General features: G+C 51.9%; 102 protein-coding genes and 1 riboswitch (1 of these 103 only partly in view). Of the genes, 56 read left to right on the forward strand and 46 right to left on the reverse strand.

Features of this window, described 5'->3' with window-relative positions; translation table 11 throughout:
* Window positions 1-45: 45 nt before the first annotated feature.
* Window positions 46-1,548, reverse strand: coding sequence for an L-arabinose isomerase (araA, locus tag A1SC_RS02920; protein ID WP_001517732.1), 1,503 nt, complete (start codon window positions 1,546-1,548; stop codon window positions 46-48).
* A 10-nt stretch (window positions 1,549-1,558) separates the two neighbouring features.
* Window positions 1,559-3,259: a ribulokinase gene (gene araB, locus A1SC_RS02915; RefSeq protein WP_000951828.1), complete on the reverse strand. Its 1,701-nt coding sequence runs from the start codon at window positions 3,257-3,259 to the stop codon at window positions 1,559-1,561.
* A 338-nt stretch (window positions 3,260-3,597) separates the two neighbouring features.
* Here araB and araC point away from each other — a divergent pair, with 338 nt between their 5' ends.
* Both araC and A1SC_RS02905 read left to right on the forward strand, forming a co-directional pair.
* On the forward strand, window positions 3,598-4,476 hold the full coding sequence (gene araC / locus A1SC_RS02910; protein WP_001517733.1) for an arabinose operon transcriptional regulator AraC: 879 nt from the start codon (window positions 3,598-3,600) through the stop codon (window positions 4,474-4,476).
* A gap of 85 nt (window positions 4,477-4,561) precedes the next feature.
* Complete coding sequence (locus tag A1SC_RS02905) at window positions 4,562-5,326, forward strand: DedA family protein (protein ID WP_016249604.1); 765 nt, start codon at window positions 4,562-4,564, stop codon at window positions 5,324-5,326.
* A 110-nt stretch (window positions 5,327-5,436) separates the two neighbouring features.
* Here A1SC_RS02905 and thiQ read toward each other — a convergent pair whose 3' ends face one another.
* The 9 genes from thiQ to leuL all read right to left on the reverse strand — a co-directional run bounded on the left by thiQ (window position 5,437) and on the right by leuL (window position 15,715).
* The gene (thiQ, locus tag A1SC_RS02900; protein WP_016262862.1) at window positions 5,437-6,135 is read right to left on the reverse strand and encodes a thiamine ABC transporter ATP-binding protein ThiQ; all 699 of its coding nucleotides are present in this window, start codon (window positions 6,133-6,135) and stop codon (window positions 5,437-5,439) included.
* Window positions 6,119-7,729 (reverse strand): thiamine/thiamine pyrophosphate ABC transporter permease ThiP, encoded by a 1,611-nt coding sequence (thiP, locus tag A1SC_RS02895; RefSeq protein ID WP_016262863.1) that lies wholly within the window; start codon window positions 7,727-7,729, stop codon window positions 6,119-6,121. Before thiP ends, thiQ begins: the two co-directional genes overlap by 17 nt.
* Window positions 7,705-8,688 carry a thiamine ABC transporter substrate binding subunit gene (gene thiB / locus A1SC_RS02890; RefSeq protein WP_001517735.1) on the reverse strand — a complete coding sequence of 328 codons (984 nt, stop codon included), beginning with the start codon at window positions 8,686-8,688 and terminating at the stop codon, window positions 7,705-7,707. Before thiB ends, thiP begins: the two co-directional genes overlap by 25 nt.
* Before the next feature lie 30 nt (window positions 8,689-8,718).
* Window positions 8,719-8,818: riboswitch (TPP riboswitch) on the reverse strand.
* A 33-nt stretch (window positions 8,819-8,851) separates the two neighbouring features.
* Entirely contained in the window at window positions 8,852-10,507 is a 1,656-nt protein-coding gene (gene sgrR / locus A1SC_RS02885; protein WP_001517736.1) for a DNA-binding transcriptional regulator SgrR, read from the reverse strand.
* Between the two features lie 348 nt (window positions 10,508-10,855).
* Window positions 10,856-11,461 carry a 3-isopropylmalate dehydratase small subunit gene (gene leuD / locus A1SC_RS02880; protein ID WP_001517737.1) on the reverse strand — a complete coding sequence of 202 codons (606 nt, stop codon included), beginning with the start codon at window positions 11,459-11,461 and terminating at the stop codon, window positions 10,856-10,858.
* 10 nt (window positions 11,462-11,471) lie between these two features.
* The gene (leuC, locus tag A1SC_RS02875; protein WP_001517738.1) at window positions 11,472-12,872 is read right to left on the reverse strand and encodes a 3-isopropylmalate dehydratase large subunit; all 1,401 of its coding nucleotides are present in this window, start codon (window positions 12,870-12,872) and stop codon (window positions 11,472-11,474) included.
* A 2-nt stretch (window positions 12,873-12,874) separates the two neighbouring features.
* Entirely contained in the window at window positions 12,875-13,966 is a 1,092-nt protein-coding gene (gene leuB / locus A1SC_RS02870) for a 3-isopropylmalate dehydrogenase (protein WP_000042367.1), read from the reverse strand.
* On the reverse strand, window positions 13,966-15,537 hold the full coding sequence (gene leuA, locus A1SC_RS02865; protein WP_016262864.1) for a 2-isopropylmalate synthase: 1,572 nt from the start codon (window positions 15,535-15,537) through the stop codon (window positions 13,966-13,968). Before leuA ends, leuB begins: the two co-directional genes overlap by 1 nt.
* Window positions 15,538-15,628: 91 nt before the next feature.
* Window positions 15,629-15,715 (reverse strand): leu operon leader peptide, encoded by an 87-nt coding sequence (leuL, locus tag A1SC_RS0122505; protein ID WP_010378126.1) that lies wholly within the window; start codon window positions 15,713-15,715, stop codon window positions 15,629-15,631.
* 657 nt (window positions 15,716-16,372) lie between these two features.
* Between leuL and leuO the strand changes: the two genes are divergently transcribed.
* From leuO to mutT, 24 genes are all read left to right on the forward strand, one after another.
* On the forward strand, window positions 16,373-17,326 hold the full coding sequence (gene leuO, locus A1SC_RS02860; protein ID WP_001517740.1) for a transcriptional regulator LeuO: 954 nt from the start codon (window positions 16,373-16,375) through the stop codon (window positions 17,324-17,326).
* 316 nt (window positions 17,327-17,642) lie between these two features.
* Window positions 17,643-19,367 carry an acetolactate synthase 3 large subunit gene (gene ilvI / locus A1SC_RS02855; protein ID WP_000425629.1) on the forward strand — a complete coding sequence of 575 codons (1,725 nt, stop codon included), beginning with the start codon at window positions 17,643-17,645 and terminating at the stop codon, window positions 19,365-19,367.
* A gap of 2 nt (window positions 19,368-19,369) precedes the next feature.
* Window positions 19,370-19,861, forward strand: a complete 492-nt coding sequence (ilvN, locus tag A1SC_RS02850) for an acetolactate synthase small subunit (RefSeq protein ID WP_001252744.1) — start codon at window positions 19,370-19,372, stop codon at window positions 19,859-19,861.
* Between the two features lie 11 nt (window positions 19,862-19,872).
* On the forward strand, window positions 19,873-19,959 hold the full coding sequence (locus A1SC_RS25300; RefSeq protein ID WP_032141500.1) for a hypothetical protein: 87 nt from the start codon (window positions 19,873-19,875) through the stop codon (window positions 19,957-19,959).
* A gap of 81 nt (window positions 19,960-20,040) precedes the next feature.
* On the forward strand, window positions 20,041-21,045 hold the full coding sequence (cra, locus tag A1SC_RS02845; protein ID WP_001517741.1) for a catabolite repressor/activator: 1,005 nt from the start codon (window positions 20,041-20,043) through the stop codon (window positions 21,043-21,045).
* Between the two features lie 601 nt (window positions 21,046-21,646).
* Window positions 21,647-22,105, forward strand: a complete 459-nt coding sequence (mraZ, locus tag A1SC_RS02840) for a division/cell wall cluster transcriptional repressor MraZ (protein WP_000488289.1) — start codon at window positions 21,647-21,649, stop codon at window positions 22,103-22,105.
* 1 nt (window position 22,106) lies between these two features.
* On the forward strand, window positions 22,107-23,048 hold the full coding sequence (rsmH, locus tag A1SC_RS02835) for a 16S rRNA (cytosine(1402)-N(4))-methyltransferase RsmH (RefSeq protein ID WP_000970467.1): 942 nt from the start codon (window positions 22,107-22,109) through the stop codon (window positions 23,046-23,048).
* Entirely contained in the window at window positions 23,045-23,410 is a 366-nt protein-coding gene (gene ftsL / locus A1SC_RS02830) for a cell division protein FtsL (protein WP_000625658.1), read from the forward strand. The genes rsmH and ftsL overlap by 4 nt, the downstream gene beginning before the upstream one ends.
* 15 nt (window positions 23,411-23,425) lie before the next feature.
* Window positions 23,426-25,192, forward strand: a complete 1,767-nt coding sequence (gene ftsI / locus A1SC_RS02825) for a peptidoglycan glycosyltransferase FtsI (protein ID WP_000642204.1) — start codon at window positions 23,426-23,428, stop codon at window positions 25,190-25,192.
* The gene (gene murE, locus A1SC_RS02820; RefSeq protein WP_000785156.1) at window positions 25,179-26,666 is read left to right on the forward strand and encodes a UDP-N-acetylmuramoyl-L-alanyl-D-glutamate--2,6-diaminopimelate ligase; all 1,488 of its coding nucleotides are present in this window, start codon (window positions 25,179-25,181) and stop codon (window positions 26,664-26,666) included. Before ftsI ends, murE begins: the two co-directional genes overlap by 14 nt.
* Complete coding sequence (murF, locus tag A1SC_RS02815) at window positions 26,663-28,021, forward strand: UDP-N-acetylmuramoyl-tripeptide--D-alanyl-D-alanine ligase (RefSeq protein WP_001517742.1); 1,359 nt, start codon at window positions 26,663-26,665, stop codon at window positions 28,019-28,021. Before murE ends, murF begins: the two co-directional genes overlap by 4 nt.
* Window positions 28,015-29,097, forward strand: a complete 1,083-nt coding sequence (gene mraY, locus A1SC_RS02810) for a phospho-N-acetylmuramoyl-pentapeptide-transferase (protein WP_000964135.1) — start codon at window positions 28,015-28,017, stop codon at window positions 29,095-29,097. The genes murF and mraY overlap by 7 nt, the downstream gene beginning before the upstream one ends.
* A 2-nt stretch (window positions 29,098-29,099) precedes the next feature.
* The gene (gene murD / locus A1SC_RS02805) at window positions 29,100-30,416 is read left to right on the forward strand and encodes a UDP-N-acetylmuramoyl-L-alanine--D-glutamate ligase (RefSeq protein ID WP_016262865.1); all 1,317 of its coding nucleotides are present in this window, start codon (window positions 29,100-29,102) and stop codon (window positions 30,414-30,416) included.
* Window positions 30,416-31,660: a cell division protein FtsW gene (gene ftsW, locus A1SC_RS02800; protein ID WP_001517743.1), complete on the forward strand. Its 1,245-nt coding sequence runs from the start codon at window positions 30,416-30,418 to the stop codon at window positions 31,658-31,660. The genes murD and ftsW overlap by 1 nt, the downstream gene beginning before the upstream one ends.
* Window positions 31,657-32,724 (forward strand): undecaprenyldiphospho-muramoylpentapeptide beta-N-acetylglucosaminyltransferase, encoded by a 1,068-nt coding sequence (gene murG, locus A1SC_RS02795; RefSeq protein WP_000016580.1) that lies wholly within the window; start codon window positions 31,657-31,659, stop codon window positions 32,722-32,724. Before ftsW ends, murG begins: the two co-directional genes overlap by 4 nt.
* 53 nt (window positions 32,725-32,777) lie before the next feature.
* Window positions 32,778-34,253, forward strand: coding sequence for a UDP-N-acetylmuramate--L-alanine ligase (gene murC / locus A1SC_RS02790; protein ID WP_001096039.1), 1,476 nt, complete (start codon window positions 32,778-32,780; stop codon window positions 34,251-34,253).
* Window positions 34,246-35,166 (forward strand): D-alanine--D-alanine ligase, encoded by a 921-nt coding sequence (gene ddlB / locus A1SC_RS02785; protein WP_016262866.1) that lies wholly within the window; start codon window positions 34,246-34,248, stop codon window positions 35,164-35,166. Before murC ends, ddlB begins: the two co-directional genes overlap by 8 nt.
* 1 nt (window position 35,167) lies before the next feature.
* Window positions 35,168-35,998, forward strand: a complete 831-nt coding sequence (gene ftsQ, locus A1SC_RS02780; RefSeq protein WP_000075732.1) for a cell division protein FtsQ — start codon at window positions 35,168-35,170, stop codon at window positions 35,996-35,998.
* Complete coding sequence (ftsA, locus tag A1SC_RS02775; protein ID WP_000588474.1) at window positions 35,995-37,257, forward strand: cell division protein FtsA; 1,263 nt, start codon at window positions 35,995-35,997, stop codon at window positions 37,255-37,257. Before ftsQ ends, ftsA begins: the two co-directional genes overlap by 4 nt.
* Window positions 37,258-37,317: 60 nt before the next feature.
* Window positions 37,318-38,469, forward strand: a complete 1,152-nt coding sequence (gene ftsZ, locus A1SC_RS02770; RefSeq protein WP_000462777.1) for a cell division protein FtsZ — start codon at window positions 37,318-37,320, stop codon at window positions 38,467-38,469.
* A 100-nt stretch (window positions 38,470-38,569) separates the two neighbouring features.
* Complete coding sequence (gene lpxC, locus A1SC_RS02765; RefSeq protein ID WP_000595484.1) at window positions 38,570-39,487, forward strand: UDP-3-O-acyl-N-acetylglucosamine deacetylase; 918 nt, start codon at window positions 38,570-38,572, stop codon at window positions 39,485-39,487.
* Window positions 39,488-39,717: 230 nt separating this feature from the next.
* A complete protein-coding gene (secM, locus tag A1SC_RS02760) occupies window positions 39,718-40,230 on the forward strand; it encodes a secA translation cis-regulator SecM (RefSeq protein ID WP_000014327.1) in 513 nt (170 codons plus the stop codon).
* 62 nt (window positions 40,231-40,292) lie between these two features.
* Window positions 40,293-42,998 carry a preprotein translocase subunit SecA gene (gene secA / locus A1SC_RS02755; protein ID WP_000905806.1) on the forward strand — a complete coding sequence of 902 codons (2,706 nt, stop codon included), beginning with the start codon at window positions 40,293-40,295 and terminating at the stop codon, window positions 42,996-42,998.
* A 59-nt stretch (window positions 42,999-43,057) separates the two neighbouring features.
* Window positions 43,058-43,447, forward strand: coding sequence for an 8-oxo-dGTP diphosphatase MutT (gene mutT / locus A1SC_RS02750; protein ID WP_016262867.1), 390 nt, complete (start codon window positions 43,058-43,060; stop codon window positions 43,445-43,447).
* A gap of 168 nt (window positions 43,448-43,615) precedes the next feature.
* Here the strand turns inward: mutT and yacG are convergent, their stop codons facing one another.
* Genes yacG through coaE form a run of 3 tightly spaced genes read right to left on the reverse strand, consistent with a single transcriptional unit; the run spans window position 43,616 to window position 45,183 of the window.
* Window positions 43,616-43,810 (reverse strand): DNA gyrase inhibitor YacG, encoded by a 195-nt coding sequence (yacG, locus tag A1SC_RS02745; protein WP_000005032.1) that lies wholly within the window; start codon window positions 43,808-43,810, stop codon window positions 43,616-43,618.
* A gap of 9 nt (window positions 43,811-43,819) precedes the next feature.
* Window positions 43,820-44,563, reverse strand: coding sequence for a cell division protein ZapD (zapD, locus tag A1SC_RS02740; protein ID WP_001194740.1), 744 nt, complete (start codon window positions 44,561-44,563; stop codon window positions 43,820-43,822).
* Window positions 44,563-45,183, reverse strand: a complete 621-nt coding sequence (gene coaE / locus A1SC_RS02735) for a dephospho-CoA kinase (RefSeq protein WP_001270922.1) — start codon at window positions 45,181-45,183, stop codon at window positions 44,563-44,565. The genes zapD and coaE overlap by 1 nt, the downstream gene beginning before the upstream one ends.
* 24 nt (window positions 45,184-45,207) lie before the next feature.
* On the opposite strand from coaE, the gene A1SC_RS25535 reads away from it, so the two are divergent.
* Window positions 45,208-45,252, forward strand: a complete 45-nt coding sequence (locus A1SC_RS25535; protein ID WP_175419238.1) for a hypothetical protein — start codon at window positions 45,208-45,210, stop codon at window positions 45,250-45,252.
* 155 nt (window positions 45,253-45,407) lie between these two features.
* Window positions 45,408-46,451 (forward strand): GMP reductase, encoded by a 1,044-nt coding sequence (gene guaC, locus A1SC_RS02730; protein ID WP_016249612.1) that lies wholly within the window; start codon window positions 45,408-45,410, stop codon window positions 46,449-46,451.
* 34 nt (window positions 46,452-46,485) lie between these two features.
* On the opposite strand, the gene hofC is transcribed toward guaC, so the two are convergent.
* The 4 genes from hofC to nadC form a co-directional block, all read right to left on the reverse strand.
* The gene (hofC, locus tag A1SC_RS02725) at window positions 46,486-47,688 is read right to left on the reverse strand and encodes a protein transport protein HofC (RefSeq protein ID WP_016262868.1); all 1,203 of its coding nucleotides are present in this window, start codon (window positions 47,686-47,688) and stop codon (window positions 46,486-46,488) included.
* Window positions 47,678-49,063, reverse strand: a complete 1,386-nt coding sequence (gene gspE / locus A1SC_RS02720) for a type II secretion system protein GspE (protein WP_016262869.1) — start codon at window positions 49,061-49,063, stop codon at window positions 47,678-47,680. Before gspE ends, hofC begins: the two co-directional genes overlap by 11 nt.
* A gap of 9 nt (window positions 49,064-49,072) precedes the next feature.
* On the reverse strand, window positions 49,073-49,513 hold the full coding sequence (gene ppdD, locus A1SC_RS02715; protein WP_000360899.1) for a prepilin peptidase-dependent pilin: 441 nt from the start codon (window positions 49,511-49,513) through the stop codon (window positions 49,073-49,075).
* 203 nt (window positions 49,514-49,716) lie between these two features.
* On the reverse strand, window positions 49,717-50,610 hold the full coding sequence (gene nadC, locus A1SC_RS02710) for a carboxylating nicotinate-nucleotide diphosphorylase (protein WP_001135155.1): 894 nt from the start codon (window positions 50,608-50,610) through the stop codon (window positions 49,717-49,719).
* A gap of 87 nt (window positions 50,611-50,697) precedes the next feature.
* On the opposite strand from nadC, the gene ampD reads away from it, so the two are divergent.
* A complete protein-coding gene (ampD, locus tag A1SC_RS02705) occupies window positions 50,698-51,249 on the forward strand; it encodes a 1,6-anhydro-N-acetylmuramyl-L-alanine amidase AmpD (protein WP_000923708.1) in 552 nt (183 codons plus the stop codon).
* Window positions 51,246-52,100 carry a beta-lactamase regulator AmpE gene (gene ampE, locus A1SC_RS02700; protein ID WP_016262870.1) on the forward strand — a complete coding sequence of 285 codons (855 nt, stop codon included), beginning with the start codon at window positions 51,246-51,248 and terminating at the stop codon, window positions 52,098-52,100. The genes ampD and ampE overlap by 4 nt, the downstream gene beginning before the upstream one ends.
* A 42-nt stretch (window positions 52,101-52,142) precedes the next feature.
* Here ampE and aroP read toward each other — a convergent pair whose 3' ends face one another.
* A complete protein-coding gene (aroP, locus tag A1SC_RS02695) occupies window positions 52,143-53,516 on the reverse strand; it encodes an aromatic amino acid transporter AroP (RefSeq protein ID WP_000969908.1) in 1,374 nt (457 codons plus the stop codon).
* A gap of 540 nt (window positions 53,517-54,056) precedes the next feature.
* Here aroP and pdhR point away from each other — a divergent pair.
* From pdhR to lpdA, 4 genes are all read left to right on the forward strand, one after another.
* A complete protein-coding gene (pdhR, locus tag A1SC_RS02690) occupies window positions 54,057-54,821 on the forward strand; it encodes a pyruvate dehydrogenase complex transcriptional repressor PdhR (protein ID WP_000331776.1) in 765 nt (254 codons plus the stop codon).
* A gap of 160 nt (window positions 54,822-54,981) precedes the next feature.
* Entirely contained in the window at window positions 54,982-57,645 is a 2,664-nt protein-coding gene (gene aceE / locus A1SC_RS02685) for a pyruvate dehydrogenase (acetyl-transferring), homodimeric type (protein ID WP_000003835.1), read from the forward strand.
* A gap of 14 nt (window positions 57,646-57,659) precedes the next feature.
* Window positions 57,660-59,552: a pyruvate dehydrogenase complex dihydrolipoyllysine-residue acetyltransferase gene (aceF, locus tag A1SC_RS02680; RefSeq protein WP_000963495.1), complete on the forward strand. Its 1,893-nt coding sequence runs from the start codon at window positions 57,660-57,662 to the stop codon at window positions 59,550-59,552.
* A 207-nt stretch (window positions 59,553-59,759) separates the two neighbouring features.
* Window positions 59,760-61,184 carry a dihydrolipoyl dehydrogenase gene (gene lpdA / locus A1SC_RS02675; RefSeq protein WP_000102487.1) on the forward strand — a complete coding sequence of 475 codons (1,425 nt, stop codon included), beginning with the start codon at window positions 59,760-59,762 and terminating at the stop codon, window positions 61,182-61,184.
* A 241-nt stretch (window positions 61,185-61,425) separates the two neighbouring features.
* On the opposite strand, the gene A1SC_RS02670 is transcribed toward lpdA, so the two are convergent.
* Window positions 61,426-63,183: a DUF3300 domain-containing protein gene (locus A1SC_RS02670; RefSeq protein ID WP_016262871.1), complete on the reverse strand. Its 1,758-nt coding sequence runs from the start codon at window positions 63,181-63,183 to the stop codon at window positions 61,426-61,428.
* 352 nt (window positions 63,184-63,535) lie between these two features.
* On the opposite strand from A1SC_RS02670, the gene acnB reads away from it, so the two are divergent.
* The 3 genes from acnB (at window position 63,536) to yacL (ending at window position 67,557) form a co-directional block, all read left to right on the forward strand.
* Window positions 63,536-66,133 (forward strand): bifunctional aconitate hydratase 2/2-methylisocitrate dehydratase, encoded by a 2,598-nt coding sequence (acnB, locus tag A1SC_RS02665; RefSeq protein ID WP_016262872.1) that lies wholly within the window; start codon window positions 63,536-63,538, stop codon window positions 66,131-66,133.
* Window positions 66,134-66,638: 505 nt separating this feature from the next.
* Complete coding sequence (locus A1SC_RS02660) at window positions 66,639-66,971, forward strand: hypothetical protein (protein WP_000708862.1); 333 nt, start codon at window positions 66,639-66,641, stop codon at window positions 66,969-66,971.
* A gap of 223 nt (window positions 66,972-67,194) precedes the next feature.
* Window positions 67,195-67,557 carry a protein YacL gene (gene yacL, locus A1SC_RS02655; RefSeq protein WP_001517750.1) on the forward strand — a complete coding sequence of 121 codons (363 nt, stop codon included), beginning with the start codon at window positions 67,195-67,197 and terminating at the stop codon, window positions 67,555-67,557.
* Between the two features lie 37 nt (window positions 67,558-67,594).
* On the opposite strand, the gene speD is transcribed toward yacL, so the two are convergent.
* The 3 genes from speD to A1SC_RS02640 all read right to left on the reverse strand — a co-directional run bounded on the left by speD (window position 67,595) and on the right by A1SC_RS02640 (window position 69,724).
* Window positions 67,595-68,389, reverse strand: coding sequence for an adenosylmethionine decarboxylase (speD, locus tag A1SC_RS02650; RefSeq protein ID WP_000734282.1), 795 nt, complete (start codon window positions 68,387-68,389; stop codon window positions 67,595-67,597).
* 15 nt (window positions 68,390-68,404) lie between these two features.
* Window positions 68,405-69,271 carry a polyamine aminopropyltransferase gene (gene speE / locus A1SC_RS02645; protein WP_000818362.1) on the reverse strand — a complete coding sequence of 289 codons (867 nt, stop codon included), beginning with the start codon at window positions 69,269-69,271 and terminating at the stop codon, window positions 68,405-68,407.
* Between the two features lie 105 nt (window positions 69,272-69,376).
* The gene (locus tag A1SC_RS02640; RefSeq protein ID WP_000846616.1) at window positions 69,377-69,724 is read right to left on the reverse strand and encodes a YacC family pilotin-like protein; all 348 of its coding nucleotides are present in this window, start codon (window positions 69,722-69,724) and stop codon (window positions 69,377-69,379) included.
* A 165-nt stretch (window positions 69,725-69,889) separates the two neighbouring features.
* Here A1SC_RS02640 and cueO point away from each other — a divergent pair, with 165 nt between their 5' ends.
* Entirely contained in the window at window positions 69,890-71,440 is a 1,551-nt protein-coding gene (gene cueO, locus A1SC_RS02635; RefSeq protein ID WP_016262873.1) for a multicopper oxidase CueO, read from the forward strand.
* A 195-nt stretch (window positions 71,441-71,635) separates the two neighbouring features.
* Here cueO and gcd read toward each other — a convergent pair whose 3' ends face one another.
* Complete coding sequence (gene gcd, locus A1SC_RS02630; RefSeq protein ID WP_001517753.1) at window positions 71,636-74,026, reverse strand: quinoprotein glucose dehydrogenase; 2,391 nt, start codon at window positions 74,024-74,026, stop codon at window positions 71,636-71,638.
* Between the two features lie 205 nt (window positions 74,027-74,231).
* Between gcd and hpt the strand changes: the two genes are divergently transcribed.
* Window positions 74,232-74,768 (forward strand): hypoxanthine phosphoribosyltransferase, encoded by a 537-nt coding sequence (gene hpt, locus A1SC_RS02625; protein ID WP_000683336.1) that lies wholly within the window; start codon window positions 74,232-74,234, stop codon window positions 74,766-74,768.
* 40 nt (window positions 74,769-74,808) lie between these two features.
* Here hpt and can read toward each other — a convergent pair whose 3' ends face one another.
* Entirely contained in the window at window positions 74,809-75,471 is a 663-nt protein-coding gene (gene can / locus A1SC_RS02620) for a carbonate dehydratase (protein WP_000651596.1), read from the reverse strand.
* 108 nt (window positions 75,472-75,579) lie between these two features.
* Here can and A1SC_RS02615 point away from each other — a divergent pair, with 108 nt between their 5' ends.
* From A1SC_RS02615 to A1SC_RS02600, 4 genes are all read left to right on the forward strand, one after another.
* On the forward strand, window positions 75,580-76,506 hold the full coding sequence (locus tag A1SC_RS02615; RefSeq protein ID WP_000150640.1) for an ABC transporter ATP-binding protein: 927 nt from the start codon (window positions 75,580-75,582) through the stop codon (window positions 76,504-76,506).
* Window positions 76,503-77,273, forward strand: coding sequence for an ABC transporter permease (locus A1SC_RS02610; protein WP_016262874.1), 771 nt, complete (start codon window positions 76,503-76,505; stop codon window positions 77,271-77,273). The genes A1SC_RS02615 and A1SC_RS02610 overlap by 4 nt, the downstream gene beginning before the upstream one ends.
* 104 nt (window positions 77,274-77,377) lie before the next feature.
* Complete coding sequence (locus A1SC_RS02605; protein ID WP_000901999.1) at window positions 77,378-77,818, forward strand: PTS sugar transporter subunit IIA; 441 nt, start codon at window positions 77,378-77,380, stop codon at window positions 77,816-77,818.
* 56 nt (window positions 77,819-77,874) lie between these two features.
* Window positions 77,875-79,101, forward strand: coding sequence for a polysaccharide deacetylase family protein (locus A1SC_RS02600; RefSeq protein ID WP_001517754.1), 1,227 nt, complete (start codon window positions 77,875-77,877; stop codon window positions 79,099-79,101).
* 3 nt (window positions 79,102-79,104) lie between these two features.
* On the opposite strand, the gene panD is transcribed toward A1SC_RS02600, so the two are convergent.
* Window positions 79,105-79,485 carry an aspartate 1-decarboxylase gene (panD, locus tag A1SC_RS02595; protein WP_000621515.1) on the reverse strand — a complete coding sequence of 127 codons (381 nt, stop codon included), beginning with the start codon at window positions 79,483-79,485 and terminating at the stop codon, window positions 79,105-79,107.
* 273 nt (window positions 79,486-79,758) lie between these two features.
* Between panD and A1SC_RS02590 the strand changes: the two genes are divergently transcribed.
* Window positions 79,759-80,703 (forward strand): Rpn family recombination-promoting nuclease/putative transposase, encoded by a 945-nt coding sequence (locus A1SC_RS02590; RefSeq protein WP_016262875.1) that lies wholly within the window; start codon window positions 79,759-79,761, stop codon window positions 80,701-80,703.
* Between the two features lie 68 nt (window positions 80,704-80,771).
* A complete protein-coding gene (locus A1SC_RS02585) occupies window positions 80,772-81,029 on the forward strand; it encodes an RpnC/YadD family protein (RefSeq protein WP_016262876.1) in 258 nt (85 codons plus the stop codon).
* Window positions 81,030-81,099: 70 nt separating this feature from the next.
* Here A1SC_RS02585 and panC read toward each other — a convergent pair whose 3' ends face one another.
* The 16 genes from panC to thpR form a co-directional block, all read right to left on the reverse strand.
* A complete protein-coding gene (panC, locus tag A1SC_RS02580; protein WP_000905373.1) occupies window positions 81,100-81,951 on the reverse strand; it encodes a pantoate--beta-alanine ligase in 852 nt (283 codons plus the stop codon).
* A gap of 11 nt (window positions 81,952-81,962) precedes the next feature.
* Entirely contained in the window at window positions 81,963-82,757 is a 795-nt protein-coding gene (panB, locus tag A1SC_RS02575; RefSeq protein WP_000805500.1) for a 3-methyl-2-oxobutanoate hydroxymethyltransferase, read from the reverse strand.
* A gap of 272 nt (window positions 82,758-83,029) precedes the next feature.
* Complete coding sequence (locus tag A1SC_RS02570; protein WP_077767245.1) at window positions 83,030-84,277, reverse strand: fimbrial-like adhesin; 1,248 nt, start codon at window positions 84,275-84,277, stop codon at window positions 83,030-83,032.
* A 190-nt stretch (window positions 84,278-84,467) separates the two neighbouring features.
* Window positions 84,468-85,763 carry a fimbrial protein gene (locus A1SC_RS02565; RefSeq protein ID WP_024214648.1) on the reverse strand — a complete coding sequence of 432 codons (1,296 nt, stop codon included), beginning with the start codon at window positions 85,761-85,763 and terminating at the stop codon, window positions 84,468-84,470.
* A gap of 9 nt (window positions 85,764-85,772) precedes the next feature.
* Window positions 85,773-86,351, reverse strand: a complete 579-nt coding sequence (locus A1SC_RS02560) for a fimbrial-like protein (protein WP_016262879.1) — start codon at window positions 86,349-86,351, stop codon at window positions 85,773-85,775.
* Between the two features lie 31 nt (window positions 86,352-86,382).
* Window positions 86,383-86,961 carry a fimbrial protein gene (locus tag A1SC_RS02555; protein ID WP_016262880.1) on the reverse strand — a complete coding sequence of 193 codons (579 nt, stop codon included), beginning with the start codon at window positions 86,959-86,961 and terminating at the stop codon, window positions 86,383-86,385.
* Between the two features lie 12 nt (window positions 86,962-86,973).
* Complete coding sequence (locus tag A1SC_RS02550) at window positions 86,974-87,534, reverse strand: fimbrial protein (RefSeq protein WP_016262881.1); 561 nt, start codon at window positions 87,532-87,534, stop codon at window positions 86,974-86,976.
* Between the two features lie 23 nt (window positions 87,535-87,557).
* Window positions 87,558-90,149, reverse strand: a complete 2,592-nt coding sequence (locus tag A1SC_RS02545; protein ID WP_016262882.1) for an outer membrane usher protein — start codon at window positions 90,147-90,149, stop codon at window positions 87,558-87,560.
* A gap of 86 nt (window positions 90,150-90,235) precedes the next feature.
* Window positions 90,236-90,967, reverse strand: coding sequence for a fimbrial chaperone (locus A1SC_RS02540; protein ID WP_016262883.1), 732 nt, complete (start codon window positions 90,965-90,967; stop codon window positions 90,236-90,238).
* A gap of 82 nt (window positions 90,968-91,049) precedes the next feature.
* Window positions 91,050-91,619: a fimbrial protein gene (locus A1SC_RS02535; RefSeq protein WP_001035584.1), complete on the reverse strand. Its 570-nt coding sequence runs from the start codon at window positions 91,617-91,619 to the stop codon at window positions 91,050-91,052.
* 464 nt (window positions 91,620-92,083) lie between these two features.
* The gene (folK, locus tag A1SC_RS02530) at window positions 92,084-92,563 is read right to left on the reverse strand and encodes a 2-amino-4-hydroxy-6-hydroxymethyldihydropteridine diphosphokinase (protein WP_000215161.1); all 480 of its coding nucleotides are present in this window, start codon (window positions 92,561-92,563) and stop codon (window positions 92,084-92,086) included.
* The gene (pcnB, locus tag A1SC_RS02525; protein ID WP_206196644.1) at window positions 92,560-93,957 is read right to left on the reverse strand and encodes a polynucleotide adenylyltransferase PcnB; all 1,398 of its coding nucleotides are present in this window, start codon (window positions 93,955-93,957) and stop codon (window positions 92,560-92,562) included. Before pcnB ends, folK begins: the two co-directional genes overlap by 4 nt.
* A gap of 59 nt (window positions 93,958-94,016) precedes the next feature.
* On the reverse strand, window positions 94,017-94,913 hold the full coding sequence (gluQRS, locus tag A1SC_RS02520) for a tRNA glutamyl-Q(34) synthetase GluQRS (RefSeq protein ID WP_032141541.1): 897 nt from the start codon (window positions 94,911-94,913) through the stop codon (window positions 94,017-94,019).
* A gap of 66 nt (window positions 94,914-94,979) precedes the next feature.
* Complete coding sequence (dksA, locus tag A1SC_RS02515; protein ID WP_001155227.1) at window positions 94,980-95,435, reverse strand: RNA polymerase-binding protein DksA; 456 nt, start codon at window positions 95,433-95,435, stop codon at window positions 94,980-94,982.
* Between the two features lie 177 nt (window positions 95,436-95,612).
* A complete protein-coding gene (sfsA, locus tag A1SC_RS02510; protein ID WP_000396058.1) occupies window positions 95,613-96,317 on the reverse strand; it encodes a DNA/RNA nuclease SfsA in 705 nt (234 codons plus the stop codon).
* Window positions 96,318-96,333: 16 nt separating this feature from the next.
* Window positions 96,334-96,864, reverse strand: coding sequence for an RNA 2',3'-cyclic phosphodiesterase (gene thpR / locus A1SC_RS02505; protein WP_001294671.1), 531 nt, complete (start codon window positions 96,862-96,864; stop codon window positions 96,334-96,336).
* Between the two features lie 73 nt (window positions 96,865-96,937).
* On the opposite strand from thpR, the gene hrpB reads away from it, so the two are divergent.
* From hrpB to fhuB, 6 genes are all read left to right on the forward strand, one after another.
* Complete coding sequence (gene hrpB / locus A1SC_RS02500) at window positions 96,938-99,367, forward strand: ATP-dependent helicase HrpB (protein ID WP_016262884.1); 2,430 nt, start codon at window positions 96,938-96,940, stop codon at window positions 99,365-99,367.
* Window positions 99,368-99,515: 148 nt separating this feature from the next.
* On the forward strand, window positions 99,516-102,026 hold the full coding sequence (gene mrcB / locus A1SC_RS02495) for a bifunctional glycosyl transferase/transpeptidase (RefSeq protein ID WP_016262885.1): 2,511 nt from the start codon (window positions 99,516-99,518) through the stop codon (window positions 102,024-102,026).
* Between the two features lie 225 nt (window positions 102,027-102,251).
* Window positions 102,252-104,495 carry a ferrichrome porin FhuA gene (fhuA, locus tag A1SC_RS02490; RefSeq protein ID WP_000135211.1) on the forward strand — a complete coding sequence of 748 codons (2,244 nt, stop codon included), beginning with the start codon at window positions 102,252-102,254 and terminating at the stop codon, window positions 104,493-104,495.
* A gap of 49 nt (window positions 104,496-104,544) precedes the next feature.
* The gene (gene fhuC / locus A1SC_RS02485) at window positions 104,545-105,342 is read left to right on the forward strand and encodes a Fe3+-hydroxamate ABC transporter ATP-binding protein FhuC (RefSeq protein ID WP_016262886.1); all 798 of its coding nucleotides are present in this window, start codon (window positions 104,545-104,547) and stop codon (window positions 105,340-105,342) included.
* Entirely contained in the window at window positions 105,342-106,232 is an 891-nt protein-coding gene (gene fhuD / locus A1SC_RS02480) for a Fe(3+)-hydroxamate ABC transporter substrate-binding protein FhuD (protein WP_016262887.1), read from the forward strand. Before fhuC ends, fhuD begins: the two co-directional genes overlap by 1 nt.
* Window positions 106,229-108,211 carry a Fe(3+)-hydroxamate ABC transporter permease FhuB gene (gene fhuB, locus A1SC_RS02475; protein WP_016262888.1) on the forward strand — a complete coding sequence of 661 codons (1,983 nt, stop codon included), beginning with the start codon at window positions 106,229-106,231 and terminating at the stop codon, window positions 108,209-108,211. Before fhuD ends, fhuB begins: the two co-directional genes overlap by 4 nt.
* 34 nt (window positions 108,212-108,245) lie before the next feature.
* Here the strand turns inward: fhuB and hemL are convergent, their stop codons facing one another.
* Complete coding sequence (hemL, locus tag A1SC_RS02470; protein ID WP_016262889.1) at window positions 108,246-109,526, reverse strand: glutamate-1-semialdehyde 2,1-aminomutase; 1,281 nt, start codon at window positions 109,524-109,526, stop codon at window positions 108,246-108,248.
* Between the two features lie 165 nt (window positions 109,527-109,691).
* Between hemL and A1SC_RS25690 the strand changes: the two genes are divergently transcribed.
* From A1SC_RS25690 to erpA, 4 genes are read left to right on the forward strand one after another with little or no spacing between them, the layout of a single operon-like run.
* A complete protein-coding gene (locus A1SC_RS25690; protein WP_214678600.1) occupies window positions 109,692-109,739 on the forward strand; it encodes a hypothetical protein in 48 nt (15 codons plus the stop codon).
* A gap of 11 nt (window positions 109,740-109,750) precedes the next feature.
* Complete coding sequence (gene clcA / locus A1SC_RS02465; protein ID WP_000845418.1) at window positions 109,751-111,172, forward strand: H(+)/Cl(-) exchange transporter ClcA; 1,422 nt, start codon at window positions 109,751-109,753, stop codon at window positions 111,170-111,172.
* A gap of 23 nt (window positions 111,173-111,195) precedes the next feature.
* Window positions 111,196-111,261: a small protein YadW gene (yadW, locus tag A1SC_RS25310; protein WP_122983118.1), complete on the forward strand. Its 66-nt coding sequence runs from the start codon at window positions 111,196-111,198 to the stop codon at window positions 111,259-111,261.
* On the forward strand, window positions 111,254-111,598 hold the full coding sequence (gene erpA, locus A1SC_RS02460; protein WP_001295564.1) for an iron-sulfur cluster insertion protein ErpA: 345 nt from the start codon (window positions 111,254-111,256) through the stop codon (window positions 111,596-111,598). The genes yadW and erpA overlap by 8 nt, the downstream gene beginning before the upstream one ends.
* Window positions 111,599-111,642: 44 nt before the next feature.
* On the opposite strand, the gene A1SC_RS02455 is transcribed toward erpA, so the two are convergent.
* The 3 genes from A1SC_RS02455 to mtnN are packed head-to-tail and all read right to left on the reverse strand — an operon-like array spanning window position 111,643 to window position 113,795.
* Entirely contained in the window at window positions 111,643-112,266 is a 624-nt protein-coding gene (locus A1SC_RS02455) for a TRIC cation channel family protein (RefSeq protein ID WP_000964219.1), read from the reverse strand.
* A gap of 37 nt (window positions 112,267-112,303) precedes the next feature.
* Window positions 112,304-113,104: a vitamin B12 ABC transporter substrate-binding protein BtuF gene (gene btuF, locus A1SC_RS02450; protein ID WP_016262890.1), complete on the reverse strand. Its 801-nt coding sequence runs from the start codon at window positions 113,102-113,104 to the stop codon at window positions 112,304-112,306.
* A complete protein-coding gene (mtnN, locus tag A1SC_RS02445; RefSeq protein ID WP_000689856.1) occupies window positions 113,097-113,795 on the reverse strand; it encodes a 5'-methylthioadenosine/S-adenosylhomocysteine nucleosidase in 699 nt (232 codons plus the stop codon). The genes btuF and mtnN overlap by 8 nt, the downstream gene beginning before the upstream one ends.
* Before the next feature lie 83 nt (window positions 113,796-113,878).
* Between mtnN and dgt the strand changes: the two genes are divergently transcribed.
* A protein-coding gene (gene dgt, locus A1SC_RS02440; RefSeq protein WP_016262891.1) for a dGTPase crosses the window boundary here: on the forward strand, window positions 113,879-115,343 show its 5' portion. The gene runs 53 nt beyond the window's last position; 1,465 of the gene's 1,518 nt are visible here — the first part of the coding sequence; its start codon is at window positions 113,879-113,881; its stop codon lies beyond the right edge, outside the window.

Consider the following 115,343-nt stretch of genomic DNA (forward strand, 5'->3'; position numbering starts at 1 on the left):
AATCGCAGGCCTGATAAGACGCGCCAGCGTTGCTGATGCCGCTAATTAGCGACGAAATCCGTAATACACTTCGTTCCAGCGCAGCGCGTCTTTAAACGCAGGCAGGCGGGTGTCGTTATCAATCACCGTGATTTCAATGTCGTGCATCTCGGCAAACTGGCGCATATCGTTCAGGTTCAGCGCATGACTGAAGACGGTATGGTGTGCGCCACCAGCGAGGATCCACGCTTCGGAAGCGGTTGGCAGATCCGGTTGCGCTTTCCACAGTGCATTCGCCACCGGCAGTTTCGGCAGGGAGTGCGGCGTTTTCACCGTATCGATGCAATTAACCAGCAGACGATAACGATCACCGAGATCAATCAGGCTGGCGACGATGGCCGGGCCAGTTTGAGTGTTGAAGATCAGGCGGGCAGGATCATCTTTACCGCCAATACCAAGGTGCTGAACGTCGAGGATCGGTTTCTCTTCCGCCGCGATCGACGGACAGACTTCCAGCATGTGGGAGCCGAGCACCAGGTCATTACCTTTCTCGAAATGATAGGTATAGTCCTCCATAAAGGAGGTGCCGCCCTGCAGACCGGTTGACATCACCTTCATGATGCGAAGCAGGGCGGCAGTTTTCCAGTCGCCTTCGCCCGCAAAGCCATAGCCCTGTTGCATCAGACGTTGTACGGCGAGACCTGGGAGTTGTTTCAGACCGTGCAGATCTTCAAAGGTGGTAGTGAACGCGTGGAAGCCACCTTGTTCCAGGAAACGCTTCATTCCCAGCTCAATCCGTGCCGCTTCCAGCACGTTCTGCCGTTTTTCACCGTGGATCTGTGTGGCAGGCGTCATGGTGTAGCTGCTTTCGTACTCATCAACCAGCGCGTTGACATCGCCATCGCTGATCGAGTTAACCACCTGCACCAGGTCGCCAACCGCCCAGGTATTAACGGAGAAACCGAACTTGATCTGCGCGGCAACTTTATCGCCGTCAGTGACCGCCACTTCACGCATATTGTCGCCAAAGCGGCAGACTTTCAGATGACGGGTATCCTGTTTAGACACTGCCTGGCGCATCCAGGAGCCGATACGTTCATGAGCTTGTTTATCCTGCCAGTGACCGGTGACCACGGCATGTTGCTGGCGCATACGAGCGCCGATGAAGCCGAACTCGCGGCCGCCGTGTGCGGTCTGGTTCAGGTTCATAAAGTCCATATCGATGCTGTCCCACGGTAATGCAGCGTTAAACTGGGTGTGGAATTGCAGCAGTGGTTTGTTGAGGATGGTCAATCCGTTGATCCACATTTTGGCCGGGGAGAAAGTGTGCAGCCACACCACCAGACCCGCGCAACGATCGTCATAATTGGCGTCACGGCAAATCGCGGTGATTTCATCCGGCGTGGTGCCCAGTGGTTTCAGCACCAGTTTACAGGGCAGTTTCGCTTCCGTATTCAGCGCCTTAACGACGTGCTCGGCATGTTGGGTGACCTGACGCAGGGTTTCCGGGCCATACAGATGCTGGCTGCCAATGACAAACCACACTTCATAATTATCAAAAATCGTCATTATCGTGTCCTTATAGAGTCGGAACGGCCTGGGCAGCCTGTGCCGGGGCAGAAGTTGGAAGATAGTGTTGTTCGGCGCTCATCGCCCACTGCTGATAGCGGCGATAAAGCTGTTCAAAGTGTTGTGCCTGTTCGCTGCGCGGTTGCAGCGTTTTCTCGACCGCGCTGGCCATTTTTTGTTGTGCTGATGGGATATCTGAGTGCACTTTTGCAGCAACGGCGGCGAAAATCGCTGCGCCGAGCGCGCAGCACTGGTCAGAAGCGACAATTTGTAGCGGGCGATTCAGCACGTCGCAGCAGGCCTGCATAATGACCTGGTTTTTGCGGGCGATGCCGCCCAGCGCCATCACGTTATTGACGGCGATCCCCTGCCCGGTGAAGCACTCCATAATTGCGCGCGCGCCAAAGGCGGTAGCGGCAATCAAACCGCCAAACAGCAGAGGAGCATCGGTAGCGAGGTTCAGATCGGTAATCACCCCTTTCAGGCGTTGGTTAGCGTTTGGCGTGCGGCGACCGTTAAACCAGTCGAGTACCACCGGCAGGTGATCCAGAGACGGATTTTTGGCCCACGCCTCGGTCAGCGCAGGTAACAGTTGTTTCTGGCTGGCGTTGATTTGTTCTTTCAGTTCCGGATGCCGGGCGGCAAGTTGTTCCAGCGGCCAGCCGAGTACGCGACCAAACCAGGCGTAGATATCACCAAATGCTGACTGACCGGCCTCCAGGCCGATAAACCCAGGCACTACACTGCCATCAACCTGACCGCAAATACCTTTCACTGCGCGCTCGCCAACGCTGTGTTTGTCGGCAATGAGAATGTCGCAGGTAGAAGTACCGATCACTTTTACCAGTGCGTTAGGCTGTGCGCCCGCGCCGACCGCGCCCATATGGCAGTCAAACGCGCCACCAGAAATCACTACGCTTTCAGGCAGACCGAGACGCTGCGCCCATTCCGGGCATAAAGTGCCAACTGGAATATCGGCAGTCCAGGTGTCAGTAAACAGCGGGGAGGGCAAATGTCGATTGAGGAGCGGGTCCAACTCATCAAAGAAACTGGCTGGTGGAAGACCGCCCCAGCTTTCATGCCACAGTGATTTGTGTCCGGCGCTGCAACGCCCGCGACGGATATCTTGCGGGCGAGTGGTGCCAGAGAGCAGGGCTGGCACCCAGTCACATAGCTCAATCCACGACGCGGCTGATTGCGCCACGGCGCTGTCCTGGCGGGTAACGTGGAGTATTTTCGCCCAGAACCATTCGCTGGAATAAATACCGCCAATATAACGAGAATAGTCAACTTTGCCGGGTGCGTGACACAAGCGGGTGATCTCTTCCGCTTCTTCAACCGCTGTGTGGTCTTTCCACAAGACGAACATCGCGTTCGGGTTTTCAGCAAACTCCGGGCGTAGCGCCAGCACGTTGCCGTCGGCGTCGATTGGTGCAGGCGTGGAGCCCGTGCTATCCACACCAATGCCGACCACATCCGCGCGTTGTTCGGCGTTAAGCTCTGCAAGCACAGTTTTTAGCGCCGCTTCCATTGACTCAATGTAGTCACGTGGATGATGACGGAACTGGTTATTTGGGGCATCACAAAATTGCCCTTCCTGCCAACGGGGATACCACTCTACGCTGGTGGCGATCTCTTCACCGGTGGCGCAGTCCACCGCCAAAGCTCGCACAGAATCACTGCCAAAATCGAGGCCAATTGCAATCGCCATCGTTTCACTCCATCCAAAAAAACGGGTATGGAGAAACAGTAGAGAGTTGCGATAAAAACAGTCAGGCAGTATTCGCTAATCTTATGGATAAAAATGCTATGGCATAGCAAAGTGTGACGCCGTGCAAATAATCAATGTGGACTTTTCTGCCGTCATTATAGACACTTTTGTTACGCGTTTTTGTCATGGCTTTCGGCCCCCTTTGTTACAAAATGCTTTTCACAAGCGGGGTTGCCGGTTGGATTAGCGAGAAGAGCCAGTAAAAGACGCAGTGACGGTAATGTCTGATGCAATATGGACAATTGGTTTCTTCTCTGAACGGCGGGAGTATGAAAAGTATGGCTGAAGCGCAAAATGATCCCTTGCTGCCGGGTTACTCGTTTAACGCCCATCTGGTGGCGGGTTTAACACCGATTGAGGCCAACGGTTATCTCGATTTTTTTATCGACCGACCGCTGGGAATGAAAGGCTATATTCTCAATCTCACCATTCGTGGACAGGGTGTGGTGAAAAATCAGGGACGAGAATTTGTTTGCCGACCGGGGGATATTTTGTTGTTCCCGCCGGGAGAAATTCATCACTACGGTCGTCATCCGGAGGCTCGTGAATGGTATCACCAGTGGGTTTACTTTCGTCCTCGCGCCTACTGGCACGAATGGCTTAACTGGCCGTCGATATTTGCCAATACCGGTTTCTTTCGCCCGGACGAAGCGCACCAGCCGCATTTCAGCGAGTTGTTTGGGCAAATTATTAACGCCGGACAAGGAGAAGGGCGCTATTCGGAACTGCTGGCGATAAATCTTCTTGAGCAATTGTTACTGCGGCGGATGGAAGCGATCAATGAGTCGATGCATCCGCCAATGGATAATCGGGTACGCGAGGCTTGTCAGTACATCAGCGACCACCTGGCAGACAGCAATTTTGATATCGCCAGCGTTGCACAGCATGTCTGCCTGTCGCCGTCGCGTTTGTCGCATTTGTTCCGTCAGCAGTTAGGGATTAGCGTCTTAAGCTGGCGTGAGGATCAACGCATTAGCCAGGCGAAGCTGCTATTGAGTACAACCCGGATGCCTATCGCGACGGTCGGGCGCAATGTTGGCTTTGATGATCAACTCTATTTCTCGCGGGTATTTAAAAAATGTACTGGGGCCAGCCCAAGCGAGTTCCGTGCTGGTTGTGAAGAAAAAGTGAATGATGTAGCTGTCAGGTTGTCATAACTGGTAACGAATCAGAGAATTGACGGCTTGACGGAGTAGCATTGGGTTTGCAGAATCCCTGCTTCGTCCATTTGACAGGCACATTATGCAAGCATTGCTGGAACACTTTATTACCCAATCCACCGTTTATTCGCTGATGGCGGTGGTATTGGTGGCTTTTCTGGAGTCGCTGGCGCTGGTCGGTTTGATTTTGCCCGGTACGGTACTGATGGCGGGGCTGGGAGCGCTGATTGGCAGCGGCGAGTTAAGTTTCTGGCACGCCTGGCTGGCGGGGATTGTTGGCTGCCTGATGGGGGACTGGATCTCTTTCTGGCTGGGCTGGCGTTTTAAAAAGCCGCTCCATCGTTGGTCGTTTCTGAAGAAAAACAAAGCGTTGCTCGATAAAACCGAACATGCGTTGCATCAACACAGCATGTTTACCATTCTGGTCGGTCGTTTTGTCGGCCCGACGCGTCCGCTGGTGCCAATGGTGGCAGGGATGTTGGATCTGCCCGTAGCAAAATTTATTACGCCAAATATTATCGGCTGCCTGCTGTGGCCACCGTTTTACTTCCTGCCGGGGATTCTGGCGGGGGCGGCGATTGATATTCCTGCCGGGATGCAGAGCGGTGAATTTAAGTGGTTGTTGCTGGCAACGGCGGTGTTTTTGTGGGTTGGCGGCTGGTTGTGCTGGCGGTTATGGCGCAGTGGCAAAGTAACCGATCGCTTAAGCCATTATTTGTCGCGTGGTCATCTGCTGTGGCTGACGCCGCTAATTTCTGGCGTTGGGGTAGTGGCGCTGGTGGTGTTGATTCGCCATCCGTTGATGCCGGTGTATATTGATATTTTGCGTAAAGTGGTTGGGGTTTAGGGCATAGTCTTGTACGGGGCGCCTGATGCGACGCTTGCCGCGTCTTATCAGGCCCACAATACGCCCCCGTAGGTCGGATAAGGCGTTCACGCCGCATCCGACAGTGCATATTAGCCTTTAATTCCCAACAGCGCCGAAGCACTCGCCTTACCGCTCAATAACTCATTTGTCTTCCCCTGCCAGGCGATGCGCCCGTCGGCAACCACCACCGAGCGCGTGGCGATCCGCGCGGCATCTTCTACGCTATGTGACACCATCAATAGCGTCATTTTTTGCTGCTGGCAGCTCGTGCTCACCAGCGTCAACATCTCCTGACGCAGCGCCGGATCGAGTGCGGAGAACGGTTCATCAAGCAATAAAATGGGCTGTTCACGAACCAGACAGCGCGCTAACGCCACGCGCTGCCGCTGGCCGCCGGAAAGCTCACCCGGTAACCGTGCCATTAAATTATCAATCCCCATCTGACGGGCGATTGCGTGCATTTTCTCCTGCTGTATTGCGTTCAACTTCAATCCCGGATTCAATCCCAGCCCGATGTTCTGCGCTACCGTCAGGTGGCTGAACAGGTTGTTCTCCTGAAACAGCATTGATACCGGACGGCGTGACGGCGGTGTCGTCGTGTGATCAATACCGGCGATAGTCAGCGAACCGCTGGCTGGCGTCAGAAAACCGGCGATCAAATTCAGCAGGGTACTTTTACCTGCGCCGCTTGGCCCGAGGATCGCCACTTGCTCGCCGCGTTCCACCGTTAAGCTAAAACGCATTGGCAAATGGTGATAAAGCCAGGTGATATCAGTCAGTCTTAACATTTCGCCCCGGTAGTTTTTCAATCATGGTAAACAGCAGAAAACAGAGCAGCAGCAGAATTAATGCGGTGACCGCGCCGTCCTGGCTGCGGTAAGAGCCAATTTGCTGGTAGAGATAAAACGGCAGGGTGCGGAAATCATCGTTACCGAACAATGCCACCACACCAAAATCACCAATCGACAGCACGCAGGCAAAAGCCAGTGCCTGCGCCAGCGGACGTTTCAGGGCGCGCAGCTCGACCACTTTTAAACGCGACCAGCCTTCAATGCCCAACGACTGACACAACATGCTGTAGCGGGCGGTGATATCGCGCATCGGGTTTTCCAGCACTTTCAGCGCGTAAGGGATCGCCATTAGCGCATTGGTGAAAATCACAATGCCGTCAGCAGATTGTGGCAGGCCAGTAGTGTTGTTGAGCAATAAAAAGAAGCCCGTTGCCAGCACAATGCCGGGCATGGCGAGGATCAGCATTCCGCTCATCTCCAGTGTCTGACCAGCCAGCATTTTCTGCCGCGCCCGCAGTTCGCGACTGCTCCACAGCAGCATCATGGTCAGCACTACGCACAATACGCCTGCCGCCAGCGCGATGCGCAATGAGGTCCACAGTGCCTGCCACAGTACCGGTTGTGCCAGCACTTCTGGCAACTGGTAATTCACGCCATCAACGATCACCGCCAGTAACGGTGGCAGCAACAACAGCAGCGCCAGCACGATCAGCACCGTATCGCAAATGCGGCTGTGCAGACGATCGTCCGGGTCGCGCCAACCGTGCAGCAGCGTAGTGCCGGGGGCGATGGCCTTACTTAATCGTTGGCTCAACAACACCAGTCCCAGACAGCACACCATCTGGATCAGCGCCAGCATTGCTGCGCGGGCGGGATCGTAGTCGTAACTCAGCGCCTGATAGATTGCCAGTTCGATAGTCGTCGCCTGTGGCCCGCCGCCCAGCGCCAGCACGGTGGCGAAGCTGGCGAAACAGAGCATAAAGATAAGCGCAGCAACCGGCGGGATTTGTCGCCGTAACCACGGCCATTCGACGAAGCGGAAAAAATGCCAGCCGCGCATCCCAAGCTGGGCGGCAAGTTGACGTTGTTCACCGGGGATGTTTTCCAGTGCCTGGAGTAATAAGCGGCTCGCCATCGGCAGATTAAAAAATACGTGCGCCAGCAAAATGCCTTGCAGGCCGTAGGGCGAAAAAGTCCACTCCAGCCCAAGCGATTGCCAGAGCGATGCCAGCCAGCCCTGGCGACCATAAACGCTAAGAATGCCGAAAACAGCGACCAGCACAGGCAGGATTAAGGTCATGGCGCACAGACGCAACAGCGCCTGCCGCCCCGGAAAGTGCCTGCGGTAGAGGGCGCGGGCGAGGAATATTGCGGGCACGACAGAGAGCAGCGCAGAGAGAAACGCCTGCCAGAAGGAGAAGCGCACCACATGCCACGGGTAGCTGTCCTGCCATATTGTTGCCCAGTCCCCCTGCGGCGCGTTCCACCACAGCGCGAGAAACGCCGCCAGTGCAACCGCCACCACCAGCGTGGCGGCGCTTACACCTGGAATTAACCAGCCAGGAATTAACGGCTGACGGCGCGTTGCCATTCGCTAATCCATGCCTGACGTTGTGCCGCCACTTCGGCTGGCGTGAATTCCAGCGTGGTGGCCGGTTTGGTCAGTTGTTCAAAACCGGCAGGTAGTGCGACGTTTGCTACCGGATACATCCAGTTGCCGGTTGGGATCGCATTCTGGAAAGCCGGAGAAACCATAAACTGGAGGAATTTTTGTGCCAGCTCCGGCTGCTTGCTGGCAGCGGTGCGGGCGGCGACTTCCACTTGCAGATAGTGACCTTCGCTAAAGTTGGCGGCGGCGTAGTTATCTTTCTTCTCTTCGAGAATGTGATAAGCCGGAGAAGTGGTGTAGCTCAATACCAGATCGCTTTCGCCTTTTAAAAACAGGCCATAGGCTTCGCTCCAGCCTTTGGTGACGGTGACGGTTTTCTTCGCCAGTTTCTGCCAGGCTTGCGGGGCGTCATCGCCATAGACTTTTTGCATCCACAGCAGCAGACCCAGACCTGGCGTACTGGTGCGTGGATCTTCATAAATCACCCGCCAGTTTTGATCGCTCTCAACCAGTTCTTTCAGGCTTTGCGGCGGATTTTTCAGTTTGTTCTTGTCATAGACGAAGGCGAAGTAGCCGTAATCAAATGGTACGAAAGTGTCATTATTCCAGCCGCCGGGTACATTGATCGCATCCGCTGACACGCCGCTTTTGGTAAACAGCCCGGTTTTGCTGGCGGCATCTAACAGATTGTTATCCAGACCCAGCACCACATCGGCTTTGCTGTTTTTACCTTCCATCCGCAGACGGTTGAGCAGCGAGACGCCATCTTCCAGCGCCACCAGTTTCAGTTCGCAATGACAGTCGGCTTCAAAGGCTTTTTTGACTACCGGACCTGGCCCCCAGTCGGCAGCGAAGGAGTCGTAGGTATAGACGGTCAGAACAGGTTTCGCAAAAACGGGCGCTGTGCACAGCAACAGCAAAGGAAGACATTTTTTTAACACTTTGCACCTCAAAGAAGAGTGGCAAAGGACTTGAGAAGGAGCCTCAAATCCCTTCGCCGGCGTTATCCGGATCAGGTTCGACGGGTATTTTCTCAGCGCACGCATTTGCGTGGCACCCCGTTGAGAACGGCGTTAGTGTAGTGAGTTTGTTATCAACCAGCAATCATGGATCCGGCGGTGCAAACCACGCTGATTTAAAATCGAACCATCCAAGGGTATTCATGCGCAGGCCGCGCATACTGCGTTGCCCCTGAATGATCAGCCAGTGATGGATCAATGGCACCATCGCTTTGCTGGTCACTAACTGCTGGCACCAGTTCGCCAGATTCATCTCGCCATTGCGCCAGCGCGCGGCATCGGCTTGCCAGTCGATCGGAATACAGTGTTGTAGCAGCGGCACTTCGCACAAATGCGCGAACAGCGAAAAATCCAGCGGCAGCGTAAAGTTGGCGCTGTTAAGCCAGATATCGCTTTCGATCTCTCCCGCATGCCACTGATCGTAGCTGATCTCGTTGATGTTAAGCGTTACCTGATGGCTCGCCAGAATTTGCTGCATGATCCTGGCAATTACCCGATGTTCAATATGATCCTGATAAAAGGTTAGGGTAAGGCTTTCCAGCCCGGCGGGTTTTTCGCAATGCGTGGGGCGGGCATGGTGCCAACGGGGGAGCAGTCCGTAGGCCGGGAACCAGAGTTGCTGGTACTGTTCTTCCGCGAAGTAGACCAGATTGCTCGGAGAAAGAACGTAGCTTACCCAGTCTCTGACTTGCTGATTCGCCCCGCGATGGGTGCGGCTGTCGAACAGTAAATAGTAGCAACCTTCTTCCAGGCGGCTTTCAATCTCTTTTTCCTCACCCTGCGGCCCTTTCAGCATTAGCCCTCCGGCTGGCTCGTCGGCAATTTCCGGCAGAACCCAGACGTTAACTTCATCGATGAGTGCCCGATAACCGAAGAAGTCATCGAATGCCTGAATTTTCAACTGATTGGCGCTGTTACGCATTACCGCATACGGACCGGTGCCGATCGGATGACTGGCAAAGTTGCTGATGGTTTCCCATTCCCGCGGCAGGATCATCGCCGGAACTTGCCCCAGTAGTAACGGCAACCAACGATCGGGCTGCGTAAGATGGATATCCAGCGTCCAGGGCGTTGGCGAAACAATTTCAGCAATGTGGGAATAGAGCGGCTGCGTATTGAGCCGTTTCAAAGAGGCGATGACATCGTCCATTTCCAGCTCACGGCCATGATGAAATTGGATACCGGGACGTAAAAAGAAACGCCAGTGAAGTGGGGAAATTTGTTGCCAGTGGTGGGCAATGTCCGCCTCCAGTTCCCCATTTTCCTCATTTATGCGGGTTAACGCGCTGAAGATTTGCCGGGCGATATGCGTTTCGGAACGGCGTAATGCGCTGCCAGGTAGCAGATTACGCAACGGACGATAGTAGAGCACGCGCAGAATGTGCCGCCCCTGGCGGAAGCTACGCCCCAGATGGGAAACCAACATTTGCCGCACAGCGGTTTTATCACCGACGAGTTGCACCAGTTGATCGATACGATCCTGTTCCAGCAGATCCTCCGCCCGCTGTTGCTGAAGCGCAAGTCCGGTGTAGAGGAAGGTCAAACGCGAGCGTTTACCGCGGCCAACCTCCGCCTCCCACGTCAGCCAGCCACGATCCTGCATGGTGTTTAGCAGGGTGCGCATATGACGGCGGGAACAGCTCAATAACTCTGCCAGTTCGTTGAGCGTCGTGTTCTGCGATTTACCCTCGCAGCATTGCCACAGCCGGATGAACTGTTGTTGCAGACGACCTGAAGGCATAAAAGGGGAACTCCTGCGCAAAAGTCAGCAATTTTATTATCCCTATATTAAGTCAATAATTCTTAACGATGAAGCAAGGAGGTATCCCATTCGTCAGTTTTATCGGCACTATTTTGCAATGACAGCAATGATGTGCTGACTGAGTTGGTTAAGCGTTCCACAACGATTAGCCATGCTTGAATAACTGATGCAGTGGGAGGGGAGTCATTCTGACTACTGATCTGCAGACATCATGTGTGACTGAGTATTGGTGTTAATCGCCACGCCAGCAGTGAATACCTGCTGGCTTTTTTCTTTTTGGCGATTGAGTGCCGGATGCGGCGTGAATGCCTTATCCGACTCATAAAACTAGCGCATAAACGCCGGTTGCTTCTCTTCATAATCAGCAATGGCATCGCCGTGCTGCAACGTCAGACCGATGCTATCGAGACCGTTCATCATGCAGTGGCGGCGGAAGGCATCGATGGTAAAACGATAAGTTTTATTCCCCGCTTTCACCTCTTGCGCTTCCAGATCCACGTCGAAGTGAATTCCCGGATTAGCCTGCACCAGTGTAAACAGCTCGTCCACTTCGGCATCGCTTAATTTCACCGGCAGCAACTGGTTGTTAAAGCTGTTGCCGTAGAAGATGTCCGCGAAACTGGGCGCAATCACCACCTTAAATCCGTAATCGGTCAGCGCCCAGGGAGCGTGCTCACGCGAGGAGCCACAGCCGAAGTTTTCCCGCGCCAGTAAAATGGAAGCGCCCTGATATTGTGGGAAATTCAGCACGAAGTCCGGGTTTGGCTGTTGGCCTTTTTCATCCAGAAAACGCCAGTCGTTAAACAGATGCGCGCCAAAACCAGTGCGCGTCACTTTCTGCAAAAACTGTTTCGGGATAATGGCATCAGTGTCGACATTGGCGGCATCCAATGGAACAACCAGGCCTGTGTGTTTGATAAATTTCTCTGCCATGGTGTGCTCCTTATTTAATGTTGCGAATGTCAGCGAAATGACCGGTGACGGCAGCGGCGGCCGCCATTGCCGGGCTAACCAGATGCGTGCGCCCGCCGCGCCCCTGGCGGCCTTCAAAGTTACGGTTGCTGGTGGAGGCACAACGCTCGCCCGGATTCAGGCGATCGTTGTTCATCGCCAGACACATTGAGCAGCCAGGCAAGCGCCATTCAAAACCCGCTTCAATAAAAATTTTGTCCAGTCCTTCTGCTTCTGCCTGCGCTTTTACCGGGCCAGAGCCGGGAACGACCAGTGCCTGAACGCCTGGCGCAACTTTCCGCCCTTTGGCGATTTCCGCCGCTGCACGTAAATCTTCAATACGTGAGTTGGTGCAGGAACCGATAAACACTTTATCGATAGCGACTTCGGTCAGCGGAATACCCGGTTTCAGCCCCATATAGGCCAACGCTTTTTCTGCTGACGCGCGCTCAACCGGATCGGCAAACGAAGCGGGATCGGGAATATTGTCGTTCACGGAGATCACCTGGCCTGGGTTGGTGCCCCAGGTGACTTGCGGCGCAATCTCTTCTGCTTGCAGAGTGACAACGGTATCGAAAGTTGCACCTTCGTCGGTTTGCAGTGTTTTCCAGTAGGCGACGGCGTCGTCGAAATCTTTGCCTTTCGGCGCATGAAGACGGCCTTTGACATAGTTAAAGGTGGTTTCGTCCGGCGCAACCAGACCGGCTTTTGCGCCCATTTCGATTGCCATATTGCACAGGGTCATGCGACCTTCCATGCTTAAATCACGGATTGCTTCACCACAAAACTCCACCACATGCCCGGTGCCGCCTGCACTGCCGGTTTTACCGATAATTGCCAGCACGATATCTTTCGCAGTAATTCCTGGTGCGGCTTTACCCTGGACTTCAATTTTCATGGTCTTCGCACGACCCTGCTTCAGGGTTTGCGTTGCCAGCACGTGTTCAACTTCGGAAGTACCGATGCCAAACGCCAGTGCGCCAAACGCGCCGTGGGTGGCGGTATGCGAGTCGCCGCAAACAATGGTCATTCCCGGTAAGGTGACGCCTTGTTCTGGCCCCATCACGTGGACAATTCCCTGATACGGGTGATTCAGGTCATACAGCTCGACGCCAAAATCTTTGCAGTTTTTGATCAGCTCCTGCATCTGGATGCGCGCCATTTCTCCGCAGGCATTAATGTCTTTGGTCTGGGTCGAGACGTTGTGGTCCATAGTGGCGAAAGTTTTAGCTGGCTGACGTACCGGGCGTCCGTGGGTGCGCAGACCATCAAACGCCTGCGGTGACGTCACTTCATGCACCAGATGGCGGTCGATATATAACAGCGGGGTTTCATTTTCAGCTTCGTAAACTACATGAGCGTCGAACAATTTTTCGTATAACGTCTTAGCCATAATTACACCCCTTCTGCCACATAGCGGGCAATGATATCGCCCATTTCATCGGTACTTACGGCGGCAGCGCCACGGGCCAAATCTCCGGTGCGAATGCCTTCTTCTAATGCGCGGTTAATGGCGCGTTCAATAGCAGAAGCCGCATCATCGGCATCCAGGCTGTAGCGCAACAGCAGCGCCAGCGACAGAATTTGCGCAATTGGATTAGCGATGTTTTTTCCTGCGATATCCGGCGCAGAGCCGCCCGCCGGTTCATACAGACCAAAACCTTGTTCGTTCAGGCTGGCGGAAGGCAACATCCCCATCGAACCGGTAATCATCGCGCATTCGTCAGAAAGAATGTCACCAAACAGGTTGGAGCACAGCAGCACGTCAAATTGCGACGGATCTTTAATCAACTGCATGGTGGCGTTGTCGATGTACATATGCGCCAGTTCAACATCCGGATATTCAATGGCGATCTCGTTAACGATCTCCCGCCATAAAATAGAGGATTGCAGCACGTTGGCTTTGTCGATTGACGTGACTTTGCGGCGACGTTTGCGGGCAGATTCAAACGCGATGCGGGCAATGCGCTCGATCTCAAAACGGTGATATACCTCGGTATCAAACGCTTTTTCATACTGACCGCTACCTTCACGGCCTTTCGGTTGACCGAAATAGATGCCGCCGGTTAACTCACGCACGCACAGGATGTCGAAGCCGTTAGCAGCAATATCAGCACGCAGCGGACAGAATGCTTCCAGCCCCTGATACAGTTTTGCCGGGCGCAGATTGCTGAATAATTTGAAATGTTTACGCAGAGGTAACAGCGCGCCGCGTTCTGGTTGTTGGTCTGGCGGCAAATGCTCCCACTTCGGGCCACCTACCGAGCCAAACAGTACGGCATCGGCTTGTTCACAGCCTTCAACCGTCGCTGGCGGCAACGGCTGCCCGTGGTTATCAATGGCTGCGCCGCCAACATCATAATGGCTGGTGGTGATACGCATCGCAAAGCGGTTACGCACGGCATCCAGTACTTTCAGGGCCTGGGTCATGACTTCCGGCCCGATCCCATCCCCAGGTAAAACAGCAATATGGTAATTCTTCGACATCACACGGTTTCCTTGTTGTTTTCGCTGTGTTGAGCTTTGCGTTGTAACTCTTTTTCGACTTCTGCGGCGCGCCAGATATTGTTCAGCACGTGCACCATTGCTTTGGCGGAGGACTCGACAATATCGGTGGCCAGGCCGACGCCGTGGAAGCGGCGACCGTTGTAGTTAGCGACGATATCCACCTGACCCAGCGCATCTTTACCGTGGCCTTTGGCGGTCAGGCTGTATTTCACCAGTTCGACGTTGTAGTCAGTGATACGGTTAATCGCCTGGTAGACGGCATCGACCGGGCCATTACCGTTGGCGGCTTCTGCTTTGACTTCCTCGCCACAGGCCAGTTTGACGGCGGCAGTGGCGATATCGTTAGAACCCGACTGCACACTGAAGTAATCCAGACGGAAGTGTTCCGGTTCTTCTTGCTGTTTACCAATAAAGGCCAGAGCCTCCAGGTCGTAATCAAATACCTGGCCTTTTTTATCTGCCAGTTTCAGGAAAGCGTCGTACAGATTGTCTAAATTATATTCACTTTCTTTATATCCCATCTCATCCATGCGGTGTTTTACTGCCGCACGACCAGAACGAGAGGTCAGATTTAACTGGATTTGGTTCAGACCAATAGATTCTGGTGTCATGATTTCGTAGTTTTCGCGATTTTTCAGCACGCCATCCTGATGAATACCGGAGGAGTGTGCGAACGCGCCGCTGCCAACAATGGCTTTGTTTGCCGGGATCGGCATATTGCAAATCTGGCTAACTAACTGACTGGTGCGCCATATCTCCTGGTGATTAATGGCGGTGTGGACGTTGAGAATATCCTTACGCACTTTGATCGCCATGATCACTTCTTCCAGCGAACAGTTACCCGCGCGTTCACCGATCCCGTTCATCGCACCTTCTACCTGCCGTGCTCCGGCATGTACCGCCGCCAGCGAGTTGCCGACCGCCAGGCCTAAATCATCGTGAGTGTGTACGGAAATAATGGCTTTATCGATGTTTGGTACGCGTTCATACAGACCGCTGATGATTCCGGCGAACTCAAATGGCATGGTATAGCCCACGGTGTCCGGGATGTTGATGGTAGTGGCACCGGCGTTAATTGCTGCTTCGACCACTCGCGCCAGATCGGCAATCGGTGTGCGTCCGGCGTCTTCGCAAGAAAATTCAACATCATCGGTGTAATTGCGTGCACGTTTCACCATATAGATGGCGCGTTCGATCACCTCATCCAGCGTGCTGCGCAGCTTGGTGGCAATGTGCATTGGGGAGGTGGCAATAAAGGTATGAATACGGAAGGCTTCGGCAACTTTCAGGGATTCTGCCGCCACGTCGATATCTTTTTCCACGCAACGGGCTAACGCACAAACGCGGCTATTTTTGACCTGGCGAGCAATGGTTTGCACCGATTCGAAATCGCCCGGCGAAGAGACGGGGAAACCGACTTCCATCACGTCAACCCCCATTCGCTCAAGGCCCAGCGCAATTTGCAGTTTTTCTTTCGCACTCAAGCTTGCCTGTAACGCCTGTTCACCGTCGCGCAATGTGGTATCGAAAATAATGACTTGCTGGCTCATAGTTTGGATCCTTGTCTCTTTTAGGGCGCTTCGCTTCGGGCATAAAAAAACCCGCGCAATGCGCGGGTTTTTTGTCTGACTGCGTGCTGGCTTAATGCTGGATGCCGCTCACTCGTCTACCGCGCAAAGAAGATGCGTTTAGTAGTAGTAGACCGTTAAAGCGAACGATGTGAGTCATTAAATCAGCTCCGGATGAATGCGATATGCTTTTAGAGTTACTGGATACAAAAACGGATGTCAACCCTGATGCAACAAAAACGGTTCACCAGCGAGAGTTCTGTATGCGTCAAATTAGCTAATTGTGCTGCAAGAGTAAAAACAGTCGATATTAATTTCTGTTTAACCGCTCATACTTTTCATTGGTAGACATACTTCAGAATAATTTATTGCATTTAATCAACGAGGTAAGAAAGAGTAAAACTTGCTCGCTACCGCAACTATCCTGATGATTTGTATTGAATTATATGCTGTACGAATGTTTTATATTGATTTAGTGAATATTATTGATCGATTAATGTTAAGGATTAATATATTAAACGCATAAAATAAGCATTAAATTAGCACAATTAATCCATTTTTTAGATGATTGAGTATTCGCGGTGGTTATGATTAGAATGTTTTCGCAACAAAAACATTATGGATTATTAAGCTGTGATGAATGACTCTTCGCACGGCAATGGATTCTGTTTTTATCAGAACCCTTATCTTTATGTTTTCCTAATTTTACTCATTTTCCTTCTTCTTATTTTATATGCATGGTAAATCATATTTTTCAGGATTATTTCTCTGCATTCCAATAAGGGAAAGGGAGTTAAGTGTGACAGTGGAGTTAAGTATGTCAGAGGTAAAAACAGATCATCCAGAGATTGCGGAGATTGTGGAGTTAAGCAAGCCACAGTTGCGTATGGTCGATTTAAACTTATTAACCGTTTTCGATGCTGTGATGCAGGAGCAGAATATTACTCGTGCCGCGCATGTTCTGGGAATGTCGCAACCTGCGGTCAGTAATGCTGTTGCACGCCTGAAGGTGATGTTTAATGACGAGTTGTTTGTTCGTTATGGTCGTGGCATCCAACCGACTGCCCGCGCATTTCAGCTTTTTGGCTCTGTGCGTCAGGCGCTGCAATTAGTACAAAACGAGTTACCGGGTTCAGGGTTTGAGCCTTCCAGCAGCGAGCGCGTATTCCATCTCTGCGTTTGCAGCCCGTTAGATAGCATTCTGACCTCGCAGATTTATAATCACATTGAGCAAATTGCGCCAAATATTCATGTGATATTCAAGTCTTCATTAAATCAGAACACCGAACATCAACTCCGTTATCAGGAAACAGAGTTCGTTATTAGTTATGAAGACTTCCATCGTCCTGAATTTACCAGCGTTCCATTATTTAAAGATGAAATGGTACTGGTAGCCAGTAAGAAGCATCCGACGATTAACGGCCCATTACTGAAACATGATGTTTATAACGAACAACATGCGGCAGTTTCGCTCGACCGTTTCGCGTCGTTTAGTCAACCGTGGTACGACACAGTAGATAAACAAGCCAGTATCGCTTATCAGGGAATGGCAATGATGAGCGTCCTTAGCGTGGTGTCACAAACACATCTTGTCGCTATTGCGCCTCGTTGGCTGGCTGAGGAGTTTGCTGAATCCTTAGAATTGCAGATATTACCGCTGCCATTAAAACAAAATAGCAGAACCTGTTACCTCTCCTGGCATGAGGCAGCCGGGCGTGATAAAGGTCATCAATGGATGGAAGAGCAATTAGTCTCTATTTGTAAACGTTAAGCAGAGGCAGAGTAAATCAGGTGTGCATCTCTGGTTTATTCTGCATTTTTTATTCAATGTAGAATTTTATTCTGAATGCATGTTCACCCTGATATTAGAAATAATAAAAAATAGAGAAATTGCTGTAACGAGGCAGATTTAGCCGATTTATTATCAATTCTGTCCGCCATTCTGGAGTATTTTATCGTTTATTTTCTCCTTTCCTCCTGTTTATTCTTATTTATTCACGCTTGTGACTCTGCCTGTCAATTGCTTAAGCCAGATCGGACGGTTAATGTGTTTTACACATTTTTTCCGCCAAACAGTGAGGCAAGCCATGGAGATGTTGTCTGGAGCCGAGATGGTCGTCCGATCGCTTATCGATCAGGGCGTTAAACAAGTATTCGGTTACCCCGGAGGCGCAGTCCTTGATATTTACGATGCATTGCATACCGTGGGCGGTATTGATCACGTATTAGTTCGTCATGAACAGGCGGCAGTGCATATGGCCGATGGTCTGGCGCGCGCGACCGGAGAAGTGGGCGTTGTGCTGGTGACATCGGGCCCTGGGGCCACCAACGCAATTACTGGTATCGCCACTGCCTATATGGACTCCATTCCGCTGGTTATCCTTTCCGGGCAGGTAGCAACCTCGCTGATAGGTTACGATGCCTTTCAGGAGTGTGACATGGTGGGAATTTCCCGGCCGGTGGTTAAACACAGTTTTCTGGTTAAGCAAACGGAAGATATACCGCAGGTGCTGAAAAAGGCATTCTGGCTGGCGGCAAGCGGTCGTCCTGGGCCTGTGGTGGTTGATTTACCGAAAGACATTCTTAATCCGGCGAACAAATTACCGTACGTCTGGCCGGAGTCGGTCAGTATGCGCTCTTATAACCCAACAACGCTGGGCCATAAGGGGCAGATTAAACGCGCGCTGCAAACGCTGGTGGCGGCGAAAAAACCGGTAATTTACGTTGGCGGTGGCGCAGTGACTGCGGGTTGCCATCAACAACTCAAACAGATTATTGAGCAACTTAATCTTCCTGTCGTCTCGTCATTAATGGGATTAGGTGTGTTTCCGGCAACGCATCGTCAGGCCTTGGGAATGCTGGGAATGCACGGCACTTACGAAGCTAATATGACGATGCATAATGCTGATGTCATTTTTGCGGTTGGTGTACGCTTTGATGATCGCACCACTAACAATCTGGCAAAGTACTGCCCAAATGCGACAGTGTTACATATTGATATCGATCCTACCTCGATCTCAAAAACCGTGACCGCCGACATCCCGATCGTTGGCGATGCGCGTCTGGTGTTGGAGCAAATGCTGGAATTGTTACCGCAAGAAACCTCTTCGCAACCTCTGGATGAGATCCGCGACTGGTGGCAGCAAATTGAACAGTGGCGCGCTCGCCAGTGCCTGAAATATGATACCCACAGTGAAAGCATTAAACCGCAGGCGGTGATCGAGACGCTCTGGCGACTGACGAAGGGGGACGCTTATGTGACGTCCGATGTCGGGCAACACCAGATGTTCGCCGCGCTTTATTATCCTTTCGATAAACCGCGTCGCTGGATCAACTCCGGCGGCCTCGGCACTATGGGCTTTGGTTTACCTGCGGCGCTGGGCGTCAAAATGGCACTGCCGGGAGAAACCGTGGTCTGCGTCACTGGCGATGGCAGTATTCAGATGAACATTCAGGAACTGTCTACAGCCTTGCAATATGAACTGCCGGTGCTGGTGGTGAATCTCAATAACCGCTACCTGGGGATGGTGAAGCAATGGCAGGACATGATCTATTCCGGCCGTCATTCACAATCTTATATGCAGTCGCTACCAGATTTCGTCCGTCTGGCAGAAGCCTATGGCCATGTGGGTATCCAAATTTCACGTCCGGATGAGCTGGAAAGCAAACTGAGCGAGGCACTTGAGCAGGTCGGTAATAACCGTCTGGTGTTTGTTGATGTCACCGTTGATGGCAGTGAGCATGTCTACCCGATGCATATTCGCGGGGGTGGAATGGATGAAATGTGGTTAAGCAAAACGGAGAGAACCTGATTATGCGCCGGATATTATCAGTATTACTCGAAAATGAATCAGGCGCGTTATCCCGTGTGATCGGCCTTTTTTCCCAGCGTGGCTATAACATTGAAAGTCTGACCGTTGCGCCAACCGACGATCCGACATTATCGCGCATGACTATCCAGACCGTGGGCGATGAAAAAGTGCTTGAGCAGATCGAAAAGCAATTACACAAGCTGGTCGATGTCTTGCGCGTGAGCGAACTGGGGCAGGGCGCGCACGTTGAGCGGGAAATTATGCTGGTGAAAATTCAGGCCAGCGGCTACGGACGTGACGAAGTGAAACGCAATACGGAAATATTCCGTGGGCAAATTATCGATGTCACACCGTCGCTTTATACCGTTCAACTGGCGGGAACCAGCGATAAACTCGATGCATTTTTAGCATCGATTCGCGATGTGGCGAAAATTGTTGAAGTTGCCCGCTCCGGCGTTGTCGGACTTTCACGCGGCGATAAAATAATGCGTTAAGAATGATCTCAATGCGCAATTTACAGCCCAGCATGTCACGTTGGGCTTTTTTTGCGAATTCAGTAGGAACCTGGAATAAAAGCAGTTGCCGCAGTTAATTTTCTGCGCTTAGATGTTAATGAATTTAATCCATACCAGTACAATGGTTATGGTTTTTACATTTTACGCAAGGGGCAATTGTGAAACTGGATGAAATCGCTCGGCTGGCGGGAGTATCGCGGACCACTGCAAGCTATGTTATTAACGGCAAAGCGAAGCAATACCGTGTGAGCGACAAAACCGTTGAAAAAGTCATGGCTGTGGTGCGTGAGCACAATTACCACCCGAATGCCGTGGCGGCTGGGCTTCGTGCTGGACGCACACGTTCTATTGGTCTTGTGATCCCCGATCTGGAGAACACAAGTTACACCCGTATTGCTAACTATCTTGAACGCCAGGCGCGGCAACGTGGTTATCAGCTATTAATTGCCTGTTCCGAAGATCAGCCAGACAACGAAATGCGTTGTATTGAGCATCTTTTACAGCGTCAGGTCGATGCCATCATTGTTTCGACGTCGCTGCCGCCAGAGCATCCTTTCTATCAACGCTGGGCTAACGACCCGTTCCCGATTGTCGCGCTGGATCGTGCGCTTGATCGTGAACACTTTACCAGCGTCGTTGGCGCTGACCAGGATGATGCTGAAATGTTGGCGGAAGAGTTACGTAAGTTTCCGGCCGAGACAGTGCTTTATCTTGGTGCATTGCCGGAGCTTTCTGTCAGCTTCCTGCGTGAACAGGGTTTCCGCACGGCCTGGAAAGATGATCCGCGCGAAGTGCATTTTCTTTATGCCAACAGCTATGAGCGGGAAGCCGCTGCCCAGCTATTCGAAAAATGGCTGGAAACGCATCCGATGCCGCAGGCGCTGTTTACTACCTCTTTTGCATTGTTGCAGGGGGTTATGGATGTTACGTTGCGCCGCGATGGCAAACTTCCTTCCGATCTGGCGATTGCGACCTTTGGCGATAACGAATTGCTCGACTTCTTACAATGCCCAGTGCTGGCGGTGGCTCAGCGTCATCGTGATGTCGCAGAACGCGTGCTGGAGATTGTCCTGGCGAGCCTGGATGAGCCGCGTAAGCCAAAACCGGGCTTAACGCGCATCAAACGAAATCTCTATCGCCGTGGCATCCTCAGCCGTAGCTAAGCGTTAAACAGAAAATGATGCGTCAGCGGATTGTCGCTGGCGCATTGAGTACGTAATTGGACATCAATATCCTTTATGTAAATAAGACTATTCCTGACAATTATCCATAAGACCTTCGAAATATCTCCCCAATTAACTTCATTCTTTGTGCCTAATGATAATTAAGGCGTAACGCCAGGTTGCGATTGCATTATTTTGTTACATGCAAATCGTCAATTGCCGATTAAACAAACACTTTTCTAAACTTTTACACAAAGCCACTGGCGTCAGGCGCGGTGCACGCGCAACAGGGACTGTTATCCGGGGGCGATATGTCCTAAAATGCCGCTCGCGTCGCAAACTGACACTTTATATTTTCATTAAGGAAAATGGAGTCGTTTTTAAAACGGTAATGATGAGTGGGAATTTTTCTTACAACTATTCATGACGTTAATTTGCTTCGTTCGTTGGGCGATTTTTAAACAATGCAGATATTAGTCGTAAACATTGGGTTTTTTGCTTCGGTAAAGAATGTTCCTGGCTTGACAAGCTTTTCCTCCGCTCCGTAAACTCCTTTTAGTGGGAATTTGTGGGATAAAGTGGTAATTGGGGGAAGACTGGCATGTTCCGGGGAGCAACGTTAGTCAATCTCGACAGTAAAGGGCGCTTATCGGTGCCCACCCGTTATCGGGAAGAGCTGCTCGGGAACGCTGCCGGTCAAATGGTATGTACCATTGACATTCATCACCCATGCCTGCTGCTTTACCCCCTTCCTGAATGGGAAATTATCGAGCAAAAATTATCGCGTCTGTCGAGCATGAACCCGGTTGAGCGCCGTGTGCAGCGCCTTCTGTTAGGCCATGCCAGTGAATGTCAGATGGATGGCGCAGGTCGATTATTAATCGCGCCAGTACTGCGGCAACATGCCGGGCTGACAAAAGAAGTGATGTTGGTTGGACAGTTCAACAAGTTTGAACTGTGGGATGAAACAACCTGGCATCAACAGGTCAGGGAAGATATCGACGCTGAACAGTCTGTTACCGAAAGCTTGTCGGAACGACTGCAGGACTTGTCTCTATAAAATGATGGAAAACTATAAACACACCACGGTGCTGCTGGACGAAGCCGTAAACGGCCTCAATATCCGTCCTGATGGCATTTACATTGATGGGACTTTCGGTCGCGGTGGTCACTCACGTCTGATCCTTTCGCAACTTGGCGAAGAGGGGCGTTTGTTGGCAATCGATCGCGATCCGCAGGCTATCGCCGTCGCAAAGACTATTGATGATCCGCGCTTCTCCATCATACATGGACCTTTCTCCGCGCTGGGCGAATACGTCGCTGAGCGTGATCTTATCGGCAAGATTGACGGAATTCTTCTCGATCTTGGTGTCTCTTCACCGCAACTCGATGATGCAGAACGCGGTTTTTCCTTTATGCGCGACGGTCCGCTGGACATGCGTATGGATCCGACACGCGGCCAGTCTGCCGCCGAGTGGCTACAAAGCGCAGAAGAAGCTGATATTGCCTGGGTATTAAAAACTTATGGCGAAGAGCGTTTTGCCAAACGCATTGCGCGCGCCATTGTTGAGCGTAACCGCGAACAGCCGATGACCCGTACCAAAGAACTGGCGGAAGTCGTTGCTGCGGCAACCCCGGTGAAGGACAAATTCAAACATCCCGCGACCCGTACCTTCCAGGCGGTGCGCATTTGGGTGAACAGTGAACTGGAGGAGATAGAGCAGGCGCTAAAAAGCTCGCTCAGCGTGCTGGCTCCGGGTGGGCGGCTTTCGATCATCAGTTTTCATTCGCTGGAAGATCGTATAGTGAAACGCTTTATGCGTGAAAACAGTCGCGGTCCGCAGGTTCCGGCAGGGTTACCGATGACCGAAGAGCAGCTCAAAAAATTGGGTGGCCGTCAGTTGCGAGCACTAGGCAAGTTGATGCCGGGCGAAGAAGAGGTGGCTGAGAACCCTCGTGCCCGAAGTTCAGTTCTGCGTATTGCAGAGAGGACGAACGCATGATCAGCAGAGTGACAGAAGCTCTAAGCAAAGTTAAAGGATCGATGGGAAGCCACGAGCGCCATGCCTTGCCTGGCGTTATCGGTGACGATCTTTTGCGGTTCGGGAAGCTGCCACTCTGTCTGTTCATTTGCATTATCTTGACGGCGGTGACCGTGGTGACCACGGCGCACCATACCCGTTTGCTGACCGCTCAGCGCGAACAACTGGTGCTGGAGCGAGACGCTTTAGACATTGAATGGCGCAACCTGATTCTTGAAGAGAATGCGCTCGGTGACCATAGCCGGGTGGAAAGGATCGCCACAGAGAAGCTGCAGATGCAGCATGTTGATCCATCACAAGAAAATATTGTAGTGCAAAAATAAGGATAAACGCGACGCATGAAAGCAGCGGCGAAAACGCAGAAACCAAAACGTCAGGAAGAACATGCCAACTTTATCAGTTGGCGTTTTGCGTTGTTATGCGGCTGTATTTTGCTGGCACTGGCTTTTCTGTTGGGACGCGTAGCGTGGTTACAGGTTATCTCCCCGGACATGTTGGTGAAAGAGGGCGATATGCGCTCTCTTCGCGTTCAGCAAGTCTCCACCTCCCGCGGCATGATTACCGACCGCTCTGGTCGTCCGTTAGCGGTGAGCGTACCGGTAAAAGCGATTTGGGCTGACCCGAAAGAAGTGCATGACGCTGGCGGCATCAGCGTCGGTGACCGCTGGAAGGCGCTCGCTAACGCACTTAACATTCCGCTGGATCAGCTCTCAGCCCGCATTAACGCCAACCCGAAAGGACGTTTTATCTATCTGGCGCGTCAGGTTAACCCTGACATGGCTGACTACATCAAAAAACTAAAACTACCGGGGATTCATCTGCGTGAGGAATCCCGCCGTTACTATCCGTCCGGCGAAGTGACCGCTCACCTCATTGGCTTTACCAACGTCGATAGCCAGGGGATTGAAGGTGTTGAGAAGAGTTTTGATAAATGGCTCACAGGGCAACCGGGCGAGCGTATTGTGCGTAAAGACCGCTACGGCCGCGTAATTGAAGATATTTCTTCTACCGACAGCCAGGCGGCGCACAACCTTGCGTTGAGTATTGATGAACGCCTGCAGGCGCTGGTTTATCGCGAACTGAACAACGCGGTGGCCTTTAACAAGGCAGAATCCGGTAGTGCCGTGCTGGTGGATGTCAATACCGGCGAAGTGCTGGCGATGGCTAACAGCCCGTCTTACAACCCAAACAATCTGAGTGGCACGCCGAAAGAGGCGATGCGTAACCGTACCATCACCGACGTGTTTGAACCTGGCTCAACGGTTAAACCGATGGTGGTGATGACCGCGTTGCAACGTGGTGTGGTGCGGGAAAACTCAGTATTGAATACCGTTCCTTATCGAATTAACGGCCACGAAATCAAAGACGTGGCGCGCTACAGCGAATTGACCCTGACCGGGGTTTTACAGAAGTCGAGTAACGTCGGTGTTTCCAAGCTGGCGTTAGCGATGCCGTCCTCAGCGTTAGTAGATACTTACTCACGTTTTGGACTGGGAAAAGCGACCAATTTGGGGTTGGTCGGAGAACGCAGTGGCTTATATCCTCAAAAACAACGGTGGTCTGACATAGAGAGGGCCACCTTCTCTTTCGGCTACGGGCTAATGGTAACACCGTTACAGTTAGCGCGAGTCTACGCAACCATCGGCAGCTACGGCATTTATCGCCCGCTGTCGATTACCAAGGTTGACCCCCCGGTTCCCGGTGAGCGCGTCTTCCCGGAATCCATTGTCCGCACCGTGGTACATATGATGGAAAGCGTGGCGCTACCAGGCGGTGGCGGTGTGAAGGCGGCGATTAAAGGCTATCGCATTGCTATTAAAACCGGTACTGCGAAAAAGGTCGGGCCGGATGGTCGCTACATCAATAAATATATTGCTTATACCGCAGGCGTTGCGCCTGCGAGTCAGCCGCGCTTCGCGCTGGTTGTTGTTATCAACGATCCGCAGGCGGGTAAATACTACGGCGGTGCCGTTTCCGCGCCGGTCTTTGGTGCCATCATGGGCGGCGTATTGCGCACCATGAACATCGAGCCGGATGCGCTGACAACGGGTGATAAAAATGAATTTGTGATTAATCAAGGCGAGGGGACAGGTGGCAGATCGTAATTTGCGCGACCTTCTTGCTCCGTGGGTGCCAGACGCACCTTCGCGAGCACTGCGAGAGATGACACTTGACAGCCGTGTGGCTGCGTCGGGCGATCTCTTTGTAGCTGTAGTAGGTCATCAGGCGGACGGGCGTCGATATATCCCGCAGGCGATAGCGCAAGGTGTGGCTGCCATTATTGCAGAGGCGAAAGATGAGGCGACCGACGGTGAAATCCGTGAAATGCACGGTGTACCAGTCATCTATCTCAGTCAGCTCAACGAGCGTTTATCAGCACTGGCGGGTCGCTTTTACCATGAACCCTCTGACAATCTACGTCTCGTGGGCGTAACGGGCACCAACGGTAAAACCACAACGACTCAGCTTCTGGCGCAATGGAGCCAACTGCTTGGTGAAACCAGCGCGGTAATGGGCACTGTTGGTAATGGCCTGCTGGGTAAAGTGATCCCGACGGAAAATACCACCGGTTCGGCAGTCGACGTTCAGCATGAGCTGGCGGGGCTGGTGGATCAGGGCGCGACTTTTTGCGCAATGGAAGTTTCCTCACACGGGCTGGTACAGCACCGTGTGGCGGCATTGAAATTTGCGGCGTCGGTCTTTACTAACTTAAGTCGCGATCACCTTGATTATCATGGTGATATGGAACACTACGAAGCGGCGAAATGGTTGCTTTACTCCGAACATCATTGCGGTCAGGCGATTGTCAACGCTGATGACGAAGTAGGCCGCCGCTGGCTGGCAAAATTGCCGGACGCGGTTGCCGTGTCGATGGAAGAAAATATCAATCCGAACTGTCATGGCCGCTGGTTGAAAGCGACTGGCGTGAACTATCACGACAGCGGTGCGACCATTCGCTTCACCTCAAGCTGGGGCGATGGGGAAATAGAAAGCCGCCTGATGGGCGCATTCAACGTTAGTAACCTGCTGCTGGCGCTGGCGACGCTGCTGGCGCTCGGTTACCCATTAGCTGACCTGCTGAAAACCGCCGCGCGTCTGCAACCGGTTTGCGGACGTATGGAAGTGTTCACTGCGCCAGGCAAACCGACGGTTGTTGTGGATTATGCTCACACTCCGGATGCGCTGGAAAAAGCCTTGCAGGCTGCGCGCCTGCACTGTGCGGGTAAGCTGTGGTGCGTCTTCGGCTGTGGCGGCGATCGCGATAAAGGCAAGCGCCCACTGATGGGGGCGATTGCTGAAGAGTTTGCCGACGTGGCGGTGGTAACGGATGACAACCCGCGTACTGAAGAGCCGCGTGCCATCATCAACGATATTCTGGCGGGGATGTTAGACGCCGGACATGCCAAAGTGATGGAAGGGCGCGCCGAAGCGGTAACGTGCGCCGTTATGCAGGCGAAAGAAAATGATGTCGTGTTGGTCGCGGGTAAAGGCCATGAAGATTACCAGATTGTCGGTAATCAGCGTCTGGACTACTCCGATCGCGTCACGGTGGCGCGTTTGCTGGGGGTAATCGCATGATTAGTGTAACCCTTAGCCAACTGGCGAATATTCTCAACGGCGAACTGAAAGGGGCTGATATCACCCTTGACGCCGTAACCACCGATACCCGTAAATTGACGCCTGGCTGTCTGTTCGTCGCCCTGAAAGGCGAACGTTTCGATGCCCATGATTTTGCCGACCAGGCGAAAGCTGGAGGGGCGGGCGCGCTGCTGGTTAGCCGTCCGCTGGATATCGACCTGCCACAGTTAATCGTTAACGATACGCGTCTGGCATTTGGTGAACTGGCAGCATGGGTTCGTCAGCAAGTTCCTGCTCGTGTGGTTGCCCTGACCGGTTCCTCCGGTAAAACCTCTGTGAAAGAGATGACCGCGGCGATTTTAAGTCAGTGTGGCAACACGCTTTATACGGCTGGCAATCTCAACAACGACATCGGCGTGCCAATGACGCTGCTGCGTTTAACGCCGGAATACGATTACGCGGTCATTGAGCTTGGCGCTAACCATCAGGGCGAAATTGCCTGGACTGTTAGCCTGACCCGTCCGGAAGCCGCACTGGTCAACAATCTGGCGGCTGCGCATCTGGAAGGTTTCGGCTCGCTTGCGGGTGTCGCGAAAGCGAAAGGCGAAATCTTTACCGGCCTGCCAGAAAACGGTATCGCTATCATGAATGCCGATAACAACGACTGGCTGAACTGGCAGAGTGTGATTGGCTCACGCAAAGTGTGGCGTTTTTCGCCAAATGCCGCCAACAGCGATTTTACCGCTACCAATATCCATGTGACTTCACATGGTACTGAATTTACGCTGCAAACCCCAACAGGTAGCGTCGATGTTCTGCTGCCGCTGCCGGGGCGTCACAATATCGCAAATGCGTTGGCTGCCGCGGCGCTCTCCATGTCCGTGGGTGCAACGCTTGATGCCATCAAAACGGGACTGGCAAATCTGCAAGCTGTTCCTGGTCGTCTGTTCCCCATTCAACTGGCGGAAAACCAGTTGCTGCTCGACGACTCCTACAACGCCAATGTTGGCTCAATGACCGCCGCAGTTCAGGTACTGGCTGAAATGCCGGGTTATCGCGTGCTGGTGGTTGGTGATATGGCCGAGCTGGGTGCTGAAAGTGATGCCTGTCATGTCCAGGTGGGGGAAGCGGCGAAGGCGGCTGGTATTGACCGCGTGTTAAGCGTGGGCAAGCAAAGCCATGCTATCAGCACCGCCAGCGGTGCTGGCGAACATTTTGCTGATAAATCCGCGTTGATTACGCGTCTTAAATCACTGATTGCAGAGCAACAGGTGATTACGATTTTAGTTAAGGGTTCACGTAGTGCTGCCATGGAAGAGGTAGTACGCGCTTTACAGGAGAATGGGACATGTTAGTTTGGCTGGCCGAACATTTGGTCAAATATTATTCCGGCTTTAACGTCTTTTCCTATCTGACGTTTCGCGCCATCGTCAGCCTGCTGACTGCGCTGTTCATCTCATTGTGGATGGGCCCGCGCATGATTGCTCATTTGCAAAAACTCTCCTTCGGGCAGGTTGTTCGTAACGATGGCCCTGAATCACACTTCAGTAAGCGCGGCACGCCGACCATGGGTGGGATCATGATCCTGACTGCGATTGTCGTCTCCGTGATCTTGTGGGCTTATCCCTCCAACCCGTATGTCTGGTGCGTACTGGTGGTGCTGGTCGGTTACGGCATTATTGGTTTTGTTGATGACTATCGCAAAGTCGTGCGCAAAGACACCAAAGGTTTGATCGCGCGCTGGAAGTATTTCTGGATGTCGGTGATTGCGTTGGGCGTTGCTTTCGCACTTTATCTTGCAGGAAAAGACACGCCAGCAACGCAACTGGTGGTGCCGTTCTTTAAAGATGTGATGCCGCAGTTAGGCTTGTTTTATATCCTGCTGGCGTATTTTGTGATTGTCGGTACGGGTAACGCGGTAAACCTGACCGATGGCCTCGACGGTCTGGCCATTATGCCGACCGTCTTTGTCGCAGGTGGTTTTGCACTGGTGGCCTGGGCTACCGGCAACATGAACTTTGCCAGCTACTTACATATACCGTATCTGCGACACGCCGGGGAGCTGGTTATCGTCTGCACCGCGATAGTCGGGGCAGGGCTGGGCTTCCTGTGGTTTAACACCTATCCCGCGCAGGTCTTTATGGGCGACGTTGGTTCGCTGGCGTTAGGTGGCGCGTTGGGCATTATCGCTGTGCTGCTGCGTCAGGAATTCCTGCTGGTGATTATGGGGGGCGTGTTTGTTGTCGAAACCCTGTCGGTTATTTTGCAGGTCGGCTCCTTTAAACTGCGCGGGCAACGTATTTTCCGCATGGCGCCGATCCATCACCACTATGAACTTAAAGGCTGGCCGGAACCGCGTGTCATCGTGCGTTTCTGGATTATTTCGCTGATGCTGGTCCTGATTGGTCTGGCAACGCTGAAGGTGCGTTAATCATGGCTGATTACCTGGGTAAAAATGTCGTCATTATCGGCCTGGGCCTCACCGGGCTTTCCTGCGTAGACTTTTTCCTTGCTCGCGGCGTGACGCCGCGCGTTATGGATACGCGTATGACACCGCCTGGCCTGGATAAATTACCCGAAACGGTAGAACGTCATACTGGCGGTCTTAATGATGAATGGCTGATGGCGGCAGATCTTATTGTCGCCAGCCCCGGCATTGCGCTGGCGCATCCATCCTTAAGCGCCGCTGCCGATGCCGGAATCGAAATCGTTGGTGATATCGAACTGTTCTGCCGCGAAGCGCAAGCGCCGATTGTGGCGATCACGGGTTCTAACGGCAAAAGTACGGTCACCACCTTAGTGGGCGAAATGGCGAAAGCAGCAGGTGTTAACGTTGGCGTCGGTGGCAACATTGGTCTGCCAGCGTTGATGTTACTCGATGATGAGTGCGAACTGTACGTGTTGGAACTGTCGAGCTTCCAACTGGAAACAACCTCCAGTTTACAGGCGGTGGCAGCGACCATTCTGAACGTAACTGAAGATCATATGGATCGTTATCCGTTTGGTTTGCAACAGTATCGTGCGGCAAAACTGCGCATTTACGAAAATGCGAAAGTTTGCGTGGTTAATGCCGATGATGCCTTAACGATGCCGATCCGCGGTGCAGATGAACGTTGCGTCAGCTTTGGCGTCAACATGGGTGACTATCACCTGAATCATCAGCAGGGCGAAACCTGGCTGCGGGTGAAAGGTGAGAAAGTGTTGAACGTGAAAGAGATGAAGCTTTCAGGGCAACATAACTACACCAATGCGCTGGCGGCACTGGCGCTGGCGGATGCCGCAGGGTTACCGCGAGCCAGCAGCCTGACAGCGCTAACGACTTTTACCGGTCTGCCGCATCGCTTTGAAGTGGTGCTTGAGCACAATGGCGTACGCTGGATTAACGACTCGAAAGCTACCAACGTCGGCAGTACGGAAGCCGCGCTAAACGGCTTGCATGTTGACGGTACGCTGCACTTGTTGTTAGGCGGCGATGGCAAATCGGCGGATTTTAGTCCGCTGGCGCGCTATCTGAATGGCGATAACGTTCGTCTGTATTGCTTCGGTCGCGACGGTGCGCAGTTAGCGGCTTTACGCCCAGAAGTGACTGAACAAACCGAAACCATGGAGCAGGCGATGCGTCTATTGGCTCCGCGCGTGCGACCGGGAGATATGGTTCTGCTCTCTCCGGCCTGTGCCAGCCTCGATCAGTTCAAGAACTTTGAACAACGGGGCAATGAATTTGCTCGTCTGGCGAAGGAGTTTGGTTGATGCGTTTATCTTTCCCTCGCCTGAAAATGCCGCGTCTGCCGGGATTCAGTATCCTGGTCTGGATCTCCACGGCGCTGAAGGGCTGGGTGATGGGCTCGCGGGAAAAAGATACCGACAGCCTGATCATGTACGATCGTACCTTGCTGTGGCTGACCTTCGGCCTCGCGGCGATTGGCTTTATCATGGTGACCTCGGCGTCAATGCCCATCGGGCAACGCTTAACCAACGATCCGTTCTTCTTCGCGAAGCGTGATGGTGTTTACCTGATCCTGGCGTTCATTCTGGCGATCATTACGCTGCGCCTGCCGATGGAGTTCTGGCAGCGCTACAGCGCCACAATGCTGCTCGGGTCAATCATCTTGCTGATGATCGTGCTGGTGGTGGGTAGCTCAGTTAAAGGGGCATCGCGTTGGATCGATCTCGGCCTGCTGCGTATTCAGCCTGCGGAACTGACTAAGCTGTCGCTGTTTTGCTATATCGCCAACTATCTGGTGCGCAAAGGTGACGAAGTGCGTAATAACTTGCGCGGCTTCCTGAAACCGATGGGGGTGATTCTGGTACTGGCAGTGTTGCTGCTGGCGCAGCCTGACCTCGGTACGGTGGTGGTGTTGTTTGTGACCACGCTGGCGATGCTGTTCCTGGCGGGGGCGAAATTATGGCAATTCATTGCCATTATCGGCATGGGGATTTCAGCGGTTGTGTTGCTGATCCTCGCTGAACCATACCGTATTCGCCGCGTTACCGCGTTCTGGAACCCGTGGGAAGACCCGTTCGGCAGCGGCTATCAGTTGACGCAATCATTGATGGCGTTTGGTCGTGGCGAATTGTGGGGGCAAGGTTTAGGTAACTCGGTACAAAAACTGGAGTATCTGCCGGAAGCGCATACTGACTTTATTTTCGCCATTATCGGAGAAGAACTGGGGTATATCGGTGTGGTGCTGGCGCTTTTAATGGTATTCTTCGTCGCTTTTCGTGCGATGTCGATTGGCCGTAAAGCGTTAGAAATTGACCACCGCTTTTCTGGTTTTCTCGCCTGTTCAATTGGCATCTGGTTTAGTTTCCAGGCGCTGGTTAACGTAGGCGCGGCGGCGGGGATGCTACCGACCAAAGGTTTGACATTGCCGCTGATCAGTTACGGTGGTTCGAGTTTACTGATTATGTCGACAGCCATCATGATGCTGTTGCGTATTGATTATGAAACGCGTCTGGAGAAAGCGCAGGCGTTTGCACGAGGTTCACGATGAGTGGTCAAGGGAAGCGATTAATGGTGATGGCTGGCGGTACTGGCGGACATGTGTTCCCCGGGCTGGCGGTTGCGCACCATTTAATGACCCAGGGGTGGCAAGTTCGCTGGCTGGGTACTGCCGATCGTATGGAAGCGGACTTAGTGCCGAAGCACGGTATTGAGATCGACTTTATTCGTATCTCCGGCCTGCGTGGTAAGGGGATCAAAGCATTACTCGTGGCTCCGCTGCGTATCTTTAACGCCTGGCGGCAGGCGCGGGCAATTATGAAAGCTTACAAGCCTGATGTGGTGCTCGGGATGGGCGGCTACGTTTCCGGGCCTGGTGGTCTGGCAGCATGGTCGTTAGGCATTCCGGTTGTACTTCACGAACAAAACGGCATTGCAGGCTTGACCAATAAATGGCTGGCGAAAATTGCCACCAAAGTGATGCAGGCGTTTCCAGGCGCTTTCCCCAATGCGGAAGTGGTTGGTAACCCGGTGCGTACCGATGTGCTGGCGCTGCCGTTACCGCAGCAACGTTTGGCCGGGCGTGAAGGCCCGATTCGTGTGTTGGTGGTGGGCGGTTCGCAGGGCGCGCGTATTCTTAACCAGACAATGCCTCAGGTCGCAGCAAAGCTGGGCGATACGGTAACTATCTGGCATCAGAGTGGCAAAGGTTCGCAACAATCTGTTGAACAGGCTTATGCCGAAGCGGGGCAACCGCAGCATAAAGTGACAGAATTTATTGATGATATGGCGGCGGCCTATGCATGGGCGGATGTCGTTGTTTGCCGCTCCGGCGCGTTGACGGTGAGTGAAATCGCCGCGGCGGGGCTACCGGCATTGTTTGTGCCGTTTCAGCATAAAGACCGTCAGCAATACTGGAATGCGCTGCCGCTGGAAAAAGCGGGCGCAGCCAAAATTATCGAGCAACCGCAACTTACTGTGGACGCTGTCGCCAACACCCTGGCCGGGTGGTCGCGAGAAACCTTATTAACCATGGCAGAACGCGCCCGTGCTGCATCCATTCCGGATGCCACCGAGCGAGTGGCAAATGAAGTGAGCCGGGCTGCCCGGGCGTAATTGTGGCGATGCCTTTTGCATCGCATGAATTTGAGAAGTTAATGGCGTAAAGAATGAATACACAACAATTGGCAAAACTGCGTTCCATCGTGCCCGAAATGCGTCGCGTTCGGCACATACACTTTGTCGGCATCGGTGGTGCCGGTATGGGCGGTATTGCCGAAGTTCTGGCCAATGAAGGGTATCAGATCAGTGGTTCCGATTTAGCGCCAAATCCGGTCACGCAGCAGTTAATGAATCTGGGGGCGACGATTTACTTCAACCATCGCCCGGAAAACGTGCGTGACGCCAGCGTGGTCGTTGTTTCCAGCGCGATTTCTGCTGACAACCCAGAGATTGTTGCTGCCCATGAAGCGCGTATTCCGGTTATTCGTCGTGCGGAAATGCTGGCTGAGTTAATGCGTTTTCGTCATGGCATCGCCATTGCCGGGACACACGGTAAAACCACCACCACCGCGATGGTTTCCAGCATCTACGCAGAAGCGGGCCTCGACCCGACCTTCGTTAACGGTGGGCTGGTAAAAGCGGCGGGTGTTCATGCACGTTTAGGTCACGGGCGTTACCTGATTGCCGAAGCGGATGAGAGCGACGCATCGTTCCTGCATCTGCAACCGATGGTGGCGATTGTCACCAATATCGAAGCCGATCACATGGATACCTACCAGGGTGACTTCGAGAATTTAAAACAGACTTTTATTAATTTTCTGCACAACCTGCCGTTTTACGGACGTGCGGTGATGTGTGTTGACGACCCGGTGATCCGTGAGTTGTTACCGCGCGTTGGCCGTCAGATTACCACTTATGGTTTCAGTGAAGATGCTGATGTTCGTGTGGAAGATTATCAGCAGATTGGCCCGCAGGGGCACTTTACGTTGCTGCGCCAGGACAAAGAGCCGATGCGCGTTACTCTGAATGCGCCAGGCCGTCATAATGCGCTGAACGCTGCCGCTGCGGTTGCGGTCGCCACGGAAGAGGGGATTGACGACGACGCTATTCTGCGTGCGCTGGAGAGCTTCCAGGGAACCGGTCGTCGCTTTGATTTCCTCGGTGAGTTTCCGCTGGAGCCGGTCAACGGTAAAAGCGGTACAGCAATGCTGGTCGATGACTACGGCCACCATCCGACAGAAGTGGATGCCACGATTAAAGCGGCGCGTGCTGGCTGGCCGGATAAAAACCTGGTGATGCTGTTTCAGCCGCACCGTTTCACCCGCACTCGTGATCTGTATGACGATTTTGCCAATGTCCTGACCCAGGTCGATACCTTATTGATGCTGGACGTTTATCCGGCTGGCGAAGCACCGATTCCGGGAGCGGACAGCCGTTCGTTGTGTCGTACAATTCGTGGACGTGGGAAAATTGATCCCATTCTGGTGCCTGATCCGGCGCAGGTAGCCGAGATGTTAGCACCGGTATTAACTGGTAACGACCTGATTCTTGTGCAGGGGGCGGGTAATATCGGAAAAATTGCTCGTTCTTTAGCTGAAATCAAACTGAAGCCGCAAACTCCGGAGGAAGAGCAACATGACTGATAAAATCGCGGTCCTGTTGGGCGGGAACTCCGCAGAGAGAGAAGTTTCTTTGAATTCTGGTGCTGCAGTGTTAGCCGGGCTGCGTGAAGGCAGTATCAACGCGCATCCTGTCGATCCGAAAGAAGTCGACGTGACGCAACTGAAGGCGATGGGCTTTCAGAAAGTATTTATCGCTCTGCACGGGCGCGGCGGTGAAGACGGCACATTGCAGGGCATGCTCGAGCTGATGGGGCTACCTTATACCGGCAGCGGGGTGATGGCATCTGCGCTTTCAATGGATAAACTACGCAGCAAATTGCTGTGGCAGGGAGCAGGTTTACCGGTAGCGCCGTGGGTGGCATTAACCCGCGCAGAATTTGAAAAAGGCCTTAGTGATAAGCAGTTAGCAGAAATTTCTGCCTTAGGTTTGCCGCTTATTGTCAAGCCGAGTCGCGAAGGTTCCAGCGTTGGAATGTCAAAAGTAGTAGCAGAAAATGCTCTACAAGATGCATTAAGATTGGCATTTCAGCACGATGAAGAAGTATTGATTGAAAAATGGCTAAGTGGGCCGGAGTTCACGGTTGCGATACTCGGTGAAGAAATTTTACCGTCAATACGTATTCAACCCGCCGGAACCTTCTATGATTATGAGGCAAAGTATCTCTCTGATGAGACACAGTATTTCTGCCCCGCAGGTCTGGAAGTGTCACAAGAGGCCAATTTGCAGGCATTAGTGCTGAAAGCATGGACGACTTTAGGCTGCAAAGGATGGGGGCGTATTGACGTCATGCTGGACAGTGATGGACAGTTTTATCTGCTGGAAGCCAATACCTCACCGGGTATGACCAGCCATAGTCTGGTGCCGATGGCGGCGCGTCAGGCGGGGTTAAGCTTCTCGCAGTTGGTAGTACGAATTCTGGAACTGGCGGACTAATATGTCGCAGGCTGCTCTGAACACGCGAAACAGCGAGGAAGAGATTTCTTCTCGCCGCAATAATGGAACACGTCTGGCGGGGATCCTTTTCCTGCTGACGGTTTTAACGACAGTGTTGGTGAGCGGCTGGGTCGTGTTGGGCTGGATGGAAGATGCGCAACGCCTGCCGCTCTCAAAGCTGGTGTTGACCGGTGAACGGCATTACACGCGTAATGACGATATCCGGCAGTCGATCCTGGCGTTGGGTGAGCCGGGTACTTTTATGACCCAGGATGTCAACATCATCCAGACGCAAATAGAACAACGCCTGCCGTGGATTAAGCAGGTGAGCGTCAGAAAGCAGTGGCCTGATGAATTGAAGATTCATCTGGTTGAATATGTGCCGATTGCGCGGTGGAATGATCAACATATGGTAGACGCCGAAGGAAATACCTTCAGCGTGCCACCAGATCGCACCAGCAAGCAGGTGCTCCCGATGTTGTATGGCCCGGAAGGCAGCGCAAATGAAGTGTTGCAGGGCTATCGCGAAATGGGGCAGATGCTGGCAAAGGACAGATTTACTCTGAAGGAAGCGGCGATGACCGCGCGGCGTTCCTGGCAGTTGACGCTGAATAACGATATTAAGCTCAACCTTGGCCGGGGCGATACGATGAAACGTTTGGCTCGCTTTGTAGAACTTTATCCGGTTTTACAGCAGCAGGCGCAAACCGATGGCAAACGGATTAGCTACGTTGATTTGCGTTATGACTCTGGTGCGGCAGTAGGCTGGGCGCCCTTGCCGCCAGAGGAATCTACTCAGCAACAAAATCAGGCACAGGCAGAACAACAATGATCAAGGCGACGGACAGAAAACTGGTAGTAGGACTGGAGATTGGTACCGCGAAGGTTGCCGCTTTAGTAGGGGAAGTTCTGCCCGACGGTATGGTCAATATCATTGGTGTGGGCAGTTGCCCGTCACGTGGTATGGATAAAGGCGGGGTTAACGACCTCGAATCCGTGGTCAAATGCGTACAACGCGCTATTGACCAGGCAGAATTGATGGCAGATTGTCAGATCTCTTCAGTATATCTGGCGCTTTCTGGTAAGCACATCAGTTGTCAGAATGAAATAGGTATGGTGCCCATTTCTGAAGAAGAAGTGACGCAAGAAGATGTGGAAAACGTCGTCCATACCGCGAAATCGGTGCGCGTGCGTGATGAACATCGTGTGTTGCACGTGATCCCGCAAGAGTACGCGATTGACTATCAGGAAGGGATCAAGAACCCGGTGGGGCTTTCCGGCGTGCGAATGCAGGCAAAAGTGCACCTGATCACATGTCACAATGATATGGCGAAAAACATTGTTAAAGCGGTTGAACGTTGTGGCCTGAAAGTTGACCAACTGATATTTGCCGGACTGGCATCAAGTTATTCGGTATTGACGGAAGACGAACGTGAATTGGGAGTCTGCGTCGTCGATATCGGTGGTGGTACAATGGATATCGCCGTTTATACCGGTGGGGCATTGCGCCACACCAAGGTAATTCCTTATGCTGGCAATGTGGTGACCAGTGATATCGCCTATGCCTTTGGCACGCCGCCAAGCGACGCCGAAGCGATTAAAGTTCGCCATGGCTGCGCGTTAGGCTCCATCGTTGGTAAAGATGAGAGTGTGGAAGTGCCGAGCGTAGGTGGGCGACCACCGCGTAGTCTGCAACGTCAGACGCTGGCGGAGGTGATTGAGCCACGGTATACCGAGCTGCTCAATCTGGTCAACGAAGAGATATTGCAGTTGCAGGAAAAGCTTCGCCAACAAGGTGTGAAACATCACCTGGCGGCGGGCATTGTATTAACCGGTGGCGCGGCGCAGATCGAAGGTCTTGCCGCCTGCGCTCAGCGAGTGTTTCATACGCAGGTGCGTATTGGCGCGCCGCTGAATATCACTGGTTTAACTGATTATGCTCAGGAGCCGTATTACTCGACGGCTGTGGGATTGCTTCACTACGGGAAAGAGTCACATCTTAACGGTGAAGCGGAAGTAGAAAAACGTGTTACAGCATCAGTTGGCTCGTGGATCAAGCGACTCAATAGTTGGCTGCGAAAAGAGTTTTAATTTTTATGAGGTCGACGGTGATTACGGCCTCAGGCGACAGGCACATATCGGAGAGAAACTATGTTTGAACCAATGGAACTTACCAACGACGCGGTGATTAAAGTCATCGGCGTCGGCGGCGGCGGCGGTAATGCTGTTGAGCACATGGTGCGTGAGCGCATTGAAGGTGTTGAATTCTTCGCGGTAAATACCGATGCACAGGCGCTGCGTAAAACAGCGGTTGGGCAGACGATTCAGATCGGTAGTGGTATAACCAAAGGACTGGGAGCTGGCGCTAATCCAGAAGTTGGCCGTAATGCGGCTGATGAGGATCGCGATGCACTGCGTGCGGCGCTGGAAGGTGCAGACATGGTATTTATTGCAGCAGGTATGGGGGGCGGTACTGGTACAGGTGCTGCGCCGGTCGTTGCTGAAGTTGCAAAAGATTTGGGGATCCTGACCGTTGCTGTCGTGACTAAGCCTTTCAACTTTGAAGGCAAGAAGCGTATGGCCTTCGCGGAGCAGGGGATCACTGAATTGTCCAAGCATGTGGACTCACTGATTACCATCCCGAACGATAAACTGCTGAAGGTGCTCGGTCGCGGTATTTCCCTGCTTGATGCGTTTGGCGCAGCGAATGATGTGCTGAAAGGTGCTGTTCAGGGTATCGCTGAACTGATTACTCGTCCGGGTCTGATGAACGTCGACTTTGCAGACGTTCGTACCGTGATGTCTGAAATGGGCTACGCGATGATGGGTTCTGGTGTGGCAAGCGGCGAAGACCGTGCGGAAGAAGCGGCTGAAATGGCTATCTCTTCTCCGCTGCTGGAAGACATCGACCTGTCTGGCGCGCGCGGCGTGCTGGTTAACATCACGGCGGGCTTCGACCTGCGTCTGGATGAATTCGAAACCGTAGGTAACACCATCCGTGCATTTGCTTCGGATAACGCGACTGTGGTTATCGGTACATCTCTTGACCCGGATATGAACGATGAACTGCGTGTAACCGTGGTTGCAACAGGCATCGGCATGGACAAACGTCCTGAAATCACTCTCGTGACCAATAAACAAGTTCAGCAGCCGGTGATGGATCGTTACCAACAGCACGGTATGGCACCGCTGACTCAGGAACAGAAACCGGTCGCTAAAGTGGTGAACGACAATACGCCGCAAACCGCGAAAGAACCTGATTATCTGGATATCCCTGCATTCTTGCGTAAGCAAGCTGACTAAGAATAAGCTGGAATTTGGGTTACGAGGCTCTTTGTGCTAAACTGGCCTGCCGAATGTATAGTACACTTCGGTTGGATAGATAATTTGGCGAGATAATACGATGATCAAACAAAGGACACTTAAACGTATCGTTCAGGCGACGGGTGTCGGTTTACATACCGGCAAGAAAGTCACCCTGACGTTACGCCCTGCGCCGGCCAACACCGGGGTCATCTATCGTCGCACCGACTTGAATCCACCGGTAGATTTCCCGGCCGATGCCAAATCTGTGCGTGATACCATGCTCTGTACGTGTCTGGTCAACGAGCATGATGTACGGATTTCAACCGTTGAGCACTTGAACGCTGCGCTCGCGGGCTTAGGCATCGATAACATCGTTATCGAAGTTAACGCACCGGAAATCCCGATTATGGACGGCAGCGCTGCTCCGTTTGTTTACCTGCTGCTTGATGCTGGTATCGACGAACTCAACTGCGCCAAGAAATTTGTTCGCATCAAAGAGACTGTTCGTGTCGAAGATGGCGATAAGTGGGCTGAATTTAAGCCATATAATGGTTTTTCGCTGGATTTCACCATCGATTTCAACCATCCGGCTATCGATTCCAGCAATCAACGCTATGCGATGAACTTCTCTGCTGATGCATTTATGCGTCAGATCAGCCGTGCGCGTACATTCGGTTTCATGCGCGATATTGAATATCTGCAGTCTCGTGGTTTGTGCCTGGGCGGCAGCTTCGATTGTGCCATCGTTGTTGACGATTATCGCGTACTGAACGAAGACGGTTTGCGTTTTGAAGACGAATTTGTGCGTCACAAAATGCTTGACGCGATCGGTGACTTGTTCATGTGTGGTCACAATATTATTGGTGCATTTACCGCCTATAAATCCGGTCATGCACTGAATAACAAACTGTTGCAGGCTGTCCTGGCAAAACAGGAAGCCTGGGAATATGTGACCTTCCAGGACGACGCAGAACTGCCGTTGGCCTTCAAAGCGCCTTCGACGGTACTGGCATAACGACATTTATACTGTCGTATAAAATTCGACTGGCAAATCTGGCACTCTCTCCGGCCAGGTGAACCAGTCGTTTTTTTTGAGTTGTTATCAGGGCCGTAAGAAACGGTGCGAACGCTGTTTTCTTAAGCACTTTTACGCACAACTTATCTTCATTCCTGCTGTGGACTTCGGCCTTTAATGATAAGATTTGTGCGCTAAAAACGTTTGAATACGATTGGGATGGCAATAACGTGAGTGGAATACTGACGCGCTGGCGACAGTTTGGTAAACGCTACTTCTGGCCGCATCTCTTATTAGGGATGGTCGCGGCGAGTTTAGGTTTGCCTGCGCTCAGCAACGCCGCCGAACCAAATGCGCCCGCAAAAGCGACAACCCGCAACCACGAGCCTTCCGCCAAAGTTAACTTTAGTCAGTTGGCCTTGTTGGAAGCGAATACGCGCCGCCCAAACTCGAACTATTCCGTTGATTACTGGCATCAACACGCAATTCGCACGGTAATCCGTCATCTTTCCTTCGCAATGGCACCGCAAACGCTGCCCGTTGCTGAAGAGTCTTTACCGTTTCAGGCGCAACATCTTGCTTTACTGGATACGCTCAGCGCGCTGCTGACCCAGGAAGGCACGCCGCCTGAAAATGGTTATCGCATTGATTATGCGCATTTTACTCCGCAAGCAGCATTCAGCACGCCCGTCTGGATCAGCCAGGCGCAAGGTATCCGTGCTGGCCCTCAACGCCTTAGCTAATAACGACAAAACCTTTATTTCATTTTATTAACTCCGCACTGCGGGGCGTTTGAGATTTTATTATGCTAATCAAATTATTAACAAAAGTTTTCGGTAGCCGTAACGACCGCACCCTGCGCCGGATGCGCAAAGTCGTCAACCTCATCAATGCCATGGAACCGGAGATGGAAAAACTCTCCGACGAAGAACTGAAGGGAAAAACTGCAGAGTTTCGCGCACGTCTGGAAAAAGGCGAAGTGCTGGAAAACCTGATCCCGGAAGCCTTTGCCGTTGTGCGTGAAGCAAGTAAGCGTGTCTTTGGGATGCGTCACTTCGACGTTCAGTTGCTCGGCGGCATGGTTCTTAATGAACGCTGTATCGCGGAAATGCGTACTGGTGAAGGTAAAACACTGACCGCAACGCTGCCTGCTTACCTGAACGCATTAACCGGTAAGGGCGTGCACGTTGTTACCGTCAACGATTACCTGGCGCAGCGTGACGCCGAAAACAACCGTCCGCTGTTTGAATTCCTCGGTATGACCGTCGGCATCAACCTACCGGGCATGCCTGCGCCAGCGAAACGTGAAGCCTATGCGGCCGACATTACTTACGGTACTAACAACGAGTACGGTTTCGACTACCTGCGCGACAACATGGCGTTCAGCCCAGAAGAGCGTGTACAGCGTAAACTGCACTATGCGCTGGTGGACGAAGTGGACTCCATCCTGATCGATGAAGCGCGTACACCGCTGATCATTTCTGGTCCGGCAGAAGACAGTTCGGAAATGTATAAGCGCGTCAACAAAATCATTCCACACCTGATCCGCCAGGAAAAAGAAGACTCTGAAACCTTCCAGGGCGAAGGTCACTTCTCGGTTGATGAAAAATCTCGTCAGGTGAATCTGACCGAACGTGGTTTGGTGCTGATTGAAGAGCTGTTGGTGAAAGAAGGGATCATGGCCGAAGGCGAGTCGTTGTATTCTCCGGCTAATATCATGCTGATGCACCACGTAACGGCGGCGCTGCGTGCCCACGCGCTATTTACCCGCGACGTCGATTACATCGTTAAAGATGGTGAAGTTATCATCGTTGACGAACATACCGGTCGTACCATGCAAGGGCGTCGCTGGTCCGATGGCCTGCACCAGGCTGTGGAAGCGAAAGAAGGTGTGCAGATCCAGAACGAAAACCAGACGCTGGCTTCTATCACCTTCCAGAACTACTTCCGTTTGTATGAAAAACTGGCGGGGATGACCGGTACGGCTGATACCGAAGCATTCGAATTTAGCTCAATCTACAAGCTGGATACCGTCGTCGTTCCGACTAACCGTCCGATGATTCGTAAAGATCTGCCGGATCTGGTCTACATGACCGAAGCGGAAAAAATCCAGGCGATCATTGAAGATATCAAAGAGCGTACCGCGAAAGGCCAGCCGGTGCTGGTTGGTACTATCTCCATCGAAAAATCAGAACTGGTATCAAACGAGCTGACCAAAGCGGGTATCAAGCATAACGTTCTGAACGCCAAATTCCACGCCAACGAAGCTGCGATTGTTGCCCAGGCGGGTTATCCGGCGGCTGTGACTATCGCGACCAACATGGCGGGTCGTGGTACTGACATTGTGCTCGGCGGTAGCTGGCAGGCAGAAGTTGCCGCGCTGGAAAACCCGACCGCAGAGCAAATTGAAAAAATTAAAGCTGACTGGCAGGTACGCCACGACGCGGTTCTGGCAGCAGGTGGTTTGCATATCATCGGTACAGAACGTCACGAATCTCGTCGTATCGATAACCAGTTGCGTGGCCGTTCGGGTCGCCAGGGCGATGCCGGTTCTTCCCGTTTCTACCTGTCGATGGAAGATGCGCTGATGCGTATTTTTGCCTCCGACCGTGTTTCCGGCATGATGCGTAAACTGGGTATGAAACCTGGTGAAGCGATTGAACACCCTTGGGTAACCAAAGCAATTGCCAACGCCCAGCGTAAAGTTGAAAGCCGTAACTTCGACATTCGTAAACAGTTGCTGGAATACGATGACGTAGCTAACGATCAGCGTCGCGCCATTTACTCCCAGCGTAACGAACTGCTGGATGTCAGCGATGTGAGCGAAACCATCAACAGCATTCGTGAAGATGTGTTCAAAGCGACCATCGATGCCTACATTCCACCACAATCACTGGAAGAAATGTGGGACATTCCTGGGCTGCAAGAGCGTCTGAAAAACGATTTCGATCTCGATATGCCGATTGCCGAGTGGCTGGACAAAGAGCCAGAGCTGCATGAAGAGACGCTGCGTGAGCGTATTCTGGCGCAGTCCATCGAAGTGTATCAGCGTAAAGAAGAAGTGGTTGGCGCCGAGATGATGCGTCACTTCGAGAAAGGTGTGATGTTGCAAACGCTGGACTCCCTGTGGAAAGAGCACCTGGCGGCGATGGATTACCTGCGTCAGGGGATCCACCTGCGTGGTTACGCGCAGAAAGATCCGAAGCAGGAATACAAACGTGAATCCTTCGCAATGTTTGCGGCGATGCTGGAATCATTGAAATATGAAGTGGTTAGCACGCTGAGCAAAGTTCAGGTTCGTATGCCGGAAGAAGTTGAAGAGCTGGAGCAACAGCGTCGTATGGAAGCCGAGCGTTTAGCGCAAATGCAGCAGCTTAGCCATCAGGATGACGACTCTGCAGCCGCAGCGGCGCTGGCTGCACAAACCGGCGAGCGTAAAGTTGGGCGTAACGATCCTTGCCCGTGCGGTTCCGGTAAAAAATACAAGCAGTGCCATGGTCGCCTGCAATAAAAGCTAATCAATAAGACAAAAGGCGCAGAAATCTGCGCCTTTTTTATAGGTTTAAGACAATGAAAAAACTGCAAATTGCGGTAGGTATTATTCGCAACGAGAACCACGAAATCTTTATAACCCGCCGTGCCGCAGATGCGCACATGGCGAATAAGTTGGAGTTTCCTGGCGGTAAAATTGAAGCGCGTGAAACGCCAGAACAGGCGGTGGTGCGGGAGCTTCAGGAAGAAGTCGGGATTACGCCACAACGTTTTTCGCTGTTTGAAAAGCTGGAATATCAGTTCCCTGACAGGCATATCACACTGTGGTTCTGGCTGGTCGAAGGCTGGGAAGGGGAACCGTGGGGAAAAGAAGGGCAACCTGGTGAGTGGATGGCGCTGGCCAGCCTCAATGCAGAAGATTTTCCGCCAGCCAATGAACCGGTAATTGCGAAGCTTAAGCGCCTGTAGGTCAAATAAGGCGTTCACGCCGCATCCGACATTTGCCCTGATGCCTGATGCGACGCAGGCGCGTCTTATCAGGCCTGCAGGATTTTGTAATCCGTTGATATGCAAGATCTTGCAGGTCGGATAAGGCGTTTACACCGCATCCGACAATGCCTCACCTCTTACACCCAATTACTTCAGCTCTTCGCTCCAGTCATCGCTTTCGGACAGATCGCCGCTGCTGGGGATGCGTTTTTCTTCAGCAGCCCATTCTCCGAGGTCGATCAACTGACAACGTTTGCAACAAAATGGCCGAAACGGGCTGATTTCACCCCATACCACCGTTTTCCCGCAAGTTGGGCAGTTCACCGTAATAGTTTCTGACATCGTAACTCCTTAGCAGCACGCCAGTTCAAAATCCAGGCGCTCTGGCACCAGACCATTTTCACTGTCCAGCGGCATAAAACGAATCGCAAAACGACTCTTATGACCGGAAATTTGCGGATAAAGCTGTGAATCAAGGGCCAGATTCAGCCGTAGAAGATCAGCGTCTTCGCCATTATCCTGATAGAAACCGTTCAGACTGGTTTGTTTGCGAAACGGTGCCGACTGGCGAATTAAATCTAACACCATGGTAAGTGCCTGGGTGAGCGGATTCAGGCTGGCAATCCAGGTTTCTACCTGGCTGTCGCGCTGCGCCTGGGGTAAATGCAGCCAGATATGCAAAGTTGGCAAATCAAAGCTACAACAACCGCCGGGTATGCTCAGACGCTGGCGCACTAAAGCAATCAGACGATCTTCACGCAGAAATTGCCCGATACGCGGTGCGGAAATCAGCACGCTGCCCGCCGCTTTTAACTGCTGAATTAATGCTTCAATACGGCTCTGGTCCACGCCTGGCACGTCAATCCAGGTCTGGAGTTTACGCTGCTGGCGGTCAAGCTCTTTCAACAATTCGGTGCGTACTTCCCCACGCTCGAAAACATCCAGCAAGTCACTGACATTACGGAAGAAATGCAGAGCGCCAGCGTAGTCAACGATGGGTAAATTTACAGTGAGTTGCTGAATCAAAAACTCAATGCGTAGCCATGTACGCATTTTTTCATTTAGTGGATGTTCAAAAAGGACCTGGGTCTGCATTAAGGTTTTTCCTGTGAGACAAACTGCGACGCAAGCTGCAAGTAATTTGCGTGCAGGCGGGCAACATCCGATGCAATAGCATCCGGTGCGCCGTTATTATCAATGACGTCATCTGCCACGGCAAGGCGGGCTTCGCGCGTTGCCTGGGCAGCAAGAATTTGTTCGACATGTTCGCGAGTAACATCATCGCGCTGCATGGTGCGCTTAAGTTGCGTTTCTGGGCTGACATCCACCACCAGCACACGATTCGCTTTTTTATACAGCGAGTTTTCTACCAGCAATGGCACAACCCAAAGTACATAGGGGGAAGTTGCTTGCTGGATCTGATGTTGCGTCTCCTGCTGAATCAACGGATGTAGCAGGGCATTAAGCCAGTTTTTCTCTTCCGGGTTGGCGAAGATCCGCTCGCGTAAGGCCCGGCGCTGCAATGTTCCATCAGCAGCAATCATATCAGCGCCGAAATGTTCAGCAATGGCACGCAGTGCAGGTCTACCCGGTTCAACTACCTGACGCGCAATAATATCGGCATCAATGACGTTAATTCCGAGGTCAGCAAACGCATTTGCAACGGTACTCTTGCCACTGCCAATGCCACCCGTTAAGGCAACCGTATACCTCATATTTTATATTCCCGGGAATTCATCATGATTATCAAAACATTAAAAATGAGCACGCGAAAGCGGGATTAATGAAACGTTCGCCCATTATTTACCAGGTAAATTTATGGGATTGTAGCGTAAAAAAAGACAATTTCGCAGTCTTGCGCCACATAGATTAGTGCGTATGATAGCGTCACTGGAGTTGTGCTCTTACCCTTATAGCCATTAACCCCAGGAATCCGCACATGCGTATTGAAGAAGATCTGAAGTTAGGTTTTAAAGACGTTCTCATCCGTCCTAAACGCTCCACTCTTAAAAGCCGTTCCGATGTTGAACTGGAACGTCAATTCACCTTCAAACATTCAGGTCAGAGCTGGTCCGGCGTGCCGATTATCGCCGCAAATATGGATACCGTAGGCACTTTTACCATGGCTACGGCATTGGCTTCTTTCGATATTCTGACTGCTGTACATAAACATTACTCTGTTGACGAGTGGCAAGCGTTTATCAACAATTCTTCCGCTGATGTGCTGAAACATGTGATGGTTTCTACCGGCACGTCAGATGCGGATTTCGAAAAAACTAAACAGATTCTCGACCTGAACCCGGCATTAAACTTCGTTTGTATTGACGTGGCGAATGGTTATTCCGAGCACTTCGTACAGTTCGTTGCGAAAGCGCGTGAAGCGTGGCCGACCAAAACCATTTGTGCTGGCAACGTAGTGACAGGTGAAATGTGTGAGGAGCTTATCCTCTCCGGTGCCGATATCGTTAAAGTTGGCATTGGCCCAGGTTCTGTTTGTACGACTCGCGTCAAGACGGGCGTCGGTTACCCGCAGCTTTCTGCAGTAATCGAATGCGCTGATGCCGCGCACGGTCTGGGCGGGATGATCGTCAGCGATGGCGGTTGCACCACGCCGGGCGATGTAGCTAAAGCCTTTGGTGGCGGTGCTGATTTCGTGATGCTCGGCGGTATGCTGGCGGGTCACGAAGAGAGCGGCGGTCGTATCGTCGAAGAGAACGGCGAAAAATTTATGTTGTTCTACGGTATGAGCTCCGAGTCTGCGATGAAACGTCACGTTGGCGGCGTTGCAGAATATCGTGCAGCGGAAGGTAAAACCGTTAAGCTGCCGCTGCGTGGCCCAGTTGAAAACACCGCGCGTGATATTTTGGGTGGCCTGCGTTCAGCTTGTACATATGTTGGGGCTTCTCGCCTGAAAGAACTGACCAAGCGCACCACGTTTATCCGCGTACTGGAACAAGAAAACCGCATCTTCAATAACCTGTAATCTCCCAATGCTGGCGTGGATCACTGCGCCAGCGTTATCCCATCCCACTCATCGCGTCGCCCAGATGGAAAATTGGCAAATACATTGCCACCACCAGCGTGCCGATAATTCCTCCGGTAATGACCAGTAAGGCCGGTTCCAGTAAAGCAGCAAGATTATCTGCCAGCGCCAACGTGTTATCCCGATGATGGTGGGCGAGATTCTCCAGCATGAGATCCAGCGACCCGGATGCTTCTCCCGTTCTCACTAACTGCAAACAGAGCGGGCTAAACTCACCGGCATTTTTTAACGCCAGCCAGATGGGCTGACCGTTGCTGATATCGTGCTGGATTTGTGTCAGAAGTTGTGCCCAGTACGGGCAGCCCATTGTCTCTTTGACGCTCTCTACCCCTTGCAAAAAAGTAATACCTGCACTTTGTGTCAGCGCCAGAATCGTAAAGATCTGCGTGAGCTTTTGTCCCCGCATTAGTGAACCCATAATTGGGATGCGTAACAGCGATTTCTGCCTCACGATAAGCCAGGTCGGGCGGCGCATCAGCAACTTATTGGCTATTGCCAGCAGTAAGCCGAACAACAGCAGCAGCCAGCCCCACTCACCGCTGAAATCTGCCAGCGTCATGATCCCCTGTGTAAGTGTCGGTAGCGGGGTGTTAAAGGTTTTATAGATAGCGGCAAACTCGGGCAGAACAAAATGCAGCATTGCTACAACTACCGTTATCGCCATCACTAAAATGATAATGGGATAACGCAATGCTGATTTCACTTTGTCGGCTAACTGGCGCTGGGCTTTTTGCTGACGAGCCAGTTCAAAGCAGCATTCATCCAGCTTACCGGTCAGTTCACCTGTGCGGATCATCGCCTGATAAAGCGGCGGAAAAACCTCTGACCAGGGCAATAAGGCATTGGAAAAGGCAATACCCTGTTCGAGATCGTGTGCCAGCGATTGCAATAACGCCTGCCATTGCCTGCTCGGATGTTGCTCCGCCAATAGGGCTAATCCTTCCGAAAGGGTTAGTCCGGCTTTGAGTAATGTTGCCAGTTGATGAATGACTTCCGCGCTTTTGTCTGCGTGCCACTGGGCTGAATTAATAGATATCCGCTTCAGGTGCAGTGGGGTAACGGCTTGTTGCTGTAGTGCGATAAGTAGCAAAGAACGGCTCTCTGCCCACAGTACTCCATCTTGCGCATTGCCGTCGCCGGTTATGCCATGCCAGCGCCAGAGTTGCTTACTCGCCATGTGGCATCCCCAATACGCGGATTAACTCTTCAAAGGTGGTTAAACCTTGTTCCACGGCCAGGCAGCCATTTTCAAAAAGCGTGTGCATTCCTGTTTGTCGGGCGTGCGCTTCCAGCGATTCAACGTCGGTATTAGCGGAAATGAGCTGGCGTATGACAGGTGTTATGGGCAGAACTTCAAATAAGGCCGTGCGGCCATAAAAACCGTGGTAGCAATGTTTACAACCAGGTGCTTGCCAGCGGGGCAACGACGATGACCATAAATTGCCTGGAAGGCGGATTGCTTCCCCTTGCTGCAGGCGACAATGCGGGCAAAGTTTGCGAACCAGACGTTGGGCTACCACCAGCGTGAGTGCTGATGAGAGCATCCAGCGGGCAACACCCATTTGCTGTAAACGCACCAGTGTTTCGCAGGTAGAGTTGGTGTGTAGCGTGGACAACACCAGGTGACCCGTTTGTGCGGCTTTAATGGCAATTTCTGCCGTTTCACCATCACGGATCTCTCCGATCATGATGACATCGGGATCCTGACGTAATAACGCACGCAAAACCCCCTGAAAGGTAAGACCAGCACGCGGATGGATTTGCGTCTGGTTAAGCCCTGCGATGGGGATCTCCACCGGATCTTCGACGCTGCAAATATTAATATCGGCGGTATTCAGCGTTTGCAGAGCGCTATAAAGTGTGACCGTTTTACCGCTACCGGTAGGACCGGTAACCAACACCAGCCCTTGTGGTTGCTGTAGGGCATGAGCAAAGTCCGCCAGTTGTAACTGCTGCATTCCCAGCGTGTTGACATCCAGCGCCTGGTCCACCTGCTGTAACAGCCGCAATACCACTTTTTCACCGCCCCGACATGGCAAGGTAGCAATGCGAAATGAGACTGTGTTATCCGCCAGTTCGACAGTGAATTGCCCATCCTGCGGCAGGCGATGTTCCGCAATATCCAGGCTTCCCAGCACTTTTAATCTGGCGGTTAATGCTATTCCGGCATCCAGTGGAACATCTGGTAAAGGATGCAACACGCCGTCGATGCGTAAGCGGATGCGGTAGCTATTGTCCGCTGGTTCGATATGAATATCAGAAGCGCGTTGTTCGAGTGCAGATTGTAACGTTTGAGTCAGCAATTCTGTTTTGGGCTGATATTTTTCCGGGGCTGCTACGGGCAACCTATGTTGTGACCGGCTGGCGTGGCCTTCCATCTGCTGGCGCGTCCAGCAGGTGATCTCAATGCGTTTGGTAGTAGCGAAATGCAAAGCGTCAAGTAACTCATGTGAGGGCGCATCGACCACCGCAACATGAACCACCTCTTCGCTGGCATCCAGCAAGACGCCCTGGTAACGCAGGCACAGAGCGGTGAGCTGTGAAATATTCATTGCCGCTCCTTAGTTGGCGTCATCAAAGCGGAAGACATCTTCGCAGGCTTGCTGCAACGCGCTGTCACTTTGAATATTGCAGTTGCGCGTCCAGCCGGTGACGCCGTTGGCGTTATCCCAACCTGGTGTCATGATGACGCTTAACCCATTGAGGCTCTCTTGTCCTGTCAGCGACACCACGCCTTTTGCCACACTCATAGCAGAGACATAGCGAGTGGTGGTGGGCGAGGGGATGCCGTTACTGCCGCCGTCGCAGGTATCTAATCCGCCATGCTCCAGTGCGCATAATTCTACGGCGGTGCGGTAAGGCACAAAGGTTTGCAGCATGTCGGTGAGCGCTGCTTTGCGCAGGTAGTTCTGATAAGCGGGAATACCAATGGCGCTTAAAATGGCAATAATGCCAATAACTACCATTAGTTCGATGAGTGTAAAGCCGCGTTGTTTGTCCATCTGTTTCGCTCCTTGATTTCGTTGGCGCTACTTTGGCAAACGCCATCGGCACAGGCGAGGGGCAAAAAACGAAACGGGAAGGCGGGTTCCGAGGTTTTTTATTATGTTGCAGTGAAAGACAAGATATTTGCGAGGCGTTACGAAGAAAGTTGGAGAAGGTAAGATTCATCCGCTCGCTACGGAGCGGATGAATCTGTCAGCAATTAGCGAAAACGCATTGAAAGGTCGAGTGCCTGTACGTGTTTGGTCAGTGCGCCGACAGAGATAAAGTCCACGCCTGTTTCGGCAAATTCGCGCAGAGTTTTGTCGGTGACGTTACCCGAAACTTCCAGCAGCGCCTTACCATTGGTACGTTTGACAGCTTCGCGCATTTGTTCTGTTTCGAAGTTATCCAGCATGATGATATCGGCACCTGCTTTCAGGGCTTCATCAAGTTCTTCCAGATCCTCGACTTCGACTTCTACTGGCGCATCCGGGTGCAGCCAGGACGCTTTTTCGACCGCCTGACGTACTGAGCCAGAGGCAATAATATGGTTTTCTTTAATCAGGAAGGCGTCAGAAAGTCCCAGGCGGTGATTCGCTCCGCCGCCGCAAAGTACCGCATATTTCAGAGCCGAACGCAGACCGGGCAAGGTTTTGCGAGTATCCAGCAACTGCGTGTTGGTGCCTTCCAGCAGTTTGACATAGTGGCGAACCTTACTGGCAACCCCAGAAAGGGTTTGTACAAAATTGAGCGCCGTGCGTTCACCCGTTAACAGCACGCGGGAGGGGCCTTCAAGTTCGAAAAGGAGTTGATTGGCGTTGATGACATCACCGTCATCCACATGCCAGATAATGGTGACATCGTCACCAGCCAGTTGAATAAACACCTCTTCAACCCAGCGTTTGCCGCAAAATACGCCATTCTCGCGGGTGATTACTGTTGCATGAGAGCGAGAATTTTCCGGTAAAAGTTTTGCCGTAATATCATTGTTGGCATCGACTGTTCCGCCTAAATCTTCCCGCAGCGCCTGGGCCACCGCGCCGGGTATATCGAGATTAATGCGTTCCAGCAGCTCGTCACGTCGGGTGTCAGGGTTATAGCGGCGAGGCGGCATGTTAAAACTCCAGATAGCTAACGAATCATAAGGTAGAAACATGCTACTCTGAACCGGATATTAGCACCACATATAAGGAGATCCTGCATGTTGTTAGAACAGGGGTGGCTGACCGGCGCGCGCCGCGTTCCCTCGCCTCATTACGATTGTCGCCCGGATGACGAAGTTCCCACTCTGCTGGTGGTGCACAATATTAGCCTGCCGCCAGGTGAGTTTGGCGGCCCGTGGATCGACGCATTATTCACCGGAACTATTGATCCGCAGGCGCATCCCTTCTTTGCTGAGATAGCTCATTTGCGCGTTTCCGCTCACTGTTTGATTCGCCGTGATGGTGAAATTGTCCAGTATGTTCCTTTCGATAAACGCGCCTGGCACGCGGGTGTCTCTCAGTATCAAGGTCGTGAACGCTGTAATGATTTTTCTATTGGGATTGAGCTGGAAGGCACCGATACGCTGGCTTACACCGATGCGCAGTATCAGCAACTGGCGGCGGTCACTCGGGCGCTGATTGATCGCTATCCAGCTATTGCTAATAACATGACGGGGCATTGCGATATTGCGCCGGATCGTAAAACCGATCCTGGTCCTGCATTTGATTGGGCACGGTTTCGCGCGCTGGTCAGCAAGGAGACAACATGACGCTATTCACAACCTTACTGGTGTTAATTTTTGAGCGCCTGTTTAAGTTGGGCGAGCACTGGCAGCTTGATCACCGCCTTGAAGCGTTCTTTCGGCGGGTGAAACATTTTTCACTCGGGCGCACGTTAGGTATGACCATTATTGCGATGGGGGGGACTTTTTTGCTGTTGCGCGCGTTGCATGGGCTATTGTTCAACGTTCCGACGCTGCTGGTGTGGCTGCTGATTGGTTTGCTGTGTATTGGCGCAGGTAAAGTTCGTCTTCATTATCATGCTTATCTGGCAGCCGCTTCACGTAATGATAGCCATGCCCGTTCCACAATGGCTGGCGAACTCACTATGATTCACGGCGTCCCTGCAGGCTGCGATGAACGTGAATACTTGCGGGAACTGCAAAATGCACTGCTGTGGATTAACTTTCGTTTTTACCTGGCACCGCTGTTCTGGTTGATTGTGGGGGGAAGTTGGGGGCCAGTTACGCTGATGGGGTATGCGTTTTTGCGCGCATGGCAATACTGGCTGGCGCGTTACCAGACGCCGCATCATCGTTTACAGTCGGGGATTGATGCAGTGCTTCATGTCGCGGATTGGGTGCCGGTTCGCCTTGCGGGAGTGGTTTATGCCTTGATCGGCCACGGTGAGAAAGCGTTACCTGCCTGGTTTGCTTCGCTGGCCGATTTCCATACTTCGCAATATCAGGTGTTAACGCGTCTGGCGCAGTTCTCTCTGGCGCGTGAACCGCATGTCGATAAGGTGGAGACACCGAAAGCAGCAGTTTCAATGGCGAAGAAAACCTCGTTTGTGGTCGTGGTAGTGATTGCGCTACTGACGATTTACGGGACATTGGTGTAAAGATTGTTGCCCTCACCCAGACAGGGTGAGGGCGTAGAGAGATTAATGCGCTTTTACTGCTTTTGCGGTTTTCTCTTTAAACAGATAGCCGATGCCTAACACCACCAGCCATACCGGGATCAGGTAAACCGAAATCGCCATCCCCGGCGTCATCAGCATAATTACCAGTACCGCCGCCATAAACAGCAGGCAGATCCAGTTACCCAGCGGATAGAGCAGGGCAGGGAAGCGGGTAGCCACACCTTGTGCTTGTTTGGCACGACGGAATTTCATGTGCGCAAGACTTATCATCGCCCAGTTGATTACCAGAGCGGAAACCACCAGCGCCATTAACAGTCCGAATGCGGACTCTGGGGCAAGGTAGTTAATCAGTACGCACAATGCCGTAACCAGCGCAGATACCAGAATGGTGTTGACCGGTACGCCGCGTTTATCGACGGAAGCGAGCATTTTCGGTGCATTTCCCTGTTGTGCCAGACCAAACAGCATACGGCTGTTGCAGTAGACGCAACTGTTGTACACGGAAAGTGCCGCCGTCAACACCACGATATTCAGGGCGTTAGCCACAAAGGTGTCGCCCAGTTCATGGAAGATCAACACGAATGGACTGGTATCAGCGGTAACGCGCGTCCACGGCATCAGTGAGAGCAGGACGGCTAACGAGCCAATGTAGAAAATCAGGATGCGGTAGATAACCTGATTGGTTGCTTTCGGGATGCTTTGCTCCGGGTTATCGGCTTCTGCGGCGGTGATCCCCACTAGCTCCAGACCACCAAACGAGAACATAATAATCGCCATCATCATCACCAGCCCGGTGAAGCCGTGCGGCAGGAATCCGCCCTGTTCCCAGAGGTTACGGACGGTCGCTTGCGGACCGCCGTTGCCACTGAACAGCAGCCAGCCGCCGAAGATGATCATCGCCACCACCGCGATAACTTTGATAATGGCAAACCAGAACTCCATCTCGCCAAACACTTTAACGTTGGTCAGGTTGATGGCGTTGATCACCACAAAGAACACGGCGGCAGAAGCCCAGGTTGGGATATCCGGATACCAGAACTGAATGTATTTGCCGACGGCAGTAAGCTCCGCCATGGCAACTAATACGTACAATACCCAGTAGTTCCAGCCTGAGGCGAAGCCAGCAAAGCTCCCCCAGTATTTATAAGCAAAGTGGCTGAAGGAGCCTGCTACCGGTTCTTCGACCACCATTTCACCTAGCTGACGCATGATCAGAAAGGCGATAAAACCAGCAATGGCGTAACCCAGAATGATCCCTGGCCCTGCGGACTGTATTACGGAGGCGCTTCCCAGGAATAGCCCGGTCCCTATCGCGCCACCCAGCGCGATAAGCTGAATATGGCGGTTTTTAAGGCCGCGCTTTAGCTGCTCGCCGTGCTGTTGACCTTCCATCATGAAACCTCGTGCGGTGATTGTTTTTTTGATCTACGCAGTGATGCGTGTGTAAGTTTGCAATTCCGTTTGTTGTATTAATTTGTTTACAACTTGGAAGTTTGAATTGTTACAAAAAGACTTCCGTCAGATCAAGAATAATGGTATGCGGCAGCGAATGCACCCGCTTTATGCATGGTTGAAGATGGGTTGTCTAAAAAGAAACCATTTGTAAAGACCAGTCTCAAACAATCCCACCCATAACAAAGAATATAAATTCATTTTTATTGAATTAAAAATCGAAAAATTGGTAAGTGAATCGGTTCAATTCGGATTTTTATAGTTTAATAATCGTTAAAAAAAACCTTGCTCACGTAAAGCCTACATTTGTGCATAGTTACAACTTTGAAACGCTATATATGTCAAGTTGTTAAAATGTGCACAGTTTCATGATTTCAATCAAAACCTGTATAGACATAAGGTGAATACTTTGTTACTTTAGCGTCACAGACATGAAATTGGTAAGACCAATTGACTTCGGCAAGTGGCTTAAGACAGGAACTCATGGCCTACAGCAAAATCCGCCAACCAAAACTCTCCGATGTGATTGAGCAGCAACTGGAGTTTTTGATCCTCGAGGGCACCCTTCGCCCTGGTGAAAAACTCCCACCGGAACGCGAACTGGCGAAACAGTTCGACGTCTCCCGTCCCTCCTTGCGTGAGGCGATTCAACGTCTCGAAGCGAAGGGCTTGTTGCTTCGTCGCCAGGGTGGCGGCACTTTTGTCCAGAGCAGCCTCTGGCAAAGCTTCAGCGATCCGCTGGTGGAGCTGCTCTCCGACCATCCTGAATCACAATACGACTTGCTCGAAACACGACACGCCCTGGAAGGCATAGCCGCCTATTACGCCGCGTTGCGTAGTACCGATGAAGACAAGGAACGCATTCGTGAACTCCACCACGCCATAGAGCTGGCGCAGCAGTCTGGCGATCTGGACGCGGAATCAAACGCCGTACTCCAGTATCAGATTGCCGTCACCGAAGCGGCCCACAATGTGGTTTTGCTTCATCTGCTAAGGTGTATGGAGCCGATGTTGGCCCAGAATGTCCGTCAAAACTTCGAATTGCTCTATTCGCGTCGAGAGATGCTGCCGCTGGTGAGTAGTCACCGCACTCGCATATTCGAAGCAATTATGGCCGGTAAGCCAGAAGAAGCGCGCGAAGCATCGCATCGCCATCTGGCCTTTATCGAAGAAATCTTGCTCGACAGAAGCCGTGAGGAGAGCCGCCGTGAACGTTCTCTGCGCCGTCTGGAGCAACGAAAGAATTAGTGATTTTTCTGGTGAAAATTAGCCAGAAGATGTTGTAAATCAAGCGCATATAAAAGCGCAGCAACTAAACGTAGAACCTGTCTTATTGAGCTTTCCAGCGAGAGTTCAATGGGACAGGTTCCAGAAAACTCAACGTTATTAGATAGATAAGGAATAACCCATGTCAGAACGTTTCCCAAATGACGTGGATCCGATCGAAACTCGCGACTGGCTCCAGGCGATCGAATCGGTCATCCGTGAAGAAGGTGTTGAGCGTGCTCAGTATCTGATCGACCAACTGCTTGCTGAAGCCCGCAAAGGCGGAGTCAACGTAGCCGCAGGCACCGGCGTCAGCAACTACATCAACACCATCCCCGTTGAAGAACAGCCGGAGTATCCGGGTAATCTGGAACTGGAACGCCGTATTCGTTCAGCTATCCGCTGGAACGCCATCATGACGGTTCTGCGTGCATCCAAAAAAGATCTGGAACTGGGCGGCCACATGGCGTCTTTCCAGTCTTCCGCAACCATTTATGATGTGTGTTTTAACCACTTCTTCCGTGCACGCAACGAGCAGGATGGCGGCGACCTGGTTTACTTCCAGGGGCACATCTCCCCGGGCGTTTACGCACGAGCTTTCCTGGAAGGTCGTCTGACTCAGGAGCAACTGGATAATTTCCGTCAGGAAGTCCACGGTAATGGCCTCTCTTCCTACCCGCACCCGAAACTGATGCCGGAATTCTGGCAGTTCCCGACCGTATCTATGGGGCTGGGGCCAATCGGTGCTATCTACCAGGCGAAGTTCCTGAAATATCTGGAACACCGTGGCCTGAAAGATACCTCTAAACAGACCGTTTACGCATTCCTTGGTGACGGCGAGATGGACGAACCAGAATCCAAAGGTGCGATCACCATCGCTACCCGTGAAAAACTGGATAACCTGGTCTTCGTTATCAACTGTAACCTGCAGCGTCTTGACGGCCCGGTCACCGGTAACGGCAAGATCATCAACGAACTGGAAGGCATCTTCGAAGGTGCTGGCTGGAACGTGATCAAAGTGATGTGGGGTAGCCGTTGGGATGAGCTGCTGCGTAAAGATACCAGCGGTAAACTGATCCAACTGATGAACGAAACCGTTGACGGCGACTACCAGACCTTCAAATCGAAAGATGGTGCGTACGTTCGTGAACACTTCTTCGGTAAATATCCGGAAACCGCAGCGCTGGTTGCAGACTGGACTGACGAGCAGATCTGGGCATTGAACCGTGGCGGTCACGATCCGAAGAAAATCTACGCTGCATTCAAGAAAGCGCAGGAAACCAAAGGCAAAGCGACAGTAATCCTTGCTCATACCATTAAAGGTTACGGCATGGGCGATGCGGCTGAAGGTAAAAACATTGCGCACCAGGTTAAGAAAATGAACATGGACGGCGTGCGCCATATCCGCGACCGTTTCAATGTGCCGGTGTCTGATGCAGATATCGAAAAACTGCCGTACATCACCTTCCCGGAAGGTTCTGAAGAACATACCTATCTGCACGCTCAGCGTCAGAAACTGCACGGTTATCTGCCAAGCCGCCAGCCGAACTTTACCGAGAAGCTGGAGCTGCCGAGCCTGCAAGACTTCGGTGCGCTGCTGGAAGAACAGAGCAAAGAGATCTCCACCACTATCGCTTTTGTTCGTGCCCTGAACGTGATGCTGAAGAACAAGTCGATCAAAGACCGACTTGTGCCGATCATCGCTGACGAAGCGCGTACTTTCGGTATGGAAGGTCTGTTCCGTCAGATTGGTATCTATAGCCCGAACGGTCAGCAGTACACCCCGCAGGATCGCGAGCAGGTTGCGTACTATAAAGAAGACGAGAAAGGTCAGATTCTGCAGGAAGGGATCAACGAGCTGGGCGCAGGTTGTTCCTGGCTGGCTGCGGCGACCTCTTACAGCACCAACAATCTGCCGATGATTCCGTTCTACATCTATTACTCGATGTTCGGATTCCAGCGTATTGGCGATCTGTGCTGGGCGGCTGGCGACCAGCAGGCGCGTGGCTTCCTGATCGGCGGTACTTCCGGTCGTACCACCCTGAACGGCGAAGGTCTGCAGCACGAAGATGGTCACAGCCACATTCAGTCGCTGACTATCCCGAACTGTATCTCTTACGACCCGGCTTACGCTTACGAAGTTGCTGTCATCATGCATGATGGTCTGGAGCGTATGTACGGTGAAAAACAAGAGAACGTTTACTACTACATCACCACGCTGAACGAAAACTACCACATGCCGGCAATGCCGGAAGGTGCTGAGGAAGGTATCCGTAAAGGTATCTACAAACTCGAAACCATTGAAGGTAGCAAAGGTAAAGTTCAACTGCTGGGCTCCGGTTCTATCCTGCGCCACGTCCGTGAAGCAGCACAGATCCTGGCGAAAGATTACGGCGTAGGTTCTGACGTTTATAGCGTGACCTCCTTCACCGAACTGGCGCGTGATGGTCAGGATTGTGAACGCTGGAACATGCTGCATCCGCTGGAAACTCCGCGCGTTCCGTACATCGCTCAGGTGATGAACGACGCTCCGGCAGTGGCATCTACCGACTATATGAAACTGTTCGCTGAGCAGGTCCGTACTTACGTACCGGCTGACGACTACCGCGTACTGGGTACTGATGGCTTCGGTCGTTCCGACAGCCGTGAGAACCTGCGTCACCACTTTGAAGTTGATGCTTCTTATGTCGTGGTTGCGGCGCTGGGCGAACTGGCTAAACGTGGCGAAATCGATAAGAAAGTGGTTGCTGACGCAATCGCCAAATTCAACATCGATGCAGATAAAGTTAACCCGCGTCTGGCGTAAGAGGTAAAAGAATAATGGCTATCGAAATCAAAGTACCGGACATCGGGGCTGATGAAGTTGAAATCACCGAGATCCTGGTCAAAGTGGGCGACAAAGTTGAAGCCGAACAGTCGCTGATCACCGTAGAAGGCGACAAAGCCTCTATGGAAGTTCCGTCTCCGCAGGCGGGTATCGTTAAAGAGATCAAAGTCTCTGTTGGCGATAAAACCCAGACCGGCGCACTGATTATGATTTTCGATTCCGCCGACGGTGCAGCAGACGCTGCACCTGCTCAGGCAGAAGAGAAGAAAGAAGCAGCTCCGGCAGCAGCACCAGCGGCTGCGGCGGCAAAAGACGTTAACGTTCCGGATATCGGCAGCGACGAAGTTGAAGTGACCGAAATCCTGGTGAAAGTGGGCGACAAAGTTGAAGCTGAACAGTCGCTGATCACCGTAGAAGGCGACAAGGCTTCTATGGAAGTTCCGGCTCCGTTTGCGGGCATCGTGAAAGAGATCAAAGTGAACGTTGGCGACAAAGTGTCTACCGGCTCACTGATTATGGTCTTCGAAGTTGCGGGGGCAGCCAGCGCGGCAGCTCCGGCTCCGGCGGCAAAACAGGAAGCGGCTCCGGCACCTGCGGCAGCGACTGGCGTGAAAGAAGTTAACGTTCCGGATATCGGCGGTGACGAAGTTGAAGTAACCGAAGTGATGGTGAAAGTGGGCGACAAAGTTACCGCTGAGCAGTCACTGATCACCGTAGAAGGCGACAAAGCTTCTATGGAAGTTCCGGCTCCGTTCGCGGGCGTGGTGAAAGAACTGAAAGTGAATGTTGGCGACAAAGTGAAAACTGGCTCGCTGATTATGATCTTCGAAGTTGAAGGCGCTGCGCCTGCTGCAGCTCCGGCGAAACAGGAAGCGGCAGCTCCGGCCCCGGCTGCAAAAGCTGAAGCTCCGGCAGCAGCACCGGCTGCAAAAGCGGAAGGCAAATCTGAATTTGCTGAAAACGACGCTTATGTTCACGCGACTCCGCTGATCCGCCGTCTGGCTCGCGAGTTCGGCGTTAACCTGGCGAAAGTGAAGGGCACAGGCCGTAAAGGTCGTATCCTGCGCGAAGACGTTCAGGCTTATGTGAAAGAAGCCATCAAACGTGCAGAAGCGGCTCCGGCAGCGACTGGCGGCGGTATCCCAGGCATGTTGCCGTGGCCGAAGGTGGACTTCAGCAAGTTTGGTGAAATCGAAGAAGTGGAACTGGGTCGCATTCAGAAAATCTCTGGTGCTAACCTGAGCCGTAACTGGGTGATGATCCCGCACGTTACCCACTTCGACAAAACCGATATCACCGAGCTGGAAGCGTTCCGTAAACAGCAGAACGAAGAAGCTGCGAAACGTAAGCTGGATGTGAAGATCACCCCGGTTGTCTTCATCATGAAAGCCGTTGCTGCGGCACTTGAGCAGATGCCTCGCTTCAACAGTTCGCTGTCGGAAGACGGTCAGCGTCTGACCCTGAAGAAATACATCAACATCGGTGTGGCGGTGGATACTCCGAACGGTCTGGTTGTTCCGGTATTCAAAGACGTCAACAAGAAAGGCATCATCGAGCTGTCTCGCGAGCTGATGACCATTTCCAAGAAAGCGCGTGACGGTAAGCTGACTGCGGGCGAAATGCAGGGTGGTTGCTTCACCATCTCCAGTATCGGCGGCCTGGGTACTACCCACTTCGCGCCGATTGTGAACGCACCGGAAGTGGCTATCCTCGGCGTTTCCAAGTCCGCGATGGAACCTGTGTGGAATGGTAAAGAGTTCGTGCCGCGTCTGATGCTGCCGATTTCTCTCTCCTTTGACCACCGCGTGATCGACGGTGCTGATGGTGCGCGTTTCATTACCATCATTAACAACACGCTGTCTGACATTCGCCGTCTGGTGATGTAAATAAAAGAGCCGGCCCAACGGCCGGCTTTTTTCTGGTAATCTTATGAATATATTGAGGTTATCAGGTAATAGACAAATCGGTTGCCGTTTGCTGTTTAAAAATTGTTAACAATTTTGTAAAATACCGACGGATAGAACGACCCGGTGGATAATGGGCGTCATAAAAAAAACGTCAGACCCGCCGGAGATAAATATATAGAGGTCATGATGAGTACTGAAATCAAAACTCAGGTCGTGGTACTTGGGGCAGGCCCCGCAGGTTACTCCGCTGCCTTCCGCTGCGCTGATTTAGGTCTGGAAACCGTAATCGTAGAACGCTACAACACCCTCGGCGGTGTTTGCCTGAACGTCGGCTGTATCCCTTCTAAAGCACTGCTGCACGTAGCAAAAGTTATCGAAGAAGCCAAAGCACTGGCTGAACACGGTATCGTTTTCGGTGAGCCGAAAACCGATATCGACAAGATTCGTACCTGGAAAGAGAAAGTTATCACTCAACTGACCGGCGGTCTGGCTGGTATGGCGAAAGGCCGTAAAGTGAAAGTGGTCAACGGTCTGGGTAAATTCACCGGGGCGAACACCCTGGAAGTTGAAGGTGAGAACGGTAAGACTGTGATCAACTTCGACAATGCGATCATCGCGGCGGGTTCTCGCCCGATCCAACTGCCGTTTATTCCGCATGAAGATCCGCGTATCTGGGACTCCACTGACGCTCTGGAATTGAAAGAAGTGCCGGAACGCCTGCTGGTTATGGGTGGCGGTATCATCGGTCTGGAAATGGGGACGGTATACCACGCGCTGGGTTCACAGATTGACGTGGTTGAAATGTTCGACCAGGTTATCCCGGCAGCAGATAAAGACATCGTTAAAGTCTTCACCAAGCGTATCAGCAAGAAATTCAACCTGATGCTGGAAACCAAAGTCACTGCCGTTGAAGCAAAAGAAGACGGTATCTACGTGACGATGGAAGGCAAAAAAGCACCGGCTGAACCACAGCGTTACGACGCCGTGCTGGTGGCGATTGGTCGTGTGCCGAACGGTAAAAACCTCGACGCAGGCAAAGCAGGCGTGGAAGTGGACGACCGTGGCTTCATCCGCGTTGACAAACAACTGCGTACCAACGTACCACACATCTTTGCTATCGGTGATATCGTCGGTCAGCCGATGCTGGCACACAAAGGTGTTCACGAAGGTCACGTTGCCGCTGAAGTTATCGCCGGTAAAAAACACTACTTCGATCCGAAAGTTATTCCGTCTATTGCCTATACCGAACCAGAAGTTGCATGGGTGGGTTTGACCGAGAAAGAAGCGAAAGAGAAAGGCATCAGCTACGAAACTGCCACCTTCCCGTGGGCTGCTTCTGGTCGTGCGATCGCTTCTGACTGCGCGGACGGTATGACCAAGCTGATTTTCGACAAAGAGTCTCATCGTGTGATCGGTGGTGCGATTGTCGGTACTAACGGCGGCGAGCTGTTGGGTGAAATCGGTCTGGCAATCGAAATGGGTTGCGACGCTGAAGACATCGCGCTGACCATCCACGCGCACCCGACTCTGCACGAGTCTGTGGGCCTGGCGGCAGAAGTGTTCGAAGGTAGCATTACCGACCTGCCGAACCCGAAAGCGAAGAAGAAGTAATTTTTCTTGTGCCGGGGCATCCGGTAAATTAAGAAGCGGCTATTCTGACGCTTCAGATTGTTGGCAAAGTGCTGGTTGTTTACGCCGGATGCGGCGTAAACGCCTTATTCGGCCTACAAAATCATGCAAATTCAATATATTGCAGGTTCCGTGTAGGCCCGATAAGCTTGCGCATCGGGCAATTCGATGTTTGTCATCAGTCTTAAGCGGCTAACAGCGCCGCTTTTTTTATGCCTGCAATTTACCTTTCCAGTCGTCTTGCTCCACGCTCAGACAACCGTTCGCGTACCGCTGACCGTTGTTCGTTATTCAGTCTGGCCGGACGGTTATTGTCGTTTAAACGCTGCGGGTGACTCTCCTGAATTCTCGCGCGTGCGACCTGCCGCTGTTCTGGTGATGCCGATTGAATACGCTGGCGGGCGTTATCACGCTGTTGTTGGTTCTGCGGGCGCTGCTGTACTTTTTCTTTAAATACCTGGCGCTGTTCGGGAGTAGTGGACTGAATATGCTGACGTGCCGTCTCTCTTCGCTGCTGATTCTGCGGGCTGGTTTGCATTTTCTCGCGGACTGCCTGGCGCTGCTCAGGAGAGGCCGATTGATAACGCTGGCGAGCGGTGTCCTTTTGCTGCCGGGTCAGTGGCTGGTGACGGCTGAACTCGCGGAAGTCGTCATAACTCCCATCGTGTTCCGCCTCATTAAACCGCTGTGCCGCAGCCTGACGTTGGGTGTCGCGCGTAGTGACTGGTGCAGCATGTGTTCGTTGCTGAAACTGACTTGCAGCCGCCTGGCGCTGGTTGTCGCGCGACGGTGCGGGTAGTTGTGTGGCGCTCATACCGCTTTTGACATCGGTTTGATGAAATCGCTTAGTCATATCCTGATCATGATAAGGCACACCATCGCGGTAATTCGGATTGTGCCGCCATGCCATATTCTTATCCGTAAGATGCTCACCGGTGATACGGTTGAAATTGTTGACGTCGATGTTGATGTTGTCGCCGTTGTGTTGCCAGCCGTTGCCGTCACGATGACCACCGTCGTGGTGATGATAATCATCGTTGTCGTGGTGATGGTGGTCATGATCGTCGTCATCCCAGTCGATGCTGCTGAATAACGCGTATGTGGTGGCAACGCCCATGCTGTAGCCGAATCCGCGCACGAAGCTGTCAACAAACGGTTCTCCGGCTGGTGGCGGCAGGTAAACCGGCGGATACGCGGTATTGGCCCAGTTCCCGTAAACCACGGTTGGGTTGTAGTTGGGAATATAAACTACATCCGGATTGGCTGGCTCAATGGTTATTACGGTCGGCGCAGGTTCTGCGACGACGGGGCTGGATGTTGAAACGGTATTGTATTGTGTGACAGGAGCCGTGACAGTCTGTTTTAGCGGTACGGCTTGCTTCGTGGTCGTAATAACTTTCTGTTCAGTTGATGACTTCAGTGACCCGGTTTGTTGCGCCAGTTGCCGCAAACGTTGTACCGAGTCCATCACATCCTGCGGTTGCGCCAGAAACGCATCGCCAAGATTTTGTACCCACAGCGGGTTTTCACCCATCAACGCCATCAATTGCGGAAAAGCCACCAGTGATTTGACGCTGGCATCCCACGGCTGACCGGATACTGCCTGAATAGCCGCATCGCCTTGTTTGAGCGGGTTATCGTGCGACCACTGCACGGCCTGGGCGACATTTGCCGGATAGGTCGATGCCATCAGCACTTGCGAAAGCAGTGCATCGGGGTACAGCGCGACAGGTGCGAGCCATTGATCGATTTGCGCAGTACTGAAGGCAGATTTGACGACGGCAGGCGTTACCGGGGGCATGGAAACTGTTGCAGGAAGCGTAACCGCAGCGACGTCAGGCGCAGGCTGTTGTGTTGATTGCGCTACTACGGGGGCTTCCACCGTGCGACTTTTCACATACAACGTACCGGAAGCGGCACATAGCCCGGCGCTGCAAATTAGCGCCAGCACATGGGGTTTAAACGGCAAAGTAATTTTCATAGTCCTGATCTCAAGGAAATCGCAATGGTCGACGAACTGCCACCCGCAGGTGCTGTAGGCACGAGTATAAAGAGGCGGTAGTTTAAATTTTGACTAATGTTGGGATTTGTTGAGAAGGGTGATTATCACAATGCGAATTAACAGGTTTTTCGGAGGGAAACAATCTCTAGACTATCCTTAACGATTCAGCCACTTTTTTATGTTGCTTTTTTGTAAACAGATTAACACATCGTCAAAATCCTGCTATTCTGCCCGTTGCGGTACTGGGCATTTACCCTACAAACTGCTGTCTCACAGGAGCGTGAAGAGAATCGCCTGCCGCACTATGACAATGAGAGCGAGGAGAACCGTCGTGCTAGAAGAATACCGTAAGCACGTAGCTGAGCGTGCCGCTGAGGGGATTGCGCCCAAACCCCTGGATGCAAACCAAATGGCCGCGCTCGTAGAGCTGCTGAAAAAACCGCCCGCGGGCGAAGAAGAATTCCTGTTAGATCTGTTAACCAACCGTGTTCCCCCTGGCGTCGATGAAGCAGCCTATGTAAAAGCAGGCTTCCTGGCCGCCGTCGCAAAAGGTGAAGCCAAATCTCCGCTGCTGACTCCGGAAAAAGCCATTGAACTGCTGGGCACCATGCAGGGTGGTTACAACATTCATCCGCTGATCGACGCGCTGGACGATGCCAAACTGGCACCGATCGCTGCTAAAGCACTGTCCCACACGCTGCTGATGTTCGATAACTTCTATGACGTAGAAGAGAAAGCCAAAGCAGGTAACAAATACGCGAAGCAGGTTATGCAGTCCTGGGCGGATGCTGAATGGTTCCTGAATCGCCCGGCACTGGCTGAAAAACTGACCGTTACCGTCTTCAAGGTCACCGGCGAAACCAACACTGATGACCTCTCTCCTGCACCGGATGCGTGGTCACGCCCGGATATCCCGCTGCACGCGCTGGCGATGCTGAAAAACGCCCGCGAAGGGATCGAGCCAGATCAACCCGGTGTTGTTGGCCCGATCAAGCAGATCGAAGCCCTGCAACAGAAAGGTTTCCCGCTGGCTTATGTGGGTGACGTTGTGGGTACGGGGTCTTCGCGTAAATCCGCTACTAACTCTGTACTGTGGTTTATGGGCGACGATATTCCACATGTGCCGAACAAACGCGGCGGCGGTCTGTGTCTCGGCGGCAAAATTGCGCCAATCTTCTTTAACACGATGGAAGATGCCGGTGCACTGCCAATTGAAGTGGACGTTTCCAACCTGAATATGGGCGACGTGATTGACGTTTACCCGTACAAAGGTGAAGTGCGTAACCACGAAACCGGTGAACTGCTGGCGACCTTTGAACTAAAAACCGACGTACTGATTGATGAAGTGCGGGCGGGCGGTCGTATTCCGCTGATTATCGGTCGCGGTCTGACCACCAAAGCGCGTGAAGCGCTCGGTCTGCCGCAGAGCGATGTGTTCCGTCAGGCGAAAGATGTCGCTGAAAGCGATCGTGGCTTCTCGCTGGCACAGAAAATGGTGGGTCGCGCCTGTGGCGTGAAAGGCATTCGTCCGGGCGCTTACTGCGAACCGAAAATGACCTCTGTCGGCTCTCAGGACACTACCGGCCCAATGACCCGTGATGAACTGAAAGACCTGGCGTGCCTGGGCTTCTCGGCTGACCTGGTGATGCAGTCTTTCTGTCATACAGCGGCGTATCCGAAGCCGGTTGACGTTAACACGCACCATACGCTGCCTGACTTCATTATGAACCGTGGCGGTGTGTCGCTGCGCCCAGGTGATGGCGTAATCCACTCCTGGTTGAACCGTATGCTGCTGCCGGATACCGTGGGCACCGGTGGTGACTCCCATACGCGTTTCCCGATCGGTATCTCCTTCCCGGCAGGTTCTGGTCTGGTCGCGTTTGCTGCGGCGACTGGCGTCATGCCGCTGGATATGCCGGAATCCGTTCTGGTGCGCTTTAAAGGCAAAATGCAGCCGGGCATCACCCTGCGCGATCTGGTACACGCGATCCCGCTGTACGCAATCAAGCAAGGTCTGCTGACCGTTGAGAAGAAAGGTAAGAAAAACATCTTCTCTGGTCGCATTCTGGAAATTGAAGGCCTGCCGGATCTGAAAGTTGAGCAGGCATTTGAGTTGACCGATGCTTCCGCTGAACGTTCCGCTGCGGGCTGTACCATCAAGCTGAACAAAGAGCCGATCATCGAATACCTGAACTCCAACATTGTCCTGCTGAAGTGGATGATCGCGGAAGGTTACGGCGATCGTCGTACCCTGGAACGTCGTATTCAGGGCATGGAAAAATGGTTGGCGGATCCTGAGCTGCTGGAAGCCGATGCTGATGCCGAATACGCGGCAGTGATCGACATCGATCTGGCCGATATCAAAGAGCCAATCCTCTGTGCACCGAACGATCCGGATGACGCACGTCCGCTGTCAGCGGTTCAGGGCGAGAAGATCGACGAAGTGTTTATCGGTTCTTGCATGACCAACATCGGTCACTTCCGTGCAGCAGGTAAACTGCTGGATGCGCATAAAGGCCAGTTGCCGACCCGCCTGTGGGTAGCACCGCCAACCCGGATGGACGCCGCGCAACTGACAGAAGAAGGCTACTACAGCGTCTTCGGTAAGAGCGGCGCGCGTATCGAGATCCCGGGCTGTTCACTGTGCATGGGTAACCAGGCGCGTGTGGCGGACGGCGCGACGGTGGTTTCCACCTCTACCCGTAACTTCCCGAACCGTCTGGGTACTGGCGCGAACGTCTTCCTGGCTTCTGCGGAACTGGCAGCCGTTGCAGCGCTTCTTGGCAAACTGCCAACGCCGGAAGAGTACCAGACCTACGTTGCGCAGGTAGATAAAACAGCCGTTGATACTTACCGTTATCTGAACTTCAACCAGCTTTCTCAGTACACCGAAAAAGCGGATGGGGTGATTTTCCAGACTGCGGTTTAAGGTAGTAGCCTGTTGTGAAAAGCCACTTCTTTTGGGAAGTGGCTAAGACTGATGATAAACGCAACATTGCCTGATGCGCTGCGCTTATCAGGCCTACAACGTTTCTGCAATTTATTGAATTTGCACTATTTTGTAGGCCGGATAAGGCGTTTACGCCGCATCCGGCAAGAACAAAGCGCACTTTGTCAGCAATCTGAGCCACTTCTTTTGGGGAGTGGCTTTTTTTGCCGGAATATCTGACGGGCAACTCAATAACGTTAATTCTCAGAACCCGCACTCTTTTCCTTAATGATAGTGTTTCCCTGCATGTAAGAGAGCGATTATCATAATAATGTCGTTATCATTTTAGTGAATTATATTTTTATGTTTTAAATGAATATGTTCGCTAAAAAATCAATCGATTTCAATTCTGATAGGCGAAATAAGATATTGATAGTGTTTATCCTATTTGATTTTCTGCTGGTTATTACAGGGTGAAGTTTTTCACTTAATGGAGATAAAGTGAATGAAAAAAGCGTTTATTATAATTATCTTTTTTCTACTATGCGGCAACGCTTTTGCCGCGACAGCAAAATTACAATATTTGTTTGTCGCAAATGGTGGATTAGTGGGTTTTTATGAGGACGGTAATGTCAGGGGATGCGCACAGTGTGAGCCGATGAAAGAAAACCTTTTAACCATGAGCACTGAATCTCCTATATCACACTGGAAGCGAAATGCTGATGTGATAACAACCACCGACGCAGAGGGAAGTAGCGATCTTCAACTTTATGATAATGGCAAGATTACGGATGACTGGTGGATTTTTGATTATAAAACAATTCACCCTCTTTATTAATCTATGTTTTGTGCGCAGAGTAGCACTGGATTGTCTTCTTCCCTGGTAAGAAGATGTCTGTCGAAAATGACAAAAATTCTGGCCATGGTGGCTGGAACGCTTTTTTCACTATTTTTATCTCTAAACCATCGTCGTTCCGCTGTTTTTCTCTGGTAAGGCTGCGATAATTACATCAATGGCGCAATGCGATTTCGGCGCATTGCCGGGAGCAGAGGAACACACTATGGATTACGAATTTCTGCGCGATATTACCGGAGTGGTAAAGGTGCGCATGTCCATGGGGCATGAAGTGGTCGGGCACTGGTTTAATGAAGAGGTGAAAGAAAACCTGGCCTTGCTTGATGAAGTGGAACAAGCCGCGCGCACATTAAAAGGTAGCGAACGTTCCTGGCAGCGGGCAGGGCACGAATACACCCTGTGGATGGATGGCGAGGAGGTGATGATCCGCGCCAATCAACTGGAATTTGCGGGTGACGAAATGGAAGAAGGGATGAACTACTACGACGAAGAAAGCCTGTCGCTGTGCGGCGTTGAGGATTTTCTTCAGGTGGTGGCGGCGTACCGCAATTTCGTACAGCAGAAGTAGGTAAATCTGGCGGAGCCTTCGTGCTCCGCCAGAGCTGTTAAACGGCAGGCATATTACGCCCGTAATAAATTTCGCGCATTTCTTTCCATAGCGCAGCGGTAATCTCTTTGCGCTCGCTGTCGGTTAAATCTTCCGGTTTGGTGTGGAACATGTAGTGCTTAAGGTCGAACTCTTTAAGCAACATCTTGGTATGGAAGATATTTTCCTGATAGACGTTTACATCCACCATGTCATACAGCGCCTTTATATCTTCAGACATAAAGTTCTGAATCGAATTAATCTCATGGTCGATAAAGTGCTTCATACCGTTAATATCGCGGGTAAAACCGCGCACGCGATAATCAATGGTCACGATATCGGATTCAAGCTGGTGGATCAGGTAATTCAACGCCTTCAGCGGGGAAATCACGCCGCAGGTAGAGACTTCTATGTCGGCGCGGAAAGTACATAAACCGCCTTCAGGATGGCTTTCCGGGTAGGTATGTACGCAAATATGACTTTTATCGAGATGCGCAACCACGGCTTCTGGCAGCGGGCCGGGGTGTTCCGTTTTGTCGATAAGTTTCGGGTCGACAGGTTCTTCGCTCACCAGAATAGTGACGCTGGCACCTTGTGGTTCGTAATCCTGGCGGGCGATGTTAAGAATATTGGCCCCGATAATGGAACAAGTTTCTGACAGGATTTCGGTCAGACGGTTGGCATTATAGAGTTCATCGATATAAGCGATATAACCGTCGCGCTCTTCGGCGGTTTTGGCGTAGCAGATATCGTAAATACAAAAACTCAGACTTTTGGTCAGATTATTAAAGCCATGCAGTTTCAGTTTTTTCAATTTCTTATCTTCTCCTTAGGACGCCTGTGAAGCCAGTGCGTCTTGCAGATACTGGGGTAAGGCAAACGCTGCCGTGTGGATTGCCGGGTTGTAATAACGGCATTTCAGGCCAGAGGCGAGAAAACGTGCCTGAATAATTTCGGTAGAGAGATGGCGTAAGGCGTCGTTATCTGTCGCCCATGCAAAGGTCATGATGCCGCCGTAATAGGTCGGGATTGCCGCCTGATAAAAGCCAACATCGCTGAAGTAATGGCTGAGTTTGCGATGGCTGTCGATGGCTTCTTCCTGCTGTAAAAAGCAGACGCCGTTTTGCGCGACAAAAATACCGCCAGGATTCAGGCAGCGTTTGCAGCCTTCATAAAATGCTGAGGTGAACAGGCTTTCGCCGGGACCGATGGGATCGGTGCAGTCGGAGATGATGACATCAAAGGTCTGGCTGGTTTGATTCACGAAATTGACGCCATCGTCGATCACCAGTTTAAAACGGGGATCGTCGTAGCTACCGGCGTTATGGTTAGGCAGATACTGACGGCAGAAAGACACTACGCCCGCGTCGATTTCCACCATCGTGATTGACTCAACGTTTTTATGTCGGCTTACTTCACGTAACATCGCGCCGTCGCCGCCGCCAATGATTAACACGTGTTTAGCGTGACCGTGAGCCAGCAGCGGAACGTGGGTCATCATCTCATGATAGATAAATTCGTCGCGCTCGGTGGTCTGTACTACGCCATCCAGCGCCATTACGCGACCAAATGCGGCGTTCTCAAAAATGATCAGATCCTGGTGATCGGTCTTTTCATGATACAGAACGTTATCTACAGCAAAGTACTGCCCAAACTGGTCGTGTAGCGTTTCATGCCACAGTTTTTTTTCGGCCATGGGTTGATACCTCCTTTGTTAACACCCGTAAAAAAAGGGCGCAACATAATAGCTAACATTGACCGCGGATGCACGGTCAATGTTTCTACAAAAAGGTATCAGGAATTATTTTACGTAGGCAAGCAGGCTTAAGGAATCGCGGGCCAGGGCTTTACACTTTTTAGCGACGGGAATGCCGATACCGCTCAGATCGCGGTAGCTATCTTCACCGAGGGCTTTCATGTCGAAGTTGTCGTAGTTGCTGAGATCCCACTGGTTTTGCTGGGCAAAAAAGACCAGTGCGCGACGAATCTGCCCGTTAGGCAAGTTCTGGTAACCGCAATCGTTCTTCAGAAAAACAAAAACTGCCGTTAAATCGGCCATATCTTCGGCTTCAGACTCGCTGAGCGCGTAACTGTTTGCGCATACAGCCATCAGGCTGCCGAATAATACTGTTCTGAAAAACGTCTTCATTGCTTCTACCAGGGGCTTAAAGAAGATAAACGTTAGCACACTGCGAGCGAGGCGACGACCATTATTGTGGATTAAGTTGTGTCTGTGGCTTGACCTTCCCGTAAGGGGAAGGACTATGCTCAACGTTTGATTTTGTTTCGCCTGCTTGAGAATAAGGAAATATCTATGCAACGTCGTGATTTCTTAAAATATTCCGTCGCGTTAGGCGTGGCTTCTGCTTTACCACTATGGAGCCGCGCGGTTTTTGCTGCTGAACGCCCAACATTACCGATCCCTGATTTGCTCGCTACCGATGCCCGTAATCGCATTCAGTTGACCATTGGCGCAGGCCAGTCCACCTTTGCTGGAAAAACGGCGACCACCTGGGGCTATAACGGCAATTTATTGGGGCCTGCGGTGAAGTTACAGCGTGGAAAAGCCGTGACGGTTGATATCTATAACCAACTGGCGGAAGAGACGACGTTGCACTGGCACGGTCTGGAAGTGCCGGGGGAAGTGGACGGCGGCCCGCAGGGAATTATTCCGCCTGGCGGTAAACGCACAGTGACGCTGAATGTCGATCAGCCTGCCGCTACCTGCTGGTTCCACCCGCATCAACATGGCAAAACCGGGCGTCAGGTGGCGATGGGGCTGGCTGGGCTGGTGGTGATTGAGGACGATGAGATCCTGAAATTAATGCTGCCAAAACAGTGGGGGATCGATGATGTCCCGGTGATTGTTCAGGATAAAAAATTTAACGCCGACGGGCAGATTGATTATCAACTCGATGTGATGACCGCCGCCGTGGGCTGGTTTGGCGATACGTTGCTGACCAACGGCGCTATTTACCCGCAACATGCCGCGCCGCGTGGCTGGTTGCGGCTGCGTTTGCTCAATGGCTGTAACGCCCGCTCGCTCAATTTTGCCACCAGTGACAATCGCCCGCTGTATGTGATCGCCAGCGATGGTGGCCTGTTGCCTGAACCGGTGAAGGTGAGTGAACTTCCGGTGCTGATGGGCGAGCGTTTTGAAGTGCTGGTGGAGGTTAACGACAACAAACCGTTTGATCTGGTGACACTGCCTGTCAGCCAGATGGGAATGGCGATTGCACCGTTTGACAAGCCGCACCCGGTAATGCGTATTCAGCCGATTGCCATTAGTGCCTCTGGTGCTTTGCCGGATACCTTGAGTAGCCTGCCAGCGTTACCTTCGCTGGACGGATTAACGATACGCAAACTGCAACTCTCTATGGATCCGATGCTCGATATGATGGGGATGCAGATGTTAATGGAGAAATATGGCGATCAGGCAATGAGCGGAATGAACCACAGCCAGATGATGGGCCACATGGGCCACGGCAATATGAATCATATGAACCACGGCGGGAAGTTCGATTTCCACCATGCTAATAAAATCAACGGTCAGGCCTTCGATATGAACAAGCCGATGTTTGCGGCGGCGAAAGGGAAGTTCGAACGTTGGGTTATCTCTGGCGTTGGCGACATGATGTTGCATCCGTTCCATATTCACGGCACCCAGTTCCGTATCTTGTCGGAAAATGGCCAACTACCAGCGGTGCATCGCGCGGGCTGGAAAGATACTGTGAAGGTGGAAGGTAATGTCAGTGAGGTGCTGGTGAAGTTTAATCACGATGCACCGAAAGAACATGCTTATATGGCGCACTGCCATCTGCTGGAGCATGAAGATACGGGGATGATGTTAGGGTTTACGGTATAAAAAGACCGTATTCGGAAATATGCCCGGATCTCTCCGGGCATGAAACTGATGACAAACGCAAAACTGCCTGATGCGCTACGCTTATCAGGCCTACGCGCAATGTATTGAATTTGCAAATGTTTTGTAGGCCGGATAAGGCGTTCACGCCGCATCCGGCATGAACAAATCGCACGTTGTCAGCAATCTGAGCAAGCCTTACTTCACATCATCCGGCAGCGCATAAGCCACAATATAGTCGCCCATCTTCGTACCAAATGAACCGTGACCGCCTGCGGAGATCACCACATATTGCTTACCATTCACTTCATAGGTCATCGGCGTTGCCTGACCACCTGCTGGTAAACGGCCCTGCCACAATTTTTCACCGTTGCTCATGTTGTAAGCGCGCAGGTAGTTATCTGCCGTAGCGGCAATAAACAACACGTTGCCCGCAGTGGAGATTGGCCCGCCGAGCATTGGCATCCCCATATTGAACGGCACCGGAACGGGCATCGGGAACGGCATACTGTCCTGCGGCGTACCAATACGTTTCTTCCATACCACTTCATTGGTTTTCAGATCCAGCGCCGAGATGTATCCCCAGGCAGGCTGTTTACACGGCAGACCAAACGGCGAAAGGAACGGGTTGAGCGTTACGCCATACGGCACGCCATATTGCGGCTGAATGCCGGATTCCGTACCTGTGCCTTTGGCATCTTTCGGCTGTTCCATCGGGTTACCCGGGCCACGCGGGATCAGTTTCGACACAAACGGTAGCGCCATTGGGTTGGCAATTGCCACTTCACGATTCGGATCAACGGAAATCCCGCCCCATTCGAACATTCCCAGGTTACCCGGGAAGACCAGAGTACCCTGTTCAGATGGTGGGGTGAAAATGCCTTCATAGCGCATTTGGTGGAACATCACGCGGCACACCAGTTGGTCAAACATGGTGGCACCCCACATATCCGCACCGCTCAAATCTTTCGTCGGACGGAAGCTGAGTTCAGAGAACGGTTGGGTAGGAGTAACGTAATCGCCTTTCGCTGCGCCTTGTGGAACCGGTTTTTCCGGAGCCGGAACGACCAGTTCGCCATTACGACGATCGAGTACAAAAATGTTGCCAGTTTTTGCAGGAGCGTAAATGACCGGCACTTTTTCACCGTTAACGGTGATATCCGCCAGCGTTGGTTGTGCCGGAAGATCCATATCCCACAGGTCGTGGTGAACGGTCTGGTAACTCCACGCCAGTTTCCCGGTGGTGGCATTCAGTGCCAGAATCGAGCTGGCATAACGTTCCTGTTCCGGTGTGCGGTTACCGCCCCAGATATCGGGCGTGGTTACGCCCATCGGCAGATACACCAGATCCAGCTTCGCATCATAGGCCGCAGGTGCCCACGAGTTTGGCGAGTTAAAGGTAAAGGTGTGTTCGTCTGATGGGATGGCGTTCGGATCTTTCGCGCCCGGATCAAAAGCCCACAGCAGTTCACCGGTGTTGACATCAAAACCACGGATTACGCCAGACGTTTCGCGGGTTGAGAAGTTATCGGTGACTGAACCGGCCATCACGATGGTTTTATCGGTGATAATCGGCGGCGACGTCGGTTCATACAGACCCGGTTTGGTATCCGGCATGTTGCTTTGCAGGTTGAGCACGCCTTTATTGGCGAAGGTTTCGCACAGCTTGCCGTTTTCAGCGTTAATTGCAATCAGGCGACCATCATTCACAGGAAGAATGATACGACGCGGGCAATCCGCCATCACTTCCGGCGAAGCAGTTTCTGCTTTGGCTTCATGGTAAGAGACGCCACGGCAGGTTACATGCTGGAAAGACTCGTTGGTTTTCAGCTCAGGATCGTAATGCCATTTCTCTTTGCCGCTGGCGGCATCGAGCGCAAACAGACGCTGGTGAGCGGTACACAGGTAAAGCGTGTCGCCTACTTTTATCGGCGTCACTTCATTGGTGATTTCGCCCGGATCGTTCGGCTGTTTCACATCGCCTGTGCGGAACACCCAGGCTTCTTTCAGCTTGTGGACGTTATCGGCGTTAATCTGCTTTAGTGGTGAATAGCGTTGACCTTCCTGATTGCGGCCATAGGCAGGCCAGTCCTGATCGGCAACGGGGGAGATAGCTTCGGCAGGTGTGGCATCAGCGCTTAAGGTGCCGTTGATTTCCTGCGGATCGTGAAATCCGGCCCAGGTGAGGATACCACCGCTAATCAACAGTGCGACCACCAGTGCGGCAACTGCGCCGCTGGCAGGAATGACCAGGCGATGCCAGACAAACGGCAGGATCAGCCAGATACCGAAGAAGACCAGGATATCGCTGCGCGGAGTGAGTGCCCAGAAATCGAAACCGACCTCCCAGACGCCCCAAATCATGGTGCCGAGCAGCAGAGCGGCGTACAGCCAAAGTGCTGCGCGTTTACTGCGCCACAACATCCAGGCGACGCCAAGCATCACCAGACCAGCGATGGGGTAGTACCAGGAGCCGCCAATCGCGACCAACCAGCCTCCACCAATGAGAAGATATAGCCCGCAGAGTGCTGCAAAAAGGGCGGTTAGCGACACGAGTAAGCGTCGCGAGCCGGTATTGTTAATTGCCATAAAGAAACACCATTTCAATTAATTAATATTTTAGTAGCAATTAATTATAGGTTTTAACATGTGTGATCGTCATCACAATTTGAGCTTTATTAACAGATTCCGCCAATGAATAGTTTTGCTGGTATACTGCGTGTCTTGCGCTTTGTTGCGGCGCTGAAACCCGCCCGTGCGAAGTGATTTGTTTTTAAATCATATGGTTAGAGATATGAAACATACTGTAGAAGTAATGATCCCCGAAGCGGAGATTAAAGCGCGTATCGCTGAACTGGGTCGTCAGATTACTGAGCGTTACAAAGACAGCGGCAGCGATATGGTGCTGGTAGGCCTGCTGCGTGGCTCATTTATGTTTATGGCGGACCTGTGCCGTGAAGTTCAGGTATCTCATGAAGTCGATTTTATGACCGCCTCCAGCTACGGTAGCGGCATGTCCACCACCCGTGATGTGAAAATCCTCAAAGATCTGGATGAAGATATCCGCGGCAAGGATGTGCTGATTGTTGAAGATATCATCGACTCGGGTAATACACTGTCGAAAGTGCGTGAAATCTTAAGCCTGCGCGAACCGAAATCGTTGGCGATTTGTACGCTGCTGGATAAACCGTCTCGCCGTGAAGTGAACGTACCGGTAGAATTTATCGGTTTCTCTATTCCGGATGAGTTTGTGGTTGGCTACGGCATCGATTACGCACAGCGTTACCGTCATCTGCCGTATATCGGCAAAGTGGTGCTGCTGGACGAGTAAGTGCGGATGTGCCGGATGTGTTGCATCCGGCATGGCGAATTTATTTGTGGTTGATGTGCTTTAGCTTGAGGTTGGAAATCCCGTGGCGATAACGTTGCTCCAGGGTTTCGCGGTTGGTGGCTGTAACATCCAGATCGCGCAGCAAGCCGTCGTGAATGCCGTAAGCCCAGCCGTGGATGGTCACTTTCTGCCCGCGTTTCCATGCTGACTGCATAATGGTGGAGTGGCCCAGGTTATATACCTGTTCCATTACGTTCAGTTCGCACAGGGTATCCAGACGGCGCTCTGGCGGCATTTCGCCAAGCAATGAGCTATGTTTGAACCAGATATCGCGGATGTGCAGCAGCCAGTTGTTGATCAGCCCCAGTTCCGGGTTTTCAACCGCGGCTTGCACACCACCGCAACCATAGTGGCCACAGATAATAATGTGTTCAACTTCGAGAACATCCACTGCATACTGCACCACGGAGAGGCAGTTGAGATCGGTGTGAATGACCAGGTTGGCAACATTACGGTGAACAAAGAGTTCGCCCGGCTCAAGACCGGTTAAACGTTCTGCAGGAACGCGACTGTCGGAACATCCAATCCATAGAAAGCGCGGTTTTTGCGCTTGTGCCAGTTTCTCAAAAAACCCGGGATCCTCTTCCACCAGCATTTTTGACCATAGTGCATTATTGCTGATGAGTGTATCTATGTCTTTCATGGAGGTTAACGACCTGTAACCAAATAATTACGTTTGGCTAATATAGGGCAACTCCGGGACGATTTAAACCACAGATAAAGTGTAAGAACGTAAGGTAAGTAAAAATTTATGACCATTGCACTGGAACTTCAACAGCTTAAAAAAACCTATCCAGGCGGCGTTCAGGCGCTTCGTGGAATAGATTTACAGGTCGAAGCCGGCGATTTTTATGCGCTTCTGGGGCCGAACGGAGCCGGGAAATCGACCACCATCGGTATTATTAGCTCGCTGGTGAATAAAACCTCCGGGCGGGTCAGCGTATTTGGCTACGATCTTGAAAAAGATGTCGTGAACGCCAAACGCCAGTTAGGACTGGTGCCGCAGGAATTTAACTTCAACCCGTTTGAAACCGTGCAGCAAATTGTGGTGAATCAGGCGGGGTACTACGGTGTAGAGCGCAAAGAAGCGTATATCCGCAGCGAAAAGTATCTTAAGCAGCTTGATTTGTGGGGAAAACGCAACGAACGTGCGCGTATGTTATCTGGTGGGATGAAACGCCGTTTAATGATCGCCCGTGCGTTAATGCATGAACCTAAACTGCTGATTCTGGATGAACCAACGGCAGGCGTGGATATCGAACTTCGCCGCTCAATGTGGGGATTTTTGAAGGATTTAAACGACAAAGGCACCACGATCATTCTCACCACGCACTACCTGGAAGAAGCAGAAATGCTGTGTCGCAATATCGGCATTATTCAGCATGGTGAACTGGTGGAGAACACTTCGATGAAGGCGCTATTGGCGAAGCTGAAATCGGAAACCTTTATTCTCGATCTTGCGCCGAAAAGTCCATTACCGAAGCTCGATGGCTACCAGTATCGGCTGGTGGATACCGCTACGCTTGAAGTTGAAGTGTTGCGCGAGCAGGGGATTAACAGCGTATTCACGCAGCTAAGTGAGCAGGGCGTGCAGGTATTAAGTATGCGTAACAAAGCCAACCGTCTGGAAGAGCTGTTTGTTTCACTGGTTAATGAAAAACAAGGAGATCGCGCATGATGCATCTTTACTGGGTGGCGCTAAAAAGCATCTGGGCGAAAGAGATCCATCGCTTTATGCGTATCTGGATACAAACGCTGGTGCCGCCGGTCATCACCATGACCCTTTATTTTATTATCTTTGGTAACCTGATTGGTTCGCGCATTGGCGATATGCATGGCTTTAGTTATATGCAGTTTATCGTGCCGGGGCTGATCATGATGTCGGTGATCACCAATGCCTACGCTAACGTTGCATCATCATTTTTTGGTGCCAAGTTCCAGCGTAATATTGAAGAATTGCTGGTAGCGCCGGTGCCAACACACATCATCATTGCCGGATATGTCGGCGGTGGCGTGGCGCGCGGACTGCTTGTTGGCATGCTGGTGACGGCTATTTCGCTATTCTTTGTGCCGTTTCAGGTGCATTCGTGGGTATTTGTTGCTTTAACGCTGGTGCTCACGGCGGTGTTGTTCTCTCTTGCCGGACTGCTGAACGGTGTGTTTGCCAAAACGTTTGATGACATCAGCCTGGTGCCGACCTTTGTGTTAACGCCACTCACTTATTTGGGCGGGGTATTTTACTCCCTGACTTTACTGCCGCCGTTCTGGCAGGGGCTGTCGCACCTGAACCCGATAGTCTATATGATCAGTGGTTTCCGCTACGGCTTCCTCGGCATTAATGATGTGCCGCTGGTCACTACCTTTGGTGTACTGGTTGTCTTTATTATTGCGTTTTATCTGATCTGCTGGTCGCTGATTCAGCGCGGACGCGGCTTGCGTAGCTAAGTTGATCTCCTCTCCTCCGGATGCGGGGGAGGGGAGTTTTGACGGTTATCACCCTTTATCAACAATGGTCAGGGTAGACTGATTTTCGGCTAAGGAGGAAAGCGATGTTAGGTTGGGTCATTACCTGTCACGACGATCGGGCGCAAGAGATACTGGATGCGCTGGAAAAAAAATATGGCGCACTTATCCAGTGCCGGGCAGTGAATTTTTGGCGTGGTCTTAGTGCCAATATGCTTAGCCGAATGTTATGTGATGCCCTGCATGGGACGGATTCCGGCGATGGCGTGATCTTTTTCACGGATATCGCGGGCGCAGCGCCTTATCGCGTTGCGTCTTTATTAAGCCACAAACATTCCTGTTGCGAAGTGATTTCTGGTATCACGCTACCGTTAATTGAACAGATGATTGCTTGTCGTGAAACAATGTCGAGTGCAGAGTTCCGCAATCGCATTGTCGAACTGGGGGCTCCTGAAGTCAGTAGTCTCTGGCATCAGCAACAAAAAAATCCCCCCTTTGTGCTCAAGCACAATTGGTTCGAGTATTAAATCGCATTCCGATTTTGCTACACTAACGGCGTTGTTTCTCGCCTGGTTGTTTCCTCATGATTAAAAAGTTTATTTTTCTACTGCTGCTGGTTTCATCTGGTGCCGGCGCAGCGCTTCCCATGCGTTATATGCAAACCACTCAGGATGCGGCTATCTGGGGTAAAATTGGCGACAAAACGGTAACTGTTGGTAACATTCGCGCCGGGCAGATTATTTCGGTCATGCCAACCGCAGCCGATTATTATGAATTCAACTTTGGTTTTGGTACGGGATATATTGATAAAGGTCATCTGGAACCGGTACAAGGGCGGCAAAAAGTTGAAGATGGCCTGGGGGATTTGCATAAGCCACTGAGCAACCAAAATCTTATTACCTGGAAAGATACACCGATATATAACGCGCCTGATGCTGGCAGCGCACCATTTGGCGTGCTGGCCGATAATTTGCGTTATCCCATTATTAATAAATTGAAAGATCGCCTGAATCAAACCTGGTATCAAATTCGTATTGGCGAACGTCTGGCCTATATCAGTGCGTTAGATGCGCAGCAGGATAATGGTATTCCTGTATTGACCTACCATCATATTTTACGCGATGAAGAGAATACCCGTTTTCGCCATACTTCGACCACAACGTCGGTACGTGCATTCAATAACCAGATGACCTGGTTGCGCGACAGGGGATATACCACGTTAACCTTGTATCAACTGGAAGGATATTTGCATAATTCGATAAATCTTCCAGCTCGCGCGGTTGTGCTGACTTTTGATGATGGCTTAAAATCGGTAAGTCGCTATGCGTATCCTGTTCTGAAACAATATGGTATGAAGGCGACGGCATTTATTATTACCTCGCGTATTAAACGTCACCCACAAAAATGGAATCCGCAGTCATTACAGTTTATGAGTATTTCTGAACTACGTGATGTCAGCGATGTTTTTGATTTCCAGTCACATACCCATTTTTTACATCGGGTTGATGGTTATCGACGACCAATATTACTCAGCCGTAGTGAGCACAATATTCTGTTTGATTTCGAACGCTCACGCCGGGCGCTGACGCAATTTAATCCGCATGTATTGTATCTTTCTTACCCGTTTGGCGGATTTAATGATAAAGCGGTTAAAGCGGCAAATGAAGCCGGGTTTCATCTGGCGGTGACCACCATGAAAGGTAAAGTTAAACCGGGGGATAATCCATTGTTGTTAAAACGGCTTTATATCTTAAGAACGGATTCGCTGGAGACAATGTCGCGGCTGGTGAGTAACCAGCCGCAGGGGTAATACTCAGGCAACCTGTACCGGAATGGCTTTTGCGGTACGTTTCATTTCGTTGTCGCCTTCAAAGTAGGCGACGTTTGGCCGCCAGGTACGGGCTTCTTCATCCGGCATGGTGACGAAGCTGGCGATGATCACAATATCACCGACGCTGGCGCAGTGGGCCGCCGCACCGTTGACAGAAATAATTCTCGAACCGCGTTCTGCCGCGATAGCGTAGGTGGAGAAACGCTTGCCGTTGGTGACATTCCAGATATCGATGGCTTCGTTTTCGAGAATACCTGCTGCGTCAAGAAAATCCTGGTCAATGGCGCAAGAACCTTCATAGTGCAGGTCCGCATGAGTCACTTTCACGCGGTGGAGTTTGCCCTGCAGCATCGTGCGAATCATAACTTCTACCTTTCTACCCTGTCGTTAACGAAGCAGGCGATGCCTGCCTTGAGAAAATTCTCACGCAGTATTGCCCGATTTTTGTTTAGTGTCTACTCATCTGAGGCCATTTACAGCGGGAGTTTGCGTGCCGCGCCGAAGCCCGCTATGCAACTCCTGTAACCGATTGAAATTTCTCTGAACGCTGCTCGGTAAACAATAAAGAGACGGCTGACGACGGTATACATTGACTGGATACTGCCTTCACGCAAGCCAACATGGAAGACAGGGAAGATGGACGCACCAAGTACCACTCCGCATGACGCGGTTTTTAAACAATTTTTAATGCATGCGGAAACGGCCCGCGATTTCCTGGAGATACATTTGCCAGCGGAATTACGCGAGCTGTGTGATCTCGACACGCTGCATCTTGAGTCGGGGAGTTTTATCGAAGAAAGCCTGAAAGGGCATAGCACTGACGTACTCTATTCTGTGCAAATGCTGGGTAATCCCGGCTATCTGCATGTTGTGATTGAACATCAAAGCAAACCGGACAAAAAAATGGCCTTTCGCATGATGCGCTACTCTATTGCCGCCATGCACCGACATCTGGAAGCGGACCACGATAAGCTGCCGCTGGTGGTGCCGATTCTGTTTTATCAGGGCGAGGCCACGCCTTACCCACTCTCGATGTGCTGGTTTGATATGTTTTACTCACCGGAGCTGGCGCGACGTGTCTATAACAACCCTTTCCCGCTGGTGGATATCACCATCATGCCAGATGATGAAATCATGAAACATCGGCGGATTGCGATTCTCGAACTGCTGCAAAAACATATTCGCCAGCGCGACTTAATGTTATTGCTGGAGCAACTGGTCACGCTGATTGACGAAGGGTACACTAGCGGAAGTCAGTTAGTTGCCATGCAAAACTATATGCTGCAACGCGGTCATACTGAACAAGCGGATTTGTTTTACGGTGTGGTGAGAGACAGGGAAACGGGAGGGGAGTCTATGATGACGCTGGCGCAGTGGTTTGAAGAGAAGGGTATTGAGAAGGGTATTGAGAGGGGGATTGAGAGGGGAATTGAGAAGGGAATTGAGAAGGGGATTCAGCAGGGAAGACAGGAGGAAAGGCAAGAATTCGCCCAGCGTTTTCTGAGTAAAGGGATGTCTCGGGAAGACGTTGCAGAGATGACGAATTTATCTCTTGCTGAGCTTGATAAGCTAATTAACTAAGTTGCCGGCATTATCAGTTATAGCCAGATAATGATTATTATTAACTGACCAGATAATTAAGGGAACCTATGGACATAAAGACACGGAGAGAAACCAGGCAGACGTTGGCGCAGTGGTTTGAAGAGAAGGGATTTCAGAAGGGATTTCAGAAGGGATTTCAGAAGGGATTTCAGAAGGGATATAAAGAGGGACTCCAGAAGGTAAGACAGGAAGTAAGACAGGAATTCGCCCAGCGTCTTCTGAGTAAAGGAATGCTTCGTGAGGATGTTGCAGAGTTGGCAAATTTACCACTTACAGAGATTGATAAGCTAATTAACCTTAACTAAGTTACCTGTGTTATGACAGATTACGTGGCAATTAATAATTGGCGCTATCAGCCGTAGCGCCAGTTAAGTATTACGCCAGTTCGACCATTTTATTGTCGATCAGGCGAGCATCGCCAAGCCAGGCGGCAATCAGAATCACTGCCCGTTTGCTTTTTTCAGTGACTTCCAGCAACGTGTCGGCATCGCGAATCTGAATATCATCGGCGCGGAAGCCTTTTTCATTCAACTCTTGCCCAGCAATGGCGATAATTTCATCGAGATCCCGCTCTCCAGCCTGCAATTTGTCAGCAATCGAACTTAAAACTTTGTACAGACCTGGTGCAATTTTGCGTTGTTCTGCCGTCAGATAACCGTTACGGGAGCTGAGCGCAAGGCCGTCTTTCGCGCGCATAATCGGCACGCCGACAATCTCAATATCAAAGCCCATATCAGCGACCATTTTGCGGATCAGCGCCAGTTGCTGAAAATCCTTTTCTCCGAAGCAGGCGATGTCTGGCTGGACCAGGTTGAACAGCTTGCTGACGATGGTCGACACGCCACGGAAATGTCCCGGGCGGCTGGCGCCTTCCAGCATAGTGGAAAGGCCGGGAACATCAACATAGGTGTGGGTTTCTGTACCGTTCGGGTAGATCTCTTTTACCGATGGCGCAAAGACCAAATCCACTTTACGCTTGTTTAACTTCTCGCAATCTTCCTGCAAGGTGCGCGGGTAGCGCGCCAGATCTTCCGGGCGGTCGAACTGCATTGGGTTAACGAAAATGCTAACCACCACCACATCGGCGCGGGCTTTGGCTTCGTCGACCAGTTTCATATGGCCATCATGCAGGTTACCCATAGTGGGCACCAGTGCCACGCGCTTGCCTTCCATACGCAGGCGGCGAATTTGCTGACGCAGCAGCGGCAGGGTTTCGATAATTAACACAACGTCACTCCTTAATGGAAACTGTGTTCTTCGCCCGGATAGACGCCGGACTCCACTTCAGCCATATACTGCCGCACCGCAGCACGGATGTCGCCCGTTTCAGCGAGGAAATTTTTGGCGAATTTAGGAATGTGACCACCGGTAATGCCGAATGCGTCGTGCATCACGAGGATCTGTCCGTCAGTGACGTTACCCGCACCAATGCCAATGACGGGGATCGCCAGTGCCTCGGTAATGCGTTTTGCCAGCTCAACGGGTACACACTCCAGTACCAGCAATTGCGCACCTGCGGCTTCTAGTGCTAACGCATCGCTGAGTAATTGGTCGCCAGCCTCATCACCACGCCCCTGCACTTTGTAGCCACCAAAAATATTCACGGACTGTGGCGTTAAGCCTAAGTGACCACATACCGGCACGGCACGTTCTGTCAGCATTTGTACCGTTTCTACCAGCCATGCACCGCCTTCAATTTTGACCATATTGGCTCCGGCACGCATTACCCTGGCAGCGTTTTCAAATGCCTGTTCCGGCGTGGCATAAGCCATAAAGGGGAGATCGGCCAAAAGCAGGCAGTTTGGCGCACCGCGACGCACGGCGGCGGTGTGATAGGCGATATCTTCAACTGTTACGGGAAGGGTGGAATCATGTCCCTGAACGGTCATACCTAGCGAGTCACCTACCAGCATCACGTTAAGGCCTTCGTCAGCAAACAATTTGGCGAAGCTGTAGTCGTAAGCGGTAATGGTCGCGAAGCGTTTTTTTTCCTGCTTGTATTTTTGAAGCTGCGAAATAGTCGTCGGTTTCATAACGTATCCTGATGGCTAAAGTGCAATTATTGGCATTCTAGCAGCCATATCGGGTGGGGCAATCATTTCGGTACGCTCATATCATCAGTTAACTGATGATATGAGCTGAGACTGATGACGAACGCAAAATTGCCTGATGCGCTACGCTTATCAGGCTTACATGGCGCATCACAATTTATTGAATTTTTTCACAATTTTATAGGCTGGATAAAGCGTTCACGTCACATCCGGCATGTAACAACGAACGCTTTTCCAGCAATCTGGCCTGTCTATCAAGGATAAGTTATCTGGAATCTGCTGGTGGCCTCGAAAGCGCCTCCCTTGATAGCTTCGTTTCCGTCTTGTTGCAATGTTGCCTGAAACTCAAGCACCTGCGTTGTTCCCTGGCCTTTGCCTGGGTAGATGCCACCTGAAGTATCAATTTCATCTTCATATGCTTTATACACAGAGGTTCCCACGTTAGGTTCGAGAACCATTTTTTCACTCACACGGTTTTTTAACCCTTCGATCAGAACACCGACGCCTTCTGCGGCATTGGAACCAGTCAACGTATTAGTGATTAATTTTTTGTTTTGCACCCCAATGTTTCCAGAGGACATTTTGGTTTCAATATTTTGCACACGAATACAGTTTTGTAGGGATATTTGAAAAGGTACTGGAGTTGCACCATTTTTGATCTGACCGGTTGTATAGCTGCCAAGTTCAACAGTCGTTCCATTGACTGTTTTTCCTGTAATCACTGAGGAAAAACAGGTCGGAAGTGATAAGGTCACATTCGCTAAATTGAAGTTAAAATAGATACTCCCACTGTACCCTTGAACCGTTCCCCCCGCATTCTCGGCCTTAAAACTGTAAAGGTAATCGCTGCTGCTGAGTAATGTTATTTTTTGGCCTGCTGTAGGGGCGAATGTCGTATCTGAATAAAATTCAACAGTAAAGTCTTGAACAACGCCACCTATTCTAAAAAATTTTGGAGTAAAACGGCCATCCAGTCGCTCACAGGCTCGTTGCAGATCGGCATCATGGAATCTAAAGTGGAAAGTTTGTGTTGGTGCATCCCCGATAAATATATCCGGAACGTCAGCGGTTGTATTATAAGCTGTCCATATAGTTGATATTTTTAATGTATAATACAGTCCTGTAACGGATGTTTTGAATAATTTATGTCCCCCGTAAACGAGCCCTGAATCAACCATTTTATTTCTGACAGTGATAGGGCCGCCAGTAGCACTGGAATGTGCTGTACAATATACACTGCCACTGTCATGGGTATCCTGATTAGGCCAGCGTAATTGTACCCCTGTCGGGCCGAGTTGAGTTGGGCGGTAAAATACCAGGTTATTACTGCTCCCGGAATACTGGAAATTTGCGCGGCCATTTCTTTCCGGCGGTACACCATCAGGCCCCGCACCAACAATAAAATCGACGGTTGCGTTACAGACACAATTAACAAATAGAAGAATGGTAAAAATAACAAATTGTAGAGTAGTTTTCATACGCACTCCATTGCAAACACTCATTGCATGAGTATTTGATATTTAGTGATAGTAAGATTTAATCAGCATAATGCTGGTTCCCTTTTGCGTAGCTAACATCATTTATTAATATAATAGAAATGATATAGAGTTATGATTTTTTAATTTATCAGTGTAGTTTTGTGGCACAAACCGCTTACTGCCAGGCGCAGTGCGCGCCTGGCAGTCAGTAATATCAGGGATAAGTCATGGAGAATGTGCCCGTGGCTTCAAATGCGCCTGCGGTGATCACCGGGGTGGGTTGATCCTGCACGAAATCGGGAACCAGTTGCGCTTCGAAATCCAGGATATGTTCGACCCCAGGGTGCGTCACATCAATGGCATTAACGTCAATCCAACCGTCGGGGTTAGTCGCCGACTCATATTCTGTATAAACGGAATATGGATTATTAGGATAAAGCTGTTCCGCTTTACCGGTCGCGGCATCGTTCAGGCCGGTAATTTTCACCCCAATTCCTCCGGCTGCATTGTTTGTCTGTTGGTTGCCCAATAGCCTGACGCTGTTCCCGGTTTTTGTGGTGGACAGTTTCGTTATTATGCTTCCAATCCCCACACAGTCTTTTAATGCTATCTGGAACTGGCGTTTGGAATTACTGGTTCCGTTACTAATATCCGTGGTTAAAACATTGCCAAAATCGACGGTGTTGCCTTTAACATTTGTACCTGCAACGGCATCGGCATAACAGGTTGGAGACGTAATCATCAGACCAGGGTTTCTAAACTCAACCACTAAATAATACCCTTGTCCCTGGGTACTGCTTCTGATGCTAAAACCGGGGGAATTTGTTGAAGCGAAACCACGGGTATCAAGGGTACTGTTACTGTCAATCTCCGCCTTAAATGAATCGTAGTCGCCAGAAGCGCCGCCACCAGTGTATATAGCGGGCTGATAGTCGCTGCCGAGGTAATAGGTGGTTCTCACCTGGAAAGTGAGTTGTTGATAGCCTGTACATTGTGATGGGTCGACAACATGGCCCGAGAATTCATCTCTATGGGTTCCATCAGCAAGGAGGCTGTGTTCCGCTCCTATGCCAAATGTAATGCCAGGGCTACTGAAATTAAGGATTTCGACCGACACATAGACGCCTTGTATCGTTGTCTTAAATAAGGGTTTGCCATCATACTGTTTGCCTGAGTTAATCAGGTTATGGTAAATCTCCGAATTGGATTGATCTCCGCTGGACGCGTCGCCAAAATAACAGTAAATCATATTGGATGTGGAGTTCGATATCATGTATACGCCTAACGGCGTAATCAATCCTGGTGCAGGCTGCCCTCCGGCAGAAGCGGGTTGTGTTCCATTCGGAAAAATATTGATTATAACATTACCATCATCATTTGGTTCGCCGTAGCTAATACGTGTTCCCGCCCATGTTGAAAATACAGCACCAGTGCTGATTAATAATACCAGGCTAATTACTGCTTTACTCAGTCTGTTAATAATCATCTGAATCCGCTCTTTATCTTTCATTCCATTGAATTAATCGTACCAGGTATCAACCAGTACACTGGTTGCCACTTTTCCGGCAGTGACAGAGGCAATATTATCAATTTTTTGCATTCGGGTATAAAAAGCCCAGGTCGAATTATTCAGACCCTGTGCATTCACCGTGTATGTCGACCGTGAAATACCTGCAGGAGACCAGACGTTAAACATATTGCTGCGATCGTGCGTTGAGAAAATCACCACGCCAACATTTTTGGCACCATTACTTTCCTCATTCGGAAAAACTTGTTGCGAGCCTGCTGCAAAAGCGCCGTTTTTAGGTTTGAAATCCAGATGCAAATTTGTGGTCCCTGTTGGGGCACTCCCGGTACAGTTATACAAATTGATAAAGAATTCCTGACCCCCAGAAAAATATTGCTCCGCCGTAATGCCGCTGGCGAAATAACCCAGGCTCACCGTACCTAAATCGACCGTCCCGTTGTTGCTAACGGATACCGTGCAGGTGGTGCTCAGCACTTTTGCGTTAAAGTCGACACTCACATCAGCCAATGTACTGGCGCTAAATAGCGCAGCAACAATGATAAGAGTGGTAGATAAACCGTGCTTTTTCATAACGTCCCTTTTACACAGGCTGCGCTGTAAATCACTTATAGGTAATATCAAATACTGCCTGGCTGGAAAACTCACCGGCAGTGACGTCCGCGTCAGCCTTACCGCTATCGCGGATCAGGCGTGCGCTGAGCGGCACGGTCGCGCCACCACCGACCATGGTGACCGGGAACGCGTTGGCGGATTTACACTTCAGTTGTGTACCGCTTTTAGGGGTTGCTGACCCCCAGACCTCAACGGCGACCGCTGCTGCTTTCGGGGTTGCAACGGAGGCGTTGGCAAATGCTTCTCCCGCGCCTGCGCTATCACAGGTTGAACCACTGGCCGGTTTCAATGTGAACTCTGCGCTGGATGTGGCTGCGCAGTTGCTGAGTATCAGATTGAATGATTTTGCTTTGTTTCCGCTGATCACTTCCGGGATGAAAACATCCTGAAAATCAATGTCGGTAACTGTCTTTGAGTTTTCCTGTACTTCGGCGCTACAGGTTCCTGCGGTGACTTTTGTCACGACGGTAAGATCCAGGGAATCCGTGGTGGCATTGGCGGTATTCATCCCAATGCTGAAGCATGCCATGGTGCTGACGACGTAGCAGGCTAAAGTTGTTTTTTTCATTGTGCTACCCCGTTATTCATAGGTGAAGTTAAACGTGACTTTGGCGCTGAAATCACCGATTGTGCCCTTATCAGCCTGGGTTTCTCGCATTACGGCAGCCAGTTTTAATCCGCCGCTGATTTCAGCAGTTGTCCACGTGATGTTTTCATCGTTCTGAACTTTAAAAAATGTGTCAGTTGACGTACTGGCCCGACGGAAACCGACACCGATACTGCCCGTTAACCCTGGCCCACCAGCGAGAGGGATCGCCAGGTTCATCCCCGCGACACCGGTTTTTTTCTCTGCCGTGATGGTAGAAATGATTTTGCTCGGGCTACCCGTACAGTTTTCCGTTTTTAAGGTAAATTCACCTACCGTTTCGGCACTTTTCGCGCGTAACTGGTCCAGCCTGATATCAGGAATGACCAGCTTATAGGCGTCAGTGCCGGTTTTAGACGTACCGGTTCCTTCCAGTTTGATATCACAGGTCGGCTGTATAATATCGGCCCTGAATTTAACGTCGACATCAACGGCCAGTGCCGAGGCTGAGAGCGTCAGCACGGCAAGTGCCAGAGGAATATTTTTCCGTGTCATAGGTTATCCATATCTCGCGGATTTTAGTGAGTTGCAGATACCGTACAGAGTACGTTATCCAGTGACAGGGTCTGGTTGCCGCGCTGGTCAGCAGCGGATGCCGGAACCTGATAGCGCGCGATGCAGTGCTGCGAAACGTTGTCCTTATCGGACCAGTTCACCTGCAACACGCCGTTATCTTCGATACCACGCACAAAGGCCTGGTTGTTCTGGCCGATATAGCCCAGAGATTGCCCTTGCTCATTGGTGATATTGGCGGCAAATGGCAGAGGTTCGCCATCGCTACGACGCATCGTGATCATCGCTGAGCAGCCCTGATCGGTTTCGAAACTGGTCATGGTAATGGCCCCGTAGCGCGGAACCGTTTGTGAACTGGTGCTCTTAAGCTCTACGTCGTTTTCCAGCTCCTGAATATCGAGCGTGATGTTGTTTTCACGGTACGGGGAGGCGGACGTGGCGACGCCATAACCCCAACGGTCAATGGTGTTACTGCTGTAGTTGATTCGTGCGCCATGCGCTCCAGGGGCTTTCACCAGGACAAGCGTATCGGTATCGCTAAAGCTGTGATTGGTATACGTCAGCCCGCCGCCGTGCAGGACGAAGCCGCCATCGGTGCTGAGTGACATCTGACGGCTGTGGTCAGTGTCAGCCGATGCTGAGCCAGACCATGTACCCCATTGCGATTCATAGCTGAGATAACCGCCAATATCTGCCAGATTGGAACTCTGCTTATTGGTGGAGTAATTGGTATTCACGCTGTAGTTATATTTTCCATCGCCGCTGCTGCCGTTGGCGCTGGCGCTCAAACGATGGCTGCCGTTAAAGTCAGTGCTCATACGGCTGTCGAGATACTTGAAGCCGCTTTCGCGACGTTTACCGCCCAGTAAATTTTCCAGCGGAATGCTGAAACTCAGATAGAAGCTGTCATCCTGATCGCCGTCTTCGTTCCAGGTGCGTTGTACTGTGGCACTCCAGGTTCCCCAACTTGTCCCTTTGCTGTAGCCCATAGAGTACGTGCTCTGGCTATGGCTTCCGCTCCAGTAATCCGTCCAACTACCATTAAGATAAAACGAGCCGTAATCGACCTCCTCGAACATCAGCGGCTGGTTGAGACTGATAGTGAACTGATTGCGGGTACGCTGATAATTCCCCATTGTGCGTTGCTCGTCTGGCGAGCTGTGTCTGGCATCATCCTGTAACGTCAGGGCATCGTTCAGCCCCAGGTAATTACTGGTGGAATAGCGATAGGCGGCCAGGTTTAGTGAGGTATTGGTGGCACTGAACATTTTGTTCCACGAAATACGATAGCTTTGCCCGGTGTAGGTTTGATCGTTGTAGATATTCGCCTTCGACTGAGTGACGTCCAGCGATACTGCGCCGATGCTGGTGTTTACGCCCAGCCCCAGCAGCACGGCCATAAAGTCAGCATCGGTGAACTGGATACCCGTATAGCCGGTAAAGGTGTTGTTGATACCGTAGTAGAATGACCCTTGCAGCAAGTTATAGTCTTCGCGCAAATCGTCGCGAACGATTTGCCCACCGCTGAGATCCCAACGCCCGACGCCCGGACGCAGCATCTGCATAACCGAGGAGAACGGTTGTGAGAATGTCCGCCGTGAACCGTCGGCTTCTTCAATGGTGACCACCAGATCATTGCCGTAGCCAGAAGGCATGATGTCATCAATGGCGAATTCGCCAGGCGGTACGGTTCCTTCGTAAATTTTATAGCCGCCCTGGGTGATGGTGACTTTGGCGTTACTGTTTGCCACGCCGCGGATCACCGGGGCAAAACTGGTCATGGAAGGCGGTAACATGCGGTCGTCGCTGTACAGGCGTGCGCCTTTAATGCCGACAGAGTCGAAGGTTTCCCCGGTGGTGTAGGTCTCCCCGACCACAAGTTGAGAACGAATAAATGGCAGCTCGCGCTGCATATAGCTGTTCTGAATATCAAAATTACCGCCAACATCCTGCTGCCAGCTATAGTTACCGTTGCTTCTGAAATGCCAGTTCCCGAGGTTAAGCCCTGCGTTGAGTGCAGTATAGAACGACTGAGTTTCATCACCCCGGCGCGTGTTGCGCCAGCCGTTCATACGGTAGGACAACATGGCGGCACTGATGCCGTCTTCCCATAATGACGGGTCGATATATCCCTGATAATTACTGAGGATCCAGATCTGCGGAACCGTGATATCCAACTTCTGATCGTTAGTATCGAAATAGACTTCTGACTGTGGGATCGCCCGCGCCAGATCGAGACAATCATCAGCTTCCGTTTCGCCTTTGCGTAATACAGCCTCTCCGTCTTTGAGATCCGGCTGTTTAATATGCAACTGATTGAGCATTTTACGAGAAATACAGGCGTCGGCACTTTTCTTGCCGGTATCAATAAGTTCTACGGTCATGCTCGTTGCGGCACTTTCATTGACGTAGACTTTTACGTCATAGCTGCCGGGCATAGCAGGGTTACCGTCGGAATAACGCGACAGGTCAATCCCCTGGGCAGAACTCCCCATCAGGAAGCTGGGATCGTATTCAATACTTTCTGCCGCATTGGCAGCATGGCCATAAATGCAGGCAAAAATAACGGCAATCCGTGTCAGTTTACAATGAGTCATCTGTTTTTTCTTATGCTCGACGTTGTAATCATTCAGTCAATAATTAATTCAAGATATTTACCCTGGCGATAATGTAATTCGTGAGATTACATATTTGCTTCGCCTTTTATTTCACTGCCGTAATCACTAATCGCTGAATAGTGTAATTTAGCGCCGCCAGGGGAGGTATTCAGACCCTGTACTGTAAATTCGGCATCGCTTTTTGGCGAAACCATTGTGGCGTCTACGGTATATTTTTTATTTCCCGACTGCACATCGACAGACGAGAAGGAAACATAATAAGGCGTTGGGTTCGTTACTTTTATTTTATTTCCATTCCAGCGCCAGGTTAATTGCTCTGGAGCTTTGAAATGCTCACCGGCTAATCCATCAGGGCGATAGAACAGTTTGATACGGGTACGGAAAGCCAGTTGCAGGACATTTTTATTTTCAGCTTCTTTTGCCTGCATTTTGGGTGGAACTTCCAGCACGTTAAACCAGTACACACTTTCCCTGTCTTTCGGTAATGCCTGCGTACCGGTATAGGTGATGGTAACGGTTTGGCCTTTTTTCGGGTCTATGCGTGAGACCGGTGGGGTCGCGTTAAACGGGACTTTGATCAAAGCCGGGTCTACATTGTCATCACCGGTATCAAGCCAGGACTGCACCAGCAATGGGCGAGAGCCTTTATTTTCCAGGCGAGCAGTGATCTTTTTGTCGCTTTCTTTATAGATGATGCGCGTACCGTTGATAACGATATCGGCCTGGGTTATGGGGCTGAATGCCGTAAGCGTTGCACCGACAACGATAGCAGCGATAGTCTTGTTATAATTCAACATGTTATCTCTCCCTGAAACATCTCTAAATCCTGAAACAGGGGATGTAACACATCCCCTTGTGATTTTTACAACGGTAACGCTATTACTGATAAGTCAGGGTATAGGTTGCGTTGGTTTTCACCGGGCCGCTGGTGACGGTTGCGGTTGAAGAAGATTTCACATAGGACGCCATATAGCTGAAGGTGGCGATATGGCTGGTTGAATCGATAGGAGAAGAAATTTTGCTTGAAGGATCGTTTACTTTAACCAGTGCCGGGGTGGTGGCGGAGACATCGTGAAGTGCGATGTTGACACCTTTAGCCGGGCCGCTGATGGAGTTGTCGTTTTCCAGAGTACCCTGGGTGGAGCTGTGGAAAGTAGAGGTAAAGCTCATTGTTGCCGTTTTATTTGCGGCTGCATTGGAGCAGTTTACTGAGATGCTGATTGCTGCCGGGTATGCACCCAGCGCTTTGTCATTCAGCGCTGTAATATCACTTGGTTTCGCGGTTTTCAGGGTGATGTTAACATCGTTGCTGCCACCGTTAACGGTTGCCGGGCAGGTTTCATCAGAAACCAGACCGTTGATATTGATTTCACCACCATCCACAGCCATTGCATTACCAGCAGAAAAACAGGACGCTGCCAGAACAACCGCCAGAAGCTTCTTGTTCATTATAATTCTCCATAAAATATTAAATGAGTTAAAAAATGATACGTAAAGTTAATTACGGGATGGGCAATATAATAGGAGTGTGTTTTTTTGTAAAATATTGTTTTTATATTAATGGGCTATTTGTATTTCTATATTAAATATTATTTTTATAATGAATATTATGTGTGGGTTTTTATTTCTGTGATGAATTGTTTGGCGGCAAATATGGCAGGGTAAGTGGATGAAAGATATATATATTCTTTCTATTTCATTTAAATGGCTCTAAATTGTTTTAAAAGTCAATATTTATCATTGTTAGAATAAATTAAATTACATTTAAGATAAAATCATGTGTAATTGATTAAAGTTTGATGTCAAAGCGAACGGGGGAAATAATATTAAATTAGAGGATGTTTTAATTATTTTTTTGTGCGTATTTTTTGTATTACGCGAAAGCGGGGCTAATTAATACAGGAGAACACGTATTACCAAAGAGAAGGGCGCGGAAATTGTGCATCAGTCAGTAACCGGGCAAGCGTGTGGTTATCCGGGAATACGAGACCTGGCGCAATCTCAAACAGCGGCCAGAGCATAAAACCACGATTCTTCATATCATAGTGCGGAACAGTGAGGCGTTCAGTGTTAATCACCGCATCACCAAACAGCATGATGTCGAGATCTAACGTGCGCGGCCCCCAGCGTTCGGCCTTACGAACGCGACCTTGCTGCAATTCAATACGCTGTGTGTGATTGAGTAACTCTTCAGGTGCGAGAGTTGTTTCCAGCGCCACGGCGGCGTTTAAGTAATCCGGCTGATCTTGTGGCCCCAGCGGAGGGGTACGGTAAAACGAAGAAACGGCAAGAATGCGGCTTTCAGGAATTTCACCGAGTGCTTTCACGGCAGCATTGACCTGCTCCAGCGGAGAGGCCAGATTGCTGCCTATGGCAATATATGCCACTGTCATGTGGTGCCCTCGCGACGCGGTGCGCGTTTGCGCGGACGACGAGTACGACGGCGCTGTGCTGGTTCTTCATCCAGCTCGGTGAGCATCCCTTTTTGATCTGGTGGCGCAGAAACCTGGAATTCACCCCACCATTTCGCCAGACGTTGCAGCTCAGCGTTGCGTTCCACTTCTGCACGCAGTGCCAGCAGGTCGTAAGCGGCGCGGAACTTCGGATGCTCCAGCAGTTTCCATGCACGTTTGCCCTGACGACGGGACATGCGCAACTGCAACTGCCAGATATCGCGAGTTAGCGTAGTCAGACGTTTCGGGATCGCCAGTGAACGGCAGGCTTCGTCCAGCACATCGTTCATCGCCAGCGCGAAAGCATCGTGATAGGTAAGGCCGCTCTCTTGCGCGATTTTTTGTGCCGTCTCCAGCAGTGGATACCAGAACATGGCGGCAAACAGGAACGCCGGGTTAACGCGCATATCATTATGGATACGCGTATCAGTATTTTTCAGTACCTGCTCAATCATCCGCTCCATTGGGCTGTCGCCATTTTCCGTGAAGTAACGGGTAATGGTCGGGAACAGCGGCTGGAACAGATGATATTCACACAGCAATTTATAGGTTTCGTAACCGTAGCCTGCTTGTAGAAGTTTGAGTGATTCTTCAAACAGGCGTGCCGGTGGGATATCGTTCAGCAGGGTAGCCAGGCGTGGGATCGGTTCTGCGGTTTCCGGGCTGATACGCATACCCAACTTGGCGGCAAAACGTACCGCGCGCAGCATACGTACCGGATCTTCACGGTAGCGCGTTTCCGGGTTACCAATCAGGCGAATCACGCCGTCTTTCAGATCTTTCATGCCGCCAACGTAATCACGGACGGTAAAATCCGCGACGCTGTAATACAGGCTGTTGATGGTGAAATCGCGGCGCTGGGCGTCTTCTTCGATGGAGCCGAATATGTTGTCGCGCAGCAACATGCCGTTTTGCCCACGCTGGGAGGTCGTGCGGTCGCTGACGTTGCCTTCGTGGTGTCCACGGAAGGTTGCGACTTCGATAATTTCCGGACCAAACATCACGTGAGCAAGACGGAAACGGCGACCCACCAGACGGCAGTTACGGAATAGTTTGCGCACCTGCTCAGGCGTGGCGTTAGTGGTCACGTCGAAATCTTTCGGCTTTTTGCCAAGTAACAGGTCGCGCACGCCGCCGCCAACCAGCCAGGCTTCGTATCCCGCTTTATTGAGCCTGTACATTACCTTCAGGGCATTTTCACTGATATCTTTGCGGGAAATAGCATGCTGTTCACGCGGGATCACCGTCACCTGTGGACGGGCGACTGCCTGTTCAGCCTCGCTCTCCTCGCGGCTTAGCACCTTGCGGCAAAAATTAGCGACTCGGGTAAAAATAATACACCTCGGTAGTGTCAAACATCATTCAGGACAAAAAAATAGCGGCTAATCATAGCTCAGCATGACGCATTTGAGAATGTTGAATTTACAATTGCCGACTCAGGTACGGCGGTCAGCGTCCAGTTTTTGACGGCTGACTGAAGGATTTGCTCGACGCTGAAATCCTGCCAATGTGTTTCTGCCTGCTGACCAAGAAATTGAAGTGCCGCGATTAGTACCGGGCGCGGGTCGCCTTTTGGTAACGCAGGCGCATGATTCTGCTTGGAAAGTTTAGCGCCTTGTGCGTTAAGCGCCAGCGGCAAATGAATGTAATCTGGCGCTTGCCAGTCAAAAAGCTGGTACAGCGAGATTTGCCGCACTGTGGGTTCAATCAAATCTGCGCCACGGACAATTTCAGTCACGCCCTGAAAGTGATCATCAACCACCACAGCCAGGTTATAGGCAAACAAACCATCACGGCGATGAATAATAAAATCTTCCTGCGCCAGTTTTTCGTCGGCGTGGATAATGCCGCGCAGTTGGTCAGTGAACTGCATAACCGGATGCACCTGCCGAATACGTACAGCCGCGTTGTCCGGGCCATGATGCAATTCACGGCAATGACCGTCGTAGATACCGCCAATACTGTGAATACGTGCGCGCGTACAGGTGCAGTAATAACTTAGTCCTTGCTCACGTAACCAGGCGAGGGCTTCACGATAGGCGTCGTGACGTTGGGATTGCCAGAGAACATCGCCGTCCCAGTGCAGGCCGTAATGTTCCAGTTGGCGCAGGATAGTCTCTGCGGCACCGGGAACTTCACGGGGTGGGTCGATATCTTCAATGCGTACCAGCCAGCGACCTTGCCGGGCGTGTGCTTGCAGATAGCTGCCAAGCGCAGCGATCAGAGAACCAAAATGAAGCTCGCCGGAAGGTGAGGGGGCAAAGCGCCCAATATAGTGTGTGTCTGTCATCTCTTTGAACAAAAAATAAGGCGGGAGCATTTCCCGCCTGTGGTAAACGTGATGGAACAGCTTTAATTAACCAGCCATCTGTTTTTCGCGAATTTCAGCCAGCGTTTTGCAGTCGATGCACAGATCGGCTGTTGGGCGCGCTTCCAGACGACGAATACCAATTTCAACACCGCAGGATTCGCAGTAGCCGAAATCTTCGTCTTCCACTTTTTTCAGCGTCTTCTCGATCTTTTTGATCAGCTTACGCTCGCGATCGCGGTTACGCAGTTCGAGGCTGAACTCTTCTTCCTGGGCGGCACGGTCTACCGGATCCGGGAAGTTGGCGGCTTCATCCTGCATATGTGTAACGGTGCGATCGACTTCATCCCTGAGTTGATTACGCCATGCTTCCAGAATACGACGGAAGTGCGCCAGCTGGGCTTCGTTCATATACTCTTCGCCCGGCTTCTCCTGATATGGCTCCACCCCAGCGATGGCGAGAATACTCAGGGACGATGTTTTACGGTTTTGCCCTTCTTGCATGTTGCTTCTCCTTAACACGCACTATCGATCCCCATGTTCGGGGGAAAAATGAGGCCGCTATAAATAGCAGATGCTTTTCCGGATAGCAATTATCTAAACGTAACACTTGACAACTGTGTGAGGAAAAGCGTATTTGCGCACGCGACCAGAATGTAAATTAACCAGTTACTTATTCAACTACAGAGTAACGGGCAGTGATTTTTTAAGAGCCATACCTTCAGCAGAAAGTTCCGCCTTATAAGCCAGAATTTCTACCCCCCTCTGTTGAGCCTCTGACAATAGTTGCGCGTATTTCTCATCGATGTGGCGCGCGGGTGAAAACCGTGTAATGGCTGAATGTAGCACGGCGAAAAAAATCACTGCACGCTGGCCTTCAGCCGCTACGCTCATCAACTCCCGAAGATGTTTCTGACCTCGTTCAGTCACTGCATCGGGAAAGTATCCCTGTTCGTTTTCCGCTAACGTAACCGATTTCACTTCAATATAGCAGTCAGGTCGAAACCTCGCCTGTAACATGAAGTCAACACGGCTGCGTTCGGCACCGTATTTTACTTCGCTTTTCAGCGAGCTATAGCCTGACAGCTCCGAAATATTCCCATTAAGGATAGCCTCTTTCGTCAATCTGTTTGCCCAAAGTGTATTGACGCAAATAAATGCACCGTTTTGGCTTTGGGTCAGTTCCCAGGTGTGCGGATATTTCCGTTTTGTGTTGTCGGAAGTTGAATACCAGACGGTATCTCCAGGTGTTGCACAACCGGTCATCGCGCCAGTATTCGGGCAGTGTAGCGTTAATTCCTGGCCATCTGGTGTGATCACATCGGCTAAAAAACGTTTATAACGTTGAACCAGCGTGGCGCGTTGTAGAGGGGGTGAAAATTCCATTGCGATAAAACCCTTGTTATTGCGTCAGTGTCCAGCGTTTTAGCGGCGTGTAGCGTGTGCGTCCTCGGGCAAACGAGGAAGCGTAAAGGGTGAACTCCGTCACCGCATACGACCAGTTAAAGCCAGGCGGCGGGATTGTCACCGCCTCGCTGGCATCGCGCAATAAGGTGATATGCGGATGAAACGGTCGATTGCTTTGAAAACAACCACTGCGCGCTGCTTGTGAACGAAGCATATTCGCCAGTTGGATTAATCCGCGCGGCGGCTGGCGCATACCAAGCCACACCACGCGAGAACGTAGCCACTGACCGGCGTCATCAAGCGTTAGTGTGAAACCGGGTTGACGAATCCGTCCGGCCAAAAGTGAGAGCGCCTTCTCTTTCTCTGCGCTCACTTCGCCTAAAAACGCCAGCGTCAGATGCAAGTTCTCAGCGGCAACCGGACGCCCCGCTTCTGGTGGAAACTGTGCGGCGCGCCAGTGGATAATCTGTTCGCGGATTTCTGCAGGTAAGTCGATGGCAAAGAACAGCCGTTGCGGTTCAGACATGTCAGGCACTCGGTTATGAATTACCGCGATGCTACAATGCGCCGCGAAGAATGTTAACCCTCAGGAGCGTTTTGTGTCGTCGTTGCCCGTTGCTGCCGTCTTACCTGAATTACTTGCCGCCCTCGATTGTGCACCGCAGGTGTTATTAAGCGCGCCGACCGGAGCCGGGAAATCGACCTGGCTGCCGCTGCAACTGCTGGCGCATCCTGGTATTCGCGGGAAAATCATCCTGCTGGAGCCGCGGCGTCTGGCGGCGCGTAACGTCGCGCAACGGCTGGCGGAGCTGCTTAACGAAAAGCCCGGCGATACCGTTGGCTACCGGATGCGTGCGCAAAATTGCGTCGGGCCGAATACCCGTCTGGAAGTCGTTACTGAAGGGGTGTTGACGCGCATGATCCAACGCGACCCGGAACTAAGCGGCGTCGGTCTGGTGATCCTTGATGAGTTTCATGAACGCAGTCTGCAGGCGGATCTGGCGCTGGCGTTGTTACTCGATGTGCAACAAGGGCTGCGCGATGACCTGAAGCTGCTGATTATGTCAGCCACGCTGGATAACGAGCGCTTACAGCAAATGTTGCCGGAAGCCCCCGTTGTTGTTTCCGCAGGGCGTTCGTATCCGGTGGAGCGCCGCTATTTGTCGCTGCCTACACATCAACGTTTTGACGAAGCCGTTGCTGTCGCCACCGCCGAATTGCTACGCCAGGAAGCAGGATCTCTGCTGCTGTTTTTACCTGGCGTCAGGGAAATTCAGCGTGTGCAGGAACAACTGGCTTCGCGTGTAGGCAGTGATGTGTTGCTTTGTCCACTGTATGGCGCATTGTCGTTGAACGATCAGCGAAAAGCGATCCTCCCGGCACCACAAGGGATGCGCAAAGTGGTGCTGGCAACCAATATTGCTGAAACCAGTTTAACTATCGAAGGTATTCGCCTGGTGGTGGATTGCGCCCAGGAAAGGATGGCGCGCTTTGATCCGCGAACGGGTCTTACACGGTTGATTACCCAGCGAGTTAGTCAGGCGTCGATGACGCAGCGTGCCGGGCGCGCCGGGCGACTGGAGCCGGGCATTTGCCTGCATTTGATCGCCAAAGAACAGGCGGAACGCGCCGCTGCACAAAGTGAACCGGAAATCTTACAAAGCGATCTCTCCGGTTTGCTGATGGAATTACTGCAATGGGGATGCAGCGATCCGGCGCAGATGAACTGGTTGGATCAACCACCAACGGTGAATCTACAGGCTGCGAAACGCCTGTTACAGATGCTTGGCGCGCTGGATGGCGAACGACTTAGCGCGAAAGGGCAAAAAATGGCGACGCTGGGTAATGATCCGCGGTTAGCCGCTATGCTGGTGAGCGCGAAGAGTGATGATGAAGCCGCTACCGCCGCAAAAATTGCCGCCATTCTCGAAGAGCCGCCCCGCATGGGGAATAGCGACCTGGAAGTGGCGTTTTCCCGCAATCAACCGGCCTGGCAACAGCGTAGTCAGCAACTGTTAAAGCGCTTAAACGTCCGTGGTGGCGAGGCCGACAGTGCGTTTATTGCGCCGCTACTTGCCCAGGCCTTTGCCGATCGTATTGCTCGTCGCCGTGGCCAGGATGGTCGTTATCAACTGGCGAACGGTATGGGAGCAATGCTGGACGCGGATGATGCCTTAAGCCGCCACGAGTGGTTGATCGCTCCTTTGTTATTGCAGGGCAGCGCCTCGCCGGATGCGCGAATTCTACTGGCGCTACCGGTCGATATTGATGAGTTAGTGCAACGCTGCTCACAGCTATTACAGCAATCTGACACCGTTGAATGGGACGATGCACAAGGCACGCTGAAGGCCTGGCGTCGGTTGCAGATTGGTCAGCTCACAGTAAAAGTACAGCCGCTGGCGAAACCGTCGGAAGATGAATTACATCATGCAATGCTCAACGGTATTCGCGATAAAGGTCTAAACGTTCTTAACTGGACGCCGGAAGCGGAGCAGCTACGCTTGCGTTTGCTGTGTGCTGCAAAGTGGTTACCGGAATATGACTGGCCAGCAATGGATGAGGCGAGCTTGCTGGCGTCGCTGGAAACGTGGCTGCTGCCACATATGGCCGGCGTACATTCGCTGCGTGGCCTGAAATCTCTTGATGTTTATCAGGCGCTGCGCGGATTACTTGATTGGGGAATGCAGCAACGTCTGGATAGTGAATTGCCTGCGCATTACACTGTGCCGACGGGAAGCCGGATCGCCATTCGTTATCATGAAGATAACCCACCCGCGCTGGCGGTGAGAATGCAAGAGATGTTTGGCGAAGCCACTAATCCGACTATCGCTCAGGGGCGCGTGCCGCTGGTGCTGGAATTGCTTTCACCCGCCCAGAGGCCGCTGCAAATCACGCGTGATTTAAGTGCCTTCTGGCAGGGAGCGTATCGCGAGGTGCAAAAAGAGATGAAAGGGCGTTATCCCAAACACGTCTGGCCGGACGACCCGGCGAATACCGCACCGACGCGACGGACGAAAAAGTATTCGTGAGGTTGGTAAACGGGCACGGGCAGTCCCTTCGCCCCGGTTCTCTCCCATAGGGGGAGGGCGAAAAGTACTTTGAGAGATATCTTCTTCTGTCTTGTCACAGAAGAATAGAAAATCGGGCTTTTGCGCCTGAATATTGCGGAGAAAATGTATGGCCGGGAATGACCGCGAGCCAATTGGACGCAAAGGGAAACCGACGCGTCCTGTCAAACAAAAGGTAAGCCGTCGTCGCTACGAAGATGACGACGATTATGATGACTATGAGGATGAAGAACCGATGCCACGCAAAGGTAAGGGCAAAGGGCGTAAGCCTCGTGGTAAACGCGGCTGGCTATGGCTGCTACTGAAACTGGGGATCGTATTTGCGGTGTTAATCGCCGTTTACGGTGTTTATCTCGATCAAAAAATTCGCAGCCGTATCGATGGCAAGGTGTGGCAATTGCCAGCGGCAGTTTATGGTCGGATGGTAAACCTTGAGCCAGACATGACCATCAGCAAGAACGAGATGGTGAAATTGCTGGAGGCCACGCAATATCGTCAGGTGTCGAAGATGACCCGTCCTGGCGAATTTACCGTGCAGGCCAACAGTATTGAGATGATCCGCCGTCCATTTGATTTCCCAGATAGTAAAGAAGGGCAGGTGCGTGCGCGTCTGACTTTTGAGGGCGATCATCTGGCGACTATTGTCAATATGGAGAACAACCGTCAGTTCGGTTTCTTCCGTCTTGATCCGCGTCTGATCACCATGATCTCCTCACCAAACGGCGAACAGCGTCTGTTTGTGCCGCGTAGTGGCTTCCCGGATTTGCTGGTAGATACTTTGCTGGCGACAGAAGACCGTCATTTCTACGAGCATGATGGTATCAGTCTCTACTCCATTGGACGTGCGGTGCTGGCGAACCTGACCGCCGGGCGCACGGTGCAGGGGGCGAGTACGCTGACTCAACAGTTAGTGAAGAACCTGTTCCTCTCTAGCGAACGTTCTTACTGGCGTAAAGCGAACGAAGCCTATATGGCGTTAATCATGGATGCGCGTTACAGCAAAGACCGCATTCTTGAGCTGTATATGAACGAGGTATATCTCGGTCAGAGCGGTGACAACGAAATCCGTGGTTTCCCGCTGGCAAGCCTGTACTACTTTGGTCGTCCGGTAGAAGAGTTGAGCCTTGATCAGCAGGCGCTGTTAGTCGGTATGGTGAAAGGTGCGTCTATCTATAACCCGTGGCGCAACCCGAAACTGGCGCTTGAGCGACGTAACCTGGTACTGCGTCTGCTGCAACAGCAGCAGATTATTGATCAAGAACTCTACGACATGTTGAGCGCACGTCCGCTGGGCGTACAGCCGCGCGGTGGGGTGATCTCTCCGCAGCCTGCCTTTATGCAACTGGTGCGCCAGGAGTTGCAGGCGAAACTGGGCGATAAAGTGAAAGATCTCTCTGGCGTGAAGATCTTCACTACTTTTGACTCGGTGGCTCAAGACGCGGCAGAAAAAGCCGCCGTGGAAGGCATTCCGGCACTGAAGAAACAGCGTAAGTTGAGCGATCTGGAAACGGCGATTGTGGTTGTTGACCGCTTTAGCGGTGAAGTTCGCGCGATGGTCGGTGGCTCCGAACCGCAGTTTGCGGGTTACAACCGTGCGATGCAGGCGCGTCGTTCGATTGGATCACTGGCAAAACCAGCGACCTATCTGACGGCCTTAAGCCAGCCGAAAATCTATCGCCTGAATACGTGGATTGCCGATGCGCCAATCGCGCTGCGTCAGCCTAACGGTCAGGTCTGGTCACCACAGAACGATGACCGCCGTTATAGCGAGAGCGGCAGAGTAATGTTGGTAGATGCGCTGACCCGTTCGATGAACGTGCCAACGGTGAATCTGGGGATGGCGTTAGGGTTACCTGCGGTAACGGACACCTGGATTAAACTGGGCGTGCCGAAAGATCAGTTGAATCCGGTTCCGGCAATGTTGCTTGGGGCGCTGAACTTAACGCCAATCGAAGTGGCGCAGGCATTCCAGACTATCGCCAGCGGTGGTAACCGTGCGCCGCTTTCTGCATTGCGTTCAGTTATTGCCGAAGATGGTAAAGTGCTCTATCAGAGCTTCCCGCAGGCGGAACGCGCAGTTCCGGCACAAGCGGCGTATCTGACGCTATGGACCATGCAGCAAGTGGTGCAACGTGGTACTGGTCGCCAATTGGGAGCGAAATACCCGAATCTGCACCTGGCGGGCAAAACCGGGACTACCAACAACAACGTTGATACCTGGTTTGCGGGCATTGACGGCAGCACGGTGACCATCACCTGGGTTGGCCGCGATAACAACCAGCCGACTAAGTTGTACGGTGCCAGCGGGGCGATGTCGATTTACCAGCGTTATCTGGCTAACCAGACGCCAACGCCGCTGAATCTTGTACCGCCGGAAGATATCGTGGATATGGGCGTCGACTACGACGGCAACTTTGTTTGCAGCGGTGGAATGCGTATCTTGCCGGTCTGGACCAGCGATCCGCAATCGCTGTGTCAACAGAGTGAGATGCAGCAGCAGCCGTCAGGCAATCCGTTTGATCAGTCTTCTCAGCCGCAGCAGCAGCAACCTGCTCAACAAGAGCAGAAAGACAGCGACGGCGTGGCGGGCTGGATTAAGGAAATGTTTGGTAGTAATTAACATTTAACTGTGACCTACCGGATGGCGTGCCGCCATCCGGTAAAATAACATCCTTCCAAAAGCATTAACCCTTTCTTTTCATCTGATTGTTTATTGACCCTTTGGTTGCTTCTCTGATGGGTACTGCTTGCCATCGTCTCGCCGTTTCGAATATTATTTTATCTTTATAATAATCATTCTCGTTTACGTTATCATTCACTTTCACTTTACATCAGAGATATACCAATGGCGCGTTACAAAACTGCTCAGCCAAAACACTCGCTGCGTAAAATCGCAGTCGTAGTAGCCACAGCGGTTAGCGGCATGTCTGTTTATGCACAGGCAGCGGTTGAACCGAAAGAAGAGACTATCACCGTTACCGCTGCACCTGCGCCGCAAGAAAGCGCATGGGGGCCGGCAGCCACTATTGCGGCGCGACAGTCAGCCACCGGTACTAAAACAGATACGCCGATTCAAAAAGTACCGCAGTCTATTTCTGTGGTCACAGCCGAAGAGATGGCGCTACACCAGCCGAAGTCAGTAAAAGAAGCGCTTAGCTATACGCCAGGGGTTTCGGTCGGTACGCGTGGTGCGTCCAACACTTATGACCACCTGATCATCCGTGGTTTTGCTGCAGAAGGCCAAAGTCAGAATAACTATCTGAACGGCCTGAAGATGCAGGGTAACTTCTATAACGATGCGGTTATCGATCCGTATATGCTTGAGCGCGCTGAAATCATGCGTGGTCCTGTTTCCGTGCTTTACGGGAAAAGCAGCCCAGGTGGCTTGTTGAATATGGTCAGCAAGCGCCCGACTACCGAACCGCTGAAAGAAGTTCAGTTTAAAGCTGGTACTGACAGCCTGTTCCAGACTGGTTTTGACTTTAGCGATGCGCTGGATGATGACGGCGTTTATTCTTATCGTCTGACCGGTCTTGCGCGTTCTGCTAATGCCCAGCAGAAGGGCGCGGAAGAGCAGCGTTATGCTATTGCTCCTGCGTTCACCTGGCGTCCGGACGATAAAACCAATTTCACCTTCCTTTCTTACTTCCAGAACGAGCCGGAAACGGGCTATTACGGCTGGTTGCCGAAAGAGGGAACCGTTGAGCCGCTGCCGAACGGTAAGCGTCTGCCGACCGACTTTAACGAAGGTGCGAAGAACAATACCTATTCTCGTAACGAGAAGATGGTGGGCTACAGCTTCGACCACGAATTTAACGACACCTTTACGGTGCGTCAGAACCTGCGTTTTGCTGAAAACAAAACCTCGCAAAACAGCGTTTATGGCTACGGTGTCTGCTCCGATCCGGCGAATGCTTACAGCCAGCAGTGTGCAGCTATAGCACCTGCGGATAAAGGTCACTACCTGGCGCGGAAATACGTTGTTGATGATGAGAAACTGCAAAACTTCTCTGTTGATACCCAGTTACAAAGCAAATTCGCCACTGGCGATATCGACCATACTCTGCTGACTGGCGTCGACTTTATGCGTATGCGTAATGACATCAACGCCTGGTTTGGTTACGACGACTCTGTGCCGCTGTTGAATCTGTATAATCCGGTGAATACCGATTTCGATTTCAATGCCAAAGACCCGGATAACTCCGGCCCGTACCGCATCCTGAATAAGCAGAAGCAAACAGGCATTTACGTTCAGGATCAGGCGCAGTGGGATAAAGTACTGGTCACTCTGGGCGGTCGTTATGACTGGGCAGATCAAGAATCGCTTAACCGCGTAGCGGGAACGACTGACAAACGTGATGACAAACAGTTCACCTGGCGTGGTGGTGTTAACTATCTGTTTGATAACGGCGTAACACCGTACTTCAGCTATAGCGAATCGTTTGAACCTTCTTCTCAGGTCGGGAAGGATGGTAATATTTTCGCACCGTCTAAAGGTAAGCAGTACGAAGTCGGCGTGAAATACGTACCGGAAGATCGCCCAATCGTGGTGACGGGTGCACTGTATAATCTCACCAAAACTAACAACCTGATGGCAGATCCTGAGGGTTCATTCTTCTCGGTTGAAGGTGGTGAGATCCGCGCGCGTGGCGTAGAAATCGAAGCAAAAGCGGCGCTGTCGGCAAGTGTTAACGTGGTCGGTTCTTATACCTACACCGATGCGGAATACACCACCGATACTACCTACAAAGGTAATACGCCTGCGCAGGTGCCAAAACACATGGCTTCTCTGTGGGCTGACTATACCTTCTTTGACGGCCCGCTTTCTGGCCTGACGCTGGGTACTGGCGGTCGTTATACTGGCTCCAGCTACGGTGATCCGGCTAACTCCTTTAAAGTGGGAAGTTATACGGTAGTTGATGCGTTAGTGCGTTATGATCTGGCGCGAGTTGGTATGGCTGGCTCCAACGTGGCGCTGCATGTTAACAACCTGTTCGATCGTGAATACGTCGCCAGTTGCTTTAACACCTATGGCTGCTTCTGGGGCGCAGAACGTCAGGTCGTTGCAACCGCAACCTTCCGTTTCTAATTTTCGCTTTGGGCACGGATTTCCGTGCCCGCTTCACAAGTTGGCTGTTATGCAGGAATACACGAATCATTCCGATACCACTTTTGCACTGCGTAATATTTCCTTTCGTGTGCCGGGGCGCACGCTTTTGCATCCGCTGTCGTTAACCTTTCCTACCGGGAAAGTGACCGGCCTGATTGGTCACAACGGTTCTGGTAAATCCACACTGCTCAAAATGCTGGGACGTCATCAGCCGCCGTCGGAAGGCGAAATTCTTCTTGATGCCCAGCCGTTGGAAAGCTGGAGCAGTAAAGCCTTTGCCCGCAAAGTCGCTTATTTGCCGCAGCAGATTCCTCCGGCTGAAGGGATGACCGTGCGCGAACTGGTGGCGATTGGTCGCTATCCGTGGCACGGCGCGTTGGGGCGATTTGGCGTGGCAGATCGCGAAAAGGTCGAAGAAGCCATCGCTCTTGTCGGCTTAAAACCACTGGCGCATCGGCTGGTGGATAGCCTTTCTGGCGGTGAACGTCAGCGAGCGTGGATCGCCATGCTGGTGGCGCAGGATAGCCGATGCCTGCTGCTGGATGAACCGACCTCGGCGCTGGATATCGCTCATCAGGTTGACGTGTTGGCGCTGGTGCATCGTTTAAGCCAGGAACGCGGCCTGACGGTGATTGCTGTGCTGCACGATATCAATATGGCGGCGCGTTACTGTGATTATCTGGTCGCCCTGCGCGGCGGTGAAATGATTGCTCAGGGAACGCCTGCGGAAATTATGCGCGGCGAAACCCTCGAAATGATTTATGGCATCCCGATGGGTATTTTGCCGCATCCGGCGGGTGCCGCACCTGTGAGTTTTGTTTATTGATGAGCGGCTTACCTCTTCTTTCGCGTCGTCGACTGTTAACGGCGATGGCGCTTTCTCCGTTGTTATGGCAGATGAATACCGCTCGCGCGGCGGCGATTGATCCGCATCGTATTGTGGCGCTGGAGTGGTTGCCGGTGGAACTGCTACTGGCGCTCGGCATCATGCCTTACGGTGTGGCGGACACCATTAACTATCGACTGTGGGTCAGCGAACCGCCATTACCGGAATCGGTGATTGACGTTGGTTTGCGTACAGAACCTAACCTCGAACTACTGACCGAAATGAAACCGTCGTTTATGGTCTGGTCGGCAGGATATGGCCCTTCGCCAGAAATGCTGGCACGCATTGCACCGGGGCGCGGATTTAACTTCAGCGACGGCAAACAGCCACTGATGATGGCGCGTAAATCACTGACGGAAATGGCGGATTTGCTCAACCTGCAAAGCGCGGCAGAAAAGCATTTAGCGCAATATGAAAAATTTATCCGCAGTATGAAACCCCGCTTTGTAAAGCGTGGAGCGCGCCCGTTATTGCTGACGTCGCTTCTCGATCCGCGCCATATGCTGGTCTTCGGTCCAAACAGCTTGTTCCAGGAAATTCTCGATGAGTACGGTATTGTGAATGCATGGCAAGGGGAAACCAACTTCTGGGGCAGCACCGCGGTCAGTATTGATCGTCTGGCGGCGTATAAAGATGTTGATGTGCTGTGTTTTGATCACAATAACAGTAAGGACATGGACGCGTTAATGGCGACACCGCTGTGGCAGGCCATGCCGTTTGTCCGTGCAGGGCGTTTTCAACGCGTACCCGCAGTTTGGTTCTATGGCGCGACGCTTTCGGCAATGCACTTTGTGCGCATTCTGGATAACGCCATTGGAGGCCAGGCGTGAGTAAACGAATTGCGCTTTTTCCGGCGTTATTGTTGGCGTTGCTGGTGATTGCCGCTGTGGTGCTCACCTGGATGAACTTCTCGCATGCGCTGCCGCGTAGCCAGTGGACTCAGGCAATCTGGTCGCCGGATATTGACGTCATTGAGCAGATGATTTTTCACTACAGCTTGCTGCCGCGTCTGGCTATTTCGCTGCTGGTTGGCGCGGGTCTGGGGCTGGTTGGCGTGCTGTTTCAGCAAGTGCTACGTAACCCGCTGGCGGAACCGACCACGCTTGGCGTCGCAACGGGCGCGCAACTGGGGATTACCGTCACCACGCTGTGGGCGATTCCTGGTGTGGCGGCAAGTCAGTTCGCCGCGCTGGCGGGGGCTTGTGTGGTTGGCTTAATCGTCTTTGGCGTCGCGTGGGGTAAACGCCTTTCGCCAGTGACGTTGATCCTCGCGGGTCTGGTCGTGAGCCTTTATTGCGGGGCAATCAACCAGTTACTGGTCATTTTTCATCATGACCAGTTGCAAAGCATGTTCCTGTGGAGCACCGGTACGCTGACGCAAACCGACTGGGGCGGCGTTGAACGTTTATGGCCGCAGTTACTGGGCGGCGTGATGCTGACATTGCTACTACTGCGCCCGTTAACCCTGATGGGGCTTGATGATGGCGTGGCGCGCAATCTGGGGCTGGCACTGTCGCTGGCGCGTCTGGCTGCGCTGTCTCTGGCGATTGTTATCAGCGCCTTGCTGGTGAACGCGGTCGGGATTATCGGCTTTATCGGTTTGTTCGCGCCGCTGCTGGCGAAAATGCTGGGCGCGCGTCGTCTGCTGCCGCGGCTGATGCTGGCGTCACTGATTGGGGCACTCATTCTCTGGCTTTCCGATCAGATAATTCTCTGGCTAACCCGCGTATGGATGGAAGTTTCCACCGGATCGGTCACTGCACTGATTGGTGCGCCGCTGCTGCTATGGCTGCTGCCACGTTTACGCAGCATTAGCGCGCCGGATATGAAGGTTAACGATCGGGTCGCGATTGAACGCCAACATGTGCTGGCGTTTGCCCTCGCTGGTGGTGTGCTGCTGCTGATTGCCGTAGTGGTGGCGCTGTCGTTTGGTCGTGATTCGCAAGGCTGGACGTGGGCGAGTGGGGGACTGCTTGAGGATTTAATGCCCTGGCGCTGGCCGCGAATTATGGCGGCACTGTTTGCAGGCGTGATGCTGGCAGTGGCTGGCTGTATTATTCAGCGGCTGACCGGAAACCCGATGGCAAGCCCCGAAGTGCTGGGGATCAGCTCTGGTGCGGCGTTTGGCGTAGTGCTGATGCTGTTTCTGGTGCCGGGCAACGCCTTTGGCTGGTTGCTGCCCGCGGGAAGTCTCGGTGCGGCGGTGACGCTGTTGATCATTATGATCGCCGCCGGGCGCGGTGGATTTTCACCACATCGGATGCTGCTGGCGGGGATGGCATTAAGCACCGCGTTCACTATGCTGCTGATGATGTTGCAGGCGAGCGGCGATCCACGTATGGCGCAAGTGCTGACCTGGATTTCCGGTTCGACCTACAATGCCACCGATGCGCAGGTCTGGCGCACCGGAATTGTGATGGTGATTTTGCTGGCAATTACGCCGCTGTGCCGTCGCTGGCTGACCATTTTACCGCTGGGTGGTGATACCGCACGAGCCGTGGGAATGGCGCTGACGCCGACGCGAATTGCGTTGCTGATGCTGGCGGCCTGTCTGACGGCGACCGCGACAATGACCATTGGGCCATTGAGTTTTGTTGGTCTGATGGCACCACATATTGCACGGATGATGGGCTTTCGACGGACGATGCCGCACATTGTGATTTCGGCGCTGGTGGGTGGTTTGCTGCTGGTGTTTGCGGACTGGTGCGGGCGGATGGTGTTGTTTCCGTTCCAGATCCCGGCGGGATTATTGTCGACGTTTATCGGCGCGCCGTATTTTATTTATTTGCTGAGAAAGCAGAGCCGTTAATAAAATGCCTCGCCCGGTGGGCGAGGCAAAATCATCACAACTTAGCAAACACCCGACGTGCGGCATCGATGGTGTTATTGATATCTTCCATGCTGTGCGCCACGGACATAAAGCCCGCTTCAAACGCTGACGGTGCCAGGTAAACACCTTCGTCCAGCATCATATGGAAGAAACGCTTAAAGCGTTCCACGTCACAGGCCATTACGTCCTGATAACACGTCACTGACCCGGCATCGGTAAAGAAAATACCGAACATGCCGCCAACGTGGTTCACAACCAGAGGAGTCCCCGCTTCTTCTGCCGCTTCCAACAAGCCTTCCGCCAGACGTGTTGTCAGCTCATCCAGTGTCTCGTGAACACCCGGCTGCGCGACTTCATTCAGACAGGCGAAACCGGCTGCCATCGCAATTGGGTTACCGGAAAGTGTACCCGCCTGATACACCGGGCCGGTCGGGGCCAGCGCATCCATCACATCACGACGGCCGCCGAAGGCACCAACAGGCATCCCGCCGCCAATGATTTTGCCCAGACAGGTGAGATCCGGCACGACACCGTAATAATCCTGTGCGCCCGCCAGCGCCACGCGGAAGCCGGTCATTACTTCATCAATGATTAGCAACGCGCCAAACTCGTCACACAGCGCGCGCAGACCCGGCAGAAACTCCGGCAACGGCGGAACGCAGTTCATGTTACCGGCTACCGGTTCAACGATAATACAGGCAATTTCTTCCGGGTACTGCTCAAACGCGGCGCGTACAGACGCCAGATCGTTATAGGTACAGGTTAAGGTATGTTTGGCGAAATCCGCCGGAACGCCCGGAGAGTTCGGTTGACCCAGCGTCAGTGCGCCAGATCCTGCTTTCACTAACAGACAGTCGGCGTGGCCGTGGTAACAACCTTCGAATTTAATGATTTTATCGCGGCCGGTAAAACCACGGGCGAGGCGGATAGCGCTCATCGTCGCTTCGGTGCCGGAGTTCACCATACGCACCATATCCATCGTCGGCACCAGTTCGGTCACCAGTTCCGCCATTTTTACTTCCATTTCGGTCGGCGCACCAAAGCTCAGACCGCGCCCGGCGGCTTCAATTACTGCGTTACGGATCGCCGGGTGGTTATGGCCCAGCACCATCGGCCCCCAGGAACCGACATAATCGATATACGCTTTGCCATCAACATCGTACAGATAAGCGCCGTCCGCTTTTTCGATAAACAGTGGAGTGCCGCCCACGCCGGTAAAAGCGCGAACAGGGGAGTTCACACCGCCAGGGATCAGCTCGCGCGCTGCGCTGTAAAGATTTTCAGACTTACTCATGGAGGGTTCCTGATTCGTAGAAAAAGTGAATGGCTGCTATTCTATGTTATTCATAACAAGTTAAATACTCGTCAAGCATCAGGTTGCTTGTACTGCGGCAACCCGGATTTCTAAGAGTATAAAAGTTTTGCGCATTTGAAACATTACGCTTTGCAAAGGATTTTCATCGAACGAGCGAGTAGAATGCCGTCATCTTATTTGTATGACCAATAAGTGATCATTGGATGAAAACTGATACACCCTCTTCTGAAATACCGCAGGCTGCGCGTCTGCGACGCAGACAACTGATTCGTCAACTTCTTGAGCGCGACAAAACGCCATTAGCCATTTTGTTTATGGCTGCGGTCGTCGGCACCCTTGTCGGGCTGGCAGCAGTAGCTTTTGACAAAGGCGTCGCCTGGTTGCAGAACCAACGTATGGGCGCGCTGGTACATACTGCCGACAATTACCCACTTTTGTTGACCGTCGCTTTTCTCTGTTCGGCGGTGCTGGCGATGTTCGGTTATTTTTTGGTGCGCAAATACGCGCCGGAAGCAGGTGGTTCGGGTATTCCGGAAATTGAAGGCGCGCTGGAAGATCAACGTCCCGTCCGCTGGTGGCGTGTATTGCCGGTGAAGTTCTTTGGTGGTCTGGGAACGCTGGGCGGTGGCATGGTGCTGGGACGTGAAGGGCCAACCGTACAGATCGGCGGTAACATTGGCCGCATGGTGCTTGATATTTTCCGCATGAAAGGTGATGAAGCTCGTCACACGTTGCTGGCAACCGGTGCGGCGGCGGGGCTGGCGGCGGCCTTTAACGCGCCGCTCGCGGGCATTCTTTTTATTATCGAAGAGATGCGTCCGCAATTCCGCTATACGCTAATTTCGATTAAAGCGGTATTTATTGGCGTCATTATGTCGACCATTATGTACCGGATATTTAATCACGAAGTCGCGTTAATTGACGTAGGTAAACTCTCTGATGCGCCGCTCAATACGCTCTGGCTTTATCTGATCCTCGGTATTATTTTTGGTATCTTCGGCCCTATTTTTAATAAATGGGTGCTGGGGATGCAGGATTTGTTGCACCGTGTGCACGGCGGCAATATCACGAAATGGGTGCTGATGGGCGGTGCGATTGGCGGCCTGTGTGGCTTGCTTGGTTTCGTTGCGCCAGAAACTTCGGGCGGCGGTTTTAACCTGATTCCTATCGCGACAGCAGGGAATTTCAGCATGGGAATGCTGATTTTTATTTTTGTTGCGCGGGTGATCACCACGCTGCTCTGCTTTTCTTCTGGTGCACCGGGCGGTATTTTCGCCCCGATGCTGGCGCTTGGTACGGTTTTGGGAACGGCATTTGGCATGGTCGCTACGGAACTGTTTCCGCAATATCACCTTGAAGCAGGGACATTTGCTATTGCTGGAATGGGCGCGTTACTGGCGGCATCCGTTCGTGCGCCGCTAACCGGGATAATATTGGTACTTGAGATGACAGATAACTATCAGCTCATTTTGCCAATGATTATTACTGGTCTTGGCGCAACACTATTAGCACAATTTACCGGCGGAAAACCGCTATACTCAGCGATTCTTGCCCGCACGCTGGCAAAACAGGAAGCGGAACAACTGGCGCGAAGCAAGGCCGCGGCTGCCAGCGAGAATACTTGAACGAAATACCAGGGTATTAGATAATGGCGCTTATTATTGGGTTAGAATTTGCCCAATTGCCGATGTCGTTTGGAGCAAAATATGAGTGATGACGTAGCACTGCCGCTGGAATTTACCGACGCAGCAGCCAACAAAGTTAAAAGCCTGATCGCTGATGAAGATAACCCGAATCTGAAGTTACGCGTGTATATCACTGGTGGCGGTTGCAGCGGCTTCCAGTATGGTTTCACCTTTGATGATCAGGTGAACGAAGGCGATATGACTATCGAAAAACAGGGCGTAGGCCTGGTGGTTGACCCGATGAGTCTGCAATACCTGGTCGGCGGTTCCGTTGACTATACCGAAGGTCTGGAAGGTTCACGTTTCATCGTGACCAACCCGAACGCGAAAAGCACCTGCGGTTGCGGTTCTTCCTTCAGCATCTAATCTGCTTTTAATATGCCGGATAACCTATCCGGCATATCTTCTCTTCAACGTCCATTATCATCCAGTGCAAACGTCGGTAGTTTAAGATGCCAACGGATAGCTGCCAGCCGAATCAATAGCGTTACAACCATCCCCATCATACTGGCTGTTTCCAGCGGTACGGAGAACGTGTAATGGGCTGTAGCGTGGACAATACCGCCGATAATGCAGGCCGTCGCGTAGATTTCTGTGCGTAATATCATCGGGATTTCACGCGCCAGTACATCCCGGATGATCCCGCCGCCAACGCCGGTGATCACCCCCATACAAACGGCAATCAGTGGGCCTGCTTCCGCATTAAAGGCTTTGTTGACACCAATACCAACAAACACCGCCAGGCCAACCGCGTCAAGCACAGGCAGCATCCATTTTGGTAAGCGTCTTGGCTGGCGTACCAGAACGATAGTCAACATACTGGTCACCATCGCGACGACCAGGTCTGTGGGATCTTTCACCCAAAATACCGGACCGTGATCCAGCGCCATGTCGCGAATTGTCCCGCCACCTACTGCGGTAACCACGCCCAGAACCAGGACGCCAAAAGGATCCATACGCAATTTTCCGGCTAGCAAAACGCCGGAGATGGCAAATACCGCTGTGCCGACTATATCCAGCCAATAGACGAGCATTTCTCAATCCCCACTGAGCACCTGAAAATATCAGGCGCTAATCCACCTGTGAAAGCGCATTACAGAGTTGTTGTGCAGCGAGGATAATACGTGGGCTTGCGCGTTCAAACCAGTCGCTCGTGAGAGGAATAACGGGAATTTTGAGCTGTTCGCCCCAGTATTGCTTTATTTTAGGAATTTTATCCGCTCCGCCCGTGATGACAATAGCCTGTGGGGCGCGTGCTAATACCTGTTCGCGGCTAACCTGCGGCCAGGGAACCCGGCTGTCTTTAAAGATGTTTTCTCCGCCGCAAACTTCCAGCACCTGGTTCTGAATCGACTCTTTTCCGCTGGTGAACGGCGGATTAATGCCGAATTGTAAGAAAACACGTTTTTTAGGTTTATCAGCATATTGCGCTTTCAGTTGCGCATACTGTTCCAGTAAGGTTTGCGCGGCTTGCCCGGCTTTGTCTGGCTGCGGGCTCCAGGGTGCCAGTTGGCGTAGTGCATCAGCAATTTGTTCAATGCTTGTCGCATCGACCCACATCACTTTTATTCCCAGCGAAATCAGTTGGTCAACCTGCCGCTCGGCATTGCCCCCGCGCCAGGCAATCACCAGATCGGGCTTCAGCGCCACGATGCGCTCCAGATTCATCCCCTGCCAGGAGGAAACCTGCTCAATCTTCCGGGCTTCTGGTGGATAGTCGGAATAACTGCTGACCCCTACCGGGGTGATCCCGGCGGCAAAGGCAAGTTCAGTGTTGGCGGGAGAAAGAGTGATAACGCGCGGCGCGGCGTTGAGCCACAGCGGCGCGAGAAAAGACAGGGCGACCAGCGCCCTGAACAGTGACTTAGCCATGAGTCAGTTTCTGCACCAGTGACTCAACCATCAGGCTGGACTGTTTGGCTGCAACGGCCAGAAATTCGTCGAAGCTGAGATGAGACTGCTGATCGGCCACGTCAGAGATGGCGCGCACCACCACAAACGGTACGTTAAAATTGTGGCAGACATGAGCGATAGCCGTCGCTTCCATCTCTACCGCAATGGCTTGCGGGAAGTTGTGACGGATTTTCGCCAGAGCAACGGAGCCGTTGATGAAAGCGTCACCACTGACAATCAGACCGCGCACGGCGTTAAGATTCAGTTCGGCAATGCAGGACTCGGCAGCCGCGATCAATTTATCATCAGCTTTGAAGCCTGCCGGGCAGCCAGGTAGCTGACCGTATTCGTAGCCAAATGCCGTCACGTCGGCGTCGTGATAACGTGTTTCGTCAGAGACAACGATATCGCCTACTTTCAGCGTTGATGCCAGCCCCCCCGCAGAACCGGTGTTAATAATCACATCTGGCTTGCAGTGCTCCAGCAGTAGAGTCGCACCCAGCGCCGCAGCGACTTTACCGATACCCGATTTCAGAAGCGCAACCTCGGTTCCGTTCAGTTGACCCGTGTAGATTTCACAGCCACCCAGGCGGAGAGTTTGACGGTTTTCGATTTTGTCACGCAGCAGCGTAACTTCTTCTTCCATTGCACCAATGATGCCGATTTTCATAGATTTACTCGCGATAAGCCCGATTTGAGGGCATAGTTTATCATGCGCTTAAGGGGAAGCGTATTTCTCACGCGGGAGAGGACATGACACAGATTGATTTCCGAAAAAAAATAAACTGGCATCGTCGTTATCGTTCACCGCAGGGTATTAAAACCGAGCATGAGATCCTGCGGATCTTTGAAAGCGATCGGGGACGTATTATCAACTCCCCGGCAATTCGCCGTCTGCAACAAAAGACCCAGGTCTTCCCACTTGAGCGTAATGCCGCCGTGCGCACGCGTCTTACCCACTCTATGGAAGTGCAGCAGGTAGGGCGCTATATCGCCAAAGAGATATTAAGTCGTCTGAAAGAGCTTAAATTGTTGGAGGAGTATGGTCTGGACGAGCTGACCGGCCCCTTTGAAAGCATTGTCGAGATGTCATGCCTGATGCACGATATCGGTAACCCGCCGTTTGGTCATTTTGGCGAAGCGGCGATTAATGACTGGTTTCGCCAGCGTTTGTACCCGGGGGATGCCGAAAGTCAGCCGCTGACCGATGATCGCTGTCGTGTGGCAACGTTGCGATTAAGGGAAGGAGAGGAACCGCTCAATGAATTGCGGCGCAAAATTCGTCAGGATTTATGTCATTTTGAAGGCAATGCGCAGGGGATTCGCCTGGTGCATACATTGATGCGGATGAATCTCACCTGGGCGCAGGTTGGCGGTATTTTAAAATATACCCGTCCGGCGTGGTGGCGTGGTGATACGCCTGAGACGCATAACTATTTAATGAAAAAGCCGGGCTATTATCTTTCCGAAGAAGTCTATATTTCCCGTTTGCGTAAAGAACTTAATTTGGCTCTTTACAGTCGTTTTCCATTAACGTGGATTATGGAAGCTGCCGACGATATCTCTTATTGTGTGGCTGATCTTGAAGATGCGGTTGAGAAAAGAATATTTACCGTTGAACAGCTTTATCATCATCTCCACGAGGCATGGGGTCAGCATGAGAAAGGTTCGCTGTTTGCACAGGTAGTAGAAAATGCCTGGGAAAAATCACGCTCAAATAGCTTAAGTCGCAGCACGGAAGATCAGTTTTTTATGTATTTACGGGTTAATACTCTCAATAAACTGGTGCCTTACGCGGCACAACGATTTATTGATAATTTACCGACGATTTTTGCCGGAACGTTTAATCATGCGCTGTTGGAAGATGCCAGTGAATGTAGCGATCTTCTGAAGTTATATAAAAATGTCGCCGTAAAACATGTATTTAGCCATCCAGATGTCGAGCAGCTTGAATTACAGGGCTACCGGGTGATTAGTGGGTTATTAGAGATTTATCGTCCTTTATTAAGTTTGTCGTTATCAGACTTTACTGAACTGGTAGAAAAAGAACGGGTGAAACGTTTCCCGATTGAATCGCGCTTATTCCACAAGCTCTCCACGCGCCATCGGCTGGCCTATGTCGAGGCCGTCAGTAAATTATCGTCAGATTCTCCTGAATTTCCTCTATGGGAATATTATTATCGCTGCCGCCTGCTACAGGATTATATCAGCGGTATGA

The organism is Escherichia sp. KTE52 (assembly GCF_000408325.1).
Classification (GTDB): domain Bacteria; phylum Pseudomonadota; class Gammaproteobacteria; order Enterobacterales; family Enterobacteriaceae; genus Escherichia; species Escherichia marmotae.

Excerpts from the sequence above, each read along its gene's own strand:
- btuF (WP_016262890.1), bottom strand. The coding sequence starts at position 113,104 with ATGGCTAAGTCACTGTTCAGGGCGCTGGTCGCCCTGTCTTTTCTCGCG.
- lpdA (WP_000102487.1), top strand. The coding sequence starts at position 59,760 with ATGAGTACTGAAATCAAAACTCAGGTCGTGGTACTTGGGGCAGGCCCC.
- A1SC_RS02550 (WP_016262881.1), bottom strand. The coding sequence starts at position 87,534 with ATGACACGGAAAAATATTCCTCTGGCACTTGCCGTGCTGACGCTCTCA.
- clcA (WP_000845418.1), top strand. The coding sequence starts at position 109,751 with ATGAAAACTGATACACCCTCTTCTGAAATACCGCAGGCTGCGCGTCTG.
- araA (WP_001517732.1), bottom strand. The coding sequence starts at position 1,548 with ATGACGATTTTTGATAATTATGAAGTGTGGTTTGTCATTGGCAGCCAG.
- ftsL (WP_000625658.1), top strand. The coding sequence starts at position 23,045 with ATGATCAGCAGAGTGACAGAAGCTCTAAGCAAAGTTAAAGGATCGATG.
- A1SC_RS02590 (WP_016262875.1), top strand. The coding sequence starts at position 79,759 with ATGGACGCACCAAGTACCACTCCGCATGACGCGGTTTTTAAACAATTT.
- rsmH (WP_000970467.1), top strand. The coding sequence starts at position 22,107 with ATGATGGAAAACTATAAACACACCACGGTGCTGCTGGACGAAGCCGTA.
- murD (WP_016262865.1), top strand. The coding sequence starts at position 29,100 with ATGGCTGATTACCTGGGTAAAAATGTCGTCATTATCGGCCTGGGCCTC.
- ampD (WP_000923708.1), top strand. The coding sequence starts at position 50,698 with ATGTTGTTAGAACAGGGGTGGCTGACCGGCGCGCGCCGCGTTCCCTCG.
- A1SC_RS02605 (WP_000901999.1), top strand. The coding sequence starts at position 77,378 with ATGTTAGGTTGGGTCATTACCTGTCACGACGATCGGGCGCAAGAGATA.
- gcd (WP_001517753.1), bottom strand. The coding sequence starts at position 74,026 with ATGGCAATTAACAATACCGGCTCGCGACGCTTACTCGTGTCGCTAACC.
- mraY (WP_000964135.1), top strand. The coding sequence starts at position 28,015 with ATGTTAGTTTGGCTGGCCGAACATTTGGTCAAATATTATTCCGGCTTT.
- ftsW (WP_001517743.1), top strand. The coding sequence starts at position 30,416 with ATGCGTTTATCTTTCCCTCGCCTGAAAATGCCGCGTCTGCCGGGATTC.
- araC (WP_001517733.1), top strand. The coding sequence starts at position 3,598 with ATGGCTGAAGCGCAAAATGATCCCTTGCTGCCGGGTTACTCGTTTAAC.
- gspE (WP_016262869.1), bottom strand. The coding sequence starts at position 49,063 with ATGAATATTTCACAGCTCACCGCTCTGTGCCTGCGTTACCAGGGCGTC.
- zapD (WP_001194740.1), bottom strand. The coding sequence starts at position 44,563 with ATGCAGACCCAGGTCCTTTTTGAACATCCACTAAATGAAAAAATGCGT.
- thiP (WP_016262863.1), bottom strand. The coding sequence starts at position 7,729 with ATGGCAACGCGCCGTCAGCCGTTAATTCCTGGCTGGTTAATTCCAGGT.
- A1SC_RS02540 (WP_016262883.1), bottom strand. The coding sequence starts at position 90,967 with ATGTTGAATTATAACAAGACTATCGCTGCTATCGTTGTCGGTGCAACG.
- A1SC_RS02555 (WP_016262880.1), bottom strand. The coding sequence starts at position 86,961 with ATGAAAAAAACAACTTTAGCCTGCTACGTCGTCAGCACCATGGCATGC.
- ftsA (WP_000588474.1), top strand. The coding sequence starts at position 35,995 with ATGATCAAGGCGACGGACAGAAAACTGGTAGTAGGACTGGAGATTGGT.
- thiQ (WP_016262862.1), bottom strand. The coding sequence starts at position 6,135 with ATGTTAAGACTGACTGATATCACCTGGCTTTATCACCATTTGCCAATG.
- mraZ (WP_000488289.1), top strand. The coding sequence starts at position 21,647 with ATGTTCCGGGGAGCAACGTTAGTCAATCTCGACAGTAAAGGGCGCTTA.
- aceF (WP_000963495.1), top strand. The coding sequence starts at position 57,660 with ATGGCTATCGAAATCAAAGTACCGGACATCGGGGCTGATGAAGTTGAA.
- aceE (WP_000003835.1), top strand. The coding sequence starts at position 54,982 with ATGTCAGAACGTTTCCCAAATGACGTGGATCCGATCGAAACTCGCGAC.
- sgrR (WP_001517736.1), bottom strand. The coding sequence starts at position 10,507 with ATGCCTTCAGGTCGTCTGCAACAACAGTTCATCCGGCTGTGGCAATGC.
- A1SC_RS02570 (WP_077767245.1), bottom strand. The coding sequence starts at position 84,277 with ATGAGTGTTTGCAATGGAGTGCGTATGAAAACTACTCTACAATTTGTT.
- A1SC_RS02670 (WP_016262871.1), bottom strand. The coding sequence starts at position 63,183 with ATGAAAATTACTTTGCCGTTTAAACCCCATGTGCTGGCGCTAATTTGC.
- fhuD (WP_016262887.1), top strand. The coding sequence starts at position 105,342 with ATGAGCGGCTTACCTCTTCTTTCGCGTCGTCGACTGTTAACGGCGATG.
- leuA (WP_016262864.1), bottom strand. The coding sequence starts at position 15,537 with ATGAGCCAGCAAGTCATTATTTTCGATACCACATTGCGCGACGGTGAA.
- ppdD (WP_000360899.1), bottom strand. The coding sequence starts at position 49,513 with ATGGACAAACAACGCGGCTTTACACTCATCGAACTAATGGTAGTTATT.
- aroP (WP_000969908.1), bottom strand. The coding sequence starts at position 53,516 with ATGATGGAAGGTCAACAGCACGGCGAGCAGCTAAAGCGCGGCCTTAAA.
- murC (WP_001096039.1), top strand. The coding sequence starts at position 32,778 with ATGAATACACAACAATTGGCAAAACTGCGTTCCATCGTGCCCGAAATG.
- ilvI (WP_000425629.1), top strand. The coding sequence starts at position 17,643 with ATGGAGATGTTGTCTGGAGCCGAGATGGTCGTCCGATCGCTTATCGAT.
- yacG (WP_000005032.1), bottom strand. The coding sequence starts at position 43,810 with ATGTCAGAAACTATTACGGTGAACTGCCCAACTTGCGGGAAAACGGTG.
- mtnN (WP_000689856.1), bottom strand. The coding sequence starts at position 113,795 with ATGAAAATCGGCATCATTGGTGCAATGGAAGAAGAAGTTACGCTGCTG.
- A1SC_RS02455 (WP_000964219.1), bottom strand. The coding sequence starts at position 112,266 with ATGCTCGTCTATTGGCTGGATATAGTCGGCACAGCGGTATTTGCCATC.
- ampE (WP_016262870.1), top strand. The coding sequence starts at position 51,246 with ATGACGCTATTCACAACCTTACTGGTGTTAATTTTTGAGCGCCTGTTT.
- leuL (WP_010378126.1), bottom strand. The coding sequence starts at position 15,715 with ATGACTCACATCGTTCGCTTTAACGGTCTACTACTACTAAACGCATCT.
- lpxC (WP_000595484.1), top strand. The coding sequence starts at position 38,570 with ATGATCAAACAAAGGACACTTAAACGTATCGTTCAGGCGACGGGTGTC.
- fhuA (WP_000135211.1), top strand. The coding sequence starts at position 102,252 with ATGGCGCGTTACAAAACTGCTCAGCCAAAACACTCGCTGCGTAAAATC.
- panB (WP_000805500.1), bottom strand. The coding sequence starts at position 82,757 with ATGAAACCGACGACTATTTCGCAGCTTCAAAAATACAAGCAGGAAAAA.
- mutT (WP_016262867.1), top strand. The coding sequence starts at position 43,058 with ATGAAAAAACTGCAAATTGCGGTAGGTATTATTCGCAACGAGAACCAC.
- can (WP_000651596.1), bottom strand. The coding sequence starts at position 75,471 with ATGAAAGACATAGATACACTCATCAGCAATAATGCACTATGGTCAAAA.
- A1SC_RS02600 (WP_001517754.1), top strand. The coding sequence starts at position 77,875 with ATGATTAAAAAGTTTATTTTTCTACTGCTGCTGGTTTCATCTGGTGCC.
- ddlB (WP_016262866.1), top strand. The coding sequence starts at position 34,246 with ATGACTGATAAAATCGCGGTCCTGTTGGGCGGGAACTCCGCAGAGAGA.
- ftsI (WP_000642204.1), top strand. The coding sequence starts at position 23,426 with ATGAAAGCAGCGGCGAAAACGCAGAAACCAAAACGTCAGGAAGAACAT.
- A1SC_RS02545 (WP_016262882.1), bottom strand. The coding sequence starts at position 90,149 with ATGACTCATTGTAAACTGACACGGATTGCCGTTATTTTTGCCTGCATT.
- gluQRS (WP_032141541.1), bottom strand. The coding sequence starts at position 94,913 with ATGACAGACACACACTATATTGGGCGCTTTGCCCCCTCACCTTCCGGC.
- leuD (WP_001517737.1), bottom strand. The coding sequence starts at position 11,461 with ATGGCAGAGAAATTTATCAAACACACAGGCCTGGTTGTTCCATTGGAT.
- ftsZ (WP_000462777.1), top strand. The coding sequence starts at position 37,318 with ATGTTTGAACCAATGGAACTTACCAACGACGCGGTGATTAAAGTCATC.
- sfsA (WP_000396058.1), bottom strand. The coding sequence starts at position 96,317 with ATGGAATTTTCACCCCCTCTACAACGCGCCACGCTGGTTCAACGTTAT.
- ftsQ (WP_000075732.1), top strand. The coding sequence starts at position 35,168 with ATGTCGCAGGCTGCTCTGAACACGCGAAACAGCGAGGAAGAGATTTCT.
- A1SC_RS02610 (WP_016262874.1), top strand. The coding sequence starts at position 76,503 with ATGATGCATCTTTACTGGGTGGCGCTAAAAAGCATCTGGGCGAAAGAG.
- leuC (WP_001517738.1), bottom strand. The coding sequence starts at position 12,872 with ATGGCTAAGACGTTATACGAAAAATTGTTCGACGCTCATGTAGTTTAC.
- pdhR (WP_000331776.1), top strand. The coding sequence starts at position 54,057 with ATGGCCTACAGCAAAATCCGCCAACCAAAACTCTCCGATGTGATTGAG.
- ilvN (WP_001252744.1), top strand. The coding sequence starts at position 19,370 with ATGCGCCGGATATTATCAGTATTACTCGAAAATGAATCAGGCGCGTTA.
- cueO (WP_016262873.1), top strand. The coding sequence starts at position 69,890 with ATGCAACGTCGTGATTTCTTAAAATATTCCGTCGCGTTAGGCGTGGCT.
- leuB (WP_000042367.1), bottom strand. The coding sequence starts at position 13,966 with ATGTCGAAGAATTACCATATTGCTGTTTTACCTGGGGATGGGATCGGG.
- nadC (WP_001135155.1), bottom strand. The coding sequence starts at position 50,610 with ATGCCGCCTCGCCGCTATAACCCTGACACCCGACGTGACGAGCTGCTG.
- A1SC_RS02565 (WP_024214648.1), bottom strand. The coding sequence starts at position 85,763 with ATGAAAGATAAAGAGCGGATTCAGATGATTATTAACAGACTGAGTAAA.
- A1SC_RS25300 (WP_032141500.1), top strand. The coding sequence starts at position 19,873 with ATGCGCAATTTACAGCCCAGCATGTCACGTTGGGCTTTTTTTGCGAAT.
- erpA (WP_001295564.1), top strand. The coding sequence starts at position 111,254 with ATGAGTGATGACGTAGCACTGCCGCTGGAATTTACCGACGCAGCAGCC.
- A1SC_RS02535 (WP_001035584.1), bottom strand. The coding sequence starts at position 91,619 with ATGAACAAGAAGCTTCTGGCGGTTGTTCTGGCAGCGTCCTGTTTTTCT.
- secA (WP_000905806.1), top strand. The coding sequence starts at position 40,293 with ATGCTAATCAAATTATTAACAAAAGTTTTCGGTAGCCGTAACGACCGC.
- folK (WP_000215161.1), bottom strand. The coding sequence starts at position 92,563 with ATGACAGTGGCATATATTGCCATAGGCAGCAATCTGGCCTCTCCGCTG.
- murG (WP_000016580.1), top strand. The coding sequence starts at position 31,657 with ATGAGTGGTCAAGGGAAGCGATTAATGGTGATGGCTGGCGGTACTGGC.
- yacL (WP_001517750.1), top strand. The coding sequence starts at position 67,195 with ATGGATTACGAATTTCTGCGCGATATTACCGGAGTGGTAAAGGTGCGC.
- thpR (WP_001294671.1), bottom strand. The coding sequence starts at position 96,864 with ATGTCTGAACCGCAACGGCTGTTCTTTGCCATCGACTTACCTGCAGAA.
- speE (WP_000818362.1), bottom strand. The coding sequence starts at position 69,271 with ATGGCCGAAAAAAAACTGTGGCATGAAACGCTACACGACCAGTTTGGG.
- A1SC_RS02640 (WP_000846616.1), bottom strand. The coding sequence starts at position 69,724 with ATGAAGACGTTTTTCAGAACAGTATTATTCGGCAGCCTGATGGCTGTA.
- mrcB (WP_016262885.1), top strand. The coding sequence starts at position 99,516 with ATGGCCGGGAATGACCGCGAGCCAATTGGACGCAAAGGGAAACCGACG.
- panD (WP_000621515.1), bottom strand. The coding sequence starts at position 79,485 with ATGATTCGCACGATGCTGCAGGGCAAACTCCACCGCGTGAAAGTGACT.
- A1SC_RS02615 (WP_000150640.1), top strand. The coding sequence starts at position 75,580 with ATGACCATTGCACTGGAACTTCAACAGCTTAAAAAAACCTATCCAGGC.
- A1SC_RS02560 (WP_016262879.1), bottom strand. The coding sequence starts at position 86,351 with ATGAAAAAGCACGGTTTATCTACCACTCTTATCATTGTTGCTGCGCTA.
- leuO (WP_001517740.1), top strand. The coding sequence starts at position 16,373 with ATGTCAGAGGTAAAAACAGATCATCCAGAGATTGCGGAGATTGTGGAG.
- dksA (WP_001155227.1), bottom strand. The coding sequence starts at position 95,435 with ATGCAAGAAGGGCAAAACCGTAAAACATCGTCCCTGAGTATTCTCGCC.
- araB (WP_000951828.1), bottom strand. The coding sequence starts at position 3,259 with ATGGCGATTGCAATTGGCCTCGATTTTGGCAGTGATTCTGTGCGAGCT.
- coaE (WP_001270922.1), bottom strand. The coding sequence starts at position 45,183 with ATGAGGTATACGGTTGCCTTAACGGGTGGCATTGGCAGTGGCAAGAGT.
- fhuC (WP_016262886.1), top strand. The coding sequence starts at position 104,545 with ATGCAGGAATACACGAATCATTCCGATACCACTTTTGCACTGCGTAAT.
- hofC (WP_016262868.1), bottom strand. The coding sequence starts at position 47,688 with ATGGCGAGTAAGCAACTCTGGCGCTGGCATGGCATAACCGGCGACGGC.
- A1SC_RS02585 (WP_016262876.1), top strand. The coding sequence starts at position 80,772 with ATGGACATAAAGACACGGAGAGAAACCAGGCAGACGTTGGCGCAGTGG.
- hemL (WP_016262889.1), bottom strand. The coding sequence starts at position 109,526 with ATGAGTAAGTCTGAAAATCTTTACAGCGCAGCGCGCGAGCTGATCCCT.
- guaC (WP_016249612.1), top strand. The coding sequence starts at position 45,408 with ATGCGTATTGAAGAAGATCTGAAGTTAGGTTTTAAAGACGTTCTCATC.
- murF (WP_001517742.1), top strand. The coding sequence starts at position 26,663 with ATGATTAGTGTAACCCTTAGCCAACTGGCGAATATTCTCAACGGCGAA.
- A1SC_RS02905 (WP_016249604.1), top strand. The coding sequence starts at position 4,562 with ATGCAAGCATTGCTGGAACACTTTATTACCCAATCCACCGTTTATTCG.
- hpt (WP_000683336.1), top strand. The coding sequence starts at position 74,232 with ATGAAACATACTGTAGAAGTAATGATCCCCGAAGCGGAGATTAAAGCG.
- A1SC_RS02660 (WP_000708862.1), top strand. The coding sequence starts at position 66,639 with ATGAAAAAAGCGTTTATTATAATTATCTTTTTTCTACTATGCGGCAAC.